Here is a 115,343-nt window from a genome sequence, read left to right as displayed (position 1 = left end):
AAGCCTATCGCATGGTGGGCCGCACCCCAGGAAATATCGTAGCGATCCGACCTTTGCGAGAAGGGGTTATCGCGGATTTTGAAATCACAGAGGCCATGCTGAAGCACTTTTTGAACAAAATTGGTGGAAAGAGCATGTTTGCCCGTCCGCGCATTTTGATTTGCTGCCCGACCAACATCACCTCTGTTGAGCAAAAAGCAATTCGCGAAGCAGCTGAGCGCAGCGGTGGAGCAAGAGAAGTATTTATCGAAGAAGAACCGAAAGTTGCCGCAGTCGGGGCAGGAATGGACATTTTTCAGCCGTCCGGTAATATGGTAGTGGATATCGGTGGGGGAACGACCGATGTAGCGGTATTGTCGATGGGCGATATTGTCACGTCTTCCTCCATTAAAGTAGCAGGCGATACATTCGATGTGGCTATTATGCGTTACATAAAAAATAAATACAAATTGCTGATTGGGGAGCGTACGGCTGAAGATATCAAGGTTCAGATTGGAACCGTATCCGGCGGACGCCAGGACGAAATGGACATTCGGGGTCGAGACATGGTAAGCGGCTTGCCGCAAACGATTACCATTCGCTCCAATGAAGTCCAGGAAGCCCTGGCTGAGTCGGTGAGTGCGATTGTACAAGCCTCAAAATCTGTTTTAGAACGAACACCTCCGGAGCTTTCTGCCGATATAATTGATAAGGGTGTTTTCCTGACCGGTGGCGGCGCATTATTGCACGGTATTGACGAGATTCTGGCAGAGGAGCTGAAGGTTCCTGTGTTGGTAGCGGACGAGCCTATGATGTGCGTTGCAAAAGGAACAGGAATGATGCTGGACTATTTGGACAAGATGCCGGCTCACTCGAATAAGCGATTATTCAGGGGGTAAGATTTAAGTGATCAGAGGCTTGTATACGTCTGCATCTGGCATGCTGGCTTTGCAGAACAGGCAAGAATCGCTGGCGAACAACTTAGCAAATATCAATACACCCGGGTTCAAACAGGACGTGGGTGTCATGCGTGCATTTCCGGAGCAATTGCTCTCCCGCATGAACGATCAGGAGGGACTGGATGTTCCGGGTGTCCCTACTATGCCTGGACAACCTGCCATTATCGGGCGTTTGCACACAGGGGTATACATGTCGGAGGCGCTGCCGAATTTTGCGCAGGGGGATATTGAAGAGACACGCAATCCGTATGATCTTGCGTTGATGGACAATATTCAGCCAGATCAGGATGGGAATGAGAGACGGTTGTTTTACAGTGTGGCGCGGATTGAGGATTTGACGCAGCCAGCTCAAGAAGAGAATATTCGCTACACGCGAAACGGCAACTGGAGCGTGAATGCGGATGGCTACTTGGTAACGCCCGATGGGTATTATGTTCTGGACAATCAAAATCAGGCGATCCGAATCAATGACCCAGTAAGCGGAATCAATGCTGGACAAGATTTGAAGATTAACGAGGCTGGCGAATTGCTGTACAAAGACCCAACGACGAATGAATATCAATCGTTGGCAGCGCATCCTCGATTGGGACTGGCTGTAGTAACCAATCCCTTGATGCTTGTTCGGGAAGGGACCAATGTATTCCGTTGGGAAGGCGACACAGACGTCGAAGCGATTGATGTTGCAGAAGCGAACGATCAAGCAGCTCTGGCAGCAGGTACATACGGTACACCTACGGTTGCAGGCCGATACGGTATGCAACAAGGTTGGCGTGAGCGTTCTAATGTAGACCCTGGTCAAACCATGACGAACATGATGAGTGTACTACGCGCTTATGAAGCAAACCAACGGGTCATTACAACAATTGATGGTACGTTGGATAAGGCTGCTAATGAAATCGGTCGTGTTAACGGATAATAGGAGGTAGGAAAGATGCAGTCGCTTAATATTTCCACATCAGCTATGCGCGGTATTCAGCAAGCGTTGGACAATACAGCCAACAACCTGGCGAATATTGATACAATCGGGTACAAGCGCCGGGTCGCATCGTTTTCCGAGCTTCTCTCCGATTCGATGAATGAACAGCCGGCAGCAGACAATCAAAATCGGAATACGCCAGTGGGGATTCGGATCGGAAGCGGTGCCCGTCTTGGCATGACCAAGCTGGATCTCGGTCAAGGTATTGTGAAAGTCACGGATGTGCCAACAGATGTGTTGGTTGAGGGAGACGGGTATTTTCTAGTCACTCACAAGATCAAGGACGCTACTGGTGCTGTCATTCAAGAGGAAAATCGATTGACACGCGACGGCTCTTTCAAGGTTTCATTTGATGATGATGAACAAGGTTATGTATTGCACACTACCTCTGGTCACATTTTGACTGACGAAAACGGCGTAAATATTGTATTGCCCGAGCCAGTTACCAATATTCAAATTACTGCCGAGGGAGCGCTTACTGCTAATGGAGTGTCTTACGGCAATATCGGCCTTTGGAAAGTAGACAATCCTGATCAGTTGCAGCAAGTCGGTCAGAATCTGTTTGATGCCGAGTTAGATTCCGGTGCAAATCCAACTACCAAATACACCAATGCCCTCATTGCAGGCGATGCTACACTTCGACAAGGAGCATTGGAAGGCTCCAATGTAAGCATGACAGAGGAAATGTCCCAGCTGGTGAACATTCAGCGTGCATATCAATTAAACTCACGTGCAGTCGGCATCAGTGATCAAATGATGGGTATTGCCAACCAACTGAGAAGCAGATAACCCATAACAATCAACATGACGGAGGAGAGGAGCATGGAACAAGGGAAGAGCAAACGTTTCCCGCGTCAGACCGAAGAAGTTAAGTCAAAAGGAAAAGAGCGGGAACGGAGCGGCAAAAATTGGCGGCTGAGAGTTGCCAAGATGGTGCTGGTCCCACTCCTGCTGTTTTTCTCACTGGTCATTGGTTTGATGATCGGATACGGTGGGGTTGGCAAGAAGCCAATGTCTGATGTATTCGATCCAGGAACCTACAAACATATGTGGGATTTAATGTTTGAAGAAACCTAAAAACCTAGCTGGACAAGCCCGAACCTATGGTTGGGGCTCCTATTTTTTCGAGGACTTGTTGTGGTGTTTGTCCACAGAGTATAATAGGTCGAGTGGTTGAAAAAGGAAGTGACGATTTGAATACGGAGGGATGTCCGTGAATCTTCCTAATTTGCTTACGATCTTTCGCATCGTGCTCATCCCTTTGTACCTGTATGTCTTTTTTTCGGAGTTTCCGTATCATGTTGAAATCGCTTTAGGCATTTTGATTTTGGCGGGAGTGACCGATATTGCGGACGGGTACATCGCGCGGAAGCATAAGCTTGTGACCACCATCGGAATGATGTTAGATCCTCTGGCAGATAAATTAATGATGCTGGCGGTCATCGCCTCATTATTTTTGACGGATCGAATCAGTGTATGGGCCGCCCTGTTTTTCTTTGTGCGCGATCTGGCAATGATAGTAACAGGAGCTGTTTATCATTTCCGTGGCAAAAAAACTGTTCCTGCAAATGCCTATGGTAAGCTGACAACCGTTCTTTTGTATCTGGTCATTCCGCTCGTTATGTACCGTTATGAGTACAGTGAAGCGATACTTTGGTCGGTTATAACGTTCTCATTTATTGTGAGCGCGATTTATCTGGCAAAGGCTCGACTGTTGAACCGCGTGTAAGGTTGAAAAAGAGCACTTCCCGCTCTGTAGGGAGGAAGTGCTCCTTTTATCTTAACCCCGCTTGTCCGTTCAACTGGGGCGGGAGTTATCTATATTGTTTCGTTAGTCAAAGGGTATTCATGCATAGACAAGTCTAGTTAAGTATGGAAATGGAGCGATACATAATGGAAATCAAAGCGCCTTTGGATATTATGCAAATTCAGGAAATCATCCCGCATCGTTACCCGTTTTTGTTGGTAGACAGAATTGAAGAGCTGGAGCTAGGAAAAAAAGCGGTTGGAGTGAAAAACGTAACAATCAATGAACCGTTTTTCCAAGGCCATTTTCCTGGTTATCCAGTCATGCCTGGTGTCCTGATTGTGGAAGCATTGGCACAGGTTGGGGCAGTAGCGATGCTCAGCATGGAGGAACATCAAGGAAAAATCGGACTGTTTGCAGGCATTGATGAATTCCGGTTCAAAGATCAAGTGAAGCCGGGAGATACGCTGGTACTAGAGGTTGAGCTTACTCGTGTGCGTGGAACCGTCGGCAAAGGGCATGGCAGAGCACTGGTAAATGGGAAAGTAGTAGCAGAGGGTGGATTGATGTTTGCCCTGACGGCAGGAAATAAGGCACATTCATGATCATCTTGAATGTGCCTTTCTTTTCGGGTAGAATGGCTAATGGGCAACTCCATGCATGAATAGGTAGTTTAAAAAGTCGTCTTTTTAAACATTCATTTACTAACAAGCACTTGAAGGTGAAGAAATGACCAAACAGGTCGCAACCATACTAGATGTGCCATTTACGACTCGCGGTTTCCGTGAGACTGTCGATTATATAACAGAACGCATACAAAGCGGTCAAAAGACCCACGTGGTCACCGCCAATCCGGAAATCGTCATGGTAGCGAGAGAGAATCGCGCTTTCCGATCTATTGTAGAACAAGCCTATGTCGTTCCAGATGGAATTGGAATCGTATACGCTGCCAAATGGACGAATCAGCCGATTTATGAGCGCGTTACGGGTGTGGAGCTTCTGGAAGCGTTCATGACGAAAGCCGATCAACATCAGTGGGGCGTGTATTTACTCGGCGCCAAGCCAGATGTTATTCATTTGGCAAAAGACAAACTGAGTGCTCGTTATCCGAACGCTCGAATCGTCGGATGTCGGGATGGCTATTTTCGCCCAGAGGAAGAACCTCAAATTGTACAGGAAATTGCCGAAGCGAAACCGCAGCTCCTGTTCGTCGCACTGGGTGCGCCCAGACAAGATGAATGGATGGCGAAGTATCGCGATCAGTTGAATGCCTCCCTGATGATGGGGGTAGGCGGAAGCTTTGACGTCATTTCCGGGAAAGTGAAGCGCGCTCCCGAGATCTGGCAAAAACTGCATTTGGAATGGTTTTATCGACTTGCTTCCGAGCCTACTCGCTGGAAGCGTCAACTGGCTATTCCGCGGTTTGTTCTAACCGTACTGAAAGAAAAATGGAGTAGCCGTTCCTAGATGCATCCGTAGAGAGGAGAACAGTCGATGTCTACACTAATCCTCGGATTTCTGACTTCGCTGATCATATCGTTTATTGCAACACCGTATGTAAAAAACCTGGCTGTAAAAGTAGGAGCAGTGGATGCCCCGAACCAGCGCAAGGTACACACACGAATCATGCCACGTATGGGTGGTTTGGCTATTTATATCGGATATCTGGTTGCGTTCTTCCTATTTGTCCCGTATACAAGCCTATCGGAAATGTTGGGAATTTTCCTCGGAAGTACGATCGTTATGGTCGTCGGCATGCTCGATGACAAATACCAGCTCTCGCCAAAGTGGAAGCTGCTCGGACAGCTAGTCGCAACAGCGATTGTCGTCATTCCTTTTGGCTTGAAGATCGGTGTCGTGAATCTGCCGTATAGCGGAAGCATTGATTTCAGCAGTGGCTGGCTTTTCTGGCTCGCGATTCCGATCACGATGTTTTGGATTGTCGGTGTAACCAATGCAGTGAACCTGATTGACGGTCTCGATGGCCTGTCGGCAGGTGTGTCAGCGATTGCTGCAGGGACAATGGGTGTCATGGCCTTGTTGATGGACGATTACAAGGTAGCGACCTACTGTTTCGTGCTCCTCGGAGCGATCCTGGGCTTTCTCTACTTTAACTTTCATCCAGCTCGCCTGTTCATGGGCGACACCGGTTCGCTTTTCTTGGGCTTTAACCTGGCTGCTCTGTCGATTATGGGCTTTAAAGAAGCGTTGTTCGTTTCCTTTATCATCCCAATCGTCGTGCTGGGTGTGCCGCTTTGGGATACGTTCTTCGCCATCGTGCGCAGGATCGTGAACAAAAAGCCGATTTCGAGCCCAGATAAAGGGCATTTGCATCACTGTTTGCTGAACATGGGTCTGTCCCATCGTTCAACTGTACTCACGATTTACTCCATTAGCATTTTCTTCGGAATGATGGCGATCTTGCTGACGAAGACGACGAAGTGGACCACGATTATCGTCATGGTCGCGCTACTGATTGTCATCCATCTTGGAACGGAGATCGTTGGCCTCGTTAGCCGTCGTCATCGCCCACTGATTAATACGTACAGACGGATCAAAATTAAGCAAGCCGAACAACAGCGTCGGACGAATTAGTAATACGTAAAGCCCTGGCATCATTTTGATGCTGGGGCTTTTTTTCACCAAAATTTGGAGGGAAACACTTAAGTACAGAAGGGAATTGTCCGATAAAGAAAAGGGAGAAGTATACTGCCCGATCTTTTTTGGAGCGGGACAAATAAGAATTTCAGAATAATATGGAGAGGTGAAAAAATGAACAAGTCCTATCAACAATTCCGTCGCTGGCTGGCAATGTGCCTGACGATGATGCTGATTGTTACAGGTGTTCTGCCTGCCGTACCTGCTTTTGCGGCACTTGGTTCCAACTGGAATACTGGGGCTGGTATCAAGACGCCAACTGACTATCTTGCGACTGGTAGCGGTAACGGTTATGCGTACAGTACCCCACTCAAGACCAAATCGAAATTGATATATGGTGTCGAGCTTTTTTACAAGGATACCTCGAAAAATGGTCAAGGTGTTGATGTAGCAATTGATGGGGTTCCCCTTGCGAATAACCAACTGTTCGCAAACGACAAAATTACACTGCCGGATTTTCAACTGAACAGCAGTGGGGCAGTGACTAAAGTTACGGTAAGACCAAAAGTAACGCTAGATCCAACAAACGATACAACAGAGATATACTTTCAGTACACACCAACGCCTCTCCCTTCGGGAACAGGCCCGCTAAAATTTAAGAATTTTGGGCAAGGTGAGCATCAAAGCGATCCCAAAAAGGTTACAAGCCGAACAGTAACTGGCTTGGAATACGAGTATACCATCTCAGCTGCAGTGGATAAAACGCAGGCTGTCGAAGTCCAAGTAAACGGAGTGACCGTTCGAACTGTAACTGGAGCAGGAGGCGTATTGCCAGATATTGATTTATCTCCTGGTCTGAATGCTGTACAGCTTTTTGCACCGAATACAGGTGAGCGTGACGTTATTTATTACGAGTACAACTCGCAGAATAGCCCGATTTCGATTACAAATTTCTCAGGTGGAACGACAGCCTATAACCCTGTGGTTTATGGCGACTCCACAATCACACTGATTGGTACGTATGGCAGTGGTGTAACCGGAAGCAGCTTGCGAATCAAGCTGATTACGAACAACGGCCAGACCGTCCAGGATTTATCGAATACGGCTCCATCAATTAACGGAAGCACTTTTACATTTAGCAATATCAGCCTGAAACCAGGTCTGAATCAAGTCGCCTTCTATGAAAAGGTGGGAAATGTAACAAAAGAGCACTACCAGTTCTTTGTTCAATACAACAACACACCACTCGTTAGTGATTTGAAAGTGAATGATACACCACTGAACGATCCGAATGTCACTTCGAGTCCGACTTATATCACAGTTCCTTCGACCAACCGTCTGAATTTGAACATGGACGGAAAAGCACTTAATGCAGATACAGTTGAAGTGAAAAACCTGCGTACAGGTGATGTAGTCAAAACACAGGTGAACCGCACCGGATCTTTTGGATTGAGTGTACCATCGCAGCTTGGTGAAAATACCTTGGAAATCAGAGTATTTAACCAAAATAAAGAAGTAGGGACATTCGTCCGCAAGCTGTTGGTCACCACTACATCATCCGGAAGCTCTGATCAGTTTTACAAAGTAATGCTGGGTGGAGTATCACTACAGCCGAACCAACTATCTACGGTAACAGGCGCAACATATTCTCCAGCCATGACACTGAATGGTGCGGCACTTTTGAAATTTGTAGATATTGCTGGTGAGCAGCAGTTCCAAGAATTCAAGGTCACGATTTCCGAAGGTGGAAGTAAGACTGAATACAAGAGTGGAAGTGGATTAACATTTACACCGATCGGCAATCCGCAAAGCGGCTTTACCGAATATGTGGTAACTCTGGGGGTACCAGCAGGAGTCTTCCAGGATGGAAAAACGTACAAAGTATCGTTGAGCTACCAATACTTGACAAAAGCATCGAACAATACCGTAACTTCTCCATCTGGCTTTATTAATGTTGCGAACTACGAGTACGAGTTCAAGTACTTGGACAGCACGAAGCCGAATATTACAAAAGTGATCAATTTGGCGAATGCACAAGAGTTGTCTCCAACGGCTGCAAATACGATTGTTACTTCGCCGCTGGAATTGAAGGTCGTCACACAAAATATCTCGAATCCAAACTCTACTGTAAACATTACCTACAACGGACAAACATTGGCTGCAGGAACTGACTATGTTATCCAGGCAGGGTCCGATGGATTTACACTTACGCTGAGAAAGCTTCCACAGGGTCAGGGTAAATTGGTAATTGGATATAATGGCGGTACAGCATCGACATCTGCTGCCTATACACTGGATATTCGTATTACTCCATATGCGCAAATCACCTATGTAGATGCAACTGGACAGGTTCGCAGCTTCGAAGACGGATATCAAGTGAAGAGTGAGAACGATATCCGAAATCTTGACGGGAAAGTGTACAACTACGTATTGAAGTCAGGTAACATTGAGGCGACGTTGAACGGAGCCACTATCAACATTACCGATATCGATACCAACAAGGGCACATTCCTGATCCAAAAAGACCAACTCGCTTATAAAAAGGGCAACAACGTCCTGAAAATCACTTTGAAGGACGATCCAAAAACGGTTTTCACTTATAATGTTTCCTACAACACATCCAAGACGCCATCTGTAGAGGATGTGAAGCTGGAGATCATCTCCAATGGTAAAACCGAAGAGCTGATGAAAAAAGCTGGAGACCCATCCTATAAGACGGGTGCCAACTTCTTGAGCAGCCTGAGCTTTACCGTAAATGATGCAACACATGTATATATCGAAAAGAACGGAAAACGGATCAATGATTTCCGCTACAAGAGTGGGGATTGGGATCAAGACACAACGAATCAGGAATACGTAAAGACTCGTCTGGAAGCAGCTTTGAATAACGATTTGGAAGACCTGTTCGATGAGCACAACATTGATTCACAGTCTCGTTCCCGATTTGAAGGGAAAATGAGCACGAAGAAATATGGGGATCTTGTTGAAGAAGTACAAGATGCTGTAACCGATGCGAAAGATCAGGAACAAAAACTGGCGCTCTTCCCTCTGACTCTGAAAAAGGGTGGAACAACAGTCTACACAATCGTAGCAGAAGATGACAATGGTACTGTCATTCGCTATGACATCAACATCGATCAGAAATATTCCAGCTGGGAAGTTCTGTCCCCAGTAAAAGCAAAAGAAAACGATCCATACATCATCGTTAATAGCAACAGTGCAGTTGTAAAAGTGTTTGCGGAAAATGCGGACAAAGTTTTGTTCGGCAAAACAGAAGCGAAAGTAACGAATACAACAAACCCTGATTTCTATTACGACGATGACCAAGGAAAAACAATTCCAGAAACCTACTACGTGTTTACATCTACAGTCGCTCTTAAAAAAGGTTTAAACACAGTAAAATTCTCGGTTGTAGTAGGCGATAGCACCTATAAAGACGAAATCAAGATTTACAATGCGAGCTCGAATGTAAATGGTGCTGAATATCGTGATGTATTAGGGAAGAAAGTAGCGTTTAGCGTATTTGATAAGCAATTTGATCTGAAATTCCCAAAAGGTACCGTATTGCTGTCGCCAGATGACAGCCGTGCTGGCCAAGAAGTGAAGAATCCAAACGGAGACATTTTTGTCGATGTGCCTCTCTATTTTGGTATGGCAGACCGAACAACAGGACAAGTAACCATTGAAGAAGATAATTTGGAGGACAGGCTGGTACTCGAATCCAACTTTAACTACGCAAGTCCGTTGTACTATGTCGATGCAGGCGACACAGAGGCTCCGGGTGGACGTGATCCATACTACGATGAAGGCGATGCTCAGGACTTTAAGAGCCGTTGGCAAGACAATCTTGTTCCAAGCCTCCGTGGAACACTTACCATCAAGTATGATCCATCGATCGTAAATGCTGCGAACAACATCTTGACCATTTACTATCACAATGGTGACGAGTGGAGAAACATTGGTGGTGTAGTGAATACCGGCGCGAAAACCGTACAGGTGCCGTTTGCTGGATTTGGTTACTACATGGTCATGAAAACAAGAGAATCCTACGATGATGTCATTACCCATGATTTTGCTCGCGATGCGATTGAGACCTTGTATGCAAAAGGCATCATGCCGGCATACAGCGGAAGCAGTTTTGGTGCAAACCGTGACATGACTCGCGGTGAATTTGCCACAATGCTGGTAAAAGCGTTGGCACTGCCAATTAACGCAGGGCCATATAAGGATAGCAATGAGCGTGATCCGTTAGAACCAACCTTCACGGATGTTCGCCCTAATCGCAATACGTGGGATTATGAGTACAAGTACATCGAGACGGCTGCTCGTGCTGGGATTATTCGTGGAAAACAGCCAGGCTACTTCCGTCCAGACGATTCTCTGACGCGTGAAGAAGCAGCAATCATGATTGCGCGTGCGCTCAACATGAAATTGGCTACGCTCGATGCATCCAAAGTGGCATTGAATAAAATGTTTACAGATGCGAAAGATGTAAGCTACTATGCAGCTCCATCTGTGCTGGCTGTCAGCAAAGGTAAGTTGATGAACGGTGAAGTCGATGACCCATCCGTGAAAAAGCCAACCTACAGCTTCAAGCCGACTCATAATTTGACTCGTGCAGAGATGGCTGTTATCACCGTACGTGTGATGGTCCAACTCAAAAAACTGCCTAAGCAGTAAGTGAATATATTTCGCTATATATAATAGAAGAAAAGCTGAAGAGGTCATCCGCCTCTTCAGCTTTTTTCGTTGAGAAATTACTCTTCTTCCACATCTCCAACCGCGTCCACCGGAACCTCCACATATTCCTTATCACCGAGCACGATCTGGGCTTGTCCGTTCGTCAAATCAACCATTTGCGCGACGAACTCATCCTGTTCACCCTCAGGAATTAACACATGCGCGGTAACCTTGTCTGTGAAATCCGTACCACTCACGCGATGTTCGCCCAGACGCAGTTCGTTCTCTACCTTGCCCCACCATGTGTAGTCGACGCTGACCGAAATCGTTTGATGCAAGGTATGAACCACGATCTTCGCAGCCTTTAGTGCAGTGACCGTTCCAGCTGTATAAGCCCGAACGAGACCACCAGCCCCAAGCTTGATTCCGCCGAAATAGCGGGTGACGACGACGACCGTATCTTTCACACCATTTTTCTTGATACACTCGAGAATCGGTTTGCCTGCTGTACCGCTAGGCTCTCCGTCATCACTTGAGCGCTGAATCTGATCGTTTTCGCCAATGACAAAAGCGGAACAGTTATGGGTAGCGTCCCAGTGCTTCTTTTTTATCATCGCGATAAACGCTGTCGCCTCTTCTTCGGTTGTAACCCGCTGGGCATACCCGATAAAACGGGAGCGTTCAATAACGATATAGTCCTCACCGTAGCCAGCGATCGTTTTGTATTGGGTAAGCATCGTACAATCACCTCAAGAAAAGGATAGCATACAAAAGAAATGTTGGCGAACACTGAAATGTTTTTGACACATAATCGTAGTACTCTATGTGGTGTTTGTGGAATAAAAAAGGAAAGGGAGGAGCTATCTATGATTCCCTTATGAAAATGTTGGTATGGTATATTTTTGCGTGTGAGAAGTATAACTCTGTGATATAGTGATCTTGGGACAAACCACATATTTAATGTGGTTAATAATTTTATACTTAACATAAAATGAAGGAGTGGAATTCAGTGAATTTTCCATATTCGAAAAAGAAATGGATGTCCATCAGTTTGGCGGCAGTATTAACAACAGCACTAGGTGCAGGAAGCTTGACGGCATCTGCGAATACAGGCTCCGATCAAACAAAGGCACCAACGACTGTACAAGCATCAAATGATAAAGCAACAACACAAACCGGTACAGAGAGTCAGTCTACTCCTGAGGCTGAGGCTGCTACAGGAGCAGAGCTGACTTTGGAAAAAGCCATTGAACAGGCTTTGAAGACAAACGCCGTGCTCAATGAAACACGTCTGGATGCAAAAAATGCAGACCTTAATCAAACTCTTACCTATGTGAGTAACTCTGATCTGCCAAGCGATGCGATCGAATCGTTGGAAGCAGCACAACAAAAATATTATAACAATGCAAAAGGAGTACAAACCAAGAAGCTCAACGCACTGTACGTAAAATCGGCGGAATCTAAAACAAAGCTTGGCGCGCAGGATGTCTATTACAAGCTAATTTTTGCTCAAGATGATCTGAACTTGAAGAAACAAAGCTTGGCGCGTTCAGAAGCACAGCTTAAGGTGGCAAAGGCTGCATTCGATGTAGGAACGAATGCTAAGACAGATGTTCTTGAAGCCGAGATGGGGGTAGCAGCCGCAAAAGCAGAATTGAAAACTGCAGAAAACAACTTGGAAATTGCCCGTATGAATTTGAACGACTTCCTCGGAGTCGATTTGACTAAAGAATGGAAGCTCATCTCGTCAAATAAGCAAACGGCTCCTATTAACATGACACTGAAGGAAGCCGAGGAAAAGGCGCTTTCCAATCGAAATGAAATAACACAGGCTCAGGAAGAGCTCAAACTGGCTGAATTGAACGTAAAACTGATCACTGATTTTACAGCTGCATCTACTCTCCAAGGCCAAATGGCTCGTAACAGCGTGGAAAAAGCTAACCTTGAAATTGAAAAGCAAAAGCGTGCTGTTACCAAAGATGTTACAGAAGCCTATCTCAATCTGAATGCAGCAAGAGAAGCGATTGAGTTTTCTAAGTCGGCAAAGGATTCCGCTGCGGAGAGCTATCGACTGAAGAATTTGCGCTTTGAAAATGGACTCGCAACTACTTTGGATGTCATCCAATCAGAAGAAGCGTTGTCTAAAAGTGAGAATCAATACCAAAAAGCTGTTCTGACTTACAATCTGGCTGTTGTAGCGTTTGAAACTGCACTGGGTAACTAGCCAAAAAACAAGATTTGTAAGCTTTTGAATCAAATTGGAAAAAGGTTCAGTCGTGACAGCCCGCCCTGTGTACCCTATAATACGATTGTGGCGGATGTCACTTCGTACATAACTGACAGGTGAATAACGAACCACGAAAAAAACTTTAATTTTTTTTCGAAGGCGCCGCAACTTTTGATTCGCTCAGGCGTTTAATAGGATGTCACACGAAAAACGGGGAATTGTGTAAAAAAGATTCACGAATTCTAGCAGTTGTGTTACACTAGTGATTGTTGCATTTTACACAATACTGAATATACTAGAGATTTTTAACACAAAAAGCGAGGCTTTCCTGCGAAAGGAGGTGACACGCGCTTGCAGGATTCGGGCTTTAAAAAGAAAGATAGATTAACAACAAATATTCCCCAAGAACAATTTGTTTATACTAGAGGAGGAGAACACAAGGTTATGAAAAAGGTCGTTAACAGTGTATTGGCTAGTGCACTCGCACTTACTGTTGCTCCAATGGCTTTCGCAGCAGAAGAAGCAGCAACAACTACAGCTCCTAAAATGGACGCTGATATGGAAAAAACCGTAAAACGCCTGGAAGCTCTTGGCCTGGTAGCAGGTTATGGCAACGGCGATTACGGTGTAGAGAAAACTATCACTCGTGCAGAGTTCGCTACTCTGATCGTTCGCGCTCGCGGACTGGAGCAAGGTGCGAAATTGGCACAATTCAGCAATACTTATACTGATGTTAGATCTACTGATTGGTTTGCTGGTTTCGTAAACGTAGCTTCCAACGAAGAAATCGTAAAAGGTTTCCCGGACAAATCTTTCAAACCACAAAACCAAGTTACTTATGCAGAAGCAGTTACTATGATCGTTCGTGCACTGGGTTATGAGCCATCCGTTAAGGGTGTATGGCCTAACAGCATGATCTCCAAAGCTTCCGAGCTGAACATTGCTAAGAGCATCACTACTCCTAACAATGCAGCAACTCGTGGCGACATCTTCAAAATGCTCGACAACGCTCTTCGTGTAGACCTGATGGAGCAAAAAGAATTCGGGACTTACGTTCGTTATGAAATCACGAATGAAAACCTCCTGACTAAATACCTGAAAGTTACTGTTCGTGACATGGAGTGGGCTCAAGAAGCTGGTCGCGATGGCGATGACTTGCCATTGGTAACAAACGTACCTGCTATCGGTCTGGGCAAAATCAAAGCTAACGAAGTAACTTTGAATGGTAAAGACGCTGGTATCGGCAACACTACTTACAAAGTAGCTGACGGTATCAACTCTAACGAATTCGCTGGTCAACACGTACAAGTGTGGATCAAAGACGACCGTGAAGACGTAATCGTTTGGATGGAAGGTTCCACAGACGAAGAAGTTATCATGGACCGTGTGAGCGAATGGGAACTGAAAGGCAAATCCTTCACAGATGCTAAAGATCTGAGCAGCTCCGATCTGAAAGATCTGAAACTGGTTCTGGATGCTAGCGAGAAATCCTACCGTCTGAACAAAGATACTGTTGTTACTTACAACTTCAAACGTTTCACTGATGCAGTTGACGGTTTGAAAGAAATCATCAAAGATGGCGATGGCTTCACTTTTGGTGTGAAAGTTGTTCTGGATGACAACAACGAAATTGCTTACATGCACGTAATTGACGATCAAACTATGAACCAAACTGACGAAGGTCGTAAATATGGTTCTGAAGTGATCAGCAAAGTCGATGTTGAAAAGAAAAAGATCACGAACATTGACAACGACAAGTTCAATGAGCTGGAAAACAAAGATGAAGGCAAAGACTTCCTCGTATTCCTCAATGGTAAACCAGCTAAATTCAGCGATCTGAAAGAAAACATGGTTTACAGCGTTTACTATCCAGAAGGTGACGAAGACAAGTTCCTGATCTTCGCTACTGACACGATTGTAGAAGGTAAAGTAGACAAAGTTGTTATGCGTAACAGCAACGACTACCGTCTGACTATCGGAGACAAAACATACCGTATCTACAAAGGTGCTACTTACTCCGATAACGGAAACAAAGACGTTGAAGATACTGATGGATCCAACTGGGATCTGATCAAAGATCTTGACGGCGAAACAGTAAAACTGTACCTGGATGCTTCTGGTCGTGTTCGTCACGTAACTACTAAGGATCCAATCGACGATCGCAAACAAAAAGCAATCGTTACTCGTGCAGCTTACCTGGACTATGGTAAAGACAAATGGCAATTCACTGTATTGACTCAAAGAGGCAAAAAAGTGAATGTTGAGTTGGAAGCTGAAGACATCTATGATGTAAACGACAAAAACTTCGATAAAAACGGTAACGAGAGCGAACTGGAAGACCTTCTCCAACCTAAGAAAGACGACAGCAACGTCCTGCTGGAAGTTGAACTTGACAAAGATGGTAAAGCAGAAAAAGTTCGCATCCTGAAAACAGATCTGATCCGTTCTTCTGGAGCTGAGTGGGACAAAATTGCTGACGAAGACGACGAAATGGTTGACGACTACGAAGTAAATGATGATACTGCTATCTTCAACATGACTGGTGAGATCAAAGACGCAAACAAACGTCCTGAACTGAAAAACGCTAAAGCTGCGAAGTTCAAAGACATTGCAGACGAAGACGATCTGACTGTATACTACACAGTTGACGAAGATAAAGGTGAAGTTGAAGCAATCTTCGTAGTTGAAGGTGACGGTTTGGGTGGCGATTCCCAATACGGTATGGTTTGGGATTACGGAAGATCCGGTGGAGATGACACTATCCAAGTTCTCACTAAAACCGGTGACAAAGTCGAATTGAAAACTTACCCATTGGACAAAGATTCTGAAGATCTGAAAGACGATCGTGGTATCAAACGCGGCGATTTCATCGCATTCCAACTGGATGCTAACGATGAAGTAGTTGTGGACGATGTTGTTGAAGTAGTTAACAACAACCTCGAAGATGAAGACGAAAAAATGCTCGCTAAAGTCATTAGTGATAAAGACGATTTGAACCAAGCTAGCATTGACAAAATCAAAGTGGGTCTGGTATCTAACGTAGATGGCAACACCATCACTGTTAAAGATGCTGATGACAAAAAATCCACTATCAACACTAAATCTTCCACTGCATTCCTGGAGATCTTCGATGATCTGGAAGGCGTTGACGGCGTAAGCAAAGGCGACTACATCGTTGCTATCGATAGCTCCGACGTTTCCGGTAACAAATACGACTACGTATTGATCATTTCCGACGAAGATGAAGTAGAAAAAGAAGGTTGGGAAGATGAAGCGGAAGCGTTCCTGAAACAAACACCTGGCGAAGACAATGGTGGGGACAAATGGGATGTTGTCGCTGACTCCGCAACTGGTAAACAGTTCGCTATCGGTCCAGTAAACTCTTACTCTGTAACTGTAGAAATCAAAAACGGTAAAGAATCCGAGATTGATAAAGCAGTTATCAAAGTTGGTGGCGAAACCTTCACTGGTAAAGTAAGCAACGGAGAAATCGTATTCGAATTCTCTACTGACAAAACAGATGCTACTTCTGGTGTAATCACTGTAACAAGTGAAAAAGGCGAAACCGACAAAACAAACGTAACTTTCAAAAAATAATTTTGTAAGTTAAAGCCTTTTACGTGAGTCGAGCAGCGGAGGGAGTCACCTCTCTCCGCTGTTCATTACATACTCACTCACAAAAATAGACTTCCTATCAAACTTACGGAGGGGTAGTACGTGAATAAAAAAGTAGCTCTTTCCATCCTTTCTGCTACAGTAGTTGCTAGCATGGCTTCTTCCGCTTTTGCAGCACCAAAATCTGGTGTTTACCTGGGTGGAGACGTAGACAGATACTATGAACTGCGTGACCTGTTTAACCTGACAGATGCAGGTAAAACAAAATTTGCAGCTGACATGGCAGTAACTTCTTTCGACAAACTGATCTACGTTGACTTCGACGGTAAAGGTGCAAGCCTCCGCGAAATCATGAACGGTGAGTTCAGCAAAGTTAAGAGAGACCTGAAAAAATCCGATTTCGAAGGCGTTTATACGAAATCTAACCTCGATGGTACTAACGGTGCAACTTACGATCCTCGTAACGATGCAATCGATGGTCCAACTGGCGATTTGAAAGTTGATTCCGTAGCTGCTGTAAGCGGTAGCCAAATCAAGATCAACTTCAGCATTCCAGTAAGCAATGCTGGCGACAAATTGTTTAATGCCCAAAGTAAAGCTCTTAACACTACTAATGTGAAAGTAGCTCCACTGGGTAGTGCTGCTGCAATTGGAAATCTGACTGCATCTTTGAGTGAAGATGGTAAAACTCTTACTATCACAAACGATGTTGCATTCAACGGTGACTACTCCGTTTATGTTAAGAAAGATTCCATCATCAGCAAAGACGATGTAAACAAAAAAGTTGCTGAATTCCTTGGCAACGTAAAAATTACAGACTCTACTGCTCCTGTTTACACTGGAGTAACTTATGATGGTTCTACTGCTATCGTGAAGTTCAGCGAACCACTGAAATCTGTGGGAACTGTGACACTTGATGGTAAAACATTGACCGCATCCGACTACACACTTTCCGGTGACACACTCGAAGTTACTGGTTTGACTGCTGGTAAAGCTAGCACTTTGGTTATTGTAGGTGCTACTGACAATGCAGGTAACATCATCGCTCCAAACCCAACAACAGTTACATTGACTGCACCAGTTGATACTGTGAAGCCTACAGTAGCTGTTTCTGCGAAAAACACTACATTGACCTTCAAGTTCAGCGAAGCTCTTAAACTCGTTAATGCAGATGGTGGTCAGAATCCTGATGATTTCGCAAAAGTAACTATTGGTAATGCCACATTTACTCTGGGTGCATCTCACCAAGATGCTAATGACAAAACCAAATTTACTGTTGATGCTGCGCAATATGTGACAGGTAGCTTCCTGAATGCTACAGTTAAAGTTGAAGCATTTACTGACAAGTCTGGCTTGGTAGGAGATGCTTTCACAACTTCTGTAATGCTCACTAAAGATAACACTGCACCAGCATTTGTGTCTGCTTCTTCTAAAGATGATAAACTGATTGTGAAGTTTGATGAGGATGTTGATGCAAACAGCCTTACTAGCGTTGCAATTAAATACACAGACAAAGACAATGTTGTAACAAACAAACCATCTGTAGGATTGACTGGAGTTGTTAGCTCTTACGATGCAAACAACAACGGAATAATTGATGGTGATGATGAGAACTACCTAGTTCTCCCAGTTTCTGACGTAGCTTTGGTTGAAAATGGTAAGCTGAAACCAGGTAAATATGAAGTAACAATCGGTGCAGGCAAAGTACAAGATAAAGTACCTAACGCAACTACTGCTGATACTAAATTTACTTTGACTGTAACTGGTTCTTCCGAATCTTCTGCTGTTGTTGAAGTAGTAGATGAAGAAACTAACCAAGAGCAAGGAGTACCAGGTAAATTGGTTGTTAAATTTAACAAACAAATGGCTTCTTCTGCTCTGGTTGCAGGCAACTATTCCTTGGATGGAGTTGCACTGAACCCAAGCACTTCTAACTTGTACTTCGATGGCTCTAAAGATAAAGTGGTTATCGAATTGCCAGAAGGTTTCATTAGTGCTTCTGGTAATCGCCTGTTGAAAGTTGCTAATGTAGTAGACGTTGATGGTAACACTTTGAAAGCTGGCGAAGATACTGACGTAGTAAACTTGGATGAGAACGTGAAACCAGTAGCGTCTTCTGTAGCTTTGGTTGATTCCTCCAACTTCGTAATCAACTTCTCTGAAGAAATCTCCTTGCCACAAGGAGCTGTTACAGGTGTAACTGTTAAAGTTAACGGAGCAACAACAAAACTTGCAGATACTACACCGTTTAAAGTGAATTCTGACAACAAGTCTGTAACTGTTGCAGTATACAATGCAAACTCCTTGACTGTGAACGATCAAATCAATGTTACTTTCCAAGGTGCTAACATTGTAGATAAGAAAAACAATGCAGTTAAAGACGGTTCTGTAAGCAACCGCTAATAGCTGTGCAAGAACCCCTCTATGGGGAGAAGGTTGTCGAGAATTTCTCGGCAACCTTTTTGGTTTTTCTTGAAGTACATGTTCATGTGGTATATATTCTGTAAAATGATCAGTGCATCAATTTTTCATTTATCGTGGGAAGGCGAATTTGTATCATTGTAATAATTAAGGAAGGCTTGGTTTTGGCTGAGTTACTAACATAGTTATTATCTTCAGAGTTGGGGAGCCCTAGTAATGGCTCTTTTTTTTTGTTTTCAGCAACTAATTAATAGGAATGTGCTAATATAGAATGGTATCTGAGTATTGTATTTTCTAGAATATGGAGGACCTAACGTTCATGAAGTACGTACATTTAGTGGGTGTATTCCTATTGTCTTTAGCCGTTATTACTGGATGTGCAAAGGAAACCGAAGCACCTGCACCTATAGCTCAAGAAAAGAAGTCTGAAACTTCAAATCCTGTTAAGGAAAAGTTTGATGCTGCATTAGCTCTTTACAATTCTGAAAAAATGGATGAAGCAAAGTCAGCGTTTGAGGAATGTGTAAAGCTTGACGCTTCAAATGGTATCTATGAGTACTACCTGGGTAATATCTCTCGGAAACAAAATGACTTCAGTAAAGCACTGAGTTATTATCAAAATGCAGTTACAAAGTCACCAGACATGATCGAAGGCTACAACAATATTGTAGCAATTCAAATGTTAAATCAAGATTTCGATAATGCGCTTCTCACGGCTAACAAAGGCCTTCAAGTAAAGCCTGATTTTGCAGATCTTAAATTTAAGCTCGGACAAATCTACTTTGTTCAGAATAAATTTGAAGAGTCGGTAAAAGTATTATCGGAAATCACGAATGACCCTAAGTATTTTGAAGCTTACCGTTTTATCGGATTCGGGTATATGCAATTGAACAAAAAACAAGAAGCGGTAACCAGTATGAAAAAATACTTGGATCTTGCTCCTGAGGGAACGAATACTAAGGTTGAGGTCGCTAACCTAGTAAAAGAACTTGAATCTAAATAGGAAAGAAGCAAGCCGGAGGTCTAAAATGCAACAATTAGTGAAATGGGGGCTATTTGCAGCTTTAGCCCTCCTATTTTTATGCACGCCATATCTGCGAGGATTATTTTTTGATACTGATTTTTATTTAATCGAAGTAAGTCAAATTCTACTATTTTTGATCGCAGCCATATGGATGATCAGGAAAAGCCAACAATATGGACAAATAATCTATTTGATTGTATTTTTCATTCCAATAACACATGTATTATCACTACTCGGTGCAGAAACTCCCATGGGAGCTTTGGACAACTTATTTCGTTGGTTTACCTACGTGATTCTTTTTATCATGTTAATTTGGTTACGACAGATCGATCACAATGATAAAGTGGAAAAGCTGCTGCCAATCGTTTTTAACGCAACGGGCGTATGGATTAGTTTTTTTTCGCTTGCTGGTTTTTGGAATTGGATTGTATTTAAGGATATAGTCCTTTCGGGAAGGCTAGCAGGGCCACTCCAATATCCCAATACATTTGCAACGATTATCTGTGCATTTTGGCTGTATGCTCTTGTCTATTTGGCAAAAAAAGAAATCAAAGTCTTGACTACACTTTTCTTCAGCTTGCCCTTGGTAGCATATGGCGTTTGTTTTTTCTTATCCTACTCGCGTGGGGCAATGGTCGTTTTTCCTGTGGCATGGTTCATCGGAGTACTCCTTCTCAAGGGAAAGGAACAAATTCAATACCTTGCATTTACGGTTTTCTCTCTAGTAGCTTCACTCCTAGTGTTTCAAAAAATGACTTCAGCTGGGTCTGAAAATGTAGATGATGCAGCTTTACTCGCATTCGTTGTAGCAAGTATTATCGTAATGGTACTGGTGCTGCTTACACAAAGGATCATTAAAAATAGTAGTTATCTGAAAGAAACGAAGAAACCTCTGATTCGCTTTGTATTGCCGGGTTTCATTTTATTAGTAGGGTTATTAACTTTGCTGGATTTCAAAAACCAGGGATTACTATACCAGGCTATGCCTGAGTCATTGCAGCAGCGAATCACTGATATTAACTTGGGTACTTCTAGTGTATTGGGAAGAACCAATATGTATATGGATGCTTTTGCAGTGAGTAAGGAGGCGCCTGTGTTCGGTTTTGGTGGCGAAGGATGGAGAGTTGTTTATCCTGCTTATCAAGAGCTCCCTTACTATAGTAATGAGGTTCATAACGGTTATTTGGAGATTTTGCTTAATACAGGATGGTTGGGGCTCATTGTTTTCATTGGCGTGATATGCTTTCTGGTAGGGAAGATACTCATTCGCATTAAGAAAGAACAAGAGGAGAATAGCGATTCGACTATTGCAGTTGCCTCCCTAGTATCCTTGTCCATTATATTGATGCATGCTTTCATTGATTTTGATTTCTCTTTTGGTACGGTATGGTTTATTGTTTTCTGGCTGATAGCAATTGCAGTACCTTTACAGTCAAAAGATATGAAACCAGCCTTCCAATACTCGCGGTTCTTGATCGCTTTTATCGCTGTTTGTGTAGGAATAGTCGGTGTATATTCGGGAAGGATTCTCTTTGCGCAAAACAATATTTCTGCGTTAGCAAGTGAAGTAGATGTAGAAGCTGCACAACCGATATTGGAGAAAGCAGTTAAGCTCAACCCTTATCATACGGAATATGCGATGAACCTGGCTAAAGTGTATGCGACGAAGTATACACAGTCACAGCAGAGCGAGTGGAAATCTAAAGCAGAAGCAACGTTAAATCGTATTGAGCAACTCGAACCCAAGGCATCAGAGGTTTTATACAAGATCGGCAACGTATATCTCTTCATGAATGATTGGGTCAAAGCCGATCAATATTTCCAAAAGGCTTGGGAGCAAGATCATTTTAATGTTCACTTCTACGATGCAAGCATTCAGGTAAATGCTCAGGTTGCATCTCAATTGGCAAAACAAAATCAAAAAGATCAAGCGACAGTACTTGCTAGGAAGGCTTCAGATAAATACAAGGATTACGTAAGTCGGATAGAACCTTTCAAGGCAGAGGCAATCCCTGACAAGAGGCCATTAGATTTGAATGCCTATACGTATTTTTATCTTGGGCAAGCGAATATTATTTTAGGGAACTATGCAGATAGTCTTGAACAACTTAAATTGGTTACTGATCCGAGTATTACACTCGAAGTGCAGGCTCTAATAATCATTGCATATGAGAAGTTGGGGCAAAATAGTGTAGCAATAGAATTGACTCAGAAATTACAAGCACAGTCCCCGAATTATAAGCAGCTTTTGGATGACTATCGGGCAATGTTAATAGAATAGATAGGTAAGGATAAAAGGATGTTGAAATCATATCAACATCCTTTTTTTACCGTATTGGAAACTATGTAATTGTCGACTTCTGTATAATAATGAAACTTATATTTGCTGTGATATGATGTTATTCTACAAATATATTTTTGTTTCATTCATGGTATAGTAATACAAGAAGAATAGAATGGAGATAGAATCATGATACATTTCGCCATAGTAGGCTGCGGCCACATTTCAAAGAAACACATTGAGGCGATCGAAAATGTCGAAAACGCGAAACTTGTCACAGTTTGTGATACGTCGGTTGAGAGATTGCAGGAGACTTGTGAAAAATATCAAGTGAATGGGTACAAAGATTTAGGTGAAATGCTGGATAATCAGCCAGAAATAGATGTTGTATGCATCTGTGTACCAAGTGGGCTGCATGCAAAATTGGCAATTCAAGCGGCTAATGCTAAAAAGCATCTGATCGTAGAGAAACCAATCGCATTGACTATTCAGGATGCGGAGACGATTGTACAAGCATGTAAGGACAACGGCGTAAAACTATCTGTCGTGCATCCAAATCGATTTAGACCTGCCATTATGGCTCTTAAGAAAGCAATGACAACTGGCCAATTTGGAAAGATAAGTCACGCTAATGCAACGTTACGGTGGAATCGTAATCAAGCCTATTACGATCAAGCAGCGTGGCGTGGAACGAAGGAAATGGACGGCGGAGTTTTAATGAACCAAGCTATACATAATTTAGATTTACTATTGTGGTTAATGGGGCCGGTGGAAGAAGTACAAGGATACTCTGCAACACGTCTTAGAAATATTGAAGCTGAAGATGTTGCAGCCGCAACAGTTCGATTCCAAAATGGGGCATTAGGGATCATCGAGGCTGCTGCTACCATATTCCCAAAGAACTTTGAAGAGTCCCTCAGTATTTTTGGTGAGAGCGGAACAGCTGTTGTATCTGGAACTACAGCTAACTGGATCAAGCATTGGGAATTTGAGTCTCTTCCAAAGCAACATGCAGAAGCGCTCATTCAAGAGGTTGAACATGATCCATACGGTACCCCTGGGCAGGAAGAAATCATTAGAGACATGGTTGATGCAATACGGAGTGACCGGGATCCGGTTGTAAGTGGAGTAGATGGGCTAGAGGCTTTAAAGCTTGTATTAGCAATCTATAAATCAGCAGAATTAGGAAAGCCAGTTAAATTAAATGAAATAGTAGAAGAGGAGAATCGTCAATATGAATACAACCACTCATAAGGTACCATTGCTTGATTTGGTAAAGCAATACAGAAGCATCGAAGCTGAGATAAAAGCAGCTGTTGATGATGTATTATCGAGTGGTAATTATATTATGGGTAAGCATGTTGCTGACTTTGAGCAAAAGATGGCGGATTACTGTAACGTAAAATGCGCTATCGGAGTTGCAAATGGTACAGATGCATTGCTTCTCGTACTTGATGCACTTGGAATAGGGCCAGGTGACGAGGTTATTACTACACCATTCACTTTCTTTGCATCTGCGGAAGTGGTTTCTCAACTAGGTGCTAAACCGGTATTTATTGATATTGATCCAAAAACATATAATTTTGATGTAAGTAAGCTGGAGGCCGCAATAACGCCAAATACGAAGGCAATCATTCCCGTACATATTTTTGGACAACCTGTTGATATGGACGAAGTTTTGGCATTGGCTAAAAAATATAATTTATACGTAGTCGAAGATGCGTGTCAAGCAATTGGCTCAAAATACAAGGAGCAAGAAATCGGTTCATTGGGTGTCGCCGGTTGTTTTTCATTCTTTCCAACGAAAAATTTGGGGGGATATGGAGACGGCGGTATGATCGTAACAAATGATGAAGAACTGGCCAAAAAAATAAAAATTTTACGCGCACATGGTAGCAATCCCAAATACTATCACTCCATGATTGGTTACAACAGTCGATTGGATAGTTTGCAAGCTGCAATGCTGAACGTAAAGCTTGCTTATATTGATCAGTGGAATGCAGCTCGTAGACAAAAAGCAGCTGTTTATAACGAGGCACTGAAAGATTTGCCGATACAGGTTCCTTTTGAAAAAGAGAACCGCTATGCAGTTTATCATTTGTACATTATTCAAACAGACCTTCGTGACGAACTAATGGCCTTCTTGCAAGAGAAAGGTATATCTTCTGGTGTCTACTATCCTGTCCCACTGCATTTGCAAGAAGTATATAAAGATTTAGGCTACGATAGAGAAAGCCTGATTGAGTCTGAAAAAGCCGCGAAGGGTACTATGGCTTTGCCACTTTATCCAGAAATGACTGAGGAAGAGCAACAGTATGTAATTTCTGTTGTGAGAGAATTTTTCGAGATGAGAGGAGCAACTTCATGAGTAACTTGCTAGAACAGGAAATACCTCTTTTAGCCGAAAAATTGATTCGGAAACTTGATGAAAGAACTGCTGTCATCGGTGTAGTAGGATTAGGTTATGTTGGATTGCCTTTAGCAGTAGAGAAAGCGAAAGCAGGATTTCAGGTAATTGGATTTGACGTGCAATCTGACAAAGTAGAGATGGTAAACCAAGGGATTAACTATATTGGTGACGTACTGAATGAGGATCTTCAGTCTACTGTGAAAGCGAATAAATTGAGGGCTACTGCTGACTATTCATTTATCAACGATGTAGATGCTGTAGCGATTTGTGTACCTACTCCTTTGGATAAGTATCATCAGCCCGACACGAGCTATGTGAGCTCTTCGGCACGAGAAATCGCTAATCATCTAAAACCTGGAATGCTCGTGGTACTAGAAAGTACTACATATCCTGGGACAACAGAGGAATTGGTTAAGCCGATTTTGGAGGAATCCGGTTTAAAATGTGGAGTTGATTTCTTTTTAGCCTATTCACCAGAACGGGTAGATCCGGGGAACAAGCATTTCAATACAAAAAATACCCCTAAAGTCGTTGGGGGTGTTACTCCCGATTGTACAAGGGTAGCTGCGACTATGTATCAAGCTGTGCTCGAGGGTGAAATACATGTAGTATCAAGTCCAGCAGTCGCGGAATTGGAAAAAATATATGAAAATACATTTCGCCATATTAACATCGCACTTGCAAATGAAATGGCGGTTCTTTGCAACAAGATGGGTATAGATGTTTGGGAAATGATTGACGCGGCAAAGACAAAACCGTATGGCTTCATGGCGTTCTATCCTGGCCCAGGTCTAGGAGGGCATTGCATCCCAATCGATCCCTTCTACCTTACATGGAAAGCAAGAGAATTTAACTATCATACTCGCTTAATAGAATTAGCAGGTGAGATCAATAGCAGTATGCCTGATTTTGTAGTTACTAGAATGATGCAGATACTAAATCAGGATAGAAAGTCGTTAAATGGTTCAAAAATACTCGTATTAGGTGTAGCTTATAAGAATGACATTGATGATTACCGGGAATCTCCGGTTCTTGAAATACTCTCTATCCTCGATAAAGAAGGTGCTGAGTATCAGGTAGTTGATCCTCACATTCCTAACTTTAAGTTTAATGGGAAAATGGTAGAGACAATCTCATTGACTGCTGAGGCTTTAGAAAAAGCAGACTTGGTTTTATTGACAACCAATCATTCGCAATTCGATTACGACCTGATCTGTTCCTCTGCCCGTGTTATTTTTGATACAAGAGACGGAATAAAAAAGAAAACAAATGTTAAAGGGAAATATTTCAGACTGTAAGAACGGAGTAAATTATGAAAATAATAACAGTAATTGGTGCCCGTCCACAGTTTATTAAAGCGGCAGCGGTTTCCAGAGCCATCCGGGAATTTAATCGGACGAGTAACCATTTGTTTAATGAGGTTATCGTCCATACTGGTCAACACTATGATCGGAATATGAGCGATATCTTCTTTGAAGAACTTGACATTCCTCATCCTCATTATCACTTAGGAATCGGCTCTTCTAATCATGGTCAACAAACCGGGGAAATGTTAACTGCGATTGAGGCAGTATTATTGAAGGAGAAGCCAGACTGCGTTTTGGTATACGGTGATACAAACTCAACATTAGCAGGGGCTTTAGCGGCATCAAAACTACATATTCCCATTGCCCACGTCGAGGCAGGACTCAGAAGTTATAACCGAGCAATGCCAGAGGAAATCAACCGAGTAGTGACTGATCATTTGTCTTCTATTCTGTTTTGCCCAACCAACCACTCTGTCAATAATTTGGAAAAAGAAGGAATTAGGAACCGAGTACATTCAGTTGGGGATGTTATGTATGATTGCATGCTTTATTACATGAATAAGGTAGGTAACGATACAGGCGTGTTGGATGGTTTCAATGTTAAGCCAGGACAGTATGCCTTGGCGACTGTGCATCGTGCAGAAAATACGGATAATCCTCAACATCTGAGTGAAATCTTTGGTTCCTTTAATGAAATTGCAGATGAAATTCCGGTTTTGGTTGCATTACATCCACGAACAAAAAAGTATCTACACCAATATGGTATTGAAGTTAGTGATAAAGTATCACTTTTAGATCCCCTATCGTATTTACAAATGGTAACTTTAGAAGTAAACGCTAAAACCATTTTGACAGACAGTGGTGGGGTTCAAAAAGAAGCGTACTTTGTTGGTAAACCGTGCATTACATTACGTAATGAAACAGAATGGGTCGAAACAATTGAAGTAGGAATGAATGTGTTAGCTGGGCCGTCTAAGGAAAAAATTCTCGCATCTTTTAATGATATACATTCAGGGATGGACAGGACTGTCAGAGAGGGAATTTATGGAGACGGAACTGCTTCCAATAAAATTGTTAATCTCTTATGCGCTTTTAATCATTCTGAAAGGAGTTAATTATGAATAACCCTTTCTCTCAACTAATCAGCTATAGAAAGATTCTCTTTAATATAACGGTAGACGATATTAAGAAAAAATATGCAGGTTCAATCATGGGAGGGACGTGGATTTTATTAAATCCACTCCTCTTTCTTTCAGCATATTTTTTGGTATACATAACCATTTTTAAAATCAAACTAACTGGTATATCTACTTTTGACTACGTCTTGATTATTTTTTCAGGTCTAATACCGTGGTTTGGATTTTCTGAGTCGATCGGACTAGGGGTTAATACGGTGACAAGCAATAGTTCATTGATCAAAAATACGATCTTCCCCATTGAGCTGATACCTGTAAAAGTAGTTTTGGCTAGCATGGTATCGCAGTTGATTGGTTTAATCATGTTGCTAATTGTAGTAGGATTCAACGGGCAACTAGGATTCTATGTTCTACTTCTTCCTTTTGTATTGGTATTGCAAATATTATTTACAACGGGTTTAGTGTGGATTCTGGCAAGTATTAATGTTTTCTTTCGTGACTTATCACAGATCATAACAGTGATTTTGATCTTACTTATGATGGTTTCACCAATTGCCTATACAACTGATATGTTAACCAGTGAACTGGTGTATTTCATGCAATTCAATCCGATGTACTATATGATTAGTTTGTATAGAGAGATTATAATCTACAACTCCTTACCAAGTTGGGATATAACCGTGATTTTTGTAACATTGTCCTTAGGAGTGTTTTTTTTAGGACATTACGTATTTACCCGATTGAAAGTGGTGTTTGCAGATTATGTATGATAAATACGCTGTTCAAATTAATAACGTAAACAAATTATTTAAATCTTACAAGCATCCTAGAGATCGTATACTTGACGTCCTTGGATTTGGCTTTCTTACAAAAAATAGATACGAAGAATTTTGGGCGTTAAAAGATATAAATCTTAACATAAAAAAAGGCAGTAAGATAGCTTTAGTCGGTAGGAATGGTGCTGGCAAAAGTACTCTGCTCAAAATAATTGCCGGTAGTTTGAGACCAACTGATGGAGACATAAAAATAAATGGGAAGGTCTCTGCTCTAATGGAGCTGGGTACAGGCTTTCATCCAGAGTTTTCTGGGCGTGAGAACATTTTCGCCTCATTGTCGTATTCTGGTATCGTCGGTAAAGAAGCAAAAGAGAAATTTGAAGAAATCGTGGATTTCTCAGAACTAGAAGAGTTTATTGATAAACCTGTTAAGACTTACTCAGCAGGTATGTATGCACGGCTAGCTTTTGCTACATCAACTGTTGTCATTCCTGAGATCCTTATTGTAGATGAAATACTAGGGGCTGGGGACGCATACTTCATCAATAAATCGATTGAGCGAATGAAAAAATTAACGGAGGGTGGTACAACGGTTCTCTTTGTATCACACGACATATCTTCTGTTCAAAAAATGTGCAACGAGGCTGTATGGATTGATAAGGGAAAAGTGGTGATGGAAGGAAATATTTTAGATGTTACTGCAGAATACCTAGCATCAATTCGGAAACAGGAAGAGAGAAGACTAAAGGCTAGAAATGTACGATTAAAACATAATAATTTTAAAACCTTAGAGGAGGGAATTGAAGATTCACTTGTTTACTTTCACTTCATCACAGAGAATGGGGCTCCATTGGAAAAGCATCCCATATCAGAGGTGAAGTTTTATTGTAAAGATAAGGTTATTGAGTGTCTGCAGATTGGCGACGCCGGTGATACAAATAATGGAAGTGATTTGTTTTTAATTGTGGATAAAGAAACAATTAACTGGTCTTCGCCTGTTGAGCAAAATGGAAAAAGATATCGATCATTTGAAGACGTAGGTGGAGAATACCAGCACGCTTTATTTGTATTTAAAGTACAAAATTTAGCTGAATTGAGAAACTATGAACTAGAAATCGTTTATCAGGATATATCGACTGAGAAAGTGAAAATTGAGTTTTTTGATGGCGAAAACTATGTTGAGATTGGTCATCTTGAGGCAAATGATGATTCCGAGTGGAAATCAAGTGTATTTAATCTGAAAGAAGTTATTCATGATGAAAGTATGGATAATGAGACAGTTAAAACGATAAATTATCAGGAACTACTCGAAGAGAGGGAAAGTAATAGTCGAATATATGGTTCAGGTGAAATGGTTATTACTTCTGTAGATTTTTTAAATGATAATAATGAAGTATCGCATGTCTTCCAAAACCTCGGGTATAAAAAAGTAAGAATCAATTATTTTGCGAAAGAAAAAGTGAGAAACCCAATTTTTGTGCTTGCTTATTACTTGTTGGATGGAACTTGTGCTATGCAAGTGTTATCGAATAAAGATGGATATGAAGTAAAAGAGGCATTTGGCGAAGGTTTTGTAAATGTATTCTTTAATCCTTTACTTTTAGGGAAAGGCACTTATCTCGTATCGGTAGCAATCTTTAAAGAATTAAATTTGTTAGATAATGTTGAACCGCCTGCTTACGATCTTCACGATAAGATGTATGAAATTAAAGTGGAGCAGCCTTTTGGGGTTAATGTGTCTTTAGGATTAATTAATCACCCTGTCAGATGGGGAGGGAATGAGAAGGGGGCTATCTAATGGAAAACAGTAACATTATGAAATATTACAATTCCCCGGATATTTGGGAACAAGATCCAACTCAACACCAAGTTGAGATCACTGAGCTAATCTTGTCAAAAATTCCAAATGGTGTGAAGTCAGTTTTGGACATAGGTTGTGGTAACGGAATTGTTACAAATCGTTTGGCAAAGAAATATGACAGAGTTTGCGCAGTGGATATAAGTGAAGAAGCACTTAAATATGTGCAAACAGAAAAAATAGTAGGGTCAATAGATAAGCTGCCATTCAAGGATGGGGAATTTGATCTCATATTAATTTCTGATGTGCTTGAACATTTGCCAACCGAAGTCTTCGAAAAAGGTATTCAAGAATTACAAAGGGTTACTAAAAGATATATTTTAATTGTCACTCCGTTTCAAGAAAAGCTAGAATTTGGCATGATGACCTGCAATAATTGCTTGTGCCAATTTCATGTGAATCTGCATATTCATTCTATTAACAAAGAAACGATTGTGCATGGGTTTGGAGCGAAATTTATCATAAAGCAAATGAGTTTCGGCGGAGATGAATGGAGTCATATTCCATCATATGCAAAACAACTAAAGAGCTTATATCACTACTCCAATAATTGGGATAATGCTGTGTGTCCGCAGTGTGGTGTAAAACAAGGTAAGCTTAGTGATTCCAATCAAAAGATGATCACTAATCCTAAGTTTTACGATGCAATTGCAGACTCCGTACATAAAGTGATGGATCAGTTACGCTTAGAGGAGTTTCTTCATAACGAAGCGCTTTTTCTGTTAGAAAAAGATTCTGGTTCCAGAACCGAATCAACAAGCAAAACATTATTAATTGAAAGTGACGTTCGATTGAAAAATGTGAAGCTTATTAGTGATGATAAGTGGAACTTAGATTTTACGAATCCTTTCTTTCAAAGATCTCATACCGTATATTTTGGTTACAAGCCATATATAGTAGTTGGCGATAGCTTAAATATTTCGAACATCATAACGGAGGACACACACAGTTATCGATTAGTTGGGCCAAAGGAAGATGGATCCAATCATGCGATTTTTATCATTCCGAAATTTACAGATGAAGAGTTTTGCTTATTCATTGAATATCAGGATATCACCATTGAGCCTCTATTCGTGAATGTATTTGACCGAGAACGTTCTTATATACCAATTGGTCAGTTAGAAAATAAAGCAGATGGGGAATGGAAGAAACAAAGGATTATCGTACCATCTGGAATCAATTGTCCAGCAGAAGGTTTCATATTCGAACTGACTTCGAGTGACAAGATACAAGAATTACATCCGATTAAATACATTTATGTTAACAATGATTCTCAGAATAACCCAATCTATTCCGTAATTCCTGAAGAGCAAAATGTATCAATAGACCTCAGTGAATGGATCGAGACATTGATTGAATCAAACTGTTACTTTATCTGTGATGCAGATTGCAATGGATCAGAGCGATTTATGGCATCTCTTCAAGTAGGGGCTACACGGATTGATTTGAGATCTGCTCTGATGAATGGTTCTTATGTTATTGAAGTACCATCTGAATTGGTTAATCTATTCGAGAAGGCTTCAGTGAGTACAACAGAAATTCCAATTAATGATCTGTTGGATATACTGGCTGAACAAAAAAAGAATGAAATTTCCTCTGAACAAATACATTCCGAATTGAATGCACTTCAATTTGAGATGAAAAATCTACATGAAAAGTATGATAGATTGCTAGTCAATCTTCAAAATGTAGAAGCAGAGTTGGAAATACATAGAAACATTAAAATTGAGAATGAAAGACAAATCGTTTGGTTTCAGAACCGTACAGCCCAACTTGAACTTCTGAATGAGCGCTATCAAAATGACTACAAGGATTTAACCGAAAAATATGAGAACCTAACAATTGACTACGAACAAATCGCAAGGTTTCAGGGCCGAGTGGCTGAGCTTGAAATAGAGAAACATCGATACGTAAGGGAACTAGAACAGCTAAATGAAAAATACGAGGGTGTTTTAGGAGAAAATAAACAGCTCTTGCGTGAAGTTGACAATAACATCGAGGCGTTGAAAGACTTAAACACAAAATTAGAAAAATTAGAGAAGATGAATGTTGTGCAATTCTTTTTAAGGAAAAAATAACATTACGCTACATTGCCGTTTCGGAGGGGTCATCTTGAATATATTAGTTTTAACTCCTGATACAGATATTGATCGAAGAATAACATTGCAGGCGAACTCCCTGGTGAAACATGGGTTTAAAGTAACAATTATAGGCGTGCCTTTCTCTGGTGACAATTTCTTATCGGGAACGATTGACCCTAATATTGCGATTAAAAGAATTGATCTTCAAAACATTGAATACCACTCAAAAATCGTAAAATTTTACAGAGGTATTCATAAAAAAATTATGAGTTTTGCTTATAAAAGAAACGATTTTATTAACCAATATGCAAATAAAAACATGGTAGCCATTGAAGAGAACACTTCTTATAAACTTGTTCGGAAGTCTAAAAATAAGATGGTTTCTATTAATACTAGGTTGTTAAATTGGATAACGACCAAATGTATAGCACTGGTGCAAAAAATGGTAAATGTTTTTTATAACCTGGTTTTAAAGTTCTTTCGTACATTTAACATTAACTTTTTTCCGTTATTTGATAAGGCCTTCTATAATGCGGGTATTCAAGAAGAGTTTGATCTAGTTGTGGCTAACGACTTACCAGCATTAAAGGCAGGATATATGCTTGCAAAAGAAAGAAACGTCCCTTTAATTTATGATGCACATGAAAATTATACGGAACAATGCACGCTTCCCAAAAAATATGCTCTGTTATTGGAAGAAATAGAAGCGCAAATCTTACCTGAAGTTGATTTCTGGATAGTGCCAAATGAATTACTAGGTGAACAAATTATAGAGAAGTGCCAGAAGAAGTACAATGTGACAGTAAAAGAACCATTGGTTATTCAAAACGCCGTGAAACATTGGGAAGAGTATCTTAACTACCAGCATTCTGATTTATTTAGAGAAAAGTTAGGAATTGGGCGAGAGAAGAAGATTTTATTGTTTCAAGGTGGCTTTTTGGGCAAGAGAAACCTTGAAAACCTTGTGAAGGCAATGAAGTACGTAAAAAATGAGAATGTTGTTTTAGTTATGCTCGGGTTCGGTACTTATGTAGAAGTCCTAAAAAGCATTGCTAGAAAGTTAAATGTCGAGAGTAAAGTTTATTTTATGGAAGCTGTTTCTCAAGATGAACTACTGAAGTACACTTGTTCGGCAGATGTAGGGATTATCCCGTACCCTGCAGTGGATAAAAACACATATTACTGTTCCCCAAATAAATTATATGAATTTATACAAGCGCGTTTACCGATTTTAGCCAATGATCTACCTTTTTTACGAAAAGTAATCATTGGAGAAGAGATTGGTATTGTTCAAGACTTTTCTAATCCTAAATTCATTGCAAATGCAATAGATTTGTTTTTTGAGGATGAGAGTAAGTTGCAGCATTTTAAAGAAAAATTAAATGATGCAGCGAGAAGAATCAATTGGGAAGTAGAGGAACAAAAGTTAACTGGTGAGTATTTAACGATGAGAAAAACTGAAAAAGTACTAGAGAAGGTATTCGTTTAAGGAGGACTTGCGTCGTGTGTGGCATATATGGAATTGTTCGTTCAGAGAAGAGAGTATATGAAAATGAATTAAGAATCATGGGAGAAAAACTCAAGCACCGCGGTCGTGATGATGAAGGAATTTTTTTGCATGACAATATCGGTTTAGGGCATAAGCGGTTAAGCATTATTGACGTAACAAACGGGAAACAACCAATGACAAACGAGGATGGAACAGTCTGGATTGTCTTTAATGGGGCAGTATACAACTACTTAGAGCTACGGCAAGAATTAGTACAAAAAGGGCACAATATTAAAACCTATTGTGATACAGAAGTCATCATTCATGCCTATGAAGAATATGGAAAAGACTGTGTAAGTCGTTTCAATGGTATGTTTTCATTTGTGATATGGGACCAAAACAAACAAGAGATATTTGCTGCTAGAGATCGATTCGGGGTTAAACCATTTTACTATTCCATGGAGGATGGCGATTTTATTTTTGCGTCTGAGATTAAAGCGCTCCTTTCCTATAATCCCGCACTGCGTAAAGTAAATATGAAGGGTTTAAAAGATTATTATGTTTTTCAGTATACATTAGCAGATAAGACGCTATTTGAAGGGGTTAAAAAGCTGGAGCCAGGATACCATTTGACTATAAAAATAAACGATGGTTTCCGAGCAAATATCGAGCAGTATTGGGATTTTAATTTTAATTATGACTTGTATCATACAGAGGATTACTTCGTCGACAAAGTGAGGTTTTTATTAGAAGATGCTGTGAAGATTCGGTTAAGAAGTGATGTGCCCGTGGGAGCACATCTTAGTGGTGGCTTGGATTCAAGCTCAGTTGTTTCTTTTGCAGCTTCTCTTCTTGAGGGAATGAATATAAAAACGTTTACTGGAGGCTTTTCAGACAGTAAAGAGTATGACGAAACATATTACGCTAAATTAGTTGCAAAGCATTCGAAGGCTGATTACTATGAGATTTTTCCAACTGCTAGTGATTTTGCTGATAGTATCCAAGATATCATATATTATTTGGATGAACCAGGAGCAGGCCCAGGTGTATTTCCACAATACATGGTTTCGAAGCTTGCCAGTCAGCATGTAAAGGTAGTTCTAGGAGGACAAGGTGGCGACGAGATATTTGCGGGATATGCACGTTACATGGTTGCTTACCTAGAAGAAAGCTTGAAAGGTGCAATTGAAGATACGGCGAATCGTGGGGAATTTGTAACTACATTAAGTTCCATCATCCCAAATCTTAACCTATTGAGCAACTATAAACCAATGCTTCAGCATTTCTTTAAAGAGGGACTTTTCGGTCCACAGGATCAGAGATATTTCCGGTTAATTGATAGAAGTGAAGGCATGAAAGATGTATTAGACTCCGATTTGTTTACGGAGAGCAGTAGCTATTCTGTATTCGATGACTATCAAAAGATATTTAATCGTTCAAACGCAACTTCTTATCTCGACAAAATGCTATATTTTGATGTAAAGGCATCTTTGCCAGCATTACTGCATGTTGAGGATCGGACCAGTATGGCAGTAGGCTTGGAATCGAGATTACCACTACTTGATTACCGACTAATGGAGTTAGTTGCTACGATTCCACCTGTAATAAAGTTCCAAAGTGGAAAATCAAAAAATATTTTGAAACAAGCTGTTAAAAATCATGTACCAGACGAAATCATTAATCGGAAGGACAAAATGGGCTTCCCCGTACCATTAAATGAATGGTATCAAAAAGATCTAAATGGATTCATAAAGGAAATACTTCTTGATCCTCGTACTGCTAATAGGGGATATTACAATGTTACTGAGATCGAACAAATCTTGAGCAAGCAAACAAAATTTAGTCGTGTGATGTGGGGACTCCTTTGCTTGGAGCTGTGGTTTAGGGAATTCATTGATTAATTGCCTTTGTATCCCTCTGAGTATATTACTAGTATGACTTATCTTAGAAAGAGTGATTGATTCAATGAACAAAATCATTGCAATTCTATTCTTAGCTTGTTCATTAGTATTTATTTCCGGATTTGAAAGTAAATCTATTAAATCCAATTCAAACTTACTAAAACTGGTAGAGCTAAACTTGCAAATTCACAATAGCTTTGATTACGGGGTTGGATTACCCGGGTATCCAACTCTGGCGCAAACGATAGAGTACGGTAACGGTCATTGTGGTCTATATGTGACCTATCTGGCAGAGGAATTTAAGAAAAAAGGCTACAAAGCAGTTGTTTGGGATTTACATTCTGGATTATCGTCGAGTGAACAATTTTTAAATCACTCAGTAATTGAAACCGTGATTGACGATAAAATATATACGTTTGATCCTACTTTGGGGATTTACTATGAAAATTCAGTGAGTGAATTAATTACAAATGCGTCAATTTCAAAAAATGCAGTAGGGACAATTAAAAATGAAAAACTAAAGATGTATGCAACTCCGTATTTTTGGGATAATGTAAAAAAAACCCAAATTCAAACAACTCTTAATTATGCTAAGGATAATATTATTACGAAGGTACCTTATACCGTTAGAGGGAAAGATAATTTCTATAGCTCTCCTAATGATTTAGAAGCCAGTTTAAACCTGACTGGGGCAGAGTATACTGCATCAAAGGAAGGAATATTGCCAGTAGAGTTTACCATAACTTTTTCCAAAGAAGTAAACGTCAATAGACTTTACTTTGAGTGGTTTGATCTGAACAATTACCCCACAGAATTCTCTATATATGACAACAAGAATTCAAAGCTCATTAGCACCTATAAGGGTTATGTTAATGAAGTAGGTTATGAAAATATTTGGCTAAATTCAAGTATTAAAACTAACTCGCTAACATTTAAATTTTCGAAATTTAAGGGACAGCAACGACTTTTATTAAGGAACCTACACTTGTATTAGTCGTAAGCTCATTAGCTAAGGAGTAACCTAATATGCACTCCTTTAAAATAATACGGAAAGGTATTAATTTCGCAGTAATATTATGATTCTCATGCAAGAAAGGTAAGGTGGATACTAATGAGAATTAACAACAAAGTAGTGCTAACAATAATTATGCTATTTCTCACTTTTGTATCTCTAAGTCTCATCTTTCGGGAAAGTGGCAATGCTACAATGGAAAGGGGAGAAGCGATTTCAGTGAAACCCGATTGGATGCCCCGCCACTTAGATTTGGACACAAATTATGGAACATATATGGTTGAAAAAGAGCTTAATAACATACCCAGTTTTGTTGTGAGTATTTCTAAATACAAAGATAGGGAGTATTTAGTTTCTGATTATCAAGATGTTCACATTGTAACCATGACGGGAAAGAATGATAAATTAACAACTCTTCAAGTACCAAATAATATTAAGGTTTGGAATCCGACAGGTGTATTTTTTAGTGATAACTCAGATACGGTTTATGTAGCTAATTATAATGGGCACAATATTTTAGAGTTTCAAATTGATAGAGATAATGCGTCACTGCAGCTTGTAAAAGAGATTAAGCACCCCGAGATGAAATCCCCAGAAAACGTTGCAGTGAGTAAGGATGGAAAATATATAGCTGTTGCAGATTATGATGGAAACAGTGTGTTTTTATTCGATAACCAAGGAAAACATCTCTGGCAATGCGAGATAAAACAAGCGCATGGAGTTGCAATTGCGGAAGGGTATGTATATGCAACTAGTTTAACTGATCGTGAAGTAGTTAAAATAGATTTGAAGGGAAACGTTGTTAAGAATACTGGAAAGCTTGGCTGGGGGCAGAATGAATATCTATGGCCAACGAGTATTGATGTTTCAATTAAGGGAGACGTGGTTGTATCAGATGCACATACAGGACGGTTATCTTTTCTTGATAAGGAACTAAATTTTATAGGATCAATCGGTGGCAATGGTCCAGGCGTTGACCTATTTAACTTCCCGTATTCAGCAGTTTTTTCTGATAATATGATAGTCGTTACTGATTCTATGAAGGGAAGAATCTTAGAATTAGATTACTCTGGTAAGGTAATGAACCAATATGTTATTGGACCTGTAAAAATTTCAGGAATAAAAGGGCCTGTTCTGTCGGGTAGCAATGGTAAGGAATACACATTCGAATCAATGACATTTGATGAAATATCACCCGATTTATTAAACCCTTATAAAAGAGCAGAAACAAGCTTCGTTGGAGGATTTAACTCCATAGATTTATTGACAAAAAATAAAACCGTGTTGTCTCAAGTTGAAATTGACTCTCAAAATTCATCAGTATACACAGGAGATTCGTTTTGGTATGTTACTTGGATTAAGAAAATTGACATAGACGGTAGTGATTACTATATTTTTGGGTCTCCACAACATCACACTTTTATTGTATATGATCCAAACAGCAATATCTTTACGATTAATAACACACATAGTGAACTATTTGATATTTGGGTGTATGATGATACTGTTTACGGGCCAGAAGGAAGGTCTACTGATCTTTCTGGTATAGTTAAAGAAGCAAAGCAGCAGTTTGACAGATTTAACAGCGAACTAAGAAAGGGAACACCTCGAAAGAAGGCGTACCAAAAAGTATTTTATCCTGAAAAAAGTGATGCTGATTTTGATAACTGGTTGACTAAAATGATGACTTCTAAAAAAGCAAAAGGGTTCTTACAGCAGATCTCTAAAGGAGCAGATCCTGAGATGGTCGCTAAAAAATATTTCTTTGCTATTAAAGACGAGCCATACCAATATTTATTAGAGAACCTCCTCGTAAAAGTGTTGAGCGAACCGATCAAGCCAATTGAAGAATTAAGTGGAATTGCAGAAATAAAAAATGAACGTAAGCCTTATCCAGGTTATGGTATCGCGGGAAGCATAGATAATGACCAGAATACTTACACAGGTTATGTAGAAGGAATGCAACAAAGTGCATTTGAATTAGTATGGAAACATCCTATAAGTATTAGTGATATTACTATAGAATGGCTATCAGATGAAAATCGTGGGCTTGATTATAAAATCCTGGGTATTCTACCCGATGGATCATCGAAAGTCATTGCTAATGTAAAAAATAATAATGAAGTCACAAACAATTTCTCGATTAATGGTTTTCCACCTATTGTTAAACTTGTTTTTGAGTTTGATAGGGGACAAGGACAAAATCGGCTGTTAATGAGAAATTTTAGAGTATGGGGAACTTTGCTAAATAAATAGATTTGTTATAGGAGCAGGTATATGTGTGGTTTTGTCGGGGTACTTAACATAAATCAAGAAAAGATTAATCAAGATAAACTTATTAAGATGCGTGATATCATCGCTCACCGAGGTCCTGATAGTGATGGGATATTCCTCGATAACAATCTCGGACTAGGTTTTCGTCGACTCAGTATTATTGATCTAGAAGCGGGCCATCAGCCAATGACAACGGTTGATGGCCGTTATACCATTGTGTTTAATGGGGAGATTTATAATTACATAGAATTACGTAAGCTTTTAGTCCAAAGAGGAGTGATCTTCCGTACTGAGTCTGACACGGAGGTTCTACTACAGTTGTTGGCCCAAGAAGGGAAAAAAGGTTTATCACAAATAAATGGAATGTTTGCCTGTGCTGTGTGGGATAAACAAAAGCGTGAGTTATTTGTAGCACGAGACCGAATAGGAATAAAACCGTTCTACTATTACTTTGATGGAGAACGGTTTGTATTTGGTTCAGAAATTAAAGCTATTATTGCCGATCGCACAATTAAAAGGGAGCCCAATTACCAAGCTATTGTAGACTATCTATCATTCATGTACGTGCCAGATGATAAGACGTTTTTTAATAACATTAAAAAATTGCTGCCAGGTCATTGTGCAACAGTGTCCGAAAAAGAAGGTTTGCTCATTGAAGAGTACTGGGACCTTACATTTGAAGCTGCTTCTAGAACAGAATCTCAAACGGTTGAAGAGCTTAGGTTTTTAATAAATGACTCCGTAAAATTACATTTACGAAGTGATGTTCCATTGGGTTGCCACTTAAGTGGTGGGCTTGACTCAAGTACGGTTAGCTCTTTATCGGCTAAACATCTAGAGCAGCGAATAAAAACGTTTTCTGGAAAGTTTAATGAAAGCGATTTTTATGACGAAACAAAATATGCAAAAATAGTTGCGAAAGCATCAGGCACCGAATATCTTGAGATCGTTCCGGATATGAAATTTTTTCAAGATTCATTAGCCAAACTAATATGGCATATGGATGAACCAGCAGTTGGACCAGGTATTATCCCGCAATTTTCTGTTTGTCAGTTAGCGGCTGATAATGTCAAAGTAGTTTTAGGTGGTCAGGGAGGGGATGAGATATTCGGGGGGTACACACGTTATTTCCTTGCATATGAAGACCTTCCTTTGAATGGGCAACCGTCATCCCCCGTAGCCTCAATGCAGAAGTCATTTTCAAACAGCTTGAAAAGAAGGGCTCTGCTCATTTACGGGTATGCCAAGCAACATGGAATCAAAACAACAATTAAAAAGATAGGACAACGAATACAGGAAACACCAACGCAACCGGGGACATTTGAGGAGATATGGCGAAAATATTCTACATCGATGGTGCTTAATCCTAATTTATTTGGTTTGAAGATGCAGGATGTCCTTTCAAATTACGATATGAATGATACGTTCAATAGGTATCTCCGCAAAGATGTGAGTGAGGACCCTTTCGACCTAATGCTCTACCATGATATCAAAGCATATCTCCCAGGACTGCTTCAAGTCGAAGATCGAACGAGTATGGCGGTATCATTAGAATCAAGAGTACCGCTGCTAGATTATCGGATTGTGGAATTTGCTGCTTCTATTCCGTCTTCGGTAAAGGTAAAAGGATTAGAACCAAAATATATATTTAAGCAGGCTATAAAGGGAATGATACCCGATGAAGTCCTAAATCGAAAAGACAAAAAAGGGTTTCCAACACCAATCAATGTCTGGTTTAAAAAGGATCCGCAATTTGTGAATAAAATCTTGCTAGATGATTCAGCAAGACAAAGGGATTTATTTAATGCAGCGGGGATTTCAAATATGCTATCCTCAAACGGTGATTTCAGTTGGCAGCTATGGTCCTTATTGAATGTTGAGCTTTGGTTTAAAATATTTATTGATGAAGATCCCCGATTTGTAGATTCAAATGGATATATACAAAAAAGGGTTGAACTCGCATGAAAAAGAAACACATTTGCATGCTTGTAAGCAACGAGGTAACCTCTGATCCTAGAGTGACGAAGGAAGCGAGTTCACTAAGTAATCTCTGCCAGGTAAGTATTGTAGGGATACGCAAAACTTCAAGCGTCCCAAAGCATGAGAAAATTGGAAACTACACCGTGTTTCGTGCAAATGGGTTAACAAATAACCGCTTAAAAAAGAGCACGACGACGCTGGGTATTCTAAAGATCGCAATGAATAAGTTAGTTGCTTTTTTGGAGATGGGTAAGATTGCATTTGGACAAAAAGCAGACGTCTATCATGCTCATGATTTTGATATGCTGCCATTTGCCTATGTGGTTGCCAAATTAAGAGGAGCGCTACTTGTGTATGACTCACATGAGCTGTGGGCTGAGCAGAGGGCTGATTTTCCCCAATGGTTTAAAAAATTGGTAATGTTGATAGAAGGGTATGTTATCCGACGGGCTAATCAAACGATAACGGTCAATGAATCAATTGCTCATGAACTTCAAAAGCGTTACCGGTTAATCTCCTTGCCTGTCATTCTACACAACTTTACGATGCTCCAAAATGAAAAAAACCTTCAGATTCATGATAACCACTCAAAAATAGTGATACTGTATCACGGGGGGTATCTGAAAGATAGAGGATTGGAAGAGTTAATAAAGTCTGTGAAGTTTCTCCCTTCTCATATTGTGATCCGCTTAAGAGGGATGGGACCTATGGAAGAAGAACTCCGATCACTTGCTGCACCATATATAGTCAGCGGTCAAATTGAATTTTGTGAGCCAGTAGCTATGACGGATTTAGTTAAGGAAGCAAGCGAAGCTGATATCGGAATCATCCCGTATAAACCAACTTGTTTAAATAACTTATTCAGTCTTCCAAATAAACTGTCTGAGTATATGATGGCTGGACTAGCCGTCTGTGCCAGTAATCTCCCAGAAATTCGGAAGTTGAATGATAGAGTGCATTTTGGGGAGCTGTTTGACCCTACTGATCCAAAGAGTATTGCAGAGGCAATAGTCCGTTTGTCTTCTGAAAAAGAATATTTGCGTCAATGCAGCGAAAACGCAAAAACATGGGCAAATAGTGAAGGGAATTGGGAGAAAGAAAGTGAAAAGTTGATCTTTCTCTATATCAATCTGTTAGGTGAACGATATGAAAAAAGTTTGGATCGTTAACCAGTATAGTGTTACGCCCGAATATCCAGCTAGTACACGCCATTACGAATTAGCCAAATACTTAGCAAAGCGACACACTATCACTTTATGGGGAAGTAACTTTATTCATCACAACAAAACGTATCGTTTTTCCAAATGGACATTGATAAAAAAAGAAGTGCTAGAAGGTTTTCGTTTTCTATGGATAGGAGCGATATCTTATAAGGATAACGGAGTACTTCGATTTATAAACATGTTTCTGTTTGCTATTTGTTTTTTTGTCGCAGGATTGTTCCAGCGTGAAAGACCCGACGTCTTGATAGGATCATCGCCTCCATTGTTTACTGCCTTCTCCGCCATGTTGCTAGCAAAGGTTAGGAAAGCTGTATTTATTTTGGAGGTCAGGGACTTATGGCCGGATTCATTAATTGATATCGCTGGAGGAAGGCACAAACTGCTAATCAGACTGTTGCGCTGGATGGAACAAGTATTGTATAGGGAAGCGGATAAAATTATAGTACTTACAGAAGGTATTGGTGATCGAATACAACAAAAGGGAATATCGCAGGATAAACTCTTTTTTCTGGCTAACGGAATTGATATAGAAACTGTTACGTTGCCATCTGATCCCTCCCATGACAGACAAAAAATACGAGAGTCGCTGGGGATCTCAAATGAGGATTTTGTCTGTATGTATGCAGGTGCGCATGGACCCGCCAATGATTTGGTTCAAATCATATATGCCATGGAAATGCTTAAAAAGGAACACAGGATCAAAATTGTACTAATGGGTGAAGGTATTGAGAAACCGAAACTCCAACAGATAACGAAAGAAAAGGGATTAGGAGAAAGTGTCCTATTCCTCTCAGCAGTTTCAAAATTTAACGTTCACAAGTATTTAAATTGTGCGGACGCTTTTCTTATTTGTTTAAAAGATGTTCCTTTATTTGAAGGGGCACTTCCAAACAAATTGTTTGACTATCTGTTACATGAAAAATTGATTATTACTACAGTGCGAGGAGAACTTCATAACTTTTTACAACGTTTCAATTTGGGTGTATATGGGAATATCAAGGAAACTGGTGAGCACTATCTACCTGAGGTAATACGTAAGCTTGCGTACGGGAGATTTCCGGTGTCTAACATTTCAGGAAAAGATATCGTCTCGAAACAATTTTCGCGTGAGAATCAGGCAGATACCTTAGCAGCGATGATGGAGGAGTTAATCAAAAATGGAAGGTGACCAACAAATGAGTTCATTTATCAATTCGCAAGCGAAATTAGGAAATCATGTTACATTCGGCTATAACTGCATTATTGAAGAAGATGTAGAGATTGGTGACAATGTATCTATCGGCCATAACGTTATCATTTACAAAGGCACGAAAATCGGCGAAGGATGCCAAATACATGACAATGTTGTGATTGGAAAAAAACCAATGCGTGCCGCAAGATCGATCTTAAAGGCACAAACAGATCATCCACCAACTGTGATCGGAAATCGTTGTACAATTGGAACCAGTGCGATTGTTTACGTGAATGCGCAACTGGCAGATGAAGTATTCGTTGCTGATCTTGCTACCATTCGTGAAAAGGTAACAATAGGCACCCAAACGATTATCGGTCGTGGAGTCGCTGTAGAAAACGAATGCAGCGTAGGCGCATATTGCAAGATTGAGACAAATGCATACATTACTGCTTTTTCTACTATTGAAGATTATGTATTTGTTGCACCTGGTGTTGTAACAAGTAATGATAACTACATTGGACGTACGGAAAAAAGATTTTCTGCTTTTAAAGGGTGTACAATTCGAAAAGGCGGCAGGGTAGGAGCAAATGCCACTCTGTTACCTGGACTGATTGTGGAGGAAGATGGAGTTGTTGGGGCGGGAAGCGTGGCAACTAAACAGGTAGTCTCTGGGAAGATTGTTGTCGGTAATCCAGCAAAGCCGTTAAGAGATGTGGAAGAGGACCAACTCTTAATAAATCAGCCTAAAAAATCGTAAGAATCGACATAGACATATGAATGTGTGATGTTTGGAAAACAGTAAGTATGTTAAAATACCTCTAGCAATTGATATTGTTAGGGGTTTTTTTATGTTTAATATATTGGATAGACGCATTGATAAGTTTGTTTTGTTAACGGTCGACTTGTTCATCATTTTTTTTACATATGTTCTGGCTTTTTTCTTAAGGTATGAAAATATAACGGCTAGAAACTGGGAATCGTTTCTGGCGCTTGCACCTTGGATTCTCTTGATTAGCTTGTTTTTTCTAACAGTCTATGAGCTCTATACATTGAATAGAAAAAGCATATGGGATGTTGTGAGAAGTATTTTCGTTGCGACTACTTTCATTACGTTCTTAACAATGGCTGCTTCTTTTATTTTTCGTGAGTTTGCACTGCCAAGATCTGTCATACTGATTTCGTATTTTCTGATGATTGGATTACTGTCAGGATGGAAATTTATTTATCTGAAATGTAAACGTGATTATAAATCAGGTACAACATTGTTAATTGGTTCACAGGTTGAATTTGCAAAGATCGGCATGTCATTCCTTGGTCCTATAAAGTGGAAACATATTCAGCCTGATCAAAGCATTGAAGAAATCATTACACAAATGAACAAGGTAGATTCTGTCATCATAACGCCAGAATTATTAGAAGAAAAGAAAGCTCAGATCATTTACCAAGCTATGAAACAGAATAAGATCTTATACGTTGTTCCATCCTTGTATGATTTGCTGCTTTCTAAATCGATTATCACATCATTGGATGACACGATGGTCCTAGCAGTCAAGCCATTTGGTCTTCCCGCTGACCAGCGATTGATCAAGCGGGTTTTTGATATGATTTTCTCTTTTCTTTTTTTGGTGCTCTTATCTCCCATTTTTCTTTTCGTGAGTTTTCTGATCAAGTTTGAGGAGCCAAAAGGAAGGATCATTTTCAAGCAAAAAAGGATCGGACAACATGGAAATGAGTTTCAAATTTATAAATTCCGCTCCATGATAGAAGATGCAGAAGTACATACGGGACCAATCATCGCTAAGCAAAACGATTCTCGTATTACGCGGGTCGGAAAGTTATTGAGACTAACCAGAATAGATGAACTGCCCCAATTGTTTAATGTACTCATAGGTGATATGTCACTTGTAGGTCCAAGGCCGGAGAGAGAATATTTTACAAAGCAGTTTGTCGAACAGTTCGAGTCCTATGAATACCGACATGTTGTAAAACCAGGGATTACGGGATATGCCCAAGTTATGGGGAAGTACACGACGGATGTCGAGGATAAGCTGCGATATGACTTGCATTATATTAGAAACTACTCTCTTCTGCTGGATATAATCATTATGTTACGTACGATCATTGTCTTGCTTGATAAAACCAAAGCAGAAGGACGAGAAAAGCCTGCAAAGGTGAAAAAAGGCGACAGGAACTTTCCTGTTAATTATTGAGAAGATAGAAGCCGTCACAAATGCGTGAAGAGGAGACTTTAATGAAAGTACTCGTAACTGGAGGGGCAGGTTTTATAGGTTCCCATATTGTAGATGAATTAATTGAGTGTGGACATCACGTTGTCGTGTTGGACAATTTATCTGTTGGGAAAAAGGGGAATCTCACTAGGGACGTTCGAATCATTAAACAAGATATTAGAGCTGATTTGCATTCGCTCTTTTCTAGAGAAAAGTTTGACATTGTCATACATCAGGCTGGGCAGGTTAGCGTACCAAATTCTTTAAGAGACCCGATTACAGATCTTCAGGTGAATTTAACAGGGCTACTCAATCTTTTAGAAGCAGCTCGGAAGCATCAAGTAAGAAAAGTAATATTTGCTTCGACAGCTGCTGTATACGGAATGCCCATTGAATTGCCTATTAAAGAGAGTCATCCGTTGAAGCCAGTTTCTCCGTACGGCTTAACTAAAAAGACATCAGAAGAATATTTGAGGATGTATCATGACCTGTATGGTATCGATTTTACTATTTTACGATATGCCAATGTGTATGGCCCAAGGCAGTCTTCAAATGGAGAAAGCGGTGTAGTCTCTATTTTCACTGATTTATTCAGCAGAGGAGAATCACCAATTATATATGGAGATGGGAGCACCACACGTGATTTTGTGTTTGTAAAGGATATCGCTAGAGCAAATGTACTTGCACTGCAAGCAGGAGATGGAGAAATCTTTAATGTTTCCACAGGAATTTCCACAAGTTTAAACGAGCTGTACAACCTGTTTAACAATTTATTAAGTGGACAGGGAGCACCTATTTATGTAGATTCAAGATTAGGTGACATTAATCATTCTGTTTTATCTAATTCTCACATTATGGATAAATTAGGGTGGGTACCTAAAACAAGTTTAACTGATGGGATTCGAGAGACGTTGGATTGGAAACTACAATTAGCGATTATGTAATCCTTCGGTTTAAGTAAATAGTAAACGTGGTAATCAAATCTGAAGGACCAGCCAGTAAAAGGCAGGTCCTTTATTTTTTGTACGAATATTTGTTTATCCCCATGATAGAAAAAAGACCAACTGAGCTGGTCAGTTGGTAAATGGTGCTTCCCCAAGTTATTTGTTTAGACACTTATATTCTAGCAATATTGAATAATAATGTAAACTTTAACATCTAATAGGTGTCGACCTTTGAAGTAAGGATAGCTTTCCATTCCTTGACATCATCTGCTTCATACGGGTATCCTAACATAACTACTATTACGAATAGCTCTGTTCTATGGTTGCAAAAGCCGTTTCATTGCTGCTTGTAATGCCAAGTTTTCTATGTTGCAAAAGGATGTCACTATGCTATAGTGGATGACGAATGCAAACTGTATATAGATGTAGAGAAAAGTTGGGAGCGACGATATGTTATCCTTCTTGAAGAATTTAATGGGGAATAAACCAACAGCGAGAGAGGTACAAGAGCAGGTTCAGGAGGAATCGATCTTGTCCGCTTCTGATACCGCACAGTCACATCAAGAAGTAAGCCAGATACAGGATGCATCTTCTGGCGTCATCACAACGCTCTCCCTGCATAAATCATGGGAAGAAAAGCTTAGTCCACAGGAGAAGTATTCGCTCTCCTTTATGGCTCAAGAACTGACTCCATTGCAGGCGGGGAATATCTCTCTGGCAGGGACTGCTCTTGTTCCGCATGATGAAGGGATTGAAGTGACAGCGTTCATCCGGAACAGTTCTGATGAACCTGTACGCCTGAATGAGACGACACTGGTGGTACTGTTCGGTGATCAGGAGCTGTTTACCCGCCAGACGTTCGATCTGAGCGAGATCGGGGAAATTCCACCGCGTTCCGCAAGGCCGTGGTCGTTTGTATTTGATAGAGAACACTTCCTGAAAGTGGATGTTCTTTTGGCAAATTGGAAAATTGCTTTTGAATTGGCCGAGAAGAAAATGGTTCTGCCACAGCAGCTAGAGCTAGAGGAATCCTGGATTAAGGCGTTGTCTGAAGAACAGAAAACTTACTTGATTCAGTTAGCCAAGAATCTTCCTGCATTAAAAGAGGGAGAGGTCAATATCCAGAGTGTACAGCTTGGTCGTTCGTCAGAAGGCGATCTTCATGTCATGCTTCTGATACGCAACGGCTCTGCGCAGTCCCTTTCCTTTGAAAAATTGCCGTTGGTGCTGTTTGATGCGAGTGGAGATAAAGTGGCAGAGGGCTTATTTGAACTGGATGGTCTGACTGTCAATGCAAATACCAGCAAGCCGTGGGTGTTTATTTTTCCGCCGGCAAGCATCCAAAAGGAAGCGCCAGATTTGTCTCGTTGGAAAGTGAGCGTACCCCAAGGAGCTTGAGTTTTCGAGAGACCAATTTGCATGGGCTAGTCTAAAACGTTTATGATGATAAGAGAAGCTTCGTTCGTGCCCGGACGTGTGAGGAGGTATCATATGTTTTCCTTTATGAAGAATTTGTTAGGTAAAGATCAGCAGAAACGCTCCCTGGAGGATCTGAAAAAAGAGATTCAGGAAGAGTCGACAATTGATTTGGCTTCCATGACTAGCAACGAAGTCGAAATGGATAGCAATGGTGGACCGGAAAAGTCTGCTATGAAGGCTGAGAAAATTCGAACCGAGCTATCCTTGAGCCCGATATGGGAAAGTGAGCTGGATTCGGAGAAAAAGTATACTCTCCGCTTTTTGCAAGCAGAATTGCCTGAAATGGTACCAGGCATGATTAGCGTAACAGGCTTCAGTATGATTCCACAGCCAAACGGAATGACTGTCGCTATGTTTTTCCGCAATGCCACAAATAAACCTGTGCGTATTAAAAACGTAGGATTAGCGATTTATCTGGACGACAAGCCTTTTGCGCGGATCAGAGTGAATTTGTCAGATATGGGGGCTATTCCACCGCATTCCAGCCGTCCATGGGAGGTTTTATTCCCGGAAGAAAGCTATTTGCATGAGAATTTCACCTTTAGCCGTTGGAAAGTGGTAATGAAGGCCGGTAGCAATACACATGTTTGGCCTCGTACACTGGAGCTTGATCCTGAAATGGAGAAGCGCATGACTGATCGTCAAAAGGATCGTCTGGAAGCATTGACACAGTCTTTGCCGTTGGTTCCTATTAATACGGTGGAAGTAACCGGTTTTGACATCCGAAAAACCGACGAAGGAAACTTGGTGGTAGCCATGCTTTTCCGAAATGGACTCAGCCATGATTACCGTCCGGAAAAACTCAAGTTTACGATTTCGGATTCGGATGGAGATGTAGTTGCGACAGGTTCTCTGGATGCAAGCTCCATTCGGGTGAAGCCTGGAAACAGCCGTCCGTGGCTGATTGTATTCCCGCCTAAATTTGTGAAAAAGCCTGATGCCGACCTGAAAAGATGGGCGCTTACTGTAGAGTAGAACGCACATTTTTTCAGGATGGGAAAGAGGAGGTTGCTATATGAGTTGGTTATTGGAAAATTGGTTTGGTTCCAAAGAGAGCTTGGAGCAAGTACGCGAAGATATTCATGAGAATCTTCATAGAGAGTTTTATCTGGGTGTATCCGGACTGGATAATCCGCAGCAATCTGCGAACCGTGTGGACTCGAAGGAACTGTTTTTGGTGATGAATGGTCCTTGGGAAAATCAATTGGATGACGCTGAGCAGGAGCTGTTGCAATACGCGCATGATGAAATGCCTCCGGTTGTTCGTAACGAAGTCGGTATCATTCCGTTCTTCACGCAGGTTACTAATGATGGTTATCTGGTTCTTACCTACATTCGTAATGCGACAGAGCGCAGCGTTTTGCTTCAAAAGCTCCCGTTGTCTTTGGTTACGGAGGACGGAGAAGAGGTCGCGAGAAAAACGTTTGACCTGATTGCCTCAGGACCAGTAGGAGAAATGTCCAGTCGCCCGATGGAATTTATGTTCCGTTGGGATGAGTTCGACCGGATCCCTGAAAAAGAGATCCCTCTGATGCTGACTTTTATCAAGCCTAAAAAGCACGGAGTAGAGGACAACCAAAATTATAACTGGGGTCTGAGTGCAGATGAGTCGGAGCAGTATTTGCAACAGGCTGAAGAGGCGAACCCGATTGTTGAGGGCGAAGTAGATTTGCAAGTCCTCGATATCAAGCCTGGTGAAGATAACGGCTTGAAGGTTATCGTTGCTTTCCGTAACGGATTAGGAAAACGTCTGGAGTTTACCGAAGTGCCAATTATTGTTCATGATAAAGCAGGCGATACGGTAGCACGTGTACACTTTACGTTGGAAAACATGAAGGTAGAAGCGAACAGCCATCGCGTGTGGGCGTTCGATATTCCTTCCTCTTCCTTTAAAAAAGAAGCGGTAAATATTGCTGAACTGACTGCCTTTATTCCGAAAGCGCAACAACGAAAAAAAGAAAAAGCTCAGGTAACACCTGAAGTAGAAGACAATAAAGGTTTGTTACAGTAAGGAGAAAAACCCTTTTTGCCGATGGTGAAAAGGGTTTTCTTCTGTGAAAGCGTTCCAAATATTGGAGAATGAGGGTTGCGTGTCCCCCTTTTCATCCGCTATGCTAAAGACCAGATGACAAATACCTGAATTCCTTTTAGACTGCTACTTTTGCAGGGGAGAGAAGGAAGGACTGTTTTACATGAAAAGATCAGTGAACATGTCAGTGACTGTTACATTAATGGTCACGCTCATTATGGCAAACAACCAATCAGTCTTCGCAGCAGCGCCTCCGGCATCCAATGACTACTATTTGACCAACCAGCTGCATCTAAGTCAAATTAAAGCAGATAGAGCTTGGCCAACGGTAAATAGCAATGAGCAGATTATTATTGCTGTATTGGATACTGGGGCAGATTATAAACACCCGGATTTAAAGGGCAACCTTTTGCCAGGTGTGAATCTCGTCAATCCTGGGAAGTCAGCACAGGACGACAACGGGCACGGCACAGAAGTAGCCGGTGTTCTTGCTGCTAGTGGAAATAATAATATCGGTGTTTCAGGTGTTCTTTGGAATGCCAGGATTTTACCAATTAAAATCTTGAATAGCAAGGCGTCATCGGATGTTGAACTGATTGCGAAAGGCATCAATGTAGCTTTGGATCGTGGTGCCAAAGTCATTGTGATGTCCTTTAGCAGTATGGCTTACTCTAAGTCGTTGGCAGCTGCTGTACAACGAGCGGAGAGAAGCGGAGCCGTTTTGGTTGCAGCGAGTGGTAATGAAAGTAGCCGTGTGGCGTATCCAGCTGCGTATCCAACTGTCGTAGCGGTAGGGGCTGTGAGGAGTAACAATGAAGTCTTGTATCAGGCAAATACGGGGCCTGAACTGAATTTGGTAGCTCCTGGGTTGAATGTATACACAACAAAGCTCGGGGGAAAATACGGCTCGTTTAGTGGTACTTCAGCGGCGGCACCGCAAGTAGCTGGTGCAGCTGCGCTCATTCTCGCTCGGCATCCTAATCTCAGTCCATTTGATGTGAGGCAATTGCTTTATCAAACGGCTACTGACTTGGGGGAGAAAGGATGGGACCGGAAGACTGGATACGGCTTGTTAGATGTCAACAAAGCAGTAAAAACGGCACTTTCTTACGACTTTTTAGAGCCGAATGATTCTTCTTCCAAAGCGAAGGCGTTTCCGATTGAGTCACAAATACGTGGCAATTTGGGTCCAAAAGATACCGTAGATTGGCTAAAGATGGACATCCCTTACGATGGAAAGGTCAGCTTTACGGCTACAGTGACATCGGGTATTTCTTCGGCGATGGCTGCTACCTTTTACCCTGAGAATCGTCAACCGATTACACAGTACTTCGGGAATGGCGATACGATAACGGTTCCGGTCAAGGCAGGAAGAATGAACATCCGCTTAATGCGCAGTGGAGGCGTCAACAACGCTTTTACATACGTGTTGACGAGTAAATTTTTGATCAATCCTGACCGAAATGAACCGAACGATACACAAGAAACGGCCAGACCGCTTGTAGGGAACCAAATCAGTGTGACAGGCAATTTTCATGATGAAGGCGATCAGGATTGGTTCTCCTACTACGTTCGTGAGTACGGGCATTTAGATGTTTCTGTTAGCCCTGACAACAAGCGAGTGGATTTGTTGCTGGGTCTTGGTAAACAAGCGCCCGGCCAGAAATCAGTAGTCTGGGATCCTCTATACGATAATGGGACAAAGGACAATCCGACAGAGCGGGTTAGTAAAGAGGTTTCCCCGGGTAAATATTACATCCGTGTGAGCGAGTATTCGCGGAATGCAGTCAATGGCGAATACCAGCTGGATTTGGGATACACGCCAGTTAAAAAAGATTTCAATGAGCCGAATGATACCTATCAAAAAGCGTCTCCGTTAAGCGGTGGGACAGTGATGTCAGGAACAATTCCGACAGCAACTGATTCCGACTGGTTCCAATTTACTGTCAATAGCGAATCATACGTGACATTCCGAGCGCCGTATATTCCTGTGGAGAGTGGCTTTCGTTTCGCACTCTACAGCGATCGAAACATGAACTATGCACTTGCTTCGACGAATGAGGTAGCCGAGCTTTCCAATAGTGGGAAGGACATTATCGGGGTGCGCTTGCAGCCGGGAAAATACTATGTACGCCTCAATAGCGGTACTGCGTTCAAATATGATTCGTACCGACTCACGGTGACGCAGCAGAAATTGGTAGCAGGGTATCGCGATATTTCGGACCACTGGGCGCGCTCAGAGATCGTCAGACTAAGCTCTCGCGGTATAGTAAATGGATTTAATGATGCGTCGTTCAAGCCGAATCAGGCAGTGACCCGTGCAGAGTTTGCGACGATGCTGCTTAAATCGATGCGTGCGACCGGTTCCAAGGTAGCGACTACCTACACAGGAAAAACGGCCTTCCGGGATATGCCAAAGCGGCACTGGGCGTATCACAACCTAGGTGTAGCCTATCAATTAGGAATTTTGAAAGGGTACCCGAAGAATGAAATGAAGCCGGATCAGCCGATATCGCGTGCAGAGATGGCGGTAATGATCGCGCGGGCACGTGATGTTTTGATGTATAACCGTGGTACCTCGAATTATCAGGATGTGCCAACGAGTCATTGGGCTTCTCCTGCCATTGAGGCTTTGACATCTAAAAATTGGCTCAGTGGGTACGGATCTTCCTTTAAACCGAATGGAAGGGCAACTCGCGCCGAGGTAGTTGTGGTACTTTCCAAAGCTTATCAATTATAAGTAAAATTTTTCCTATTGACATCTCTGAAAAAAACAATTATTCTATTATCCGTAATGGATACTCTTATCCAGAGCAGGCGGAGGGACTGGCCCTATGAAGCCCGGCAACCGATATCGAGCGGTGCTAACCAGCAGAACGGACATCTGTTCTGGCCGATAAGAGGATGAAGGAAGCAAAAAACGCTCAAACCTTTTCCTCCTAAAAATGGAAAAGGTTTTTTATTTGCGTTTTCGTAGATAAAATCCTGACTCGGCTACCACACTATTTGTATGAGGTCAAAGGAGGTATTTTCTCATGGCTTTGCAAAAAGGTCGTCGTCTGTTTACATCCGAATCTGTAACTGAAGGACATCCGGATAAAATTTGTGACCAAATTTCCGACTCCATCTTGGATGCGATCCTGTCCAAAGATCCAAACGCTCGCGTAGCTTGCGAAACTTCCGTAACTACTGGTTTGGTTCTCGTAGCAGGTGAAATCACTACAAACACTTATGTGGATATCCAAAAGCTCGTTCGTGAAACCATTCGTGAAATCGGTTATGACCGTGCGAAATTCGGTTTTGACGCTGACACTTGCGGTGTTATTACTGCAATTGGCGAGCAGTCCGCTGACATTGCACTTGGTGTAGACCAAGCATTGGAAGCACGCGAAGGCAAAATGACTGACGCTGAGATCGAAGCAATTGGTGCTGGTGACCAAGGTTTGATGTTTGGTTTTGCTTGCAATGAAACACCTGAGCTGATGCCACTTCCGATCAGCATGTCCCACCAATTGGCTCGTCGTTTGACTGAAGTACGTAAAAACGGAACACTTGCTTACCTCCGTCCTGACGGAAAAACACAAGTAACTGTTGAGTACGATGGCGACAAACCAGTTCGTATCGATACCATCGTTATTTCTACCCAACATGCTCCTGAAACAACTTTGGAGCAAATCAAGCAAGATCTGGTTGAACACGTAATCAAACCAGTTGTTCCAGCTGAACTGTTGGACGCTGAAACCAAATACTTCATCAACCCAACTGGCCGTTTCGTAATTGGCGGACCACAAGGGGATGCTGGCTTGACTGGCCGCAAAATCATCGTAGATACTTACGGCGGTTATGCTCGTCATGGCGGCGGTGCGTTCTCCGGTAAAGATCCGACGAAAGTTGACCGTTCCGGTGCTTACGCAGCTCGTTATGTAGCGAAAAACATCGTGGCTGCTGGCCTCGCAGACAAATGCGAAGTGCAAGTTGCTTACGCAATTGGTGTAGCACAACCAGTTTCCATCGCAGTAGATACATTCGGTACAGGCACTATTTCCGAAGAAGATCTGGTGAAATTGGTTCGCAAACACTTCGACCTGCGTCCTGCTGGCATCATCAAGCAGCTTGACCTGCGTCGTCCTATCTACAAACAAACAGCTGCATATGGCCACTTCGGACGCAATGACCTGAATGTTCCTTGGGAGCAAACAGACAAAGCAGAAGTTCTGAAGCAAGAGGCTGCTCAACTGTAATATTCAACGACATAAAAAGAGCCTGGTGTTGCTACTGGGCTCTTTTTCATGTTAGGAGCTAAGTCATCCAATTATTGGGTCAATTGTTGCACAGGAATTTGTATGACTGTGTCGAATCTCCTAGTGAGGAAGTAGAGGAGGGGTTTTTTTGCCGAACAGAAGGCTCTTCCTGATCGTGTTTCTAACTTTTTTGTTTTTTGCAGTGGCTATTGGGTTGTTAGGCGAATCTTTTCTGGAAAAAAAGAATAAACAAGAAGTGCAACCTTTTCCCCAAGTGGATACGTCTATAAGCATAAGTGAGACAAAAAATGCTGAGCCAAACGTCACACCAACTGAAGAAGCAGCGGTTCAAACGAAAAAGTGGTATAACAATCAGGTTGTGGTTTTGACGTACCATCATGTCACGGATCAATCGAATCAGCGGTATGTCATAGCTCCTGATCAATTTGCCCGACACATGAAATTTTTACATGATAACGACCTGAATCCGATTTCGTTGGAGGAGTTCCTGCGATTTATGGAGACGGGTACCTTACCGACTGAGAATGCTGTTTTGATTACGTTTGACGATGGGTATGAGAGTTATTACACAGAAGCATTTCCGATCTTACGTACATACGGCTACCCTTCAGTGAACTTCGCGATTGCGGGGCGCTTAAGAGATGTAGCTGACCGAAAACGGGAGCATATGACGCCACCACTTACGCGTCAACAGGTTAACGAAATGATTCATTCGGGACTGGTTACAATCGGGTCCCATACGTACAGTCTGCATGAAGAGGAAGAACGAAATGAGTGGGGCGATCTTGGCCCAGAAACTGCTCCGGTCTATCTGAAGGACTTGCAGCGTTTAGAGGACGAGAAAGAGTACAGGGACCGCCTCTATGTGGATTTCAGTATATCTCGCGTCGGTTTAAGCGAATGGATGAAGCAAGAGATCGACGTCATCTCGTTGCCGTTTGGCTACACAAGTCCAATCGTACTGGAGACAGCTCGTCAAGCTGGCTACCGCTATGTATTTACATCCAATCGTGGATTCGTAAAGCAGGAAACAGATCCGTTTGCCATTCCACGCAATGACATGGGACTGCGAGATGTAGAAGAAGAGCACCTCCAACAGTTGTTCACGAAGGCTAAAAATGAGTTTGAAGGAGAGCAATCATGAACAAAGCGATTGACATCAGCGTGCTGGACGGGGTGATCAAGCGAACGATTGAAACCGTAGAAACGAGTAAAACCCAAATATTTGATATAGCTGAAAACGCCAGACAGCATGGCAACTCATTGAAGTTTGATTTGCATGAACTTCGACAAGAAATTTCCAAAGTGATTCAAAAAGTCGATGCGCTTGAACTTGCGTATCGCAAATCGCGCAACAAGCTCGTCTTGGTCAGTCGTAATTTTCATATGTACACGGAGGAAGACATCCGGGTTGCGTATGAAGAGGCGAGCCGTATTCAGGTAGAACTGTCCATTTACCGCGAGCGGGAAAACAATTTGAAGCGCAGAAGAAATGATTTGGAGCGTCAACTGCGTACCTTGGAAGAAACCATCGTCCGTGCAGAAAAGCTGGTTTCTCAAATGGGCGTCGTGCTTGGTTACTTGACAGGTGACTTAAGCAAGATAGGCGAGGCGCTGGAATCGGCTAAGCAGCATCAGTTGATGGGCCTAAAGGTAATCCAGGCTCAGGAAGAAGAGCGCAAGCGTGTCGCACGAGAGATTCACGACGGTCCAGCTCAATCGATGGAGAATGTCGTGCTGCGTTCGGAAATTGTAGAACGCATGTTGAAGAACGAGCGCATTTTGGAAGCGCAAATGGAACTGCACGAGCTGAAGGAAATGGTACGCTTGAGCTTGGCGGATGTTCGACGTATTATTTTTGATTTGCGTCCAATGGCATTAGATGACTTAGGGCTAGTACCTACCTTGCAAAAATATATTCAAACGTGCGAAGAGCGTATTCAGTCTTCCATCGATCTGGTAGTATTTGGTGTGGAGCCTCCTTTGCGCAGTTCGGTAAAGGCTGCGATCTTCCGTTTGGTTCAGGAATGTCTGAACAATGTGGAGAAGCACGCAGGCGCTTCGACAGTTCAAGTGAAGCTGGAATTTGTACAAGATTCGTTAAGCCTTGTCGTCAAAGACGATGGGGTCGGATTCGATCTGGAAAAACGCATGGCGAATGGCAACTCTTTTGGACTCTTGGGAATGCGTGAGCGTGTACAGCTCTTAGAGGGCAGTGTCGAGCTGCAATCCGCTCCGGGAGAGGGAACCAAGGTTATATTCCAAATACCGATAAAATTGTGACATGATACGTAAATAAGTACTGGGGGATGAACCATGGATAAAAGACAGCAAGAACTCCGCATTGTGATTGTGGATGACCATCAATTATTTCGCGAAGGCGTAAAGCGAATATTGGAAATGGAAGAAGATTTCAAGGTCGTCGGGGAAGGTGCGGACGGAGGAGAAGCCACAGTATTGGCGGAAGAGCACAAGCCGGATGTCTTGTTGATGGATATTAACATGCCGAACATAAATGGCGTTTCTGCTGCAGAAAATGTGATTTCTGTAAGTCCTTCTACTCGTGTGATTATGCTCTCGATTCATGATGATGAGGGATATGTGTATCGTACACTCCGCTCTGGAGCTTCTGGCTACTTGCTGAAGGAAGTGGGAACGACAGACCTCGTTGACGCTGTGCGTGTAGTGGCGAGTGGTGGTGCATACATACATCCGAAGGTGACGGGCAAGCTGATTGAAGAATTCCGTCGTCTGAGCGAGCAGGAAGGGACGGCAGAGCGTAGCTTCTCCGTAGATGAATCGCAAGCCATCGATCCAAAAGTGATCGAATCGCTTACCCGTCGCGAGCGGGAAGTATTGCAGCTAATGGCAGAAGGGAAAAGCAATCGTGCCATTGGGGAATTCTTGTTTATTAGTGAAAAGACGGTTAAAAATCACGTTAGCAGCATTTTGCAAAAGCTCAATGTTCAAGACCGGACACAAGCTGTTGTCATCTCCATTAAAAACGGCTGGGTGAAATTGTAGGAAGCGCTTCCTATTTGCACTCTGTTCAAGCCGTGCGGCATACCTTGGTATAGGAGGAGGTATGACCGTGATGGAAGAGCTGATTGTATGGCTTTTGGCAGCATTTGGCTGCTCCTCTTTGTTGGTAATGATCGCGGAGCGCTGGACCAATCGGACGGATAGCGCGAGCGAGCTCCCGCATGAGCATTATCGGTTGTTGGTACGCAATTCGGAACAGGTGCTGGAACGTGTAGTGAGGAGTCTGCTGTTTCGTTCATATTGGAGTGGCAGACCTATCCGAATTACCTTGATAGATGATGGATCTGACGATGATACGAAACAGATGGCAGCTGTCTTGAATCGTTATCCGTACGGCTATTGTTTGGGAGATGTACAGGAGGAGATTGCGGCTGGAACCATCGTCATTGATCTGCGGGAGAAAAAAGAGGGAGCATAAAGGTTTGTTGAGCGTAAATATTACGAGCTGTCGACAATAGATCGGCGGCTTTTTTATTTTTCTACGGCCTGATTTTGGTTCCGAAATTTATTTGCCGGACCTGTCTGTCTTTTTGCACACTAAGGGCAAGAGGGCGGAGGAGTGATCGCATGCGTGAGTATTTGCTGTATATCAAAGCTTTCGGCGGATCAATACCACAGGTGCAGACTTATGTTACGCCGAGCTTTTCTGTAGATCGTTCTTTTTGGCAGGAGAGAGAAGGGTGTGTCCTGCATGTCATCGGGAAGACGTCTTCGCTTGCTCTGGCTTTTTCCTTGCGTGCGAAAGTGAACGGGTATTTGATGGATCAAGTTGGTAAAGGACGGGTGCTGACTGAGGGATATGTAAAAGAGTTGAGAGCGTTGGCAGCAAGTAGCGTGTGCGAAGCGAGTAGCTTATATGGGCGGGAAGCAGTGAACGTACAGGATCGTCGAGGGCAGGGGTGGTTTTCTTGGGAGTCAGTCGAGGAGACTGTAGAAGTTTCATATCGAGGTAGCAAAGAATCGGGGAAGTTGCCGGGTTCTCGGTTGAGCTTTTTAGGTGGTCGCGAACTTCTGCGAAGGAGCTCATCCCGCGAGAAACCTCAAGAAGCTGTTTTGAGAGAGATTTTGGACGGGCGTGCGCTTCTTTGGGATGAAGTAGAGTCCTTGCTGAAAAAGCGAGGGGTAGACGTGCATGATTTGTCAGCCATTTTGCATTCATTCGTGCTTGCGAACAAAGCGGAGTGGCGACCTGGCATTCGTTTTGTGGTCACAAAAGGATGGCGGCGCAATCGGCTGGAGTTGGTCTGTGAACGCTGCGGAAGCGCAGGAGCGAAGGTGGAGATTACTTATTGTCATACGTGTGAGCAAGGTTGCGCTTATTGCACAGCTTGTTTAGGGATGGGCAGGAGTAAGTGTTGTACGCCGTATTTTTTAATGGATGTAGGGGCATCCCTTATCCGTAGCGCAGACTATTTGCAGAACGTGGCGAGATTGGAGTGGGCGGGGAAGTATTCGACAGATCAATCGCGGGCAGCTGAGCGAGCGCGTTGCTTTGTAGCCAATCCGAGACCAGGATTGTCAGAGTTTTTGATCTGGGCAGTTTGAATAGCACAAAATGAATACTAAAAATTCCACTCAATCTCTAACCTATCCTTATAAATTGTTAGACGACGAATCAGTTTTTGAATAATGGCCTGCCGATCAGCAAAAGCAGCCGACTCAAGAACAATAGCATAATCTTGTAACTGTTCCCAAGCGATGCTCCTTGCAGTTCGTTCCGTCTGAGCAGAATGTTGTTCTGAAATATCTCGCTTTTCGTTGTTCAGTTTAGCGACCTGTTTATCTAATACGCTTTTATCTATGCTTCCGTCAGAGTATAGGTCAACTAAGCGTTCGAGTTTTTGGTCCAACTTCCTCAATTGTGCCCCGTAGTCGATTGTAACAATTTCATTTTCGGTCGTTTTCTTTTCATCTGCCATTGAATAAAGAGCATCTTGTATATATTTCTCTATAACTTCTGAACGCCATGTTTTGTTAAAGCATTTGCTTGGGTATTCTGAGGGAAAACGTCTTGCGCGACAATTATAATAACGATAGTGTTTACCTTTGGATCGACAATGGTAAGATGTGTAAGGCTCGCCACATTCCCCACAGACGACAAGACCAGATAGTAGGCTCTCTTTTGCTTTAAAAGCATTGCGTCCTTTGTGACGTGATAGGAGTACTTGTACACGGTCAAATTGTTCTTCTGATATGATTGGTTCGTGTTGACCTTTATAATGGTTGTTTGCAAATTGTACATACCCGCAATAAAGCTTGTTTGATAAAATGTCTCGATATCTGCGGAACCGCCAGACCGAATAATTAAGCTCTTTCGGCCGTTTTTGTACCTTGGTAATGGAAAGATACTGCTCGTACAAATTGAAGGCCTCCTGGATGTGCTGGGCCTCTTCTGGCACGAGTACAAGATGCCCATCCTGTCTTTTATACCCAGCAGGATCGTAGTCCCCTCCCATTCCGCGTAATCCCTCTTCTGCTCGTTTAATATGCCCAAGTCTCATGCGCTCCGCAATTGTTTCACGCTCCAGTTGTGCAAACACAGCTAATATGCCGATCATAGCCTTACCAAAAGGTGTTGAAGTGTCGAGTGCTTCGGTAAGAGATACGAAATCGACTTTGTTTTTCAAAAAATAGTCTTCAATTAGTGTCAATGTGTCACGTTGGGAACGGGATAGCCTGTCCAATTTATAGACGACAACCACATCAACCTTATCCAGCTCCATTAGAAGGCGTTGTAAACCTGGTCTATCAATATTTGAGCCAGTAAAGCCGGCATCTATGTAAACATCATAAATCGTCCAACCTTTAGCTTTACAGAAAGCCTCCAGCCGTTCACGCTGGGCCTCGATGGAGTAATTATCAACTTGTTCCTGGGTACTGACTCGTAGATATATGGCAACTTTCATGTTACTCTCTCCCTAAAGTACAAGATTTTTTTACTTTTGACATAATTCGATAACATAATACACGATATTTGTACTAAAATATAAGGAAACGAGAATATTTGTTCGCAAAAATGGATAGGAGAGTGTGTGCGTCATGGAGAGGTTTATGCTGGATGGGCAAACAGTAGATTTAGAAAAACTGCTAATGTACCTAAAGCATATTGGTGTGGATACAAGGGAGTTAGACAGCTATCTTGAAGGCATTAGGACTTCCAGCGTTTTAACGTCATCTCCATAAGTTTGATCAAGTCTTCTGATTCTTCTTTAGATAATACAGTCCCTTTGTATGAGAGTTTGAAGCCATTTAGCTTCTCAATTGGTATCTCAGATAACTCCGATTCTGCATGTGAGTCGGGGTTTTTGCTTATATGTTCATATAAATTTTCATCAGTTTTTCCAATTAGATAATCAGTAGTTACTTTAAGAATATCCGACAGTTTACTGGCAATCTCCGCACTAAGTCCTCGTTTGTTTCTCTCAATGTCATATAGGTACTGTGTTGAAATACCTAGCCTTGCAGCGACTTCCGGTCCAGACATTTTTAATGCCTTTCTTACCTCTCTAATCCTATTTTGAGTACTCATATTTCCTCCTAAATAAAGCTATTTGCTGTATACAGATTATCACTGTGCAATTGATAACACAACACGCAAATAGCTGGAAAATTGAGCAAAATAAAGTTTTTTGCGTGATTTGCTGAGATTATCTATGATAATCACGCATTTTGCTTTATTTTACGCATTGTTAAATAAAGCTAATAGCTTGATAATGTGATCAAGGAGGTGAACACAACTTGAATTTTACAAAAGCTGTTTTAACCGCATTAGAAAAAACCAACATGAAAAAAACGGAGCTTGCCCGTGCTACAGGGTATAGCAATCAATACATTTATGATCTGCTTTCAGGTAAGCGTCGGTGGAATGAAGAAAGCATTAACAAAGTTTGTAGTGCACTTGGGTTCGAAATAGTAATCGAGAGGGAAGAGGACAAAGTCGATGGTGCCACAGTTTAAGCTTACAAAGCTAAAAATTGATGGGTTTGAGGTAGACGCACCAGTTGGGTTGTCCGAGTTGCTAAACAAGGCTGGTGCTTGGGGGCCGAGAGGGAATGTTGATCGGTTAAATCAAAGGACAGAACGGCGAAACGGTCGACTGGTGACAACATTTATCTTAAAGAAGAAAGGAGGTGAGTGAGGATGAAGAATCTGGCTACTCCAGCAGAAATGGTCATGGATATCATGACTAATCCTGAGTTGCAGAATCTTATCAGTGCCGAGGGATTTGCTGGGCTACTGATCATGGCTAATATGCAAGAAAATGAAAAAACCACCTGCTGCGAACAGATGGGGTAATACAGTCATTTCCATTCATCTTGGCGGATAGGGAAAATGACAGCCGAATCAACGGAGGACAAGCCTCGCTACTAAATATTATAGCGAATGTTGCAAATATGTATACATAAAAGTTTGTCCTCCTTCAAAAAGGGAGGGAATAGGGTGGAAACGATATTTCAAGAGGCAGCTACGTCGATCCTTGAATTGTCAAAAGGGGTTGGAGTGGATGTTACAGCGTTTATTGTTCCAGACAAAGGCTTTTCAATCATAGAGTGGTGGGAAAAAGTTGTGTCGTGCATGACACTGGCTGAATTAGAAGAATACATTGTTTCTGCTCCTCAAGGGTCAAGCAATAGTGATCTAGTGCCTATGCTCAAAAATATAGCTATCAAACAGCGTGATCTTCTTCGCTAAGAACAAGGAAAAGGAGTGGAGCTTTATGCATAATCCGAGCAATGTGTCGGTTGACGCCATTAAGCTACTCGGCTTGATGGATGAAGTGTGCGAAAAGCTGGGTTTGAGGTTGCGGGACTACACCACTCCAGAAGATTTGTTCGAAGCCGTGTTTAGTAGAACATCCATTAAGATTCTCACAAAGCTGGATGAGAAGATGGGTAACGAATACTTGCAGGACGATTTGCTTGGTATCATGCATCGAGCAGTACGCGCACGTATCAGGAAGGTATCTCCAGAAACTGTAGAAAGCGGGCGATCTGCATGAGTAAGACAACAGCACTTAGCCTATCTGAACGATATGCAGACATCTGTCGTAGAGCTGCAGACGGTGATCCATCTGCACGCGCGATCAAAATAATTACCGAGGCTGTTATAGAAGACAAAATTCACATCGATCAATTACGGATGATTAGCGATGTAAACAAGAAAGACGGTCCAATAGCAGCATATGAACTGTTCTTAAAGTTTTATCAACAACCGCAACAAGAGGGGGCCACCGCGATTTGAGCATTTTCAGGGTAAGGAAGAACGACAATTTCGTTGTAATGGACAAAACAGCCTTGCATGATGATCGTTTGAGTTGGAAGGCAAAAGGCATTATCGCCTATATGCTGTCGCTTCCCGATGACTGGACATTCTTTGTAGAGGAATTGGCTACTCACGCATCTGACGGTGAGGACAGTCTAAGAACGGGATTAAAGGAATTGAGGCGGTTGGGTTATCTGCACCGCTTCCCTGTAAAAGAAAACGGCAAGATCGTCAAATGGGAGACACATGTTTTTGAAACACCACAAGAGGAGTTGCCAGAAGAGATAAAACCACAACAGGAAAAACCAGATGTGGAAAAACCAGATGTGGAGTTTCCAGATGTGGAAAATCCGACACTACTAAGTATTAATAATACTAAGTATTTATCTTTACTAAGTAATAAAGATAATGTCCCTTTTGCTGAAATCATTGAATACCTAAACCAAAAAGCAGGGACAAGCTATCGAGCGACCAGTAAAAAAACAAAGCAGCTTATTACTGCTCGATGGAACGAAGGATTCCGACTAGATGACTTTATGCGAGTTATTGATAACAAGACTACTGAATGGCTGAACAATCCAGAATGGTCTAAATACCTCCGACCGGAGACGTTATTTTCACCAAAGTTTGAAGGGTATCTGAATCAAAAGGCTTTTGGCAAAGGAGGCGGAGCAAGTGGAACCAATTCGGCAGCCCTTACACCAAGTCGTGAAGAATTGTATCGAAAAGCAGGGATCAAGTGAGCGGAACTGCCCCCATTGCGGAAAGGTTTTAAAACCAATAGAGCTATTTTCCGAGGTAATCGGAAAGTTTCAGGTAACTCCAGTATGCAAGTGTGAAGCGGAGCGGGAAATGGCCGACATCAAACGTTTTGAGAGAGCCAAGCGCAACGGAGAAATACACGAATATAGCGATGATGACCAAATGGTTATAGGGGCTACTTTAACGGAATATAAGACGGAACCTGGAACCATCCGTGGCTTTCAGGTGATCCAGGACTTTACTCGCGGCATCGAGGAGTGGGGAGCCAAAGGAATATACCTATTTGGAGAAAACGGACTCGGAAAGAGCCATCTACTGTCGGCGGCGACGAAAGAATTGCGAAATCATGGTATCAGTGTCGTGTATACGACAGCCAAACTCTTGATTGCTCATACTCGCAAACCGATCGGCAAATGGGATTACCTAAACGCTTACAGAGCTGCAGATGTTTTGATCATCGACGAGCTGGGCGCAGAGATTCCGGCGGATTGGGAAATGGGGGAATTGTTCACAGTGTTAAACGGTAGACAGAACAGAAGCCCCATACTGTACGGTTCAAACTTTACGGTCAAGGAGCTGGAGGCAAGGTTTAACGAACGCCAAAAAGGATGGGGTACCCGCTTGATGGAGCGCATTATTGAATCCAGCGTTTTGGAAGAGTTGACCGGAGACAGTCGCCGATTTGACTTGCATATCGAAAACACGGAGCAGCTAAACAGGAGATTGATGAAACATGATTGATATTCAGGAGATGCCCCACAGCGAAGAAGCAGAGAAAGCGATACTCGGGGCGATCTTCTGTAAGCCCCCTGCTATTGCAAAAGTCATCGATGAGCTAACAGCTATGGATTTCTACCGGACACGACATCAAGTCCTATATCAAGGCATGGCTGACTTGTACGAGAAAGGCGATCCGATTGACCTAGTAACGATAACAAGTCATTTACAAGAAAAGAAGGCGCTCGATAACGTGGGGGGCGTCCCGTACATTACGGAATTGGTCAGCTATACACCGACAGCGGAGAACATCGACTACTATGCAGGGATCGTTTTACACAAGGCTCGGCGCAGAAAGCTTATTGAAATCAACTACCAAGCGTACAAGGACAGCCTCAACAATGAAAATGTCGATGAAGTGCTTGCTCAGTCAGAAAAACTGGCTGCCGAGATTCGGGAACGTGGTAAAAAGCGGTCTGTAAGACCAATCAGGGAAGTTGCGCTGGAGGCATACGAAGAGATTGACAGAACGTTTCAGCAGCGTGGAAGGACGGTTGGGGTTCCGTCTGGATATCCTGATTTGGACAAAATGACAAGCGGATTTCATAAGCAAGATTTGATCATTCTGGCGGCTCGACCATCCATCGGAAAAACAGCTCTGGCGCTAAATATCGCACAGAACGCCTCGAAGAGTATAAGTGAACCAATCATGATCTTCTCATTAGAAATGAGTGCTGGGAAACTTGTGACGCGAATGGTGTGTGCGGAAGGCAATATTGACGCCTCGAAGCTACGAAGCGGTTGGCTGGAAGGGGATGACTGGATTCGTTTGACGCACGCCTTGGGCATCGTCTCCAAGACGAACATCTATATAGACGATACACCCGAGATCGCTCTTGGAGAGCTACGGTCAAAATGCCGGAGTATGAAGCAACAGGAAGGGCTTGGCTTGGTCATCATTGACTACCTAACGAAGATAAGAATGGACAAGCCAGGGCGAAGCAGGGAGCAGGAAGTGTCTGAGATCGCCCGGACACTCAAAAGCATGGCACGGGAGTTAGATACCCCTGTGATTGCTCTTTCTCAGCTCAGTCGCGGCGTAGAGCAACGGCAGGACAAACGGCCGATGATGAGCGACTTACGTGAATCGGGACAAATTGAACAAGAAGCTGACTTGATCGCTTTTCTCTATCGTGATGATTACTACGATAGAGCAACGGAAAATAAGAACATCTTGGAGGTCATCATTGCGAAACAACGGAATGGACCTATTGGAACGGTGGAGCTGGCATTCCTCAAGGAGTTCAATAAGTTCGTGAGTCTCGATCATCGTTTTGGCAAGCAACAAACAATTGACGATGAAACAGAGGAGCGGGAAACGCAGTGGCGGCAATGAAAAAGATGTTTTGAAATGAGTTACCTATATTGAATGTCTGGTTGTAAAATTCTCGAGTTTTAGGCGAATTGGTTGTAATGATCTTTGTCAATATCCACTCAAATTATTCCTGGGAGGGACCTTGATGCAAGTAGGGCATAGGCCAGATAAGAAAAACACGGAAAAACTCGATATTTATCACAAGTCGTTGTTTTCAGCATTACCGGTAGCATTACACGAGGAAAAGGCTCTTGATCGTGCCATCTTTTATGGTGTGAGATATCTTGGACGCTTAGGAAGCGTGTCGGTCGATAACTTGGAAAGTCGATTTCAACTGTCATACCTGATTATGGAGCTTATCGCCCTCGTCACTCCGAGAAGATTTGCGAGTATCTTTCCAATTACAAAGGAATATGACGGTAACCGCTGGGGTACTAAAGACTATTTTTACACAGTAGAAAAAATTGCAGAGCTTGGATGGGACAAGCCGATTGGCGAGACAACTGAAACGGTATTTGACTTTCTGTGGGACTACCATAATTGGGATGTAACTTTTTTCCTTTGCGAATACATGGGCCTGATGAGCGATATGAGGCGAGCACAAGGACAGCCGGGAATCATGGAGCAATGGGCTGCTGAAAACGGAATCCAAACATATACGCTCCATACCACGCCCAAAGGCGAGCAATACCTCATGGATAGCAAGGGAAGGTCAAAACCTATTCGAGAAAGACGGCCGAGGCATTTGAAACTGGTGGTTCCGAAAAGGAGGAAGGGGAAGTGAGTAACTTACAGGTGCTTGACTATCGGGGTCAAAGGGTATTGACCACAGCTCAGTTGGCAGAATCATATGGAACAACATCAGACAAAATTAGCTACAACTTCAACTACAACGAAAGGCGGTATCAAAACGGGAAACACTTTTTTCTATTGGCTGGAGAAGAATTGAAGACATTCAAGGAAGCGAATCGTGAATTTCAAGGTTCGATCAACAAGCTCTACCTCTGGACTGAAAAAGGTGCATGGCTGCACGCGAAATCACTGAACACAGATGAAGCATGGGAAGCCTACGAAATGCTTGTGGACGACTACTATCGCGTTATCGAGAAGCCTAGCGCATATGCTAGATTGAGTCCCGAAGTAAAAGCGATCTTCTTTCTGGATCAGAAGCAACAAGAGATCGAAAGTCGCGTTGAGAGGCTAGAAGAAAGCAAGACAATTGACTACGGTCAGCAGCTCTTGCTTCAAAATGCAGCCAGACAGCAAGCAGTACAGGTCCTTGGAGGCAAAGATGGACAAGCTTACCAAGACAGCAGCTTGCGCGGAAAAGTATTCTCGTCAATTTGGCGGGATTTCAAGGGATACTTCAACGTTGACTCATACCGAAATACTCGGGTACTTGATTTGGAAAAGGCGAAGGAATACATCAACGATTGGCGACCAGAGGGAAAACTCCTTCGAGAAATTGAAGATGCCAATAGATAGTTGGCATTTTCGTAGGGGAGGAAGATACCATGAAATGTGCATTTTGAGATGAAGAGATCGTGGCGGACAAGCCTGAGTGGATATTGGTAAGCAAAAAGCCATCTGTAGATCATTTTTGTACCTTGGGATGCTTGTCAGGCCATGAAGATGAAATGGCAATCGAAGCAGAAGAGAAACACGGATTGATTAATTAAATTGATTACATGTATCCAGCGGCGCGGATCGAAAGTGCCTGGATACACAAGAGAAATTGTGATGAGGTGAATGTGATGAAAGCTACCAGCACATTGAGCTTTATAAAGGAGCAAGGAGCAAGCTAAAGAAGTGTTCATTCAGTATTTGCGGTCAAAAGGCTACGAAGTAGATAATGTTTATTTCAGAATCGATGACACAGGTCATGAAACTATGGGATTTTACAAAGATTTTGTCAGGGTTGAATGTGTAGTGAGCTAGGACATTTAAAACCAAGAAAAGGGTAGGCGGTGTAGGTGAACGATAAGCTGATCGAACGTGTTTGCGAAAAATGTCCCGCTACTCAATGGGGCAAGAAATCGATCTGTAGTGTCCATAACCTTCACGTTGGTAAAATCGAGACCTGCCCGGAGTGGGACAAAACAGACATCGACCAACATGACTTACATGATGATGGACACCTTTCGTATAAGAATTTGGAACCCGCGATGGAATGGATACAACGAACAGAGGACGAGATTAGAGATTATTCATTCAGCTTGCGTGAGATCGATCGTATTAAAGGGTATTTAAAGAGTGCTGGAGAGGGGACGGTCGGAGCGTATGGGATCGAAGCCTCTCTCCCTAGAGGGAAAGGCGTAACCAGTGACAAAACGAATCGAGAGGTTATGAAGCGGGAGCGGCGATGGAAACGTCTGAAAAAGCTGGAGGAAAGCATACAGCGGGTTGATCGGGCAGCAGAGACAATTACCAGCGATAAAGAAAGGGCGGTTTTGGAATGTATTATGGACGGCGTTCGAATGAATATGATAGCTCGTCATGTTGGTGTATCCCGCACACGTTTAAATGAGATCAAGCGGGAACTTATTAAGAAAATGGCTCGGGCCATGTATGGGGAGGATCGGCACAATGCGTGCTGATCTTTTCTTTTAAGGGGAACACCAACATTAGAGAATGTCGTGTGGAATAGGTAAAAAGCTATATATTTCGTTAAGGATTCGAGGGGTAATAGTTCTGTAAATTGTCACAATTAAAAACTCAATCTTAGTTATTTGAATAGTAAAATTATTCCATGTACAACATATAATTTCTTACATAATAGTAAATTTTAGGTCATAGCGGAAAGGAGAAATAAAGTCAAATCCCATTCGAAAGGAAGTAAGTTTAATGAATATCAAAAGAATAATATCGTCTTTATTGCTATGCTTACTGTTGGTTATGGGTTACACCAACACACTGTCAGCTAAGGAAGAAGGCACAACCGTTTTAGAGGAAATCAAATCTGGTGAAATTGGCGAGCATCCTGATGTCGAAGATTTCATTAGAGACCAAGGATTTGGCCATTTATTGAAGTATGATGGTGCGGAATTGAAAAGTGGTAGTGAGAAATATGAGCTTTTGTCTGAGGAGTTAAATCTCGAAGAACTGGAAAAACCAGAAGCGTTACGAGACATTGACATTAGTGAATCAAAATTGGAAGAGATAGCAAGTGAATTAGGTTTGGAAAAACCTAAACCACAAAAGGTTAAAATTGAAGAAACTATACTGGTCAAACGTAATAAAGACACTATGGCGGTTGCTAACGTCTGGTATCTATACTACTCAGTAAATGATTATGCGTTTTTCATTGACGTAATTAACGTCGGCAGCGATAAGCTTGATTCGGTGGTCGCTGATATAAGAAAATATAATAAAAAAGGTAAAGAGTGGGTAGTTGATGCTAATACTTCTCTGAGAGCGCTCCAAGTAGGAAACGGGAATGTCTTTCAATGGAAGATGGACAGAAATGCGGTATCTGACTATTTTGAATATGATATAGTTGTACTAGAGGATGGAACAGTTTGGAATTATGACAACAAAAGTGGTAAAACTCAATTTCAATGGCAAAGATATTATTTCGATGTTGGTACTTATAAACGTATGCAACCATTAGGTGGAGAAAGACATCACATTGTCTCGGATAAAGCACTGACAGAAGCAGGATTTAATGACACCGACATGTTTCCTGCGATTAGAATGATGAAGCAAGACCACGAATATACTCCCAACTGGGGAAATCGTACTACATCTAAAGAGTGGCGCGCGAAAGAGATAGAGTATTTGATGGCAAATGACTATAAAGGCTTAATGAGACTTGAAGTTGACGGCTTAAGAGCAGCAGAAGATCCAGAAGGTAAATTTCCCAATTTGGCACAAAAGTACAACGACTACCTAGTTGCAGGTGCTGTCTTGGTGTACGAATATTTTGGAGTTTAACTAGATTGATATTTATTCATTGGAGCATTACTCTAATTTCCTTCGTATTTATAAAAAGGAAAGAGGAGAAATGCTCCGATTTATAATTTTGGAGGGTATATGATGGGAAAATTAATTATAGAAGAAGGGCGTTCAGTCGGTACACTTAGACTTGGAATGACCAAAGAGGAGTTAGTACAATGTGTACGAACATATCAAGAAAAATGTGTGCGTCCTTGCGATTTTTTTCATACATTATTTCAGTACGAGTATGATTTAGAAGGAAAAGCTACTCATATACACATCACAAATACATTAAAAGAATACTACACTTGCCTCTTTAAAGATATTGATGTGTTTAGTACAAAAGCGAGTGAGCTTGTAGAGATACTTGATAAGATTTCACCATATACTCGCGATAACGATGCGTTGCTTGGCTTCTCCTATACCTTTCCTGAATTGGGGTTGTCTTTTTGGAGAGATCATGTCCTTAACGATGAAGATTTAGACTCAGAGAGCTTTAAAGAAATGGAACCTGAAATACAGGAAGATGAGATGAGGCACTTATATTTTGAGACAGCTACTATCTTTTCAATATCCAAGTGATTCGTTTGACGCTAGTATTAGCTCTTATGACTCTCATTTAAATTGATAGGAATTGTGCCAAGACTTATATCCGTCTTTACATATGTCTTGGCCGTACTCCAACAAGAATTTATCTTATTGAATCCAGTAATCCTTAATGAACAGGATACTGGCTTTTTTGTACCATAAGTTCCTTAGAGTTTATTTGTTAATAAAATGTTGGAGGAACCCATTTACCGGACATTTTGAACAAAAAAGACATTTTGAACACTTTGCACGAAATTCCCATGCTTCGATCAATTGTTTTACAATGGAGTCAACGCACGATGAATAAGCCGCTCGGATAAAGAACCGGGCGGCTCTTATATATTTCGGGAGTTAAATCTGCCCACGAATATTTTAGTGAGGAGATATTCCTAACGATCATAATTCAAAGGAATTGATTAAGTCTTTCATTTTTTTAAGCTCAGATACAACCTTTTCATACCTTTCTTGTAGCATAGTATTTTGATTTCTTAGATTCTCATTCTCTTCCTGTAAGGTTTTGAAGGAAGTGATAAAGCTATTGATGGAATCTAGGAAACCGGCTTCGTTAGTATGTAAAGGTCTTTCACCTCCTTCACTTTGCTTTTCGTGAGATGCATTTTGGAAAGTCTCAGCGGTCTCAGGGGTTTCTGGGGTAGCTGCTTGGTACTCGGATTGATTCTTTAGAGCTTCGTCGTATTGTACCTTATATTCTTCGATTTTCATGAGTGCATACCACTTAGTTTTAATGGTACTCTCCTTAAGTTTTACAATTTTTGAAACGGATCGTAAGGCCTCTCCAATTGCCTGACCTTTTAAAATTTCTGTGCAAACTAATGAAACGAGATAACGATTTTCATCACTTACTTTTCTCATAGATCTGTTTTTACTTCCTTTCTGTAAAGCTTTTTCATAGAGTGCTCGATAGTAATTTCTCAAGTGTTCTTGCCACACGTATTGACACATTTGAGCAGTTGGTTTTTTTAGCACTGCTTTAGCAATTTCAAATGCTTTTTTTAATGCATCAAGTTCTGTCTCACCTTCACCTTTACTGACACAATTCAGGACAATTTTGGATAATTTAAGTTTTTCTTGTGGAGTGAATTCACTGATGATAACTCGACCCATAAATATTCCTTCCTAGCATTATCTATACATTAATTAATTTCATTCAGTGCTTAAGGAAAATCAACTTGTAAATTATGGGGGCGATTACTCTGCTGGAATATACCGGACAGGGGATTATGCGAGGCATACGGCTCCGGCCTCTCGCCCCTTGTCCTGTATCTCTCATATTCGAACACACTGATCCTGTCTCTAGTGTGCAGATTTATCTGCTGGACCACCTCCCTTAGCCTGTGACCGCAGCAGGTAAGGATTGGCTTGCGGCGGAGTTCCCCCTGCCGAAATAAGTGGGGGATTCTACCGGACCGAAACTTTCAATTTCTACTCACGTCTAAATTAATAGAAAATTGTGGGAGGAATTAAGGTTGGGCAAACAAAAGGAACATCGACGAAAATGCCTGTGTGGCTCAGGTGCGTTTTTTGATGAATGTTGCGATATGGCAATAGAAGGAGAAACCCCTGAAGAAGTAAAACGATTGGTAAGACGGTGTGTGAGAAAGGCATTTGAAGATTGTCACATAAATAGGGGAGAATATTGTATCTACGTATCAAATGTCACAAAAGAACTCCTTGATTTGCATGGAATAAGAAGTTATGTGGTTGCGGGATCGAGCAAATGGGTTGGATATCCAATTTCTTATCAATGGAAACCGAAAGCCGACATTCCTGAATTTCATGTTTGGCTAATAACCCAGTTTGGAGAACTTGTTGATCTTGCATGCGACGATATACATAATCGATCCGATTTTGCTTTTACCCAGACGGCTAGAATGAGGATACCTTCACCTTCAGCCAAATGGGATAAAAATTTGGTTGATTGTGAGTACATTCCGAAAGAGCTTGGAGCAAAATCTTTTGCAATTGACAGGAATGCATTAAACAGGCTTCTTCAAAAAGCCTTCGAATATCATAAAAGATATACAGAAAAGTAATTTAGCACCCATGCGGTGCTTTTTCTTTTAAAATCATTAATTCCATAATATGATTGTGAATACACAACAAAGACCTCTGCTGAAGCAAGGAGGAAAAAAGCCACCGAAGAGAGTAATCTTCAGTGGCTTTCACTTTATTCTTTGATTCTGTCAAGTTGTTGTTTTAATGCAAAACGTGACATTTCTTCAATAATAACATTACGAACAGAAACCAGTTCAAGACTTTCGCTCACGCTGTAGAATTCAATGCCAATCCCACGCTTAGTTGTTTCTTTGAGAGCAGATAGAAGTTCAGTTCTCTGAACAGCATTCAGCCTAATGTAACCTACTATTGCATCTTTTTCTGTTCCGTCTACAGGTTGAATACTAATGGTGAGAGTATCATGTTCTTCAAGGTAAAATGGTGTGACACCTGTTTGTCCTGATTGTTTTATTCTGCTTACTTTTTCGTTAGTTTCTTTCACAACGATCCCGATTTTCCCAGCTTCGCTCAGCAAAAACGTTTTTGCTTCACCTAGTGACAGATTTCTCGCTATTTCAGTTACCTGATCTAAACTCATATAAGCATCTATCATATATCTTCCTCCTCGAATAATAGGTATAAATACCATATTTCGACAAATTAGAGCATATTCCTTTGGAGGTGGGTGAAATGTAGTGCGGCAGTATGTTGATTCAACAACAGGAGAAATATACTACACCGAGGAAGTACTGCGCCGGTCGGACGAGATTGTAAAAGTATTTCGTCCAGTTGGTCGCAGCTCAAAATTCGTAAAGATCAAAGCCAGCCAAAAGGCAAAGCGACGGCTCAGAAAGCTGTCACTCGCTGAGGCTGGCTTTTTATTGAAGATCGCAACTTATGCCAGCGAGGGAACTAACCTCCTTCAAGGCGACAATGAGCGAGGGCAAAAGGGGACGCCACTTACCGTCAAAGACCTTGCCCACATCGCAGACTGTTCCTATCCAACAGCACGCAAGATCGTGAAGACATTTATCGAGCTGCAAATTATGCGTCGAACTGACTTGGAAGGACGGTCAGCATTAGCTATCAACCCCCTGTATTCTCTCAACGGGAAGACAGCAGAAGCGTGGCTCCTGCACCTATTCAGCCAGGAGATCACAGAGGCAGGAGAAGACCCTAATTTGGACTAGGGGGTCGCCAGAAGCCAACAGGCAACCAAAGCATAAGGCTCTAAGCTTCAACCCCATTTTTTGCGGTGAAACAAAACATATAATTTTCCGCTTGAATAGTAGTTGTTTGATTACACCTACAAAACACGGCACCAGCCCAACAGTATCAAGGCATCCAGCAATTTTAAAGCTGGCAATATTCTTTATTCTTACTTTATCGCCACGAAGGAGCTGAACAGTATGGATATACGTAAAATATCAGTCTCTAAAATTAACCCAGCCCCTTATAATCCGCGGGTTGATTTGCAACCCGGCGACCCCGAATACGAGAAGCTGAAACGATCCATTCAAGAGTTTGGATACGTCGAGCCAGTAATCTGGAATGAGGTCACCGGAAATATTGTTGGTGGGCATCAGCGGTACAAAATTATGGTGAACGAGCAGGGACGGATTGAGATCGAGGTCGTTGTCGTCCAATTGGAGCCAGAAATGGAAAAGGCGCTTAATATCGCACTGAACAAAATTGGTGGCGATTGGGAGCTTCCCAAGTTGCGCGATTTGTTGACTGACCTGCAGGTGCTAGACTTTGATCTTTCTCTTACTGGCTTTGATGCGGCTGACTTGGACGAATTGTTCCAAAGTGAGCCGTTTTCTTTTGAGCCAGAGAACATCGAAGTGGAAGAGGATGATTTCGATGTTGAGCATGAGTTGTCAAAAATCGAAGAACCGGTCACAAAGCACGGAGACATTTGGATTCTCGGACGACATCGGTTGATGTGTGGCGACTCTACCAATTTGGCAGAAGTGGAAATGCTCATGAACGGGCTGCGAGCTGATATGGTCTTCACAGATCCGCCGTACAACGTGGATTACACCGGTAAAACGAAGGATGCCCTCAAGATTGAGAACGACAAGATGACAGACAGCCAGTTCAAGGAATTTCTGGTGTCCGTCTATCAAAACCTCTTTCGCGTATCCGAAGAGGGAGCGCCCATCTATGTATGTTATGCCGCTACGGAGGGCGCAAATTTTAAATCAGCTATGAAAGAATCAGGATGGCTTTTAAAACAATGTCTCGTTTGGGTAAAAAATAGTTTCTCTATCGGCCGACAGGATTACCATTGGCGACACGAACCCATTCTCTACGGATGGAAGTCGGGGGCTGCACATCGATGGTACGGCGACCGTAAGCAGGACACGGTCTGGGAAATCGATAAACCAGCACGTAATGCAGAGCATCCCACGATGAAGCCAATTGCTCTAGTAGCTCGAGCTTTACAGAACAGCAGCAAGCGTGGGGACATCGCGGTCGACTTCTTTGGCGGTTCTGGGTCCACACTTGTTGCGGCTGAGCAAACCGAGCGGGTCGCCTACCTCATGGAGATTGACCCCAAATATTGTGATGTGATCGTAAAACGATGGGAACAACTCACTGGTGAAATAGCTGTGAAGGCATAAGAAAAGGAGAGTGCAGAAACACTCTCCCACTCAAGCCGGGTCACCCCAGCAGAGATAGTGGAACACCGTGGCCACGGATTCTTCAAGCCACTATCTCATTTTCCATCTTAAAGGAAAGCTGTGGTGGCATCAATGAAAAAGCAAACAGAAGAACTGCTGACCGACTTTGTTGATACGAACCAGAAATATAGAAAGGTGATTCATGCGGTCATTGCCCAATGGGTGAAGGATTTCCAGAGCGGCAAGATCGTTGTGAGCTCTGTGCGCGATCTACAATGGCTCATGAAGATGGAGCAAGAGTTGCAAAAATCTATAGCGGCGGATACCAAGCAAATAAAAGACAAGCAAGGCCGTAGCCCAGGGGGGGAGCACCAAATGACTATATATGACACCAAGCGTTGATTTGAATTGTGTTAAAACCATACGCAATTCAGATAGCTTGGGTCCTTCCAGCCTTCCTGATACCATGCGGGTCGAGCGAGCCCCGAAATCCAGCTAGACTCAAAATTTTAAAGTCACTTCCTATTCACTGATCGTTGCTACTACTGAAAAAATCGCTTCATCTACTGTCCCGAATTGCCTTGGGTCAAGAAGAGGAAGCGATTTGTTTTTTACTTCCGAAAGAAAGGAGAGAATTCATGGATATGATTGTGGGCACACAGCAGCTTGCAGATGTGATCGGAAAAACAGCCAAATGGGTAAATACGCTCACGAGAGACGGCGTCCTCGTTCAACTCAGCAGAGGAAAGTACGATCTTGCCGACAATGTGCAGCGGTATATCAAGTACTCTCAGCACTTGAGTGACAATACAGACATCGATTACAACGAGGAAAAAGCGCTACATGAACGCGCCAAGCGAAAAATTGCTGAGTTGGATCTGGCAGAAAAAGAATTGTCACTTATTCAAGTAGATGAAGTAGTGAAGATTTTGGAGCGGATGGTAGGTCTGTTCAAAGCGCGTTGCCTCACAATCCCATCGAAAGTATCTCCTTTGCTCCAATTTGAAACAGAAATGCCGGTAATCGTGGGGATATTGCAAAAAGAGATTAAAGAAGCATTGCAAGAATTGGCCGATCACTATACCAACTTTGCTGAAAAGGGCACGGTCGAGCCAACTGGTGAAGAGCATGGACCAGAAACATCGTAAGCTTTTCCAGGCTATCGCCCAAATCGTTTCTCCTCCTACTGATTTGACAATAACTGAGTGGGCAGATGCCTACCGATATTTGTCTGCTGAATCGGCAGCCGAGGCTGGGAAGTACAGAAGCGATCGGGCCCCATATCAAAAGGGCATGATGAATGCGGTTAGTGATCCAGAAGTGGAAGAAGTAGTATTTATGATGGGATCACAGGTTGGTAAAACACTATCCCAAGAAAACATCATCGGTTATTACATTGATCAGGACCCGTCCCCTATGATGTTGGTTGTCCCCACACTAGATATGGGAAAAAGCTTTTCAAAAGATCGACTAAGCACAATGATACGCGATACGCCAGTTTTGACTAAAAAGGTAGCTGATTCGAAAGCCAAAGATTCAGGAAATACCATTTTGCACAAATCATTCCCGGGCGGTCATATCACCATCGTGGGTAGTAATTCTCCCGCTTCCCTAGCAAGCCGCCCGATCAGGATATTGCTGGTCGATGAGTTGGACCGATTCGAGGCAACTTCTGAGGGGGACGCGTTGGATCTGGCAAGAAGACGGACAGCCACTTTCCACAATAGAAAAATTGTAGTTGCTTCTACGCCGACAATTAAGGGTCATTCGCGGATTGAGCAGTTATACAATAACTCTTCGAAAGGTGAATGGCATCTTCCATGTCCGAAGTGTGAGGCAGTACAACCTTTGGAGTGGAAACGGATCATATTTGATACCGTATCGATGCGCTGCTTGCATTGTGGCTTTGATTCTCCTGAAATCGAATGGAAGAAACAGCAGATTGCTGGAAAAGGTGAATGGGTACATGAATTCCCGGAACGAAAAGTAAAGGGATTCCACATGAACGCGTTGGCGTCTCCTTGGACTCGTTGGAAAGAAATGATCGATGCCTTTTTGATCGCGCAGGACGAGTTGAAAAAAGGAAATCCCGAGCAAATGCAGGTTTTCGTCAATACGCTTTTGAGTGAGACTTGGGAGGATCGCGGTGATATTCAGGACGAAAACATTCTCCTGGAACGGCGAGAAAGCTACGATGCTGAACTACCTAACGGCGTTCTCATCCTTACAATGGCAGTCGACACCCAGAATGACCGATTAGAGTATGAAGTTGTCGGCTGGGGCAAAGAAGAAGAGTCTTGGGGAATCGAAAAAGGAATTATCTGGGGAAATCCAGACAATCCGCAGACATGGAGAGAGCTCGATGATAAGCGAGAACGGGTCTGGAAATTCGCTAATGGTGCAGGACTGATAGTAGCTTGTACCTTTGTTGACTCAGGCGGTCATTACACCGATGAAGTTTATAAATATTGTGGGCAGAGACTCCAAAGTCGTGTCTTCCCCATCAAAGGGGAAGGTGGATCAGGTCTTGAGTTAATCCGGAAGGTTTCAAAAAACAACAAATACAAGCTTCCGCTTATCCTCCTTGGTGTGGATTCAGGGAAAACGACGATCATGCAGCGTTTGCATATCGCGGAACCTGGTTCACACTATTTTCATTTCCCGATTGAGGAAGAGCGTGGATATGATCAGATTTATTTCAAAGGTCTTGTTTCTGAGCGGCAAGTGTTTCGAAAAAAGAATGGCCAAACGGTCACGGTTTGGGAAAATGTAGCCAAAGACAAGAGGAATGAGCCGCTGGATTTACGGGTCTATGGTCTCGCAGCGTTGCGTTTGCTGAAACCAGACTTTGAAGGACTTGAAAAACGCTTGCGAGAAACTGAACCCGCAGTAAAAAATACACCTGCAGCAAACCAAATAACGGGGCAAAAGGCAAAGGGTCTAGTCAAGCGCTCAAAACTATGGTGAGGAGGAAGGATGGATGACTTATGATCCAGGACAGCAAAAAAGGGTGCAAGATGAGCTGGAAATTGTTAAAGACCGCCTGAGTAAATACTACGAGGCTGAAACGGCCATTTTAACAGGCGCACAGGAATACCGGATTGGGTCAAGGAATTTGCGTCGCGGCGACTTGAAACTCATTAAGGATGAGATCGAGAAGCTACAAGATCGGAAAAACGAACTGGAAAATGCACTAACAGCGGGTGAGAGTCCATCAAAGCGTAGGGCATTTCGAGTCATCTATCGAGACTTGTAAGGTGGTGAGTAATTTGTGAGGTTCATTGACAAAACAATAGAATGGCTTTCGCCTACCATGGCGCTAAAACGAGAAGTAAATCGCGCAAAGCTATCGGCATTGCGGAAGGTTACGAATAGCGGTTATTCGAATAGCGGAGCCAGTCGGAGAAAAAACTCAATGAAAGGCTGGAACAGCGATAGTAAAAGTCCGCAAGAGGACATCGGGCAAAACCTCGCTGTACTTCGGGAACGCAGCCGCGACCTTTATATGGGAGGGGGTCTGGCTACAGGAGCCATTAAGAAAAATCAGTCGAACGTTGTGGGCTCAGGACTCACACTCAAATGCCAACTCAATTACCGTTTACTTGGTATTACGGCGGAGCAGGCAAAAGAGTGGGAAGATCGTACAGAGTTTGAATTTAATCTTTGGGCATCATCCAAGATCGATAACACTGGGCTGAATGATTTCTACGATGCACAACGGATCATGTTGACCGGATGGCTGCTGAACGGTGATGCCCTTGCTGTTATGAAATATGCAGATGCCGCAGAGCGGCTAAATCCATATCGCATGCGGCTCCACCTCATTGAAGGGGACAGGCTAAACAATCCCAATCATACGCAAGGATACTCGCCAATACTTACTACCGAGGGATTCTCGCTTTCAGAATATGTGGAGTTATCAGATGGCCGTGCTATCCGAAATGGAGTGGAGACAGACCCGAACGGTAAAGTGATCGCTTACTGGATAAGCAATAAGCACCCGAACAGTACGATTCCACAAGGACATAGAACACAATGGACGCGCGTTGAGGCACAGAATCCGGTTTCCGGATTACCTAACGTGCTTTTTGTGATGGATGCGGAGAGGGCAGAGCAATATCGCGGTGTACCGTATCTCGCACCTGTCATCGAGCAAGTCAAACAAATGGACCGTTATGCCGAGGCAGAGATTGCAGCGGCGATCATCAATAGTTTTTTCGCTGCCTTTATTACACGAAAAGAAGGAGCAAAAAACGAAATACCGTTTACCAATCCCATTCCTGAAAGTGAGCAATTGAAACTGTCGCCAGAGGAACGACTCTCCAGTTACGAGTTGGGGCCGGGAACCATCAACATGTTGGCAGAAGGCGAGGAAGTGACCTTTGGCGATCCTACGCATCCGAATGCTGGATTTGATTCGTTTACAAAGATCATGGCGCAGTTAGCAGGCGCAGCGCTGGACATGCCATATGAAGTGCTCCTTTCTGTGTTCAACAGTAGCTATTCAGCGAGTCGAGCTGCACTCTTGCAAGCGTGGAGATCCTTCCGGGACCGTCGTGATTGGTTCTCCCATGATTTCTGTCAGCCGACCTACGAGACGTGGTTGTTTGAGGCCGTGGCAACTGGACGTATTAAGGCACCTGGATTCTTTAGCGATCCAGTCATGCGAAAGCTTTGGAGCCAAGCCATTTGGATTGGACCAAGTCCTGGTCAAATCGATCCTGAGAAAGAAGTGGATGCTGCCGTGAAACGAATCAACAACGGATTTAGCACGCACGAACGGGAAACGGCGGAGCTCACAGGGATGGATTGGGATAGCAATATTGACGTGCTGACGCGCGAGTGGGAGGCACGTCGGAACCTGCCACAAGCACATATTCCGGGCATGAAAGGAGGTGACAAACAAAATGCCAAAACGGATTGAAGTTAGAGGCGTAATCATACCGAATGATCATCAATGGATTTATGACTTATTCGAAATGGATGCGACAAGCCCTGGAAAAATATCAAAAGCGATCGCGGAAGCAAACGGCGATGATCTTGAGGTCATTATCAACTCAGGTGGAGGTGATGTTTATTCGGGCAGTGAAATCTATACCATGCTGAAAAGTCATCCAGCTAGTGTTGACGTCCAAATCGTCGGTGTGGCAGCTAGTGCTGCTTCTGTCGCGTCCATGGGCGGAAAGAAGGTCAGAATGTCACCGACGGCACAATTCATGATTCACAACGCCAAGACTCGGACTCAGGGAGATAAGTGGGAGCATCGGCACACAGCGGATTTTCTCCAAGCGGTCGATAAGTCCATTGCGAATGCATACCGGCTAAAAACAGGGTTGTCTCAGAACGAATTGAGTACCCTCATGAACCGAGAAACGTGGATGACGGCACAAGAAGCATTGGCAAAAGGGTTTATCGATGAAATTATGTTCGACGATTCGAATCAGCTTAGTGCTGTCGCACATGCAGGCATCGAAATGATTCCCCAACAGGTGATAGACCGTGTCCGAAATGAAATTATGAAGTTCCAAACGGAAGGAGCGAGCTTTATGCAAGTAACCAATCAAACACAAGTAATCGATCCACAACCACCGACAGCATCAAATGCAGCACCACAACCACCCGTACCGAATCAGGCACAAAATACTCAAGATGCAACTGCACAAGAGAGGGAGCGCCTTCGCGCCATTGACGCTATTGCAGCAAATATCGATCCTGCTTTGGTCAACGAGGCGAAGTATGGGGAAAACCCAATGACAGCCGCTGATCTTGCTCTCAAGGCTATGCAAGAGGGCAAGATGATCAATAACGGCCTATTCAATGCGGCAGTAGCAGCTAATCAAGCGTCTGGAGCTCTTGATGTGACAGCTCAATCACAACAACAAAACATGGAAAAAGAGTATGACTTAAACAACTTGAAAGACGTAAATGCAGTTTTCCAGCAACTCGCACACGCACATTCAATGCAACGCCTACAAAGATAAGGAGGAATAACCATGACAACCATTTCTACTACATTTGGCACGGTAGATAATCAGTCCTTTTTCGCGGGAACGGAAGTGTCCGCAATGACCACGGCAGTGACATTACTTGCTGGTCAAGGGAAGCTCAAATGCGGATCGGTACTCGGCAAGATCACAGCCAACGGGAAATATGCGTTGGTAAATAAAGCAGCAACAGACGGTAGTCAGATCGCGTCATTGGTTTTATCTGAGGACGTGGATACAACCGGAGCTGATGTAAACGCAGTAGCGTATAAAACGGGTGTTTTCCGGTATGAGGCCCTGAAAGTTGCTGCCGGCGACTCAGTGGCTAACCACAAAGATGAACTTCGCACTGTCAATATTCATTACAAAACTGATCGGGGGTAAACAACCGTGAAAATTAGACAATCCGCCATTGCAGGACGCTTTATGAGTCCACAAAATACCGCAACCGTTACAGGTGGCAGCATCAGCATCTACGAACCACAAACCATGCTTCCTTCGTTTCAACGAAGAATGCCAGTTACAACGTTCCTTCGGGACATGTTCTTCCCTGGAGAGGAGACTTTCGATACAAAGCATGTTCTAGTGGATTTCTACAAAAACCGCCAACGTGTTGCACCACTTGTTGCAGAAGGCAGTATGCCAATTAATATCAAGCGAGATGGATTTGAAACGAAAATTTATACGCCACCTTTTATCAACCTATCTTCCCCAATTGACATCAGCATGCTACAAACTCGCATGCCTGGGGAAGCGGTATTTGGCGGTATGTCGCCAGATGAGCGGGCTGTACAACAGATGAACCGCGACTTTTTGGAGCTCTCCGACATGGTCACGCGCCGCGAAGAGTTAATGGGTGCAGAACTTCTGCAGACGGGTAAAGTAACAGTATCCGGTTACATTGATGATGCCGCAACGGTTGTTCGTACTGATACCATCGACTTTGGGTTTGACAACATGATCAACCTTACATCCGGAAGCCAATGGAACCAGACTACGTCCAAAAAGTATGAAGACTTGGAGGAAGCGGTCAGAAAATCTCGAAAGGCTGGATACAATCCAACTGTCGCCCTCCTTGGTGATGAGGCGTGGGCTAATCTTCGAGCAGACGATAATTTCATGACGAAGTTTATGGACCTGCGATACGCGCAATTCGGAACGATCAATCCCCAGCTCAGCATTGAGAATGGAAATGGTTATACTTACATTGGCCGTTTAACCGAACTTGGACTCGATGTGTACCGATATGATGCGTGGTACTATGATGACACAACGCAGTCTCTTAAACCATACATCGACCCCGAAAAGGTCATTGTCGCGCCACGAAATATTGGGGAACTTTTGTACGGTGCAAATACCTTCATCCCAGAAGGTAGTATCAACTATGTTACTGTAGCAGGGCCTCGTGCGACAAAGGTAACAGTCAACCATGAGACCGATGTGAAATCTCTTATTGTGAAGAGCCGTCCATTGCCGAAGCCGTTTGACGTATCTGCATGGTCTGTTATCAAAACGCGCGCGTAGGAGGAAACTATCATGCGATTTCAGGTGCAAATTGGAACAGTGAAGCATAATGGTGTCTTTCATGAGAAGGGCGCCATTTTTAATGCTCACAAAAAGGATGTAGCGCATCTGATCGGTGAAGGGGCGGTATCTGTGTTTGAAGAGACAGATGTTGTCGGAGACGTTGAAGTAGGATCTGATGAAGCGACAAACGAGATTAACGAACAAGATGAGCATTCTGACGATAATCAAGAGATTGTCTTCGAACTGAATACGGAGGAATTGATTGTAGATGCTCCCAAAGGGGGGAAAGGCAAAGACAAATGAGCACATTCAAGGATCAACTAAAGGCGGATGCTGCTGTCTTTCTCAATCTAGGCGAATTCGCAGATCGAATCGATATCGATGGGAAACAGATAACCGGAATGATTGAGCCTGTCGCGATTGGTGGGGGGAATCGATCGTATTCATACCCGACCCATGACCGCGAATACACGGAAGAAATAATGCTCTATGTGAACCGAGCCGATTTCACATTCATTCCAGCAGTTGGACACACGTTAAAAATCAATAAAAAAGCGTATGTGGTCGTAGCTCCACCTGCTGATCTTGAGGGCATTTTGGAAATCCGCCTTGGCGGGAATTCAAACCCATGATTGATTTCGACAACTCCATCAAACAGAGACTGAATGAAGCGGCAAATCTTCTGGCACATATTCCGAAGCAAATTCCAAAGGTACAGGCACGGGCAATGAACCGTGCCCTGTCCAGCGGGAAAACGGAAGCGGCAGCCAGGGTGAGAGACACGTATCTTGTCCGAAAAAGAGACGTCAGCGAGACGATGGAGCTCAAAAAAGCATCCGCGAATGATCTGGACGGCAGTCTGGAATCAAAGGGCCATGTGATGCCACTGATTCGTTTTCGTGTCACGCCGAAATCGCCGCAGCCTGGTAGAAAAAAACCGATCTTGGCCCAAGTATTACGAGCTGGCGGGAAATCTCCGATTCCTGGTGCGTTTGTTGCAAAAGTCAGAAATGTGGCTTCCGTATACAGACGAACGACACCGAAGAGGTTCCCAATCAAAGGACTCTATGCGCCTGCTGTACCGCAAATGCTAGGCAACGAGAAGGTACGAAAATCAATACAGAATAAAATGCTGGAGACATTGGACAAGCGTCTCGAGCATGAAATAGGACGGGTGCTAGATGGTTAATGTTGTCCTAGTTAATAAGCTGAAAGAGCGTATTGAAACGCTCGTGAAAGATTTTGTGCTACCCACGAACTTAGATGGCCACGAACATAAAGCACCACAGGTGGTCAGCGGGTTCCTGAGTGAGAGCAAGCATTCACCTGTAGCCGATCCGCAAGAAATCAAAGCGGAGCTACCTGCCGTTGTCGTTCGTTTTCGGAGAGAGAACGATGGAAGGCAGGCGAATATCGTCAAAATTCGTGTGATCGTCATCACATACAGCGAAGATGAACAAAACGGCTGGATTGATAGCCTGAATGTAGCGAATCGGATCAAGATTGGGTTAAAACGAGATCCGATCATTGATGATCGCTTTCAGATCGATGACGAATCTTTCGAAATGGAGCAACCAGACGAGCAACCATTCCCAGAATGGGCGACATACATCACGTTCGACGTACTGATTCCCCAAGTACAGACCGAATTTGATTGGGAGGTATTTTATAAATGAGCAAAGCAGAATCAAAGGTGACTGCAAAAGAACCAATGCACGTCATTTACTGCGGGAGTAGTTTACGTGATGGCACTCTGCATCGATACGCGCTATTTACAGACGGTATTCCTCAACATCTGAGTAAGCACATCGAAGCTTGTCCAGCCATCAAGAAAATGTTCGTGCCCGTTGAAAAGCTGTCCCAAGCAGAAGCGGCGATCAGAGATCATGGAACACCGGAGAGCGTCTTTTTCCAGCAGACCGCTGATTACGCCGCAGGAAAGAGAGTTGAAGAATAGTGGCATATAAACACCAGGTATCTATCTCAGAAAGTGGTACGAGTGTCCTTTCGCCTGTTGAAGCTGCAGCCGGATTGCCCGTCTATTTCGGTACGGCTCCTATCCATTTGACAGACAATCCATCCGCATATGTGAATAAGCCGGTACTGGCCTACAGCTATGAGGAAGCGGTAAAAGCTCTTGGGTACCATTTCGACTGGAACGACTATACACTATGCGAGGCTATCAAAGCTCAATTTCAGCTTTTTAACGTTGCGCCTGCTGTATTTGTCAACGTGCTTGATCCTTCCATCCACAAGGAGAACGTGGCGGACAGCGCAATTACTCTCTCATCAGGTAAATACACAATTGCTGTTGACGGCGTGTTGCTTTCGACCCTGGTCGTAAAACTCACTGGTGCAGGTAATGCTTTGGTGCGAAATAAGGACTATACAGTTGTATTCAATGGATCAGGGCATCCTGTCATTTCTCGCGTGGATGGTGGGGATATTCCGGCGAACCAAACCTCATTGACTGTATCCTACGATAAACTCACGCCTTCCACCGTAACAGATGCACAAATCATTGGTGGAATCGATTCAGGAACAGGCAAGGTGACAGGACTAGAGTTGATCAACAAGATATTCCCGTTGTATCGACTAGTCCCAGGGCAAATAGTCGTACCGAAGCATTCAAAAAAGCCAGCCGTTGCAGCTGTCATGAAAGCAAAGTCTACTGGCATTAATAGTTTGTTTAAAGCGATGGCCATTGCCGATATTGATTCTTCTTCAACAGGAGCTGGCGTTTACACAGAAGCACCAGCATGGAAAAACAACAACAATTTCAGCGACCCACACCTAGTGGCCTGCTATCTTAAAGCGAAATTGGGCGACGAGATTTATCATTTGTCTACGCAATTTGCAGCGTTGAATAGCAAAGTCATTGCTGAAAACGGCAACGTTCCATATGTATCGCCTTCCAACAAAAACATTCAAGCGAACGCTGTCGTAAATGAAGCTGATACCGAAATCAACCTCGGCGTAGATCAAGCAGCCTATCTTAATGGTGAGGGGATTGTCACGGCAATCAATTTCGTCGGTGGATGGAAGTTGTGGGGAAACAACACATCTGTCTATCCAGCCAATACGGACGTGAAAGACAGATTCATTCCCGTACGTCAGATGTTCAACTGGATCGGAAACACGCTTATCTTGACCCATTGGCAAGTGGTGGACGATCCAACAAACAGAAGGTTGATTGACACAGTTGTGGACTCAACAAACATCTGGCTGAATGGACTGACAGCGCAAGGTTCCATACTCGGCGGGCGTGTAGAATTCAGAGCAGCGGATAATCCGGTCACATCGCTGTTGGACGGAAAAGTTTCTTATCGATTGTTCCTGGCGGCTCCCGTACCGGCTGAAAACATCGAGTTCAAACTTGAATTTGATGTGGCGTATCTTCAAAATCTCTTTGCAGCCTAATCATACAAGGCAGGTGAATAAACAATGGCAAACAAAGCAATTCCTGATCGCTTAAAGGATTTCATGGTGTACAAAAATGGCACAACAGACCTCGTAGGGGTGGCAGATATTCAATTGCCATCCTTTTCTTTTGCTACAGAGGAAGTCAAAGGAGCTGGTGTATTTGGCAGCTTTGAATCCTCTGTTGGGTCCTTCGGCTCTCAAAAAATCACCCTGAATTGGCATTCGATCACAGATAGATTGTTTGACTTTCTGGAGCTGGGTGCTCATCGACTAGATTGTCGTGGAGCTCTCCAAGAGCATGACCGTGGCTCTGGTCGCTTGATTACCCGTGCGCTACGAATTGTTGTTCAAGGGAACACAACCAGTGGTGAACTTGGGAAGCTAGAAAAGGGCACAACCACAGACAGTAGTACAGAGTTGGAAATCACCTACATCAAGATCGACATGGACGGAAAGAACGTCCTGGAGCTCGACAAATTAAATTACATCTATCGAGTCAATGGCAAGGATCAATTAGCTGATACGCGCCGCGCGTTAGGACTATAGAAGGGAGTTTTGCAAAATGAAATTGCCACTGCCATTAGAAAAACCATTGAGGGTAGACGATAAGGAGATAACCTCCCTCACGTTCGATTTCGATAAACTGACAGGCGCGGATATTATTAATGCTACTGATGAGGCCCGTCAGATTATCGGATTTTCCCCGAATGATATGCAATCATCGGCTTTTCGGGCGGTGCTTGCCGCAAAAGCTTGCGGAGTCCTCTACCATGATCTATTAAGACTTGGGGCACGGGATTTTTACCGAGCAGTAACAGCGGCGCATGCTTTTTTGCTCGGTATGGATTTGAAGGAGATGGAGGAGATAGAGAAGACGGAGGAATAAGAGAGTTACGGAAACTCGTACTCAATATGGCGAGAAACACGCATACCAGCATGGAGTTTTACCTTGGCATGACTTTGAACGATTTAAATGAATGGGTATCAGCAGCCATGGAAATTACGGAGGGAGGCGAAACGGATGGGTAGGAAACTGTATGAATTCACAATCAAGATGTCTGGGAAAATGAACAGATCGTTCACCAGCGCGTTCGATAACGCTTCCCGCCGTATGCAGGATATGCGAAAAAAAATCAGCGAGTATCAGGCATCTATTGAGAAGGCAAATGGCAAACTGCAATCCATGTCCACCTTGCACTCGAAAATGTCAGCAGCGATAGAGAAAACCAAGCGTGGCCTTTCCTCTTTGGAGCGGAAATACCGAAGTGGCGCGATCAGCGAAGAGGTGTACAGACGGGAAAGCCAGAAGCTGCAAAACGACCTTCAACGGTTTACCAACGTACAAAAGAGAGCAGCCTCACAGGTCGATAAGTTTAAACGGAACATAGCCGAATTAAATAGAGAAATGAGAAGTGAATCAAACAATCTGAACGCTTATTCTCGCCAACTTCAAACCATGGAGGCAAACGCACTTGCTGCGGGAGTCTCCATAGGGGAAATTGCGTTGGCAGGGGCTGCATTGATACCTGTTGGAGGGTATCTTGGTACGGTTGGGGTTGGTCTGGCTGGGATTGCTGTCGGAGCAAAGACTGCGAAATCTGCTTTTGACTTGATGATGGATAGCGTCAGCAAAGCGGCTGATCGAGAATACAACATCGAAGTCATCCAATCATTGCTCCGAGACCAAAAGAAAGCTGATCAGTTGTTCAACTGGATGGAGAAGCGTGCCATTGAATCCCGTTTCGGGATGACGGACTTCTTTGAATCCGGCCAGGCGTTTTTGTTTAAAACGAAAGACCTGCGGCAAGTCCAAGCATTACTAGATATATCCGAGAAGCTAGGGACGATCAATAAACAACAGGGGATGCAAGGGGCGGCGATCGCTCTCAACGAGTTATTGATTGGCGATACCCAGTCTATCGTTGAGCGTTTCAATATGCCTCGCTCAGACATCAAGAAGTTTGCCAAATCGGGCATTGACGGCATTATCAAGGGCATGAATGAGCTGCTAAATAAACAGAACATCGATGCCAAGTTGTTGAGTGATGTCGATACTACTGGTCTTGTTATGTATGAACAGCTCGTGGAAAAGCTTCAATTGACATGGACCAAGATGGGGGTAGAAGCGTTAGACGCTTTGAAACCAACGCTAAAAGAAATTGACAATTTGACCAAAACAGAGGCGTTTCAGGATTTGGCGAAGCTGGGGTCAGATGCTTTTGCGGAAATGGGACGAACTGTTACGAAGTCCGTCCAGTTTGCATCTAATAAGCTACAGACGATTTTCAATAATCCTGAATATAAGAAGTTAGATGTTTGGGGGAAAATCGAGTTTATCGTAGCGGATGCATACGAGACGTTCAACAAATGGTGGAGCTCAGGCGGTAGTGAAGCCACGCAACGTGTCACTTATGAAATTGCATCGAAGCTCGGTGAGTTGATCAAAGCGGCAGCTGTACCTCTCATTCCAATCGCCCAAGACGTAGGATATGATGTCGGCAAATCGATCATTCAGGGTATTTGGGATGGAATGTGGGGAGAAAACAAGCTGGAGACTCCCTTTAGCAAACTGGAAGCCCGAATAGAGAGCATGAGAGCTGCTGGACTAGATCCTACCACTACGCCTGTTTATGGTGGGCCAAACGCAACCATGACAGCAGGGCCGGAACCCGTATGGTACGAAAAAGCGTGGGATTGGGTCAATGGTTCTCACGCAAATGGATTGCCATATGTCCCGTTCGATGGATACCGAGCGGAGCTTCACAAAGGGGAACGTGTATTGACTGCCCAACAGAATCGCAATCTCGACTCCAATCTATGGTCGAGAGCGAATCAGGCGTTGTCGTCACGAAATGGGAATCAAACGCTTGTTTTTCAATTCTCGCCAAACCTTTCAGGCGGAAATCGGGCGGAAAACGAGTCGATGCTCCGAGACTCCTATCATGAATTCAAGGCGAATATGCAGCGGTTCATGAGGAATGAAAGGGCGGTGAGGTATTCCTGATGGCCGGAACATATACAACGAATGCTGGCGACATGTGGGACTGGATCGCATTTAAAACGATGGGCAGCGAGTATTTCATGCCACAGTTAATTGAAGCCAATTTAAAGCATCGTGAGACGGTAGTCTTTTCATCTGGAGTCGTCCTGGTTGTTCCAGACAATGACGATGGCACGGCGCAGGACACATCAAATCTGCCTCCTTGGAAGAGGGAGTGACGACGAGTGGCACAGCCAAGACGAGTCAAATTTGAACTACTCTATGACAACAAGAATATATCGAATGACCTGCAGCCGTACCTCATCTCGTTTGAGTACACTGACAACCTCTCTGGCACGGCGGATACCCTATCTATCAACCTAGCTGACCGGGAACGCCTGTGGTGGGCAGCGTGGATGCCGGAATTGTATGCAAGCCTAAAGGCAAAAATCATTCGTGAAAATTGGATTGAGGACGGGAAAACGGATGCTTTAAATTGCGGGTATTTCGAGATCAACGAGATCAGCCTAACAAGTCCACCCAATGCCGTAAGCATCCAAGGCGTGTCTGTGCCAGATGCATCCACGATCCGGGCTCAACGAAAATACCGTGCATGGGAGAAAACGCGTTTGTCTGTGATCGCAAAAGATATTGCAGGCAAGAATGGCCTCAAACTTCTATTTGACGCAGAAGACGAGGACTATGATCGGATTGAACAAACAGAGGAAACCGATCTTGGTTTCCTCATGCGCCTTTGCGATGATGCTGGCATTGCTGTTAAGCTGACAGGCAAACAGATCAGTTTATTTGATGAAGCCAAATACGAGGAGAAACCTCCTGCTTTTTCGCTCAATTACGGAACGTCCAAGATCAAAAGCTTTTCGGCACATGTGACCACGACAGGCATCTATAACCGCGCGATTGTGGACTATCACAGTCCGAAGGGGAAAAAGAAGATCCATCATACCTATATGCCTCCCAACGCGCCGAAAACGGGTCGCACGCTGTATATCAATGAACGCGTCAAAGATGGACGTCAGGCAGCACGAAAAGCCAAAAGTGCGTTGCGCCAAGCGAATAAGGATCAATACACGGCAAGCATTACCTTGATGGGAGACGTTAACCTGGTAGCCGGTATGACGTTTATGCTGAACAATTTTGGGGCTGTGAGCGGGAAATACATCATTACCCAAGCTGTTCATGCTTATAGCGGGAATGGCTACGAAACTTCGCTTGAATGCAGAAAGGTATTGGGCTGGTAATGGATATGAAAAACATATTACGTGTTGGCATTGTATCGAGCGTGGACGAAAGGGATGCGACAGCAAGGGTCGTCTTCGGTGATCGCGAGGATGTCGTGTCCTACAACATGGACATCCTTTCTCGCGGTTCTTTTTTGCAGAAAGATTATTGGCTGCCGGATGTGAATGAACAGGTATGGTGCCTCTTTCTGCCGACAGGGAATGCAGATGGGATCATCCTTGGATCGACGTACAACCAGGAGGACCTGGTGCCAATCAAAAACAAAAATAAACGACACATCCGGTTTGGAGACGGTACGTTTATTGACTACGACCGCGAAACGCATACCATAACCATTGATTTTCTCCACCCTGGGAAAATCGTCGTCAATAACGCCAATATCATATACAACCAAACGACGCAGCGAGGTGAACCAGAATGGCGGTCATCGGAAGTCTTGGAGAAGTGATTTTTGAAGTATCTTCCCAGCGTGTTCGTACTTTTGATGAACTGACAAGAAACGGCTCGAGCCGGTGGGTAACCCATGACATCCATCGAAACAAACCGATTCCTGAATTCGTTGGTCCGGGGCTTGAAGAAATTAGTCTTTCCATTCAGTTGAAAGCCTCGCTCGGGGTTGATCCAGAAGCGGAGCTGAAAACATTGCGGATCAAAAGGGATACTGGCCAAAGGGATTTATTGGTCATCGGAAACAAACCTGTTTCAACCAGCCAATGGATTACCGAGTCGGTCAGCGAACAACACAAAAACTATGACGGTCGTGGTCGTTTACTATCTGTTAACGTTGAGCTGCGTCTCAAGGAGTATCCGAAAAAGGCGGGAAGCTAATGGCTCAAATCGTAACGATTACAAGTGATTTTAAAGAGGTTATTTTCGGCGCGACCGGAGAAACAGAAGTGATCCAAAACGTGAGGACCATCATGCTGAGCATGATTCATACATCTCCGATGTACCGATCATTTGGTTGGGATCCTAACATCGACGCACCTGTTAATGCTTATATGGCAATCACTTCGGCACGACTCATTGAAAAAATCCAACAATATGAACCACGCGCAGAGGTCCAGGAAGTTACGTATAAAGGTGATGAAAACGGGATGTTAAAACCTTTGGTAAAGGTGGCGATAAAAGGTGTCTAGGTTTGATTTTTTACCAGATGTATCATTCGCCAATAAATCGCCGCAACAGATCGAAGCGGATCTAATCGCAAACTATGAAAAAGAATACAAAAAACCACTTGCAGCAGCTGATCCGGTACGACTCTTTATCAAGAGCATCGTGCCTTTTTTTGTACAGCAAAGAGTCATTATCGACGACTCTGCAAAACAGAACTTGCTTAAATATGCGAGAGGTAAGTACCTGGACCTCATTGGTATCTTGCTGAACGTATTAAGAATACTGGCTACAAAGGCTAAGACTACGGTTCGTTTTACCTTATCGACACCAGTATCCCAGACCATCCCAAAAGGGACACGAGTCACAGCAGGGGACAACGTATTTTTTGCTACAACAGAGGACGTCACTGTTTCAAGCGGAGAAACGAAAGTAGAGGTTAAAGCGGAATGTGTTTCTGTGGGGGGAATTGGCAATGGTTATCCGGTGGGGAAACTCAACCAATTGGTTGACCCTCTGCCATTTGTCCAATCGGTATCGAATGTCACAGAATCGGGCGGCGGGGCAGATGAAGAGGACGACGATTCATATGCAGAACGAATCCGTCAGGCACCAGAAAGCTTTTCCGTAGCTGGCCCATCGGGAGCATACGAGTTTTGGGCAAAGTCAGCCAGTACCCTTCTCGGGGACGTGAATGTATCAAGTCCAAGGGCTGGAGTGGTAGAGATTCGACCTCTACTCAAAACGGGAGAGATACCGGATCAGACAATCCTCGATCAAGTCGCTACAGTTTGCAACGACAGAAAAATTCGGCCACTCACCGACCAAGTTTTCGTTGTGGCCCCGACACAAAAAACATACAACATTGAGGCCACGTACTGGATTGACACGGACAGGGCCAGTGCTGTTACAACGATTCAGGCAAACGTGAATCGAGCCATTGGTGTTTACCAATTATGGCAAAAGTCCAAGCTTGGTCGTGACATCGATCCATCTGAGCTTGTTTTCCTCATGAAGCAGGCGGGAGCTAAACGGGTATCTGTGACTAGTCCAGTTTTTACCACTCTAACTGAATCACAAGTGGCTAAAGAACAAACGGTCAACGTGGTGTATGGGGGGCTGGAAAGTGGTTGATATCTACAACGCTAAGCTGTCGGACATTCTCCCACCATCCATAAAAGAAGACAAGCAGATTCGAGCGTTGGCCGCAGCGATTACAAAGGAAATGCAGGACATTTCCTCTGATATGAAACTGGTGCTGATGTTCTCTCGGATCGATGAACTAGGTTCAGAGGTTGTGGACATTCTTGCCCATCAGTTGCATGTTGATTTCTATGATCCAACGCTATCCCTAGAAAGTCGAAGGGAACTTGTCAAAACGGCAATAGGAGCTCATCGATATAAGGGTACTCCTTTTGCTATTGAGCAAGTCGCATCCATTGTTTTTAAAAATTCAACGGTACGCGAATGGTTCGAATATGGAGGAGAGCCCCATCATTTTCGGATTGAGACGGAACAGTTGATTTTCGAGCCGGGTGATCTGGCAAAGTTCCGCCGTCTGGTTGAAGGAGTAAAACGTAAAAGCTCTTGGTTGGATGATATTGTTTTCAAAATTATTGCGAGCACAATCCATGTAGATATTTCAGCCAAGAATTTTGACGTGGATTATTTCGTGTGCAATACGTTCTACCCAAACGAAATTGTTGTTAATGCGCCGAGCTTACCCATCTTTGTTGCACCAGGCATGCCTATGTTTACAGCAGCGGAATAAATAAAGGAGGGAATATCATGCCTATCGGCACCAAGCACATATTACGAGATGGTGGACTGCTACCAATCCCGCAATACTTTAATGCCACAAGGGATGAATTTCAGGAGATTCAGGGTAATAAAGGAGCTATGTTTGTGCAACTTCGCGGCTTATCTGCGAAAGAACCTATTAGCGGCTCCACTGACACAGATCATATTTTCAATGAGCCTATGTATGGCTTTGTCATTAAAAATGACGGAACGAATGACCTGACATTTACGATTAACAACTACACGTTTACGGTCAAAGAAGGGGAAGTGTTCGAGGAGTATTTCGAGCCTTTTACCCAAGTGACAATAAAAACAACTTCTCCGTTTCGGGCGTATGGAAAGGGGTAATCAAATGGCAATTAAAGTGGAGCCAGCTTTCCTCGAATTCATTCGCAATACGGTGAGCGCAAAACTCAACAATGCAATCATCACCGTTGATGGGAAGTCTGTCATTCATCCAATTACAAAGACCAAACACATTACAAGTGCGAATAAGACGGTTGTGCAGCTGTACGTTTATTTGGACGCAACTGACGCAGCAGGTACTATTACAGAGGCAAAACTGGTCGATGCAAGCGGAGCCGCAATGATTTCCTCTGATGCAAGTATCTCCTCGCACGAAACAGGTGCTTTGCTACTGTTCGAGATTCCTTTTGAAGTGAGGAGTGTGTGAGATGCCCTATCAACGTCAATTTTGGGTAGATAGGCTTGTGAATACAGAAACAGGTGAAACGATCCAAGATGGCACCCGTTTCACAGCGCGGCGTATGAACCACATAGAGGAAGGCATAAAGGACATCGATGATATTGTCATCAGGATGGAAAATCGCATCCTCCACCTGCACGCTAAGATCACGACTGGAGACAGAACTGCCGGAAACAATGGGATTTTCGTCGATACCTTCGACGGGATTCAAGATGCAGTTATTGCCTTGGATAAGACGAGAACGACGATCCAGGCTATATCGGGCACGAATGTTACCGTTGCATCTGTTTCAGGCTTTGCAGTTGGACAAGAGGTTACCCTAGCGTCTGTCTCTAATCAAGAAGAGCGAACAATCACGGCAATCAACGAGTCTACTCGGGTGATTACGCTAAATGCAGCTCCTACATCTACCTATACCGAAAACGCCATACTGGCACGGTCAACAGTAGAGATCGATACGGCAGCCAAACGAATGCGTCGAGGATCGATTGATACGTATAGCGTGAAAATAGCCGTAACGTAAGAAAGGAGGCGGTTGGATGGCAAGCAAGTCTACCGTCGTCAATTTTCCGGAATCAACCTCACAAAGCAGGTCACAAAAGATAACCATTCCCAATTTGAAGCGCGTAGTTTCTGTAACGGTCAACACGGGTAAAGTTACGCACTCCGTCAATGGCAACGAAGTGACGATCAATGTCAGCGAAGGCTCGTACACCCGTTATACCCCACACAGCAGCATCGCATCAAAAACGGTGTCAGACACACGCACAGACAGCACAGACAGTTTTCCGTCCACCATCAGCTACAACGACGGTACATATAGCGGAACACTGTACAAGTCTGGAGGTTCAAACTCTTATCTCGTAAGCGGTAGTCCTGCCGGCCAAAAAACAGCAACTGACTCTAAAACAGCTACATATACATTGGGATATGAGTGTAGCGAATCGCAAAGTCAAGCATTGTCGCAGCTACCATCCACCGTGTCCTATTCAGATGGTGAAGGTTACACAGGTGTTTTGTCTCGTACTGGGTCGTCTGTTGGCTCTTGTCAACGTTGGTATCGTGGATCAGGCAGGTATACTTACGATGCTACTGCCACGGGAACCTATTCCGGGACAGTTACCAAGCCCGACACGCGGGTTTACAATTACTCTCAGTCATACTCTGGCACGGTGTATGGGCCATCTAGCACATATTACACCTACTACTACGCTTATACCGTAACCGTTACTTACGAGGACAACTACGGACAGACGCTGACACTCTCTGCTCCAGCAAACGGAATTAAATTGTCTGTAGGCAACACTTATACGGTCACGGGCACCACTTTGGACACTGATCCTGGTGATATCGTATCTGTCTATATACGTGTAAACAAAGGCACAAACTATCGAATCATGCAGGCATCAGCTGATGGAGTCAATCCACTATCCTTTAGTAAGGCGTTTACATTTACAGGCGGGGCTATTAAGGATGGCACGACTGCCGTTTCTGGGCTGTTAGATGAGGGAGCCACGCATTTATTGGAAGTATGGTCTGAGGATAACAAAGGCGGTACATCCATCATTGCAGAGCGTACATTTACGGTGGTGTTGAATCGCCCTCCAACCCTTACACACTCATTCGTCGCGAATAACGATAATCTGTCGGACGATTCACCCATTACAATCAATGGTACTGTCTCTGATCCAGATGGAAATAGCGTGACCATGAAATATCGTTTGAACGGTGGGGCAGATGTACCGATATCGGTAAGTGGTGGTGCGTGGACAATAACCGTCACACCAAAGCAGATGGTTTCAGGATCAAACAACCTTGTCATAACAGCTACAGACTCATTAGGAGCGACGACGGTAGTCACGTTTTCTCTGACCCGTTCGGTGACGAAAACTCGCCTCAAGACAGCACATGCCCGATACAAGCTATCCCCTCAATCAACGACAGCCAAAGAAGTGCTTGCTTGGCTCCAGCATGAAACCGGTGATTTGAAGGTGGACGGAGCTCTTTCCATCGTGGCAGCTGGAGCGGCAGAATCTTATCAAACCATGACAAAAACCTCTGCTCCTGTGATAACTGGTATCTTAGAAACGGAGTTTATTGGAACCTATGCGACAGGCAATGCTCAACTTCATTTGAAATTGACACTGAGCAGCAATGATGCAAACTCAACCGCGTCAGCTACGAGTTTATCGGGGGCGATCAAAGCATGAGATACCGGAAAAGAAATCCAGATGGCTCATTAGGCGATTGGGTTTACACGCCAGCGGGAGAGGAAGAGCGAAAGCAGGAAGAGGCTCTGCGAAAAGAGTTGGAAGCCCTTCGAGAAGAGAATGAGAAACTGAAAAATATTCAAAAAGAGGGTGGAGATAATGGCGTGGGCTAAGCCGACAGACAAGAAAAGCAAAGACTTGATTCTGGCCCAGGTCAGGGACTACAAGAAAGGCCGTCTTGTGGAGCCATTTAGCGATACCAACGCTTGGCTAAAGGCATACGGTGGAGGCACTGTGTCATTTATCAACGGGAAGCTACAAGTCACCTCTACGGGTACATCGATTGCCGCACGAAGAAATGTTTTTCTCAACCTTACGGGTGCAAAAACATTGAAAGTGAAATTCTATGTGGACAATTTGAAAGACCTTTATGAGTTCCAGCTCTATTTTGCTCATGATACTGGCTATGCCGAATTTTTGGGCTACACGGTGCGAGGATGGCGAATGGCGCTGGGGTGGAATGAACATATCATCGATGTTAGCAAGCTGGAGCCCGTTGGAGCTGCAAGCCTGACCCGGGATGTCGTCTCTATGCAAATCCGGGTTAAGTCTAACGAGAATACTACTGCGTCGATCATATTTGATTCAATCATTCGTGATGAATCGCAGCGCGGTAAGGTGATTTTCATGTTTGACGATGGTTGGTTGACACAGTACACCGAAGCGTTCAAGTACATGGGGAAATTTAACCTTCCAGGTGTCATTGCCGTCATTCCGTCGCATGTGGGGTGGTCTGGATATTGCACGCTGCAACAGCTAAAGGAAATGTACGCCTACGGGTGGGACATGGCCAACCACACCATGAACCACGCGACCTTGAAAGACCTGAAAGACGCAGCAGCCATCGAGAAAGAAATTGGAGACGCCGAAACCTGGCTGAACACAAATGGCTTTACGAGAGCCTCAAATATCTTGGCGTACCCATACGGGGCGTATGATGCAAGAGTGCTGCAAGTTATGCAATCTCGCAGAGCGGGCCGTACTGTCCAAGAGGATACGGCGACCACACCGCCACCGGATAAACGGACGATCAAGATTCGAAATGTGGATCACACGATTGCGCCGACCACACTAAAAGGGTACATAGATAATGCGGCCAATGTGGGGGGTGTGTGTTTATTCATGTTCCACAAGCTAGTTAGCGGTGAGGCGTCGTCCAGTATCGAGTACAACGTAAGTAACTTCCAAGAGGTTGTTGATTACGCCTATTCCCGGCGTGCCGACATTGATACCGTGACAATGAGCGAATGGCTGGACAGTTGTGGGGTGTAGTAAAGAAATTATTGTTTTTCATGGGGAGCTGCTAACGTGGCTCCTTTTACTTTTGCCCCAAGAGAGGGCGAGGAGGAAGATAACATATGGAACACTTTTTCAAAACAGCATTTGCAGCCGGGGGAGCAATAGCATCATTCCTTTTTGGGGGATGGTCGCCTTTACTCACGGTACTTTTGACTTTCGTCGCAATTGATTATGTCTCTGGAATGGTAGCGGCTGGCGCAGAAGGAAAACTGTCGAGTAGAATCGGTTTCTTGGGGATAGCAAGGAAGGTTTTTATTTTTGCAATGGTCGCAATTGCCCACTTAGTTGATACGGCCCTTGGAGATCAGCATGTTTTGCGTGACGCAACAATCTTCTTTTACCTGGCAAATGAGCTGCTATCTATCATTGAAAACGCTGGACGTGTGGGATTGCCAGTTCCAACGCCAATCAAGAAGGCTGTAGACGTTCTGAAAGGAAAGCGTGATCAAAATGGTAGCAACTAAAGGAATCGATTGTGCAGTACCTTTGACAGCAGAAAAAGCGAGAGCAATGGCGGCGGCGGGCATGAAATTTGTCTGCCGCTATCTTGTTCCTGTCAGCATGGAGTGGAAACGATTGACGCGGGTAGAAGCCGAAGCTATCACAGCAGCAGGGATGCAGGTAGTATCCGTCTTCCAACGTGGAACTAATGACGCTGCAGGTGGAGCAGTCAACGGTACAAGGGACGGCAAAGCAGCGCTCCAGGAAGCCAAGCAGATCGGTCAGCCTGTAGGTACGGCGATTTACTTTGCCGTGGATTTTGATGCACAGCCAAAGGACTATGCAGCGATTGAGGCGTACCTGAAAGCTGCTGCCAAGGAGTTGCCTGGTTACTCGGTAGGTGTTTATGGTTCGTATGCTGTCCTTGAGGAAATGGCGAAGCGAGGGGCCTGCAAACATTTCTGGCAAACTTACGCCTGGAGCAAAGGGAAGCTTTCGAAAGCTGCTAACCTATATCAGTATAAAAATGGACAGAAGCTTGCGGGACACACTGTAGACTACAATGATGCTCTAGGCGGTGAAGGTTGGTGGAATACTAATCCACCTGCTGTGGAAAAACCTGTGAACAAGTTGGACAAAGAATCGGCAGAGGAAGTAATCGCGATTCTCGGCTCGGTCTGGATGGCAAGCGACAACGATCCAGGAGTGAGGGAAGCAGCCCACTACGCCGCGAACGCTTTACGTGATGCTGTAGGTATCCCGAAATAATGACTAAGCCCTCCTTCGGAGTAATCCGGGGAGGGTTTTTTTATATAGGACATAAGTTTTAATTTGGTAGAAAATAGTTCTATTTGATAGTTTGTTATTGATTAAAAATACTCATTCTAATAGAATTAAAGTGGTCATTTTTGGTAAAAATGGCACATTGACTGTTGTGGGGTGACTTGGGGTTGGTGAATAAAGAGGGAGTATTACTTAGGGTTTTAAATCGATTGAAAATTGAACAAGCAATGGAGGTTATCCAGGAAAAATTCCCTGGATGGACACCTGAAAAAAAACCTAAAAAAAAGGCGGATATACAGGAAAAATTTCTTGCTTTGGCAGAAGTTATTAGAGAAGACGAAATAGAAGATTTCGTTCAAATGGCTGTCATGAAGAAAAACGTTGGTTTACCTGCGTATACCTACAAAGTATTAAATACTGACTTTTTAGATGGATTAACTTCTCAAGAAATTGAACAAAATTACTTTAAGAGCGATTTTCGCTTTAATGGCATATATACATTCTCAACTGAAGCAGAGTATACGACTGGAAAATTAGAATTGAAAGTGCGTCTGAAAGAGTTTGATAGTTCTTGGAGGACAGGAGCAAACGATGTAAATAGCTTATCAGCTGTATACTTATCGAACGTAACATTAGATATACAACAAAAAGTACTCACTATTAACTCTGGAAACCATCAGGTACAAGAGGAGATAGTATTTTTCTTAAAATCGGTCTTTAAATGGCCACTACAAACATATCGTGTTAGAGAAATAACAAATCAAATATACCCACTGGGCAGTGTAAGTTATAAAACTGCAGTTCTACTAGATTTAATTCATCATCGATTGATGCAAAAAGGTATTAATTCGACATTTAAAGAAATTAAGTTTGACATTGGGAGTAAAAGAAAAGATGGAATTCGCGATGTAGCAATTGGAGGAAGGGCCCTTCTTTCTTCACAGCTTGCTTGTGAATACATAACTATGGGAAGTAACATTGTTTACTTTAAAGTAGAAATGCAGTTAGATGGATATAATTTTTCAACAAAAGTCTATCTGAAAGGTCAAGACACGGATATACTAAAGATAGTGATCGTTGATACGGATAATGAAGCAATTAAAAGGAAGGCAATGAAAATTATTCAAAATGAATATATAGATATGTGTGCTACTGGGATTAGTAACATGCAGGAAACAACTAAGTTATTGGAATCAATTAAAGATCGATTTGTTAACAAAGATCAGCTAATTACTCGGGCGATTAAAGACAGTGCATTGAAATCAATTGAAGTGATAGCAAGTGTCTTATATCAATTGGATGATCAGGATGAACGAGTTGTAGAAGCATTGAGTGAGTTTATTGACTCCAATAGAACAATCTTGGATTCCGTAGGATACGATGATCCGGATGCTAATCTGGATAAAATTATTGATTTTGCTGGTGTAAGAAAAGAAGCAGTTGTGGATGAAGAGGATTATCAAGAAACTGAGGGTGAAGAATAATCCAGTAAGGAGGTGAGTTCGTTGCTTGCATGGATGGAAGATTGTATTTTATTTGAATATGATGCAACTGACTTTGAAAATGTTGTTGGCGAACTCACCCCATCAAGATTTGAGGACCTGAGTTGTACTAAACTTTCTACGAATGTATTTAAAATTGAATATAGCTGGATTGATCCAATTAGAATGAGAGATAAAATAATTTCTCGAGATCAAAAAAGTGTTACAATGTGGATCTTTTGTAGCGAAAAAATAGTTTCATGTTTTGGAAATTCTGAAAGTGCTATTTCTTACGCTATAAACAGCTTAAGTGAAAAGTCTTCAATTGTTTTCAAAAGGATCAACACATATGAATATTGGTCTCGAGTATTTAATCACTCTAATGGATGGTTCGCTGATTTAATTAGTGTACATGTCAAGAAGTCACCTAGTGCATTTGATGAACGTGAAATACTTAACATTAGCATCAAAGATATCTCAGAGGATAAGCTTAGGGAATTTTTTGTACAAGATTTAGTTACTAATCTAACATTTACTTATCAAAAAACTATTTTCCATCTGGACTTGGCTTCTGTAATTTCTTTCTCTGACACGGTGAAAGAGCAGGAGATTTTTCAGGTGGTAAACAAGATCGCGGGAGAATTTCGAAATTACCATGATTAGATGGGGTATCTTTTCAGTATTTTTGATATTACCAATTGTATTGCTGACTCAAATTGATTACTCTAAGCAATTTCTTGACAAAGATTATGATTTACTTAAAGACCAAGTCGAACTGGTAAGTTGGCTCTTTGCGGGTTTGATTGCAATCGTTGCGTTGGTTAGTTTATTTGTGGGATTTATGTACGACAATAAATTACTATCTGCATCGAGATTTCGTAAACAAATTTATCTTCCATATACGCTTAGTTTAACTGATATTAGGCAAGGTCTCTTAGAATATGAACGTAATGTATCTGGAGATATTTTAATTAAATGCGTATACGCAGCGCTCCTCGCCGTCACATCTCTAACTATACTAGTTTGGGGTACTGCAGTGGGATTCTATACAAAATATCAATTTTCAACAAGTTTGATATTTACAATTGAAGCTGTTCTTAACTTTGGAATATATGCTTTTTATACAGTTCTTTGTTGTTTTCTAGTTGGATTAAGTATTATTTTTAACCACATCAAAAATAATAAAGACCCCTTAGGAGACGGATTCTTACCTAAGGCAAAAGATTTATGTAATATTGACCATTTAATTTCTAAAGGTTGCGATATTGACGAGTTAGCATTGAAAGTGGGCCCCTCTGTAGAATTTTATAAGAATCCTCCTATAGAGGAACCCACATTCGAAATGAATTTCCACTTACCGATTAAATTTCATAACTTTAGATTTGTAATTAGTATTTATGACAAAAAGAAAAGACCCTTACTAACTTGTTACGGAGTATTAACTGAATTCGGGCATCTTGGTGAAAAGTTTGTAAAAAGTTTAACTACTAATTTATCAGAAGGTATTTACAATGATTTGAGCGAGGAAGTAACAGGGGAAATAAAAATATTTAATTCTGAATACAAAGTTGTTTCAAGGTTAGGCATGAGTATGATTGTTAATAACAATGATAGTTTTATCTTATCTCCTAACAGAATTATTTATAGCAGGGATAAAATTGAGTTGAACGGCAATTTGTTAGCAAATTTGCAAGAAGAGAAAATCAAATACCATGTAGAACAAAGAAGGTGATCGATGTAGGTCATCTTTCTTTTTGTTCTCCTTAATAAAAATCCCGCCTGACATAATGCCTAGGTGAGTTTCGCATTGTTATGACATAAATTTATTCTTAATCTGTTGACGTATTTTCCTTTTTACGCCGTGGTGTATCCATCCATGTTTGAATCAGGCCCCGAAGACAGAGTCTTTACTCGGTCCGGGAATTGACCACGTTCAAGACAACTATTTTTTATAATTGCATGCTCTCATATTGTTCGTATATAACACGAACATAAGTTCTTGTTTTGGGGGAGTATGTATGTTGTCTGATATCGAGCGGAAGGTATTGCGAGTGATTGGCAACTATTCGGCAGGACGGCGTAGAACACCAACGTAGACGAACTACGTATCAAGACTGGGGAAGAGGCAAGGGCAGGATTATTGTCGTTTTGACGGCGATCGACAGTCTTAATTATCCTGCTGTTTGGAAACGGAGTTTAACCGACGATCTTGCAGGTGTAATGAGTGAATTGCCCTGGCTCATGTTTACGATGTTGGATCGAGTAACAGAAAAAGCGACGACGTAAAAGCGATAGCCCTCCTTCCGGAAAAACGGGGGAGGGCCTTTTATCTATTAATAATGTTAATAACCTAGTATGAAGCATAATCAGGTTAGGTAAATTTCCTAATTTTTACACCTTGGATGTTGACTTGCATAGTATAGTGTCGATGTGAAGTCATTATGATTAGGAGGTTTGATATTCCGATGTATAATAATTGCTGGAGACCTCCACCAAGCGGTTGTCAACCTATTTTCCCCCCAAGATGCACTTGTCCCCCTGGTCCCCCAGGACCCCCAGGACCCACCGGTCCACAAGGTGTTACTGGCCCCCCTGGTCCAGGGTGTATTGATCCTCCACCAGTAGCAACTCAAATTGTTTACGTAAATAAGGGCGGTAATGATGTAACGGGTGATGGTACGGAATGCAACCCCTTTTTAACTGTGACAAGGGCGATGGCGTTCATTGTAGATGCTTCGCCTACAAAACGATATGCCATTTCTATAGGACCAGGAACCTTCACAGAATCACTTATTCACTTAAAGGCAAACGTCCAATTAATTGGAGCAAGTACATTATTAACCAGACTCGCTATCCCATTCGATATTAATGATCCATCCTGGAATGGAAACCTAAATGTAGATAATCGTTCTGGCTTTGTGGATTTATCGTTATTGACAGCGCCACTCGATTTTAACTTTACAACCAATGCAATTACCCCTTCTACAGGTCGATTGTTCTTTGTAAGTATCAATTTTACTCCAACACCAGTATTTACAGGAAATAGTACTTTTCTTAGTCAGATTAATATCCGCGACTCCCAGTTATTTGGTGGCTATACGCAGAATGGTGCAAATGTCACAATGTTCGCTTCATATGTTGGAGGTGTTCCTCTGCCGTTACCTCAACCCGTCATCACTATAAATTCTATCGTTCCATACGATACTCAAGTACATTTAATTGGTGGAGGGACAGATGGCGATGTAGTAGTGAATGTAGCAAATGGAACCGTTCCAATCGATCCATTCGATCTCTTAAGTTTCGCTATAAAAGGCAGTTTAATTGTGAACGGTGTAGCAGGTGTTTCTACTAGAATTAGGGCTACAGTCGACTCGATTCCGATTAGAAGCAGAGTGACTTTAATAGGAAATTCAGCGATAGAAAAATTGGATGATGCTGCTGGTTTAGGTTACACCCCTGCCAATCCCGCTGATTGGTCATTGGGACCTGTTCCAACAACAGTTCAAGAAGCATTGGATAGGATTGCTGCCAAGATAGCCCCAGTGTAGATTTGACTGATGAACATAAAATAAATACCCTTTAAAATTGAATCCTCCGGCAGAGAAATTTGCAGGAGGATTTTTTTGTTTGCGCGTTCTTATTTTATTCGCAAATAATACAAACAAACGTTCGCGCTGTAAAAAGCTCCGTTACCAACGGTTGATACAGACGTCTTGGCTGAAATGAATGCCATTATTTACGACTCTGTTCGAAAAGACTTAGCGATCGCCGTCAGTTGGCTTGATGAGTGTAATCGGCGAGAATGGGGAGTTGTTAAAGGCATCGACCGAATTGAGAACAAGATCAAGCTTGTCCGGGTTGATGGTGTGTGGTGGGTGCCCATTGAAAAAATGCTACAGGTTGAGCGGGTGTAATTGACAATGATACAACCTGACCAATGGCGAGAGATACTACACGAAACGATCTTGTATGGCATGCTTTTTAAGGAGATCGCGCTAGACGCAGAAAGCCTTAATCAGGATCAGCTCAAAATGTCATACCGCCCCATGCTCGATACCGTATCAATGGGGGCTGAGCAAAAACACCACGAATATCGGAGCCAGTTTGGGAAGATGGGTGGGAAAATTCATGTCCAGAAGACGACAGATGGTTTTCACTACTCTGTAATTGTGACTGTCCGTGACCGACGAGAAGAATGCATTTATAATGTTATTCATTTAAAGGCTGAATGCCAGATGCGGCTTAACAATTATCTGTACGACGCCAAGCAGCAAGCGACTGGGCGTGTATAGTAAGTACCGAGGGATTACAGTATGCCAAGAACCCGCCTATTCGTAAAGAATGATGGGTTTTTATTATTTTGTATATTTGTGTATAATTGTTTCGTTTGTTAGAAAATAGGGAATTAAATATGCTGAAAGAACTATTTTTTGAAAGGGGACTGTACTTTTGGCACGAAGAAGAAAAAAGGGAGATGACCCGATAAGCCAGTTGGTCGGACTGCTTTCTTTATTTGCATTTGGTGGGGCATATTACTATACCAATTCATTTATCATCGGTGGAATTGCTTTTGCTGCTGTAATGGGTGCCGCTCTTTGGACTGCTATTGCTCAGAGTGCAAAGAGAGAAGAGAGATTAAGGAAATCAGGAATCCGCGAAATTGATACTATGGATGGTCTTCAATTCGAACAATACCTCGGACTGCTTTTTCGTTCTCAAGGGTATAAAGTAGAAGTAACAAGAGCAGCTGGCGACTACGGGGCAGATCTTATCATTCAAAAAGATGGAAAGAGAATTGCAGTGCAAGCAAAGCGCTACAGTAAAAATGTGGGGATTGAAGCGGTACAACAGGCGCAGGCTTCGATTGCTCATTACAAAGCACATGAAGCGTGGGTAGTAAGTAATCGTGATTACACAGATGCGGCAAGAAATCTAGCTACTTCAAACAAAGTAAGGTTAATAAATCGGGAGAAGCTTATTGAAATGATTCTCCTGATGAACCCTACAGCAAAACCAGACCCTAAAAAGGTGATCGCACAATTCCAATTGGAAACACAAATCTGCGACAAATGCGGTAACCAGATGGTCTTGCGAAAAGGGGCAAAAGGTGAATTCTATGGCTGTAAAGGGTATCCGAAATGCAGAAACATTAAAGTAGCTAAGTAAAATCTAATACGTCGGGATATTAGGGGGACTTATTTTGAAACTTATAAAGATATTAGGATGGATTTTTGTACCTTACATAATGGTATTTGTTGATTGGAAACGGCTAGGGAAAATTGGTAAGCGTGTAGGAGCAGCATGGGCCATATTAGCATTAATCATTGGGATAGCTGGTAGAGATACCAATAATAAACCAAATCCAAGTAAAACAACTGAATCGGCCAATGTAACATCTGCTGAAGTAAATTCACCGAAAACAGAAGCCGTTAGTTCCTCTCAAACTGTAACCACAGATCAGCAGGGAGTTTCGGCTACCGATGTAAATACTACTCAGAATGTACAACGGATTCAAGCAAAGGTCCTGGAAGTGGTGGATGGAGATACTATCAAAGTAAAAATAAACGACAAAGAAGAGACTGTACGTTTTCTTCTAGTCGATACTCCTGAAACGAAGCACCCTAAATACGGGGTACAACCATTCGGTAAAGAAGCGAGCGACTTCACGAAGCAACTCCTTACTGAAAAGACTGTGGAGCTTGAACAGGATGTAAATAATGGTCCTGACAAATATGGACGACTTCTCTACTACATTTATGTAGATGGTAAATCGGTTCAAGAGCAATTGCTGGAAAAGGGGTTGGCACGCGTCGCGTATGTTTACGTACCTAACGTGAAATATGTTGAACAGTACCGTAAAATTCAAGAACAAGCCCAAAAAGCCGGAGTTGGAATTTGGTCTATTGAAAACTACGCAAAGGAAGATGGTTTCCATTCAGACGTAATTAAAAAGGAAGTATCTGTTGAAGCAAAAACACCAAAACCAAAACCAACTCCACAGCCATCCCCGGTTCCTACGCCACAACCCGTACAAGAAGTTTACTATGGAAGTTGTAAGGAAGCCAAAGCTGCTGGCGTAGCACCATTATATTCTGGCGATCCTGGATACCGATCGAAGTTGGACAGAGATGGTGATGGGGTAGCGTGTGAGTAGAAATAAAGCCCTTCTCAGTTGAGAGGGGCTTTTGTATATTTAAAGACAAAATGAGGGGGCATTCCTTTGTGGTAGCCAGCGCCCGCCTTGATTGTAGTACCGAAATATTAAGTGGATGACTATCGCAGATTGAGACTGCTTCAAAAGTGGTGTTTTTGAAAAACTAAGAAGTTAGGCAGGAGAAATATGTCTCATTAAATGCAAACAAGTCACATGGAAGAAAAAAAGAGGGGAATTTTTTTCTCCCTCTCTCTGCACACCGTTTACCAATCAGGTTCAACTCGATAAGGCTCCGACGTCGGATCATATGCTTCCGATACTACAGGTGAGGAAAAGAACACCACAAGAGCAAAAACCAAAAGTAGCTTCTGCATTAAACTCTCCTCCTTCTATTGTTACAAAATATTATCACATATGTTTTCAATTAACTCCATGTGTTCAAATGACAGATTTTTATTGTTAGCACGATGATGGCGTAGGAAAAGCCGTATGCCTTCGATGACTTCTGTAGCTATGCCTATGTGCTTGTAATACTTGATACTCTCGATCAGGCTATGAAAACCCTGATCATATCTCTCCATTGAGATTAAGCACAACGCTTTACGTCTGTAGTATTGGGCCAGTGTCTTAATTCGGTACGGATGCTGCGGCATTTTCTCTGGCAGAAACTGATCCTCCGTTTCGATTAATAGCATTAGATCGTCTGTCTTTCCAGCCTCCAAATACGATTCCATGAGGTCGACCACGATGGATATGCGTCCTTCTCTGTTAGTCTCGTTTAAGCAGACGTTGAACAAACTGATTGCGTCCTCATGCTTCCCTTTTTTAGCAAGGAGAGTAGCGCGAAAATGGTTCTTTCGAAAATCAGCGTATTCGCTGTTTTCATACTCTTTTAGGTAGATGTCAGCGACATGGAAGTCCCCAAAGTAAATACACGAGTTGAATAGGGAGATATATGCAGATGCTTTAGGTCTGTTATCTGACCGATCCTCCCGTAAACCGAGTCTACATAAATCGATACTTTCGTCGTGCAAGTCGAGTATGTTGGCGTGAACGCCCATTTTATAATAGTAATCGATTCGATCTTCTACATAGAGATGCTCGACATAGAGTAGCAGTTCCTTCCCACGTCGATACGTTTCCTCGAAACGAGAGAAGTCGTCACGCTCGATCAAATACCTTTCATACAAGGCGTTTGCTAGATATGAGGGTATTCCCCTGCTTCTTGCGAAACTAATAATCGTATCATACAAGATGCGTTTTATTCGTTTGTTCTCTGTATCTCTGGCTGTACTGGCGATATGATCTAACGCTCTAAACGTATCGATCTTTGGTGACTCTAAATAACGTGTAGCAACTTTAGTGACAAGAGCTTCCCATCCTTCGTTGATAACCTCTGCAAGGACAAGCTCTAATGCCTTAGGATGATGTGTAGTGTCTACAAATGCGTTTATGATGATGCTGGGTGCTATACCGATGGCTTCCGCTATCTTTCTCCAAGTAGCATAGCTGGGTCGCTTAGTCTCTCCTGTTTCAATTAACGATATGGTACTTTTACTGACTCCTGACAATTCCGAAAGGTCTGCTAGTGTTAGATTGCGTCGACTACGATGACTGCTAATGAGTTCACCTAATGAAAGCGACACCTCATTAAGCCCCCTTTTCCCAAATTCTGTATTTTACTCCACTTTACCACAAAATAATTTGGATTGGTAAATGTTTTTCCAGAAAATGAAAGTTGTCGGTGTAAATTTCGTGTTTTTCAATCTGTACCATAGAAAAGGGGCTGTCTCAAAAGTCAATTTTTCGACCAAGAGACGCCCCTTTAGAATTTCAAAAGCTTTGATAAATTAATGTTTCTGATTTTGGGAATTTAGAGGTCTTGCCCTTTTTGGACAGCCCCTTTTACACTTACCACGTCCAAAACTCTGTTCCTTGTGCAATTATTAATCTTTCCAACCAAGTTTCAAAATTCATCTTCATAGATGATCCATTTTCTGGAATAATGTCATCATCATGATTAAAGCGAACTAAATAATCCACTTTTCCTTCTTTTGCACGATTTGAATCAATAAAGATATAGTCACCATTGCTCACAGAGATTGGATACCAATGTTTAGGCATATAATCTAGGTGACTATTCTTAATTTCGTCCAGACTCAGTAACTCATATCCTCCTCCATATCTTACGCCTTCGAACAACCACGCCCCATTATGGATTAGGAGAAAATTTTTATAGTCAGTTGGTAAATGCCATTGAGTGTCTCTTAAAAACTCTTCTATCATTTCTAACGTGGCAGGGGAGTTAAATGTAAATTTGGTTGGATAAACTAAACCCTCCCATTTTTGCACTAATAATTGATTGTTTTCATCTAATCGTTTCTTTAACCCATCCAAAGCCAGTTGAGATAAAATGTTCTTCAAAGAGAATCACCCACTAAAATTAATAGTCATCACCAGATGGAACATATTTGCCGTAACTAGCCCACCAAGGAGTAACCTCGTTTTGATGGAAGTTTTTGGGTAAAGGTATTAAATTATCATAGCTGTTATCCCCACCATATGCAAGCGGAATGATATGATGTATATCCACACTGCTCCAACTGAAATTTGGAACACCATACTTATTCTCATACCAATTAATATATTTTTCTCTCATATTAGATTCTCTAGGTTCTCTTTGATTATTAGGAACCCAAGCGAGATCGGCTTCATCAGGCTCAGTCATTTTTTTTCTACTAAACTCGTCTCTATACTTTGGATATTCGATACCCTTTTTGTTAAGCAAAAATTCTTTTCCTACCTTATGGTCTGCATCGGTTTTCCCATCGGGCCATGTTGCTAATGACGTGCTTACAGTCCGCCAAAAATTTGTATCTACAATGCTGACTGGATCGCTTACTTTCATTGCTGTTTCTTTTATTTCGGGAGCTGTAAAGGTGTAGTGAAAAACATCTTCATCACGGTATGATCGCTTCCGATTAGTTGAAGACTCCAATGTTACTTTCCCGGTAATCATTGCCACCCTAGCAACATTGATATCCTCAATTTCCACATACGAAACGATTTCTTTGTTTCGTTCATCTATTATCAGACCCGCTACAAGTTTGACACCTGAACCTCCTGTTTTTGAACGAAGGGAGACTTCCTCACCTGTATTTTCTTCCAGATGTAACTCCTGAACTTCATGCCCTGATATTTCGAAATTCTTGTCTAGTTTTTCTCCGGTTTCATCTTCAAGTTCTTCTATTGCTGCTAGATGAATTGAAGAAAGTTCCTCTGTGTTTAAAAGTTCACCTGTACCAGAATCAATAGTAAGTTCAATTTCCGTTGAAGGAAGTTTTTTTAGTTCACCTCTTTCTATTCTTTCTTGAATGCTGTCCTTAGAATCTTCCGCATACGAACCAGATGGACTTACTAAGAGCATAGCGAAAGCGAGTAAAGATAGTAAATATTTTTTCACTTACGAAACCCTCCTAATATGTAATTTTTATACATTTACATAATATACCATATATACATAAATCGTCAAATTAATACAAATATTTTATATAATTGCATTGTTGTATAGAAAAAATTAACCCAGCAAACAACCTTGCTAATACAAACGAAGGAAGACGGCAAATTTCGTAACTATATCAACGATTGAGTAAGGATTTGGAGATCAACTATTATAACTAGACTTTAGGGATAGTTATTTATTACTAATTTAGAATAAAATTACATCTATGTATTTACTAAGCTTATAATGTGATATAAATTATGAATTATATGACAAGTACAAAGGAGATGTAATAATGAAAAAAATCCTTCTGTCTGTAACTATGTTTCTCGCAGTAACTGTGGCACCCCTTGGGGTTAGTGCCGAAATAAATGAAAGTAGTAGTAATCAAACTGCAATAAAAGGAAATCAAATTATTAACATAACTCCTGAATCGGGTATGCGTTACAAAGCTAAAGAGACTAATTCTAATGAGATTACTCCATTAAGTTCAGTCGAAGGGGATTTTGGTTATTCTGCACTTTGGTGGATGGAGAGTAATAAAGGTCTTAAATGGGAAGTGGACCCAGTACATGTAGACCCTTACGAGCGTGATTTAGTAATTGAGATTTTTTCCCAAGAAACTGGTAAACGCGTAAAGACAATTCCTATTACAGGATATGGAATTTTAAGATCAGAAGGAATTGCATACTATTCTGGTCTTAGTAAAGGTGAGTATTATGCAGAATTATCTGGTACTCTTGAATTTGTACACGGGACATCTACTATCGGAGATGAAAATGGTCTATTGCCAGGAACAGCCTTCGTTGTGAGATAAAGAAAAAAAGAATCAGGGCGAAGAAGGAGAAGCTCTGATTCTTTTATTTCTTTATATAATGATTTAATATAGAAATTACCAAAAAAGTTGAAGATAGCCGAATTTGATAAATTAATTAAATCAAAAGGAGGTTTTTATGACCACATTATGGAGAATTAAAATGGATGTTCCTGAGACTCTTAATTTTGCAATCTTTGTTGGATATGCCTTCAAAATACTACCTGATATAGTTTTTGATGACAAAGTTAACAAATGGCCTGTAAAGAAATATTCTATAGAGGAATCCCTTTCTCACGATGAGTTAAGAGAGGCTTGGATCGATTGGTGGGGGGGGCTATTAAAGGGGCGACAAGAAAGTAAGCAGAAACTTAGTAGACCACATACAGATGGAATAACGTCACAGAAGTTTAAGGATTTATGTGAAGAGGTATGGCCAGATTTTCATGAGTGGTGGAGTATGCCCGCTGGAGGGCATATGGCAATGACAACATATACAACAATGGGGAACGGCGAAGTAAGAGCTTTAATAAAAGAGTTCGAAGAACGGTTAGGGAGATCTGTTCAGCGTTTTTCGCTGGAAGTTGACCTTGTTTATGCAGGCATCGGTGAAGTCATGGAAGTTTCGTCTGATTATGTTGTTATGCCTATAACCCCACCACCATACTACAATACAGAGTGGTGGCGAAAAAAAATAAGTGAAATCGGCTGAATTCTGATAATACAAGGCGGGAAGAATTATATTTTGACACCTCTCTTCAAAGAAATAGTCAATCCGTCTATTTAAGGAGACACATTTTGCATTTAGTACCTTTCCATAATAATTTAGGAAACACGAAGCAATGTTGGATAAAGGCGGAGTAAAAAGGAAAGCCCTAGAACACAATCTCTAGGACTCTCGTTATGACCATATTTTGACCATATTTATATCAGAACACATCTTAAAAAGCCTGAACCTAAGTTGTAAATCTTCCTATTAATATGCGGAAACCTTAGCTTATCGGTGCCAACAATGAAAGAACGTAAGAAATACGGTTTGAAAGCAGCTCGTCGCGCACCTCAATTCTCCAAGCGCTAATTGCTGTTGGATACAAACCCCTTGTCTGTTCGCAGGCAGGGGGTTTTTCCTTTTCACAAACGGGTATATTTGTCCATGTTTGTCCATAAGATGGAACGAGAATGGGACAAAGGGGACGATACACTGTGACACGAAAAGGAGTAGGCTGGATATTGGCTTTTGCTGTACTTATGCTGTTGTTCACCTACGAATCGCCGGATCGCTCTTCCTGGCAGGCATGGTCGCTGCCGCTGACAGGAACGGTTATAGCCATTGACCCAGGACATGGTGGGAAGGACGGTGGTGCAGTTTCTAAAGCGGGGGATGTGGTTGAAAAGGAAGTAACGTTGGCCATCAGCATGTATTTGCGGGATTTTCTCCAGCAGTCAGGAGCGTTTGTGGTCATGACAAGGGAAGAGGACAAGGATTTGGCGAGTCCAGATGCCGACCAGCTACGTAAACGAAAAGCAGAGGACATTCGAAACCGGGTGAAGCTGGTCAATGACAGTTCACCGGATTTCTTGGTCAGCATCCATGTCAATTCCATCCCTTCTCCGAAATGGTCAGGAGCGCAGACTTTCTATTCCCCCACCTTTAAAAAGAGCGAAGAAGTTTCCTATCTGATACAAGATGAAATCAAACGGGTGATCGGTCATACAGATCGGGTTCCCAGCAAGACGAACAATGTGTTCTTGATTCGGGAGGTTAACTGCCCAGCCGTTATGGTAGAAGTAGGCTTTGTCAGCAATACGGAGGAGGCAAAGCGACTTCAGAGCGTTGAATACCAAAAGGCTATGGCGAATGCCATTTATCAGGGGATCTTGCGTCAGTATTCGGGAGAAAAAGCGCCAATTACACCTTAAGAGGGCGGTGGTCGTGTCCCGACCGCCCGAATATGCTATAATGAACGCGCATACGCTGTCGGTATACCAGCATGAAAATGTTTGAAAAGATCATAGATGAGGTGAACCAAAATGTTGACCAGAGAACAGGTTCTCGAAGCACTACGCGATGTAAAAGACCCTGAAATTAATCGTAGCTTGGTCGAGCTCAACATGATTCGGGATATCCATATTGAAGGCAAGACAGTAAGCCTCACCGTTGTTCTGACGATTTCGGGCTGTCCACTGAAAGCCAAGATCGAGGACGATGTCATCGCAGCTGTGAAAGCGCTAGGAGCCGAGGAAGTACGCCTGCAATTCGGATCGATGACAGACGAGGAACGTGCGGCTCTGTCTGCCCAGCTTCGCAAGAACCAAGGTGGGCAAACACATAACATGACACCGGGACAAGCTCCCCTCTTGAATCCGATCTTGGCGAAGGATTCGAATACGACCTTCATTGCGGTCACTTCCGGAAAAGGTGGCGTCGGAAAGTCGACGGTGACAGTGAACCTGGCTGTTGCACTCGCACGTTTAGGAAAAAAAGTGGGCATTATCGACGCAGACATTTACGGCTTTAGTGTGCCCGATATGATGAATATTGAACAACGTCCAACCGTGATTGGCGAAACCATTCTGCCTGTTGAAAAGCAAAATGTAAAGGTTATGTCCATGGGCTTTTTTGTGGAGGATAACTCTCCGATCATTTGGCGTGGCCCTATGTTGGGTAAAATGTTGCGTAACTTTTTCACGGAAGTACACTGGGGCGAAGAATTGGACTACCTCTTGCTGGACTTGCCTCCAGGAACGGGAGATATGGCCCTCGACGTGCACACCATGATTCCGCAAAGCATGGAGATTGTGGTAACGACTCCTCATGCTACAGCAGCGTTTGTTGCAGCCCGGGCTGGCGCTATGGCAAAACGGACCGGTCATGAAATCCTTGGTATTGTGGAGAACATGGCATGGTACGAAGCAAAGGATGGCTCGAAAGAATACGTATTCGGGCGTGGTGGAGGAGCAAAGCTTGCCGAGACTTTGGCATGTGAGCTGCTCGCTCAAATTCCGCTGGGTCAACCGGATAATCATCCATCTGAACCTGATTATTCCCCATCCATCTATGGAGAAAAGACGGAAATTGGTCAACTTTACATCGATATGGCAAAACGTGTTGTAGAAAAATGCGGAGAAGCTGTAAAACGATAAAAATGTACGTAAAAAAGGTGGGCTCTATAAAAAGAGCTCACCTTTACGTTTAGGAAGAACTGCCTCCGCCGCCGCCTCCGCCGGAATCGCCTCCGCCACCACCATCGCCACCTTCTTTTCCTTTCCCTTTTTTCTTTGGCTTGAGCTCCTTTGGTTTTGTCATGTCCTCAGATACTTTGGTCATGATCTTCATGAGTTCAGCTTGGAACAAAGGGCTTTGCAAGGAATCCTTCATCACCTGCATAGTTTGTTGACGATAGGCAGAGCTTTTCATGAGGTCCATCAAATTTTTTTCAAACTCAGGGTCTTTCATAACGCTAATGAGCTCTTTTTGGTAATCAGGGTCCTTCATCAGGTCCTTCATGAGCGTTTTTTGCTCGTTTTTCATGGATTTCGCCATGGCGCTAGCGAACTTGGGGTCTTTAAACGCCTCTTTAATGTGCGTACTATTTGGATTGGTCATGCTTTGAATCAAGGTGGTTCGCACAGTGGACTCGTCCAACATCAGGCTTTGCTTGAACTTTTCATCCTTCATCATCTTGCTAACAGATTGCTTCGCTTCGTCCGTCTGCAATATGTCCAGCACCATGTCTTTGACGCTTTTATAATCAGGCTGAGACGAACTTTGCGCTTGTCCGCCACCCCCGCAACTGGTGAGCACCAGACAGACAAGAGCGGTTAACCAAAAAGACATTGTCTTTTTTCTCATGGGGTGGACACCTCCTTCTTTACTCTGCCTACAAGTAACGTGTGCATTTTGTTTTGTTCTTACGCTAGTATTTTCTTGTATCCATTGGTACAATCATATTCGATGTGGATGGGAGGGAATACTTGGTGAGTTTGCGTAAGTATGGCTGGCTTTTTATTACCACGCTCTTGCTTGGGGGATTGGGTGGGATCCTGGTTGCCCTAATTTTTGATTTGGACAAGCTGCTCGTGGGAAGCACCGGTAACTTTTTTGTCGGCTTGTTCATGTATCTACTGTATGGAATGACCATTAGCATTGTGGCTCAGATGGGTTTCTTTGCGTATATGACGATTAACTATTTCGCCAAAACGATATTTAAAACCGCTTCCATGTGGAAAAGTGTCCAAGTATTTCTTATTTTGTTTGTCTTTTTCGATATGATATATCTTCGCTATACGTCCTTCGGTGAAGGAAAAGGATTTGGCACGTATTTTATTGAGCCAACGCTATTATTGATTGTCGCTATTGTTACCGCATACGGAAAAGTGAGTCTGACCAATAAATCTGCATGGATACCGACGACATTCTTTATGTTTGTCGTTACAGCACTGGAATGGATTCCAGCATTGAAGGAAGATAATGTGCGTGCCACTTTGTCCATGCTCGTTCCACTATTGTTTTGCAACGTCTGGCAAGTCATGCAATTGCACCGTCTGGTAAAAAGAGAAAGCTGACCCAATGAAGGTCAGCTTTTTTTATTTTAGTGAATTTCACTGCTGTCTACACTTGTACCCGAGATGAGTTCAGATACCGTAACGAATTCATAGCCATCCTTGCGAAGTTTATCAATGATCACAGGAAGGGCAAGATGTGTATCTTTCGCAGAATCGCTCGCATGCATCAGGATGATGTCTCCTGGATGAGCTTTCGATAATACATTGTTGATGATCACATCTGTTCCGGGATTGGTCCAATCTTTTGAGTCCGTATCCCATTGGATGACAGAATAACCCATGCGATTCGCGATTTCCAGCACTCGTTTGTCAAAATCACCATTTGGCATTCGAATGAGCGTAGGTTTTTTTCCAGTCATTTCGGTTAGAATGGAGTCAGCCTTGGCCATTTGGGAGCGAATTTCTTCATCGGAGTATTTGGTGTAGTTATCGTGCTTGTGACCGTGCGAACCAATCTCTAAGCCATCTTCTTTGATGCGTTTCAAGATGTCTGGATGTCGTTGACTCCAAGGGGAGGAGAGAAAAAAGGTCGCTTTGTTTACCTTTTTTTCTTTCAACACATTCAGTATGGGTAATGCTCGTGTCTCTCCCCAGCTAATGTCAAAGGTAAGGGCGATTTTCTTTTCTTTGGTGTCGACCTTATAAATAGCTTGGGGGGCTTGCGTGCTGGCTCCTTCAGCAAAGGCAGCAATTGAATCGCGTTCCGCATAACCAATTCCAGCTGTGAGTACGATGGCCGCGACGATAATTAAGATTTGCTTTAATCGTTTCGCGCTGATCACGTAAATGAATTTCATGGATAAGCACCTCCTTTGTCCGATAACAGTTTATGCAAGGAAGAC

114 protein-coding genes, 1 pseudogene and 1 riboswitch (1 of these 116 running past the window's edge) are annotated in these 115,343 nt (G+C 42.8%); of the genes and pseudogenes, 105 read left to right on the top strand and 10 right to left on the bottom strand.

Annotated elements, in window-relative coordinates; translation table 11 throughout:
- The 9 genes from mreB to EL268_RS29545 form a co-directional block, all read left to right on the top strand.
- Positions 1–878: the 3' portion of a rod shape-determining protein gene (gene mreB, locus EL268_RS29585; protein ID WP_047069792.1), read on the top strand. 139 nt of this gene lie to the left of the window's left edge; the window shows 878 of its 1,017 coding nt (coding positions 140–1,017); the start codon falls outside the window, past its left edge; the stop codon is at positions 876–878.
- Positions 879–885: 7 nt separating this feature from the next.
- A complete protein-coding gene (locus EL268_RS29580) occupies positions 886–1,854 on the top strand; it encodes a flagellar hook-basal body protein (RefSeq protein ID WP_106654751.1) in 969 nt (322 codons plus the stop codon).
- A gap of 15 nt (positions 1,855–1,869) precedes the next feature.
- Positions 1,870–2,703, top strand: a complete 834-nt coding sequence (locus EL268_RS29575) for a flagellar hook-basal body protein (protein ID WP_106654750.1) — start codon at positions 1,870–1,872, stop codon at positions 2,701–2,703.
- A gap of 33 nt (positions 2,704–2,736) precedes the next feature.
- Positions 2,737–2,991, top strand: coding sequence for a DNA-directed RNA polymerase subunit beta (locus EL268_RS29570; RefSeq protein WP_106654749.1), 255 nt, complete (start codon positions 2,737–2,739; stop codon positions 2,989–2,991).
- A gap of 130 nt (positions 2,992–3,121) precedes the next feature.
- Entirely contained in the window at positions 3,122–3,643 is a 522-nt protein-coding gene (locus EL268_RS29565) for a CDP-alcohol phosphatidyltransferase family protein (RefSeq protein ID WP_106654748.1), read from the top strand.
- 164 nt (positions 3,644–3,807) lie between these two features.
- Positions 3,808–4,266 (top strand): 3-hydroxyacyl-ACP dehydratase FabZ, encoded by a 459-nt coding sequence (gene fabZ / locus EL268_RS29560; protein ID WP_106654747.1) that lies wholly within the window; start codon positions 3,808–3,810, stop codon positions 4,264–4,266.
- A gap of 124 nt (positions 4,267–4,390) precedes the next feature.
- Positions 4,391–5,128, top strand: a complete 738-nt coding sequence (locus EL268_RS29555; RefSeq protein WP_106654746.1) for a WecB/TagA/CpsF family glycosyltransferase — start codon at positions 4,391–4,393, stop codon at positions 5,126–5,128.
- 27 nt (positions 5,129–5,155) lie between these two features.
- The gene (locus tag EL268_RS29550; protein ID WP_106654745.1) at positions 5,156–6,256 is read left to right on the top strand and encodes a glycosyltransferase family 4 protein; all 1,101 of its coding nucleotides are present in this window, start codon (positions 5,156–5,158) and stop codon (positions 6,254–6,256) included.
- Positions 6,257–6,433: 177 nt separating this feature from the next.
- Positions 6,434–10,939 carry an S-layer homology domain-containing protein gene (locus EL268_RS29545; RefSeq protein ID WP_106654744.1) on the top strand — a complete coding sequence of 1,502 codons (4,506 nt, stop codon included), beginning with the start codon at positions 6,434–6,436 and terminating at the stop codon, positions 10,937–10,939.
- A 77-nt stretch (positions 10,940–11,016) separates the two neighbouring features.
- On the opposite strand, the gene EL268_RS29540 is transcribed toward EL268_RS29545, so the two are convergent.
- Complete coding sequence (locus EL268_RS29540) at positions 11,017–11,676, bottom strand: YigZ family protein (RefSeq protein WP_106654743.1); 660 nt, start codon at positions 11,674–11,676, stop codon at positions 11,017–11,019.
- A 272-nt stretch (positions 11,677–11,948) separates the two neighbouring features.
- Here EL268_RS29540 and EL268_RS29535 point away from each other — a divergent pair, with 272 nt between their 5' ends.
- The 32 genes from EL268_RS29535 (at position 11,949) to EL268_RS29380 (ending at position 58,657) form a co-directional block, all read left to right on the top strand.
- Positions 11,949–13,163, top strand: coding sequence for a TolC family protein (locus tag EL268_RS29535; protein WP_106654742.1), 1,215 nt, complete (start codon positions 11,949–11,951; stop codon positions 13,161–13,163).
- 447 nt (positions 13,164–13,610) lie between these two features.
- Positions 13,611–16,763, top strand: a complete 3,153-nt coding sequence (locus EL268_RS29530) for an S-layer homology domain-containing protein (protein WP_106654741.1) — start codon at positions 13,611–13,613, stop codon at positions 16,761–16,763.
- 120 nt (positions 16,764–16,883) lie between these two features.
- Positions 16,884–19,184 (top strand): hypothetical protein, encoded by a 2,301-nt coding sequence (locus EL268_RS29525; protein ID WP_106654740.1) that lies wholly within the window; start codon positions 16,884–16,886, stop codon positions 19,182–19,184.
- A gap of 337 nt (positions 19,185–19,521) precedes the next feature.
- The gene (locus tag EL268_RS29520) at positions 19,522–20,205 is read left to right on the top strand and encodes a tetratricopeptide repeat protein (RefSeq protein ID WP_164724542.1); all 684 of its coding nucleotides are present in this window, start codon (positions 19,522–19,524) and stop codon (positions 20,203–20,205) included.
- A gap of 25 nt (positions 20,206–20,230) precedes the next feature.
- Complete coding sequence (locus EL268_RS29515; protein ID WP_106654738.1) at positions 20,231–22,507, top strand: O-antigen ligase family protein; 2,277 nt, start codon at positions 20,231–20,233, stop codon at positions 22,505–22,507.
- Positions 22,508–22,696: 189 nt separating this feature from the next.
- The gene (locus tag EL268_RS29510; RefSeq protein ID WP_106654737.1) at positions 22,697–23,761 is read left to right on the top strand and encodes a Gfo/Idh/MocA family protein; all 1,065 of its coding nucleotides are present in this window, start codon (positions 22,697–22,699) and stop codon (positions 23,759–23,761) included.
- Complete coding sequence (locus EL268_RS29505; RefSeq protein ID WP_106654736.1) at positions 23,742–24,875, top strand: DegT/DnrJ/EryC1/StrS family aminotransferase; 1,134 nt, start codon at positions 23,742–23,744, stop codon at positions 24,873–24,875. Before EL268_RS29510 ends, EL268_RS29505 begins: the two co-directional genes overlap by 20 nt.
- Entirely contained in the window at positions 24,872–26,215 is a 1,344-nt protein-coding gene (locus EL268_RS29500; RefSeq protein WP_106654735.1) for a nucleotide sugar dehydrogenase, read from the top strand. Before EL268_RS29505 ends, EL268_RS29500 begins: the two co-directional genes overlap by 4 nt.
- Positions 26,216–26,229: 14 nt before the next feature.
- Complete coding sequence (gene wecB / locus EL268_RS29495; protein WP_106654734.1) at positions 26,230–27,339, top strand: non-hydrolyzing UDP-N-acetylglucosamine 2-epimerase; 1,110 nt, start codon at positions 26,230–26,232, stop codon at positions 27,337–27,339.
- A 2-nt stretch (positions 27,340–27,341) separates the two neighbouring features.
- On the top strand, positions 27,342–28,130 hold the full coding sequence (locus EL268_RS29490) for an ABC transporter permease (protein ID WP_106654733.1): 789 nt from the start codon (positions 27,342–27,344) through the stop codon (positions 28,128–28,130).
- The gene (locus tag EL268_RS29485) at positions 28,123–29,934 is read left to right on the top strand and encodes an ABC transporter ATP-binding protein (RefSeq protein ID WP_106654732.1); all 1,812 of its coding nucleotides are present in this window, start codon (positions 28,123–28,125) and stop codon (positions 29,932–29,934) included. Before EL268_RS29490 ends, EL268_RS29485 begins: the two co-directional genes overlap by 8 nt.
- Positions 29,934–32,072 carry a class I SAM-dependent methyltransferase gene (locus EL268_RS29480; protein ID WP_106654731.1) on the top strand — a complete coding sequence of 713 codons (2,139 nt, stop codon included), beginning with the start codon at positions 29,934–29,936 and terminating at the stop codon, positions 32,070–32,072. Before EL268_RS29485 ends, EL268_RS29480 begins: the two co-directional genes overlap by 1 nt.
- 34 nt (positions 32,073–32,106) lie before the next feature.
- The gene (locus EL268_RS29475; protein ID WP_106654730.1) at positions 32,107–33,564 is read left to right on the top strand and encodes a glycosyltransferase; all 1,458 of its coding nucleotides are present in this window, start codon (positions 32,107–32,109) and stop codon (positions 33,562–33,564) included.
- 14 nt (positions 33,565–33,578) lie between these two features.
- Positions 33,579–35,465, top strand: coding sequence for an asparagine synthase (glutamine-hydrolyzing) (gene asnB, locus EL268_RS29470; protein WP_106654729.1), 1,887 nt, complete (start codon positions 33,579–33,581; stop codon positions 35,463–35,465).
- A 64-nt stretch (positions 35,466–35,529) separates the two neighbouring features.
- Entirely contained in the window at positions 35,530–36,459 is a 930-nt protein-coding gene (locus tag EL268_RS29465) for a hypothetical protein (RefSeq protein ID WP_106654728.1), read from the top strand.
- Positions 36,460–36,576: 117 nt separating this feature from the next.
- Positions 36,577–38,733, top strand: a complete 2,157-nt coding sequence (locus EL268_RS29460) for an NHL repeat-containing protein (protein WP_106654727.1) — start codon at positions 36,577–36,579, stop codon at positions 38,731–38,733.
- 21 nt (positions 38,734–38,754) lie between these two features.
- Complete coding sequence (asnB, locus tag EL268_RS29455) at positions 38,755–40,716, top strand: asparagine synthase (glutamine-hydrolyzing) (RefSeq protein WP_106654726.1); 1,962 nt, start codon at positions 38,755–38,757, stop codon at positions 40,714–40,716.
- Complete coding sequence (locus tag EL268_RS29450; protein ID WP_106654725.1) at positions 40,713–41,900, top strand: glycosyltransferase; 1,188 nt, start codon at positions 40,713–40,715, stop codon at positions 41,898–41,900. Before asnB (EL268_RS29455) ends, EL268_RS29450 begins: the two co-directional genes overlap by 4 nt.
- Positions 41,878–43,122, top strand: a complete 1,245-nt coding sequence (locus tag EL268_RS29445; protein WP_106654724.1) for a glycosyltransferase family 4 protein — start codon at positions 41,878–41,880, stop codon at positions 43,120–43,122. The genes EL268_RS29450 and EL268_RS29445 overlap by 23 nt, the downstream gene beginning before the upstream one ends.
- Positions 43,112–43,885: an acyltransferase gene (locus EL268_RS29440; protein WP_232030164.1), complete on the top strand. Its 774-nt coding sequence runs from the start codon at positions 43,112–43,114 to the stop codon at positions 43,883–43,885. The genes EL268_RS29445 and EL268_RS29440 overlap by 11 nt, the downstream gene beginning before the upstream one ends.
- Positions 43,886–43,976: 91 nt before the next feature.
- The gene (locus EL268_RS29435; RefSeq protein ID WP_106654723.1) at positions 43,977–45,338 is read left to right on the top strand and encodes a sugar transferase; all 1,362 of its coding nucleotides are present in this window, start codon (positions 43,977–43,979) and stop codon (positions 45,336–45,338) included.
- 41 nt (positions 45,339–45,379) lie between these two features.
- Complete coding sequence (locus EL268_RS29430; RefSeq protein ID WP_106654722.1) at positions 45,380–46,300, top strand: NAD-dependent epimerase/dehydratase family protein; 921 nt, start codon at positions 45,380–45,382, stop codon at positions 46,298–46,300.
- A 450-nt stretch (positions 46,301–46,750) separates the two neighbouring features.
- A complete protein-coding gene (locus EL268_RS29425; protein WP_106654721.1) occupies positions 46,751–47,698 on the top strand; it encodes an accessory Sec system S-layer assembly protein in 948 nt (315 codons plus the stop codon).
- A gap of 93 nt (positions 47,699–47,791) precedes the next feature.
- A complete protein-coding gene (locus tag EL268_RS29420; protein WP_106654720.1) occupies positions 47,792–48,754 on the top strand; it encodes an SLAP domain-containing protein in 963 nt (320 codons plus the stop codon).
- 40 nt (positions 48,755–48,794) lie between these two features.
- Positions 48,795–49,790: an SLAP domain-containing protein gene (locus EL268_RS29415; RefSeq protein ID WP_106654719.1), complete on the top strand. Its 996-nt coding sequence runs from the start codon at positions 48,795–48,797 to the stop codon at positions 49,788–49,790.
- 181 nt (positions 49,791–49,971) lie between these two features.
- On the top strand, positions 49,972–52,548 hold the full coding sequence (locus EL268_RS29410; protein WP_106654718.1) for a S8 family peptidase: 2,577 nt from the start codon (positions 49,972–49,974) through the stop codon (positions 52,546–52,548).
- A gap of 61 nt (positions 52,549–52,609) precedes the next feature.
- A riboswitch (SAM riboswitch) is annotated at positions 52,610–52,711 on the top strand.
- A 132-nt stretch (positions 52,712–52,843) separates the two neighbouring features.
- Positions 52,844–54,049: a methionine adenosyltransferase gene (gene metK, locus EL268_RS29405; RefSeq protein ID WP_047069767.1), complete on the top strand. Its 1,206-nt coding sequence runs from the start codon at positions 52,844–52,846 to the stop codon at positions 54,047–54,049.
- 148 nt (positions 54,050–54,197) lie between these two features.
- Positions 54,198–55,214, top strand: coding sequence for a polysaccharide deacetylase family protein (locus EL268_RS29400; RefSeq protein WP_106654717.1), 1,017 nt, complete (start codon positions 54,198–54,200; stop codon positions 55,212–55,214).
- Positions 55,211–56,353, top strand: a complete 1,143-nt coding sequence (locus EL268_RS29395) for a sensor histidine kinase (protein ID WP_126435501.1) — start codon at positions 55,211–55,213, stop codon at positions 56,351–56,353. The genes EL268_RS29400 and EL268_RS29395 overlap by 4 nt, the downstream gene beginning before the upstream one ends.
- Positions 56,354–56,386: 33 nt before the next feature.
- A complete protein-coding gene (locus EL268_RS29390) occupies positions 56,387–57,094 on the top strand; it encodes a response regulator (protein WP_106654715.1) in 708 nt (235 codons plus the stop codon).
- Between the two features lie 70 nt (positions 57,095–57,164).
- A complete protein-coding gene (locus EL268_RS29385; RefSeq protein WP_106654714.1) occupies positions 57,165–57,530 on the top strand; it encodes a glycosyltransferase in 366 nt (121 codons plus the stop codon).
- A gap of 149 nt (positions 57,531–57,679) precedes the next feature.
- A complete protein-coding gene (locus tag EL268_RS29380; protein ID WP_106654713.1) occupies positions 57,680–58,657 on the top strand; it encodes a competence protein ComFA in 978 nt (325 codons plus the stop codon).
- A gap of 17 nt (positions 58,658–58,674) precedes the next feature.
- Here the strand turns inward: EL268_RS29380 and EL268_RS29375 are convergent, their stop codons facing one another.
- Positions 58,675–60,018: a recombinase family protein gene (locus tag EL268_RS29375; protein ID WP_106654712.1), complete on the bottom strand. Its 1,344-nt coding sequence runs from the start codon at positions 60,016–60,018 to the stop codon at positions 58,675–58,677.
- Positions 60,019–60,260: 242 nt separating this feature from the next.
- Complete coding sequence (locus EL268_RS29370) at positions 60,261–60,641, bottom strand: helix-turn-helix domain-containing protein (RefSeq protein WP_106654711.1); 381 nt, start codon at positions 60,639–60,641, stop codon at positions 60,261–60,263.
- Positions 60,642–60,850: 209 nt separating this feature from the next.
- Here EL268_RS29370 and EL268_RS29365 point away from each other — a divergent pair, with 209 nt between their 5' ends.
- The 14 genes from EL268_RS29365 (at position 60,851) to EL268_RS29310 (ending at position 69,746) form a co-directional block, all read left to right on the top strand.
- On the top strand, positions 60,851–61,069 hold the full coding sequence (locus tag EL268_RS29365) for a helix-turn-helix domain-containing protein (RefSeq protein ID WP_106654710.1): 219 nt from the start codon (positions 60,851–60,853) through the stop codon (positions 61,067–61,069).
- A 183-nt stretch (positions 61,070–61,252) separates the two neighbouring features.
- Positions 61,253–61,408, top strand: a complete 156-nt coding sequence (locus tag EL268_RS33025; protein WP_164724541.1) for a hypothetical protein — start codon at positions 61,253–61,255, stop codon at positions 61,406–61,408.
- 144 nt (positions 61,409–61,552) lie between these two features.
- The gene (locus tag EL268_RS29360) at positions 61,553–61,804 is read left to right on the top strand and encodes a hypothetical protein (RefSeq protein WP_232030163.1); all 252 of its coding nucleotides are present in this window, start codon (positions 61,553–61,555) and stop codon (positions 61,802–61,804) included.
- Positions 61,805–61,829: 25 nt separating this feature from the next.
- On the top strand, positions 61,830–62,111 hold the full coding sequence (locus tag EL268_RS29355) for a hypothetical protein (protein ID WP_106654707.1): 282 nt from the start codon (positions 61,830–61,832) through the stop codon (positions 62,109–62,111).
- Positions 62,108–62,353, top strand: a complete 246-nt coding sequence (locus EL268_RS29350; protein ID WP_106654706.1) for a hypothetical protein — start codon at positions 62,108–62,110, stop codon at positions 62,351–62,353. The genes EL268_RS29355 and EL268_RS29350 overlap by 4 nt, the downstream gene beginning before the upstream one ends.
- Positions 62,350–63,117, top strand: a complete 768-nt coding sequence (locus EL268_RS29345; protein WP_126435498.1) for a conserved phage C-terminal domain-containing protein — start codon at positions 62,350–62,352, stop codon at positions 63,115–63,117. Before EL268_RS29350 ends, EL268_RS29345 begins: the two co-directional genes overlap by 4 nt.
- Positions 63,118–63,226: 109 nt before the next feature.
- On the top strand, positions 63,227–63,877 hold the full coding sequence (locus tag EL268_RS29340; RefSeq protein WP_232030162.1) for an ATP-binding protein: 651 nt from the start codon (positions 63,227–63,229) through the stop codon (positions 63,875–63,877).
- A complete protein-coding gene (gene dnaB, locus EL268_RS29335) occupies positions 63,870–65,249 on the top strand; it encodes a replicative DNA helicase (protein WP_106656634.1) in 1,380 nt (459 codons plus the stop codon). Before EL268_RS29340 ends, dnaB begins: the two co-directional genes overlap by 8 nt.
- Before the next feature lie 121 nt (positions 65,250–65,370).
- A complete protein-coding gene (locus EL268_RS29330) occupies positions 65,371–66,012 on the top strand; it encodes a hypothetical protein (protein ID WP_126435494.1) in 642 nt (213 codons plus the stop codon).
- On the top strand, positions 66,009–66,713 hold the full coding sequence (locus tag EL268_RS29325) for an ORF6C domain-containing protein (protein ID WP_106656632.1): 705 nt from the start codon (positions 66,009–66,011) through the stop codon (positions 66,711–66,713). Before EL268_RS29330 ends, EL268_RS29325 begins: the two co-directional genes overlap by 4 nt.
- Positions 66,714–66,772: 59 nt before the next feature.
- Complete coding sequence (locus EL268_RS33790; protein WP_269149379.1) at positions 66,773–66,907, top strand: hypothetical protein; 135 nt, start codon at positions 66,773–66,775, stop codon at positions 66,905–66,907.
- 294 nt (positions 66,908–67,201) lie between these two features.
- A complete protein-coding gene (locus EL268_RS29320) occupies positions 67,202–67,825 on the top strand; it encodes a hypothetical protein (RefSeq protein ID WP_106656631.1) in 624 nt (207 codons plus the stop codon).
- Between the two features lie 247 nt (positions 67,826–68,072).
- Positions 68,073–69,161: a hypothetical protein gene (locus tag EL268_RS29315; RefSeq protein WP_232030153.1), complete on the top strand. Its 1,089-nt coding sequence runs from the start codon at positions 68,073–68,075 to the stop codon at positions 69,159–69,161.
- A 99-nt stretch (positions 69,162–69,260) separates the two neighbouring features.
- A complete protein-coding gene (locus EL268_RS29310; protein ID WP_232030151.1) occupies positions 69,261–69,746 on the top strand; it encodes a hypothetical protein in 486 nt (161 codons plus the stop codon).
- Positions 69,747–70,148: 402 nt separating this feature from the next.
- Here EL268_RS29310 and EL268_RS29305 read toward each other — a convergent pair whose 3' ends face one another.
- Positions 70,149–70,877, bottom strand: a complete 729-nt coding sequence (locus EL268_RS29305; protein WP_106656629.1) for a hypothetical protein — start codon at positions 70,875–70,877, stop codon at positions 70,149–70,151.
- A gap of 362 nt (positions 70,878–71,239) precedes the next feature.
- On the opposite strand from EL268_RS29305, the gene EL268_RS29300 reads away from it, so the two are divergent.
- Positions 71,240–71,806 carry a hypothetical protein gene (locus EL268_RS29300; protein WP_106656628.1) on the top strand — a complete coding sequence of 189 codons (567 nt, stop codon included), beginning with the start codon at positions 71,240–71,242 and terminating at the stop codon, positions 71,804–71,806.
- A 134-nt stretch (positions 71,807–71,940) separates the two neighbouring features.
- Here the strand turns inward: EL268_RS29300 and EL268_RS29295 are convergent, their stop codons facing one another.
- Positions 71,941–72,381: a hypothetical protein gene (locus EL268_RS29295; protein WP_106656627.1), complete on the bottom strand. Its 441-nt coding sequence runs from the start codon at positions 72,379–72,381 to the stop codon at positions 71,941–71,943.
- A gap of 82 nt (positions 72,382–72,463) precedes the next feature.
- Between EL268_RS29295 and EL268_RS29290 the strand changes: the two genes are divergently transcribed.
- The 43 genes from EL268_RS29290 (at position 72,464) to EL268_RS29085 (ending at position 105,619) form a co-directional block, all read left to right on the top strand.
- Entirely contained in the window at positions 72,464–72,958 is a 495-nt protein-coding gene (locus EL268_RS29290; protein WP_106656626.1) for a hypothetical protein, read from the top strand.
- Between the two features lie 219 nt (positions 72,959–73,177).
- Positions 73,178–74,395, top strand: a complete 1,218-nt coding sequence (locus EL268_RS29285) for a site-specific DNA-methyltransferase (protein ID WP_106656625.1) — start codon at positions 73,178–73,180, stop codon at positions 74,393–74,395.
- Between the two features lie 132 nt (positions 74,396–74,527).
- Entirely contained in the window at positions 74,528–74,797 is a 270-nt protein-coding gene (locus EL268_RS29280) for a hypothetical protein (protein WP_106656624.1), read from the top strand.
- A 236-nt stretch (positions 74,798–75,033) separates the two neighbouring features.
- On the top strand, positions 75,034–75,543 hold the full coding sequence (locus EL268_RS29275) for a hypothetical protein (RefSeq protein WP_106656623.1): 510 nt from the start codon (positions 75,034–75,036) through the stop codon (positions 75,541–75,543).
- The gene (locus EL268_RS29270; protein ID WP_106656622.1) at positions 75,524–77,362 is read left to right on the top strand and encodes a phage terminase large subunit family protein; all 1,839 of its coding nucleotides are present in this window, start codon (positions 75,524–75,526) and stop codon (positions 77,360–77,362) included. The genes EL268_RS29275 and EL268_RS29270 overlap by 20 nt, the downstream gene beginning before the upstream one ends.
- Positions 77,363–77,375: 13 nt before the next feature.
- A complete protein-coding gene (locus tag EL268_RS29265; protein WP_106656621.1) occupies positions 77,376–77,651 on the top strand; it encodes a DUF6148 family protein in 276 nt (91 codons plus the stop codon).
- A gap of 15 nt (positions 77,652–77,666) precedes the next feature.
- The gene (locus EL268_RS29260) at positions 77,667–79,319 is read left to right on the top strand and encodes a phage portal protein (protein ID WP_106656620.1); all 1,653 of its coding nucleotides are present in this window, start codon (positions 77,667–77,669) and stop codon (positions 79,317–79,319) included.
- Entirely contained in the window at positions 79,303–80,376 is a 1,074-nt protein-coding gene (locus EL268_RS29255) for a head maturation protease, ClpP-related (protein ID WP_126435492.1), read from the top strand. Before EL268_RS29260 ends, EL268_RS29255 begins: the two co-directional genes overlap by 17 nt.
- A gap of 12 nt (positions 80,377–80,388) precedes the next feature.
- Positions 80,389–80,763 carry a head decoration protein gene (locus EL268_RS29250; RefSeq protein WP_106657801.1) on the top strand — a complete coding sequence of 125 codons (375 nt, stop codon included), beginning with the start codon at positions 80,389–80,391 and terminating at the stop codon, positions 80,761–80,763.
- A 6-nt stretch (positions 80,764–80,769) separates the two neighbouring features.
- Positions 80,770–81,903 (top strand): major capsid protein, encoded by a 1,134-nt coding sequence (locus EL268_RS29245; RefSeq protein WP_126435490.1) that lies wholly within the window; start codon positions 80,770–80,772, stop codon positions 81,901–81,903.
- A 12-nt stretch (positions 81,904–81,915) separates the two neighbouring features.
- Positions 81,916–82,209: a hypothetical protein gene (locus EL268_RS29240; protein ID WP_106657763.1), complete on the top strand. Its 294-nt coding sequence runs from the start codon at positions 81,916–81,918 to the stop codon at positions 82,207–82,209.
- Positions 82,206–82,538 (top strand): hypothetical protein, encoded by a 333-nt coding sequence (locus EL268_RS29235; protein ID WP_106657764.1) that lies wholly within the window; start codon positions 82,206–82,208, stop codon positions 82,536–82,538. Before EL268_RS29240 ends, EL268_RS29235 begins: the two co-directional genes overlap by 4 nt.
- Positions 82,535–83,095, top strand: a complete 561-nt coding sequence (locus EL268_RS29230) for a phage tail protein (protein ID WP_106657765.1) — start codon at positions 82,535–82,537, stop codon at positions 83,093–83,095. Before EL268_RS29235 ends, EL268_RS29230 begins: the two co-directional genes overlap by 4 nt.
- Positions 83,088–83,582: a hypothetical protein gene (locus EL268_RS29225; protein WP_106657766.1), complete on the top strand. Its 495-nt coding sequence runs from the start codon at positions 83,088–83,090 to the stop codon at positions 83,580–83,582. Before EL268_RS29230 ends, EL268_RS29225 begins: the two co-directional genes overlap by 8 nt.
- The gene (locus EL268_RS29220; RefSeq protein ID WP_106657767.1) at positions 83,579–83,863 is read left to right on the top strand and encodes a hypothetical protein; all 285 of its coding nucleotides are present in this window, start codon (positions 83,579–83,581) and stop codon (positions 83,861–83,863) included. Before EL268_RS29225 ends, EL268_RS29220 begins: the two co-directional genes overlap by 4 nt.
- Entirely contained in the window at positions 83,863–85,326 is a 1,464-nt protein-coding gene (locus EL268_RS29215) for a phage tail sheath family protein (protein ID WP_126435488.1), read from the top strand. Before EL268_RS29220 ends, EL268_RS29215 begins: the two co-directional genes overlap by 1 nt.
- Before the next feature lie 24 nt (positions 85,327–85,350).
- On the top strand, positions 85,351–85,875 hold the full coding sequence (locus EL268_RS29210; RefSeq protein ID WP_106657336.1) for a phage major tail tube protein: 525 nt from the start codon (positions 85,351–85,353) through the stop codon (positions 85,873–85,875).
- 16 nt (positions 85,876–85,891) lie between these two features.
- Complete coding sequence (locus tag EL268_RS29205) at positions 85,892–86,215, top strand: phage tail assembly protein (RefSeq protein ID WP_106657337.1); 324 nt, start codon at positions 85,892–85,894, stop codon at positions 86,213–86,215.
- A gap of 135 nt (positions 86,216–86,350) precedes the next feature.
- Positions 86,351–88,333, top strand: a complete 1,983-nt coding sequence (locus EL268_RS29200) for a hypothetical protein (RefSeq protein WP_126435486.1) — start codon at positions 86,351–86,353, stop codon at positions 88,331–88,333.
- Positions 88,333–88,548 (top strand): tail protein X, encoded by a 216-nt coding sequence (locus EL268_RS29195; RefSeq protein ID WP_106657713.1) that lies wholly within the window; start codon positions 88,333–88,335, stop codon positions 88,546–88,548. Before EL268_RS29200 ends, EL268_RS29195 begins: the two co-directional genes overlap by 1 nt.
- A gap of 6 nt (positions 88,549–88,554) precedes the next feature.
- The gene (locus EL268_RS29190; RefSeq protein ID WP_106657714.1) at positions 88,555–89,571 is read left to right on the top strand and encodes a phage late control D family protein; all 1,017 of its coding nucleotides are present in this window, start codon (positions 88,555–88,557) and stop codon (positions 89,569–89,571) included.
- A gap of 5 nt (positions 89,572–89,576) precedes the next feature.
- Positions 89,577–90,020 (top strand): phage baseplate assembly protein V, encoded by a 444-nt coding sequence (locus EL268_RS29185; protein ID WP_158264704.1) that lies wholly within the window; start codon positions 89,577–89,579, stop codon positions 90,018–90,020.
- On the top strand, positions 89,990–90,400 hold the full coding sequence (locus EL268_RS29180) for a phage tail protein (RefSeq protein WP_126435484.1): 411 nt from the start codon (positions 89,990–89,992) through the stop codon (positions 90,398–90,400). Before EL268_RS29185 ends, EL268_RS29180 begins: the two co-directional genes overlap by 31 nt.
- Positions 90,400–90,711, top strand: a complete 312-nt coding sequence (locus EL268_RS29175) for a hypothetical protein (protein WP_106656061.1) — start codon at positions 90,400–90,402, stop codon at positions 90,709–90,711. Before EL268_RS29180 ends, EL268_RS29175 begins: the two co-directional genes overlap by 1 nt.
- Positions 90,704–91,819: a baseplate assembly protein gene (locus EL268_RS29170; RefSeq protein WP_126435482.1), complete on the top strand. Its 1,116-nt coding sequence runs from the start codon at positions 90,704–90,706 to the stop codon at positions 91,817–91,819. The genes EL268_RS29175 and EL268_RS29170 overlap by 8 nt, the downstream gene beginning before the upstream one ends.
- On the top strand, positions 91,812–92,456 hold the full coding sequence (locus tag EL268_RS29165; RefSeq protein WP_164724540.1) for a phage tail protein: 645 nt from the start codon (positions 91,812–91,814) through the stop codon (positions 92,454–92,456). Before EL268_RS29170 ends, EL268_RS29165 begins: the two co-directional genes overlap by 8 nt.
- A 17-nt stretch (positions 92,457–92,473) precedes the next feature.
- Positions 92,474–92,833 (top strand): hypothetical protein, encoded by a 360-nt coding sequence (locus EL268_RS29160; protein ID WP_115984583.1) that lies wholly within the window; start codon positions 92,474–92,476, stop codon positions 92,831–92,833.
- Between the two features lie 4 nt (positions 92,834–92,837).
- On the top strand, positions 92,838–93,158 hold the full coding sequence (locus EL268_RS29155) for a hypothetical protein (RefSeq protein WP_115984585.1): 321 nt from the start codon (positions 92,838–92,840) through the stop codon (positions 93,156–93,158).
- 1 nt (position 93,159) lies between these two features.
- Entirely contained in the window at positions 93,160–93,714 is a 555-nt protein-coding gene (locus EL268_RS29150; protein WP_115984609.1) for a hypothetical protein, read from the top strand.
- 16 nt (positions 93,715–93,730) lie between these two features.
- On the top strand, positions 93,731–95,401 hold the full coding sequence (locus EL268_RS29145; protein WP_126435480.1) for an Ig-like domain-containing protein: 1,671 nt from the start codon (positions 93,731–93,733) through the stop codon (positions 95,399–95,401).
- A complete protein-coding gene (locus EL268_RS33020) occupies positions 95,398–95,574 on the top strand; it encodes a hypothetical protein (RefSeq protein ID WP_164724539.1) in 177 nt (58 codons plus the stop codon). Before EL268_RS29145 ends, EL268_RS33020 begins: the two co-directional genes overlap by 4 nt.
- A complete protein-coding gene (locus EL268_RS29140; protein WP_106656068.1) occupies positions 95,561–96,733 on the top strand; it encodes a polysaccharide deacetylase family protein in 1,173 nt (390 codons plus the stop codon). Before EL268_RS33020 ends, EL268_RS29140 begins: the two co-directional genes overlap by 14 nt.
- Positions 96,734–96,819: 86 nt before the next feature.
- A complete protein-coding gene (locus EL268_RS29135) occupies positions 96,820–97,224 on the top strand; it encodes a phage holin family protein (protein ID WP_106656069.1) in 405 nt (134 codons plus the stop codon).
- A complete protein-coding gene (locus EL268_RS29130; protein WP_106656070.1) occupies positions 97,211–97,969 on the top strand; it encodes a DUF1906 domain-containing protein in 759 nt (252 codons plus the stop codon). Before EL268_RS29135 ends, EL268_RS29130 begins: the two co-directional genes overlap by 14 nt.
- Before the next feature lie 185 nt (positions 97,970–98,154).
- Positions 98,155–99,468, top strand: a complete 1,314-nt coding sequence (locus EL268_RS29125; protein WP_126435478.1) for a hypothetical protein — start codon at positions 98,155–98,157, stop codon at positions 99,466–99,468.
- A gap of 21 nt (positions 99,469–99,489) precedes the next feature.
- Positions 99,490–100,128: a hypothetical protein gene (locus EL268_RS29120; protein WP_106656072.1), complete on the top strand. Its 639-nt coding sequence runs from the start codon at positions 99,490–99,492 to the stop codon at positions 100,126–100,128.
- The gene (locus EL268_RS29115) at positions 100,121–101,197 is read left to right on the top strand and encodes a hypothetical protein (protein WP_106656073.1); all 1,077 of its coding nucleotides are present in this window, start codon (positions 100,121–100,123) and stop codon (positions 101,195–101,197) included. Before EL268_RS29120 ends, EL268_RS29115 begins: the two co-directional genes overlap by 8 nt.
- A 323-nt stretch (positions 101,198–101,520) precedes the next feature.
- Positions 101,521–101,751 carry a hypothetical protein gene (locus EL268_RS29110; protein ID WP_106656074.1) on the top strand — a complete coding sequence of 77 codons (231 nt, stop codon included), beginning with the start codon at positions 101,521–101,523 and terminating at the stop codon, positions 101,749–101,751.
- Positions 101,752–102,179: 428 nt separating this feature from the next.
- Complete coding sequence (locus tag EL268_RS29105; RefSeq protein WP_164724538.1) at positions 102,180–103,013, top strand: hypothetical protein; 834 nt, start codon at positions 102,180–102,182, stop codon at positions 103,011–103,013.
- 165 nt (positions 103,014–103,178) lie between these two features.
- A complete protein-coding gene (locus EL268_RS29100; RefSeq protein WP_373863434.1) occupies positions 103,179–103,379 on the top strand; it encodes a hypothetical protein in 201 nt (66 codons plus the stop codon).
- A 6-nt stretch (positions 103,380–103,385) separates the two neighbouring features.
- A complete protein-coding gene (locus EL268_RS29095) occupies positions 103,386–103,757 on the top strand; it encodes a YhjD family protein (RefSeq protein WP_106656076.1) in 372 nt (123 codons plus the stop codon).
- Between the two features lie 157 nt (positions 103,758–103,914).
- Positions 103,915–104,631 (top strand): restriction endonuclease, encoded by a 717-nt coding sequence (locus tag EL268_RS29090; RefSeq protein WP_106656077.1) that lies wholly within the window; start codon positions 103,915–103,917, stop codon positions 104,629–104,631.
- Between the two features lie 34 nt (positions 104,632–104,665).
- Positions 104,666–105,619 carry a thermonuclease family protein gene (locus EL268_RS29085; RefSeq protein WP_232030149.1) on the top strand — a complete coding sequence of 318 codons (954 nt, stop codon included), beginning with the start codon at positions 104,666–104,668 and terminating at the stop codon, positions 105,617–105,619.
- Positions 105,620–106,014: 395 nt separating this feature from the next.
- On the opposite strand, the gene EL268_RS29080 is transcribed toward EL268_RS29085, so the two are convergent.
- From EL268_RS29080 to EL268_RS29070, 3 genes are all read right to left on the bottom strand, one after another.
- Positions 106,015–107,265 (bottom strand): helix-turn-helix domain-containing protein, encoded by a 1,251-nt coding sequence (locus EL268_RS29080; protein ID WP_106656078.1) that lies wholly within the window; start codon positions 107,263–107,265, stop codon positions 106,015–106,017.
- A 265-nt stretch (positions 107,266–107,530) separates the two neighbouring features.
- Positions 107,531–108,043 carry an SMI1/KNR4 family protein gene (locus EL268_RS29075; RefSeq protein ID WP_106656079.1) on the bottom strand — a complete coding sequence of 171 codons (513 nt, stop codon included), beginning with the start codon at positions 108,041–108,043 and terminating at the stop codon, positions 107,531–107,533.
- A gap of 19 nt (positions 108,044–108,062) precedes the next feature.
- A complete protein-coding gene (locus EL268_RS29070) occupies positions 108,063–109,082 on the bottom strand; it encodes an HNH endonuclease (protein WP_106656080.1) in 1,020 nt (339 codons plus the stop codon).
- Positions 109,083–109,416: 334 nt separating this feature from the next.
- Here EL268_RS29070 and EL268_RS29065 point away from each other — a divergent pair, with 334 nt between their 5' ends.
- The 5 genes and pseudogenes from EL268_RS29065 (at position 109,417) to EL268_RS29045 (ending at position 113,079) form a co-directional block, all read left to right on the top strand.
- Positions 109,417–109,938 carry a hypothetical protein gene (locus EL268_RS29065; RefSeq protein WP_106656081.1) on the top strand — a complete coding sequence of 174 codons (522 nt, stop codon included), beginning with the start codon at positions 109,417–109,419 and terminating at the stop codon, positions 109,936–109,938.
- 136 nt (positions 109,939–110,074) lie between these two features.
- Positions 110,075–110,647 (top strand): hypothetical protein, encoded by a 573-nt coding sequence (locus EL268_RS29060; protein WP_106656082.1) that lies wholly within the window; start codon positions 110,075–110,077, stop codon positions 110,645–110,647.
- Positions 110,648–110,941: 294 nt separating this feature from the next.
- A pseudogene (rpsI, locus tag EL268_RS29055) lies at positions 110,942–111,013 on the top strand (30S ribosomal protein S9); the annotation flags it as partial.
- Between the two features lie 125 nt (positions 111,014–111,138).
- The gene (gene cwlD / locus EL268_RS29050) at positions 111,139–111,855 is read left to right on the top strand and encodes an N-acetylmuramoyl-L-alanine amidase CwlD (protein ID WP_269149378.1); all 717 of its coding nucleotides are present in this window, start codon (positions 111,139–111,141) and stop codon (positions 111,853–111,855) included.
- A 111-nt stretch (positions 111,856–111,966) separates the two neighbouring features.
- Positions 111,967–113,079 (top strand): P-loop NTPase, encoded by a 1,113-nt coding sequence (locus EL268_RS29045; protein WP_088910295.1) that lies wholly within the window; start codon positions 111,967–111,969, stop codon positions 113,077–113,079.
- A gap of 49 nt (positions 113,080–113,128) precedes the next feature.
- Here the strand turns inward: EL268_RS29045 and gerD are convergent, their stop codons facing one another.
- Complete coding sequence (gene gerD / locus EL268_RS29040; RefSeq protein WP_106656084.1) at positions 113,129–113,788, bottom strand: spore germination lipoprotein GerD; 660 nt, start codon at positions 113,786–113,788, stop codon at positions 113,129–113,131.
- Positions 113,789–113,913: 125 nt separating this feature from the next.
- Here gerD and EL268_RS29035 point away from each other — a divergent pair, with 125 nt between their 5' ends.
- The gene (locus tag EL268_RS29035; protein ID WP_106656085.1) at positions 113,914–114,501 is read left to right on the top strand and encodes a KinB-signaling pathway activation protein; all 588 of its coding nucleotides are present in this window, start codon (positions 113,914–113,916) and stop codon (positions 114,499–114,501) included.
- Positions 114,502–114,527: 26 nt separating this feature from the next.
- On the opposite strand, the gene pdaB is transcribed toward EL268_RS29035, so the two are convergent.
- A complete protein-coding gene (pdaB, locus tag EL268_RS29030) occupies positions 114,528–115,298 on the bottom strand; it encodes a polysaccharide deacetylase family sporulation protein PdaB (RefSeq protein WP_106656086.1) in 771 nt (256 codons plus the stop codon).
- Between the last annotated feature and the right edge of the window lie 45 nt (positions 115,299–115,343).

The sequence above is a fragment of the Brevibacillus brevis genome, from assembly GCF_900637055.1.
Classification (GTDB): domain Bacteria; phylum Bacillota; class Bacilli; order Brevibacillales; family Brevibacillaceae; genus Brevibacillus; species Brevibacillus brevis.
The sequence above is the reverse complement of the archived record's forward strand: the minus strand, read 5'-3'. Positions and strand labels throughout refer to the sequence as shown.

Bases quoted from the DNA above. Each gene is read 5' to 3' on its own strand.
- EL268_RS29575 (WP_106654750.1), top strand. From the start codon at position 1,870: ATGCAGTCGCTTAATATTTCCACATCAGCTATGCGCGGTATTCAGCAA.
- EL268_RS29570 (WP_106654749.1), top strand. From the start codon at position 2,737: ATGGAACAAGGGAAGAGCAAACGTTTCCCGCGTCAGACCGAAGAAGTT.
- EL268_RS29565 (WP_106654748.1), top strand. From the start codon at position 3,122: ATGTCCGTGAATCTTCCTAATTTGCTTACGATCTTTCGCATCGTGCTC.
- fabZ (WP_106654747.1), top strand. From the start codon at position 3,808: ATGGAAATCAAAGCGCCTTTGGATATTATGCAAATTCAGGAAATCATC.
- EL268_RS29555 (WP_106654746.1), top strand. From the start codon at position 4,391: ATGACCAAACAGGTCGCAACCATACTAGATGTGCCATTTACGACTCGC.
- EL268_RS29550 (WP_106654745.1), top strand. From the start codon at position 5,156: ATGTCTACACTAATCCTCGGATTTCTGACTTCGCTGATCATATCGTTT.
- EL268_RS29545 (WP_106654744.1), top strand. From the start codon at position 6,434: ATGAACAAGTCCTATCAACAATTCCGTCGCTGGCTGGCAATGTGCCTG.
- EL268_RS29540 (WP_106654743.1), bottom strand. From the start codon at position 11,676: ATGCTTACCCAATACAAAACGATCGCTGGCTACGGTGAGGACTATATC.
- EL268_RS29530 (WP_106654741.1), top strand. From the start codon at position 13,611: ATGAAAAAGGTCGTTAACAGTGTATTGGCTAGTGCACTCGCACTTACT.
- EL268_RS29520 (WP_164724542.1), top strand. From the start codon at position 19,522: ATGAAGTACGTACATTTAGTGGGTGTATTCCTATTGTCTTTAGCCGTT.
- EL268_RS29515 (WP_106654738.1), top strand. From the start codon at position 20,231: ATGCAACAATTAGTGAAATGGGGGCTATTTGCAGCTTTAGCCCTCCTA.
- EL268_RS29510 (WP_106654737.1), top strand. From the start codon at position 22,697: ATGATACATTTCGCCATAGTAGGCTGCGGCCACATTTCAAAGAAACAC.
- EL268_RS29505 (WP_106654736.1), top strand. From the start codon at position 23,742: ATGAATACAACCACTCATAAGGTACCATTGCTTGATTTGGTAAAGCAA.
- EL268_RS29500 (WP_106654735.1), top strand. From the start codon at position 24,872: ATGAGTAACTTGCTAGAACAGGAAATACCTCTTTTAGCCGAAAAATTG.
- wecB (WP_106654734.1), top strand. From the start codon at position 26,230: ATGAAAATAATAACAGTAATTGGTGCCCGTCCACAGTTTATTAAAGCG.
- EL268_RS29490 (WP_106654733.1), top strand. From the start codon at position 27,342: ATGAATAACCCTTTCTCTCAACTAATCAGCTATAGAAAGATTCTCTTT.
- EL268_RS29485 (WP_106654732.1), top strand. From the start codon at position 28,123: ATGTATGATAAATACGCTGTTCAAATTAATAACGTAAACAAATTATTT.
- EL268_RS29480 (WP_106654731.1), top strand. From the start codon at position 29,934: ATGGAAAACAGTAACATTATGAAATATTACAATTCCCCGGATATTTGG.
- EL268_RS29465 (WP_106654728.1), top strand. From the start codon at position 35,530: ATGAACAAAATCATTGCAATTCTATTCTTAGCTTGTTCATTAGTATTT.
- EL268_RS29460 (WP_106654727.1), top strand. From the start codon at position 36,577: ATGAGAATTAACAACAAAGTAGTGCTAACAATAATTATGCTATTTCTC.
- asnB (WP_106654726.1), top strand. From the start codon at position 38,755: ATGTGTGGTTTTGTCGGGGTACTTAACATAAATCAAGAAAAGATTAAT.
- EL268_RS29450 (WP_106654725.1), top strand. From the start codon at position 40,713: ATGAAAAAGAAACACATTTGCATGCTTGTAAGCAACGAGGTAACCTCT.
- EL268_RS29445 (WP_106654724.1), top strand. From the start codon at position 41,878: ATGAAAAAAGTTTGGATCGTTAACCAGTATAGTGTTACGCCCGAATAT.
- EL268_RS29440 (WP_232030164.1), top strand. From the start codon at position 43,112: ATGGAAGGTGACCAACAAATGAGTTCATTTATCAATTCGCAAGCGAAA.
- EL268_RS29435 (WP_106654723.1), top strand. From the start codon at position 43,977: ATGTTTAATATATTGGATAGACGCATTGATAAGTTTGTTTTGTTAACG.
- EL268_RS29430 (WP_106654722.1), top strand. From the start codon at position 45,380: ATGAAAGTACTCGTAACTGGAGGGGCAGGTTTTATAGGTTCCCATATT.
- EL268_RS29425 (WP_106654721.1), top strand. From the start codon at position 46,751: ATGTTATCCTTCTTGAAGAATTTAATGGGGAATAAACCAACAGCGAGA.
- EL268_RS29420 (WP_106654720.1), top strand. From the start codon at position 47,792: ATGTTTTCCTTTATGAAGAATTTGTTAGGTAAAGATCAGCAGAAACGC.
- EL268_RS29415 (WP_106654719.1), top strand. From the start codon at position 48,795: ATGAGTTGGTTATTGGAAAATTGGTTTGGTTCCAAAGAGAGCTTGGAG.
- EL268_RS29410 (WP_106654718.1), top strand. From the start codon at position 49,972: ATGAAAAGATCAGTGAACATGTCAGTGACTGTTACATTAATGGTCACG.
- metK (WP_047069767.1), top strand. From the start codon at position 52,844: ATGGCTTTGCAAAAAGGTCGTCGTCTGTTTACATCCGAATCTGTAACT.
- EL268_RS29395 (WP_126435501.1), top strand. From the start codon at position 55,211: ATGAACAAAGCGATTGACATCAGCGTGCTGGACGGGGTGATCAAGCGA.
- EL268_RS29390 (WP_106654715.1), top strand. From the start codon at position 56,387: ATGGATAAAAGACAGCAAGAACTCCGCATTGTGATTGTGGATGACCAT.
- EL268_RS29385 (WP_106654714.1), top strand. From the start codon at position 57,165: ATGGAAGAGCTGATTGTATGGCTTTTGGCAGCATTTGGCTGCTCCTCT.
- EL268_RS29380 (WP_106654713.1), top strand. From the start codon at position 57,680: ATGCGTGAGTATTTGCTGTATATCAAAGCTTTCGGCGGATCAATACCA.
- EL268_RS29375 (WP_106654712.1), bottom strand. From the start codon at position 60,018: ATGAAAGTTGCCATATATCTACGAGTCAGTACCCAGGAACAAGTTGAT.
- EL268_RS29370 (WP_106654711.1), bottom strand. From the start codon at position 60,641: ATGAGTACTCAAAATAGGATTAGAGAGGTAAGAAAGGCATTAAAAATG.
- EL268_RS33025 (WP_164724541.1), top strand. From the start codon at position 61,253: ATGAAGAATCTGGCTACTCCAGCAGAAATGGTCATGGATATCATGACT.
- EL268_RS29355 (WP_106654707.1), top strand. From the start codon at position 61,830: ATGCATAATCCGAGCAATGTGTCGGTTGACGCCATTAAGCTACTCGGC.
- EL268_RS29350 (WP_106654706.1), top strand. From the start codon at position 62,108: ATGAGTAAGACAACAGCACTTAGCCTATCTGAACGATATGCAGACATC.
- EL268_RS29340 (WP_232030162.1), top strand. From the start codon at position 63,227: ATGGCCGACATCAAACGTTTTGAGAGAGCCAAGCGCAACGGAGAAATA.
- dnaB (WP_106656634.1), top strand. From the start codon at position 63,870: ATGATTGATATTCAGGAGATGCCCCACAGCGAAGAAGCAGAGAAAGCG.
- EL268_RS29315 (WP_232030153.1), top strand. From the start codon at position 68,073: ATGAATATCAAAAGAATAATATCGTCTTTATTGCTATGCTTACTGTTG.
- EL268_RS29310 (WP_232030151.1), top strand. From the start codon at position 69,261: ATGATGGGAAAATTAATTATAGAAGAAGGGCGTTCAGTCGGTACACTT.
- EL268_RS29305 (WP_106656629.1), bottom strand. From the start codon at position 70,877: ATGGGTCGAGTTATCATCAGTGAATTCACTCCACAAGAAAAACTTAAA.
- EL268_RS29295 (WP_106656627.1), bottom strand. From the start codon at position 72,381: ATGATAGATGCTTATATGAGTTTAGATCAGGTAACTGAAATAGCGAGA.
- EL268_RS29285 (WP_106656625.1), top strand. From the start codon at position 73,178: ATGGATATACGTAAAATATCAGTCTCTAAAATTAACCCAGCCCCTTAT.
- EL268_RS29280 (WP_106656624.1), top strand. From the start codon at position 74,528: ATGAAAAAGCAAACAGAAGAACTGCTGACCGACTTTGTTGATACGAAC.
- EL268_RS29275 (WP_106656623.1), top strand. From the start codon at position 75,034: ATGGATATGATTGTGGGCACACAGCAGCTTGCAGATGTGATCGGAAAA.
- EL268_RS29270 (WP_106656622.1), top strand. From the start codon at position 75,524: ATGGACCAGAAACATCGTAAGCTTTTCCAGGCTATCGCCCAAATCGTT.
- EL268_RS29265 (WP_106656621.1), top strand. From the start codon at position 77,376: ATGACTTATGATCCAGGACAGCAAAAAAGGGTGCAAGATGAGCTGGAA.
- EL268_RS29255 (WP_126435492.1), top strand. From the start codon at position 79,303: ATGCCAAAACGGATTGAAGTTAGAGGCGTAATCATACCGAATGATCAT.
- EL268_RS29250 (WP_106657801.1), top strand. From the start codon at position 80,389: ATGACAACCATTTCTACTACATTTGGCACGGTAGATAATCAGTCCTTT.
- EL268_RS29240 (WP_106657763.1), top strand. From the start codon at position 81,916: ATGCGATTTCAGGTGCAAATTGGAACAGTGAAGCATAATGGTGTCTTT.
- EL268_RS29235 (WP_106657764.1), top strand. From the start codon at position 82,206: ATGAGCACATTCAAGGATCAACTAAAGGCGGATGCTGCTGTCTTTCTC.
- EL268_RS29230 (WP_106657765.1), top strand. From the start codon at position 82,535: ATGATTGATTTCGACAACTCCATCAAACAGAGACTGAATGAAGCGGCA.
- EL268_RS29225 (WP_106657766.1), top strand. From the start codon at position 83,088: ATGGTTAATGTTGTCCTAGTTAATAAGCTGAAAGAGCGTATTGAAACG.
- EL268_RS29220 (WP_106657767.1), top strand. From the start codon at position 83,579: ATGAGCAAAGCAGAATCAAAGGTGACTGCAAAAGAACCAATGCACGTC.
- EL268_RS29210 (WP_106657336.1), top strand. From the start codon at position 85,351: ATGGCAAACAAAGCAATTCCTGATCGCTTAAAGGATTTCATGGTGTAC.
- EL268_RS29205 (WP_106657337.1), top strand. From the start codon at position 85,892: ATGAAATTGCCACTGCCATTAGAAAAACCATTGAGGGTAGACGATAAG.
- EL268_RS29200 (WP_126435486.1), top strand. From the start codon at position 86,351: ATGGGTAGGAAACTGTATGAATTCACAATCAAGATGTCTGGGAAAATG.
- EL268_RS29195 (WP_106657713.1), top strand. From the start codon at position 88,333: ATGGCCGGAACATATACAACGAATGCTGGCGACATGTGGGACTGGATC.
- EL268_RS29185 (WP_158264704.1), top strand. From the start codon at position 89,577: ATGAAAAACATATTACGTGTTGGCATTGTATCGAGCGTGGACGAAAGG.
- EL268_RS29180 (WP_126435484.1), top strand. From the start codon at position 89,990: ATGGCGGTCATCGGAAGTCTTGGAGAAGTGATTTTTGAAGTATCTTCC.
- EL268_RS29175 (WP_106656061.1), top strand. From the start codon at position 90,400: ATGGCTCAAATCGTAACGATTACAAGTGATTTTAAAGAGGTTATTTTC.
- EL268_RS29160 (WP_115984583.1), top strand. From the start codon at position 92,474: ATGCCTATCGGCACCAAGCACATATTACGAGATGGTGGACTGCTACCA.
- EL268_RS29155 (WP_115984585.1), top strand. From the start codon at position 92,838: ATGGCAATTAAAGTGGAGCCAGCTTTCCTCGAATTCATTCGCAATACG.
- EL268_RS29150 (WP_115984609.1), top strand. From the start codon at position 93,160: ATGCCCTATCAACGTCAATTTTGGGTAGATAGGCTTGTGAATACAGAA.
- EL268_RS29145 (WP_126435480.1), top strand. From the start codon at position 93,731: ATGGCAAGCAAGTCTACCGTCGTCAATTTTCCGGAATCAACCTCACAA.
- EL268_RS33020 (WP_164724539.1), top strand. From the start codon at position 95,398: ATGAGATACCGGAAAAGAAATCCAGATGGCTCATTAGGCGATTGGGTT.
- EL268_RS29140 (WP_106656068.1), top strand. From the start codon at position 95,561: ATGGCGTGGGCTAAGCCGACAGACAAGAAAAGCAAAGACTTGATTCTG.
- EL268_RS29135 (WP_106656069.1), top strand. From the start codon at position 96,820: ATGGAACACTTTTTCAAAACAGCATTTGCAGCCGGGGGAGCAATAGCA.
- EL268_RS29130 (WP_106656070.1), top strand. From the start codon at position 97,211: ATGGTAGCAACTAAAGGAATCGATTGTGCAGTACCTTTGACAGCAGAA.
- EL268_RS29115 (WP_106656073.1), top strand. From the start codon at position 100,121: ATGATTAGATGGGGTATCTTTTCAGTATTTTTGATATTACCAATTGTA.
- EL268_RS29105 (WP_164724538.1), top strand. From the start codon at position 102,180: ATGGCGTTCATTGTAGATGCTTCGCCTACAAAACGATATGCCATTTCT.
- EL268_RS29095 (WP_106656076.1), top strand. From the start codon at position 103,386: ATGATACAACCTGACCAATGGCGAGAGATACTACACGAAACGATCTTG.
- EL268_RS29065 (WP_106656081.1), top strand. From the start codon at position 109,417: ATGAAAAAAATCCTTCTGTCTGTAACTATGTTTCTCGCAGTAACTGTG.
- EL268_RS29060 (WP_106656082.1), top strand. From the start codon at position 110,075: ATGACCACATTATGGAGAATTAAAATGGATGTTCCTGAGACTCTTAAT.
- EL268_RS29045 (WP_088910295.1), top strand. From the start codon at position 111,967: ATGTTGACCAGAGAACAGGTTCTCGAAGCACTACGCGATGTAAAAGAC.
- gerD (WP_106656084.1), bottom strand. From the start codon at position 113,788: ATGAGAAAAAAGACAATGTCTTTTTGGTTAACCGCTCTTGTCTGTCTG.
- pdaB (WP_106656086.1), bottom strand. From the start codon at position 115,298: ATGAAATTCATTTACGTGATCAGCGCGAAACGATTAAAGCAAATCTTA.